This is a genomic window from Streptomyces sp. NPDC005423 (genome assembly GCF_040606415.1).
GTDB lineage: Bacteria > Actinomycetota > Actinomycetes > Streptomycetales > Streptomycetaceae > Streptomyces.
Genome location: NZ_JBEXET010000029.1, coordinates 1 through 99,811 on the forward strand (window position 1 = coordinate 1; position 99,811 = coordinate 99,811).

General features: G+C 70.9%; 70 protein-coding genes, 1 tRNA gene and 2 pseudogenes. 33 read left to right on the forward strand and 40 right to left on the reverse strand.

The window, feature by feature from the left end; genetic code table 11:
- The 4 genes from ABZT12_RS26440 to ABZT12_RS26455 all read right to left on the reverse strand — a co-directional run.
- Window positions 1–2,077: GH92 family glycosyl hydrolase (locus ABZT12_RS26440; protein ID WP_356389034.1), on the reverse strand; the 2,077-nt coding region annotated here is incomplete at its 3' end.
- Between the two features lie 836 nt (window positions 2,078–2,913).
- Window positions 2,914–4,494, reverse strand: coding sequence for an ATP-binding protein (locus tag ABZT12_RS26445; RefSeq protein WP_356389036.1), 1,581 nt, complete (start codon window positions 4,492–4,494; stop codon window positions 2,914–2,916).
- Window positions 4,491–4,640 carry a hypothetical protein gene (locus tag ABZT12_RS26450; protein WP_356389038.1) on the reverse strand — a complete coding sequence of 50 codons (150 nt, stop codon included), beginning with the start codon at window positions 4,638–4,640 and terminating at the stop codon, window positions 4,491–4,493. Before ABZT12_RS26450 ends, ABZT12_RS26445 begins: the two co-directional genes overlap by 4 nt.
- 251 nt (window positions 4,641–4,891) lie before the next feature.
- Window positions 4,892–7,690 (reverse strand): aconitate hydratase, encoded by a 2,799-nt coding sequence (locus ABZT12_RS26455; RefSeq protein WP_356389040.1) that lies wholly within the window; start codon window positions 7,688–7,690, stop codon window positions 4,892–4,894.
- Window positions 7,691–7,957: 267 nt separating this feature from the next.
- Here ABZT12_RS26455 and ABZT12_RS26460 point away from each other — a divergent pair, with 267 nt between their 5' ends.
- A complete protein-coding gene (locus ABZT12_RS26460) occupies window positions 7,958–8,155 on the forward strand; it encodes a DUF4236 domain-containing protein (protein ID WP_356389042.1) in 198 nt (65 codons plus the stop codon).
- 85 nt (window positions 8,156–8,240) lie between these two features.
- On the forward strand, window positions 8,241–9,770 hold the full coding sequence (locus ABZT12_RS26465) for a UDP-N-acetylglucosamine 1-carboxyvinyltransferase (RefSeq protein ID WP_356389044.1): 1,530 nt from the start codon (window positions 8,241–8,243) through the stop codon (window positions 9,768–9,770).
- Window positions 9,771–10,644: 874 nt separating this feature from the next.
- Here the strand turns inward: ABZT12_RS26465 and ABZT12_RS26470 are convergent.
- On the reverse strand, window positions 10,645–11,634 hold the full coding sequence (locus ABZT12_RS26470) for an AsnC family transcriptional regulator (protein ID WP_356389046.1): 990 nt from the start codon (window positions 11,632–11,634) through the stop codon (window positions 10,645–10,647).
- A 143-nt stretch (window positions 11,635–11,777) separates the two neighbouring features.
- Between ABZT12_RS26470 and ABZT12_RS26475 the strand changes: the two genes are divergently transcribed.
- From ABZT12_RS26475 to ABZT12_RS26490, 4 genes are all read left to right on the forward strand, one after another.
- Entirely contained in the window at window positions 11,778–13,418 is a 1,641-nt protein-coding gene (locus ABZT12_RS26475) for an MFS transporter (RefSeq protein WP_356389048.1), read from the forward strand.
- 236 nt (window positions 13,419–13,654) lie between these two features.
- Window positions 13,655–14,263, forward strand: a complete 609-nt coding sequence (locus tag ABZT12_RS26480; protein WP_356389050.1) for a DUF5994 family protein — start codon at window positions 13,655–13,657, stop codon at window positions 14,261–14,263.
- A gap of 5 nt (window positions 14,264–14,268) precedes the next feature.
- On the forward strand, window positions 14,269–14,484 hold the full coding sequence (locus ABZT12_RS26485; RefSeq protein ID WP_356389052.1) for a hypothetical protein: 216 nt from the start codon (window positions 14,269–14,271) through the stop codon (window positions 14,482–14,484).
- Window positions 14,485–14,806: 322 nt separating this feature from the next.
- Window positions 14,807–15,202, forward strand: a complete 396-nt coding sequence (locus tag ABZT12_RS26490) for an STAS domain-containing protein (RefSeq protein WP_356389054.1) — start codon at window positions 14,807–14,809, stop codon at window positions 15,200–15,202.
- Between the two features lie 263 nt (window positions 15,203–15,465).
- Here the strand turns inward: ABZT12_RS26490 and ABZT12_RS26495 are convergent, their stop codons facing one another.
- The 4 genes from ABZT12_RS26495 to ABZT12_RS26510 form a co-directional block, all read right to left on the reverse strand.
- Window positions 15,466–16,479, reverse strand: a complete 1,014-nt coding sequence (locus ABZT12_RS26495) for an HTTM domain-containing protein (protein ID WP_356389173.1) — start codon at window positions 16,477–16,479, stop codon at window positions 15,466–15,468.
- Between the two features lie 127 nt (window positions 16,480–16,606).
- Complete coding sequence (locus tag ABZT12_RS26500) at window positions 16,607–17,206, reverse strand: DUF5819 family protein (RefSeq protein WP_356389056.1); 600 nt, start codon at window positions 17,204–17,206, stop codon at window positions 16,607–16,609.
- A gap of 273 nt (window positions 17,207–17,479) precedes the next feature.
- Window positions 17,480–18,949, reverse strand: a complete 1,470-nt coding sequence (locus tag ABZT12_RS26505; protein WP_356389058.1) for an ice-binding family protein — start codon at window positions 18,947–18,949, stop codon at window positions 17,480–17,482.
- Window positions 18,950–19,396: 447 nt separating this feature from the next.
- On the reverse strand, window positions 19,397–19,822 hold the full coding sequence (locus ABZT12_RS26510) for a DUF6299 family protein (protein ID WP_356389060.1): 426 nt from the start codon (window positions 19,820–19,822) through the stop codon (window positions 19,397–19,399).
- A gap of 334 nt (window positions 19,823–20,156) precedes the next feature.
- On the opposite strand from ABZT12_RS26510, the gene ABZT12_RS26515 reads away from it, so the two are divergent.
- Window positions 20,157–20,351 carry a DUF5999 family protein gene (locus tag ABZT12_RS26515; RefSeq protein ID WP_356389062.1) on the forward strand — a complete coding sequence of 65 codons (195 nt, stop codon included), beginning with the start codon at window positions 20,157–20,159 and terminating at the stop codon, window positions 20,349–20,351.
- A gap of 14 nt (window positions 20,352–20,365) precedes the next feature.
- Here the strand turns inward: ABZT12_RS26515 and ABZT12_RS26520 are convergent, their stop codons facing one another.
- Together ABZT12_RS26520 and ABZT12_RS26525 are read right to left on the reverse strand one after the other, a co-directional pair.
- A complete protein-coding gene (locus ABZT12_RS26520) occupies window positions 20,366–20,764 on the reverse strand; it encodes a RidA family protein (RefSeq protein ID WP_356389064.1) in 399 nt (132 codons plus the stop codon).
- Window positions 20,761–21,885 carry an acyl-CoA dehydrogenase family protein gene (locus ABZT12_RS26525; protein ID WP_356389066.1) on the reverse strand — a complete coding sequence of 375 codons (1,125 nt, stop codon included), beginning with the start codon at window positions 21,883–21,885 and terminating at the stop codon, window positions 20,761–20,763. Before ABZT12_RS26525 ends, ABZT12_RS26520 begins: the two co-directional genes overlap by 4 nt.
- 142 nt (window positions 21,886–22,027) lie before the next feature.
- Between ABZT12_RS26525 and ABZT12_RS26530 the strand changes: the two genes are divergently transcribed.
- Both ABZT12_RS26530 and ABZT12_RS26535 read left to right on the forward strand, forming a co-directional pair.
- Window positions 22,028–23,620, forward strand: coding sequence for an AMP-binding protein (locus ABZT12_RS26530; protein WP_356389068.1), 1,593 nt, complete (start codon window positions 22,028–22,030; stop codon window positions 23,618–23,620).
- A 15-nt stretch (window positions 23,621–23,635) separates the two neighbouring features.
- Window positions 23,636–24,448 (forward strand): PaaX family transcriptional regulator C-terminal domain-containing protein, encoded by an 813-nt coding sequence (locus ABZT12_RS26535; RefSeq protein WP_356389070.1) that lies wholly within the window; start codon window positions 23,636–23,638, stop codon window positions 24,446–24,448.
- 112 nt (window positions 24,449–24,560) lie between these two features.
- Here ABZT12_RS26535 and ABZT12_RS26540 read toward each other — a convergent pair whose 3' ends face one another.
- Both ABZT12_RS26540 and ABZT12_RS26545 read right to left on the reverse strand, forming a co-directional pair.
- The gene (locus ABZT12_RS26540) at window positions 24,561–26,924 is read right to left on the reverse strand and encodes a bifunctional salicylyl-CoA 5-hydroxylase/oxidoreductase (protein ID WP_356389072.1); all 2,364 of its coding nucleotides are present in this window, start codon (window positions 26,922–26,924) and stop codon (window positions 24,561–24,563) included.
- Window positions 26,909–27,736, reverse strand: coding sequence for an enoyl-CoA hydratase family protein (locus ABZT12_RS26545; RefSeq protein ID WP_356389074.1), 828 nt, complete (start codon window positions 27,734–27,736; stop codon window positions 26,909–26,911). The genes ABZT12_RS26540 and ABZT12_RS26545 overlap by 16 nt, the downstream gene beginning before the upstream one ends.
- 309 nt (window positions 27,737–28,045) lie before the next feature.
- Between ABZT12_RS26545 and ABZT12_RS26550 the strand changes: the two genes are divergently transcribed.
- Window positions 28,046–28,498: an ATP-binding protein gene (locus ABZT12_RS26550; protein ID WP_356389076.1), complete on the forward strand. Its 453-nt coding sequence runs from the start codon at window positions 28,046–28,048 to the stop codon at window positions 28,496–28,498.
- Window positions 28,499–28,525: 27 nt separating this feature from the next.
- Here ABZT12_RS26550 and argF read toward each other — a convergent pair whose 3' ends face one another.
- Window positions 28,526–29,533 (reverse strand): ornithine carbamoyltransferase, encoded by a 1,008-nt coding sequence (gene argF, locus ABZT12_RS26555; protein ID WP_356389078.1) that lies wholly within the window; start codon window positions 29,531–29,533, stop codon window positions 28,526–28,528.
- A gap of 102 nt (window positions 29,534–29,635) precedes the next feature.
- Window positions 29,636–30,859, reverse strand: coding sequence for an arginine deiminase (locus ABZT12_RS26560; RefSeq protein ID WP_356389080.1), 1,224 nt, complete (start codon window positions 30,857–30,859; stop codon window positions 29,636–29,638).
- A gap of 179 nt (window positions 30,860–31,038) precedes the next feature.
- Here ABZT12_RS26560 and ABZT12_RS26565 point away from each other — a divergent pair, with 179 nt between their 5' ends.
- Complete coding sequence (locus ABZT12_RS26565; protein ID WP_356389082.1) at window positions 31,039–32,052, forward strand: SPFH domain-containing protein; 1,014 nt, start codon at window positions 31,039–31,041, stop codon at window positions 32,050–32,052.
- Window positions 32,049–32,948, forward strand: coding sequence for a hypothetical protein (locus ABZT12_RS26570; protein WP_356389083.1), 900 nt, complete (start codon window positions 32,049–32,051; stop codon window positions 32,946–32,948). The genes ABZT12_RS26565 and ABZT12_RS26570 overlap by 4 nt, the downstream gene beginning before the upstream one ends.
- 31 nt (window positions 32,949–32,979) lie before the next feature.
- On the opposite strand, the gene ABZT12_RS26575 is transcribed toward ABZT12_RS26570, so the two are convergent.
- From ABZT12_RS26575 to ABZT12_RS26605, 7 genes are all read right to left on the reverse strand, one after another.
- Window positions 32,980–35,571, reverse strand: coding sequence for a polynucleotide kinase-phosphatase (locus tag ABZT12_RS26575; protein WP_356389085.1), 2,592 nt, complete (start codon window positions 35,569–35,571; stop codon window positions 32,980–32,982).
- Window positions 35,568–37,037 (reverse strand): 3' terminal RNA ribose 2'-O-methyltransferase Hen1, encoded by a 1,470-nt coding sequence (locus ABZT12_RS26580; RefSeq protein ID WP_356389087.1) that lies wholly within the window; start codon window positions 37,035–37,037, stop codon window positions 35,568–35,570. Before ABZT12_RS26580 ends, ABZT12_RS26575 begins: the two co-directional genes overlap by 4 nt.
- A 423-nt stretch (window positions 37,038–37,460) precedes the next feature.
- On the reverse strand, window positions 37,461–38,384 hold the full coding sequence (locus ABZT12_RS26585) for an LLM class F420-dependent oxidoreductase (protein ID WP_356389089.1): 924 nt from the start codon (window positions 38,382–38,384) through the stop codon (window positions 37,461–37,463).
- A 105-nt stretch (window positions 38,385–38,489) separates the two neighbouring features.
- Complete coding sequence (locus ABZT12_RS26590) at window positions 38,490–38,960, reverse strand: DUF6099 family protein (protein WP_356389091.1); 471 nt, start codon at window positions 38,958–38,960, stop codon at window positions 38,490–38,492.
- Between the two features lie 246 nt (window positions 38,961–39,206).
- A complete protein-coding gene (locus ABZT12_RS26595) occupies window positions 39,207–39,533 on the reverse strand; it encodes a nucleotide pyrophosphohydrolase (protein ID WP_356389093.1) in 327 nt (108 codons plus the stop codon).
- Entirely contained in the window at window positions 39,530–40,969 is a 1,440-nt protein-coding gene (locus ABZT12_RS26600) for an ATP-binding protein (RefSeq protein ID WP_356389095.1), read from the reverse strand. Before ABZT12_RS26600 ends, ABZT12_RS26595 begins: the two co-directional genes overlap by 4 nt.
- A 91-nt stretch (window positions 40,970–41,060) precedes the next feature.
- Window positions 41,061–41,456 carry a cell division protein SepF gene (locus ABZT12_RS26605; protein WP_356389097.1) on the reverse strand — a complete coding sequence of 132 codons (396 nt, stop codon included), beginning with the start codon at window positions 41,454–41,456 and terminating at the stop codon, window positions 41,061–41,063.
- A 197-nt stretch (window positions 41,457–41,653) separates the two neighbouring features.
- Here ABZT12_RS26605 and ABZT12_RS26610 point away from each other — a divergent pair, with 197 nt between their 5' ends.
- Window positions 41,654–45,730 (forward strand): molybdopterin-dependent oxidoreductase, encoded by a 4,077-nt coding sequence (locus ABZT12_RS26610; protein ID WP_356389099.1) that lies wholly within the window; start codon window positions 41,654–41,656, stop codon window positions 45,728–45,730.
- 189 nt (window positions 45,731–45,919) lie between these two features.
- The gene (locus tag ABZT12_RS26615; RefSeq protein ID WP_356389101.1) at window positions 45,920–47,596 is read left to right on the forward strand and encodes a hypothetical protein; all 1,677 of its coding nucleotides are present in this window, start codon (window positions 45,920–45,922) and stop codon (window positions 47,594–47,596) included.
- Between the two features lie 7 nt (window positions 47,597–47,603).
- Here the strand turns inward: ABZT12_RS26615 and ABZT12_RS26620 are convergent, their stop codons facing one another.
- Entirely contained in the window at window positions 47,604–48,119 is a 516-nt protein-coding gene (locus ABZT12_RS26620) for a YceI family protein (RefSeq protein ID WP_356389103.1), read from the reverse strand.
- A gap of 123 nt (window positions 48,120–48,242) precedes the next feature.
- Between ABZT12_RS26620 and ABZT12_RS26625 the strand changes: the two genes are divergently transcribed.
- On the forward strand, window positions 48,243–48,734 hold the full coding sequence (locus ABZT12_RS26625; protein ID WP_356389105.1) for a MarR family transcriptional regulator: 492 nt from the start codon (window positions 48,243–48,245) through the stop codon (window positions 48,732–48,734).
- Between the two features lie 30 nt (window positions 48,735–48,764).
- On the opposite strand, the gene ABZT12_RS26630 is transcribed toward ABZT12_RS26625, so the two are convergent.
- Window positions 48,765–49,784 (reverse strand): LacI family DNA-binding transcriptional regulator, encoded by a 1,020-nt coding sequence (locus ABZT12_RS26630; protein WP_356389107.1) that lies wholly within the window; start codon window positions 49,782–49,784, stop codon window positions 48,765–48,767.
- Window positions 49,785–49,994: 210 nt separating this feature from the next.
- On the opposite strand from ABZT12_RS26630, the gene ABZT12_RS26635 reads away from it, so the two are divergent.
- The 7 genes from ABZT12_RS26635 (at window position 49,995) to ABZT12_RS26665 (ending at window position 58,882) form a co-directional block, all read left to right on the forward strand.
- Complete coding sequence (locus ABZT12_RS26635; protein ID WP_356389109.1) at window positions 49,995–51,926, forward strand: beta-L-arabinofuranosidase domain-containing protein; 1,932 nt, start codon at window positions 49,995–49,997, stop codon at window positions 51,924–51,926.
- A gap of 128 nt (window positions 51,927–52,054) precedes the next feature.
- Window positions 52,055–53,299: an extracellular solute-binding protein gene (locus tag ABZT12_RS26640; RefSeq protein ID WP_356389111.1), complete on the forward strand. Its 1,245-nt coding sequence runs from the start codon at window positions 52,055–52,057 to the stop codon at window positions 53,297–53,299.
- A 7-nt stretch (window positions 53,300–53,306) separates the two neighbouring features.
- Window positions 53,307–54,275: a sugar ABC transporter permease gene (locus tag ABZT12_RS26645; protein ID WP_356389113.1), complete on the forward strand. Its 969-nt coding sequence runs from the start codon at window positions 53,307–53,309 to the stop codon at window positions 54,273–54,275.
- Window positions 54,272–55,093, forward strand: coding sequence for a carbohydrate ABC transporter permease (locus ABZT12_RS26650; protein WP_356389115.1), 822 nt, complete (start codon window positions 54,272–54,274; stop codon window positions 55,091–55,093). Before ABZT12_RS26645 ends, ABZT12_RS26650 begins: the two co-directional genes overlap by 4 nt.
- Window positions 55,094–55,135: 42 nt before the next feature.
- Window positions 55,136–56,914 carry an RICIN domain-containing protein gene (locus ABZT12_RS26655; protein WP_356389118.1) on the forward strand — a complete coding sequence of 593 codons (1,779 nt, stop codon included), beginning with the start codon at window positions 55,136–55,138 and terminating at the stop codon, window positions 56,912–56,914.
- Window positions 56,915–57,130: 216 nt separating this feature from the next.
- Complete coding sequence (locus tag ABZT12_RS26660) at window positions 57,131–58,102, forward strand: alpha/beta hydrolase (RefSeq protein WP_356389120.1); 972 nt, start codon at window positions 57,131–57,133, stop codon at window positions 58,100–58,102.
- Between the two features lie 63 nt (window positions 58,103–58,165).
- Complete coding sequence (locus ABZT12_RS26665; RefSeq protein WP_356389122.1) at window positions 58,166–58,882, forward strand: alpha/beta hydrolase; 717 nt, start codon at window positions 58,166–58,168, stop codon at window positions 58,880–58,882.
- A gap of 91 nt (window positions 58,883–58,973) precedes the next feature.
- Here ABZT12_RS26665 and ABZT12_RS26670 read toward each other — a convergent pair whose 3' ends face one another.
- On the reverse strand, window positions 58,974–60,224 hold the full coding sequence (locus ABZT12_RS26670) for a low temperature requirement protein A (RefSeq protein WP_356389124.1): 1,251 nt from the start codon (window positions 60,222–60,224) through the stop codon (window positions 58,974–58,976).
- Window positions 60,225–60,569: 345 nt separating this feature from the next.
- Here ABZT12_RS26670 and ABZT12_RS26675 point away from each other — a divergent pair, with 345 nt between their 5' ends.
- The 3 genes from ABZT12_RS26675 (at window position 60,570) to ABZT12_RS26685 (ending at window position 65,951) form a co-directional block, all read left to right on the forward strand.
- Window positions 60,570–62,993: a helix-turn-helix domain-containing protein gene (locus ABZT12_RS26675; protein WP_356389126.1), complete on the forward strand. Its 2,424-nt coding sequence runs from the start codon at window positions 60,570–60,572 to the stop codon at window positions 62,991–62,993.
- A gap of 139 nt (window positions 62,994–63,132) precedes the next feature.
- On the forward strand, window positions 63,133–64,116 hold the full coding sequence (locus ABZT12_RS26680; RefSeq protein ID WP_356389128.1) for a helix-turn-helix domain-containing protein: 984 nt from the start codon (window positions 63,133–63,135) through the stop codon (window positions 64,114–64,116).
- 236 nt (window positions 64,117–64,352) lie between these two features.
- Entirely contained in the window at window positions 64,353–65,951 is a 1,599-nt protein-coding gene (locus ABZT12_RS26685; protein WP_356389130.1) for an alpha-1,2-mannosidase, read from the forward strand.
- A 159-nt stretch (window positions 65,952–66,110) separates the two neighbouring features.
- Here ABZT12_RS26685 and ABZT12_RS26690 read toward each other — a convergent pair whose 3' ends face one another.
- Complete coding sequence (locus ABZT12_RS26690; RefSeq protein WP_356389132.1) at window positions 66,111–67,733, reverse strand: protein kinase; 1,623 nt, start codon at window positions 67,731–67,733, stop codon at window positions 66,111–66,113.
- Window positions 67,734–68,030: 297 nt separating this feature from the next.
- On the reverse strand, window positions 68,031–68,471 hold the full coding sequence (locus tag ABZT12_RS26695; protein ID WP_356389134.1) for an ATP-binding protein: 441 nt from the start codon (window positions 68,469–68,471) through the stop codon (window positions 68,031–68,033).
- 208 nt (window positions 68,472–68,679) lie between these two features.
- Between ABZT12_RS26695 and ABZT12_RS26700 the strand changes: the two genes are divergently transcribed.
- Both ABZT12_RS26700 and ABZT12_RS26705 read left to right on the forward strand, forming a co-directional pair.
- Complete coding sequence (locus ABZT12_RS26700; protein ID WP_356389136.1) at window positions 68,680–69,558, forward strand: helix-turn-helix transcriptional regulator; 879 nt, start codon at window positions 68,680–68,682, stop codon at window positions 69,556–69,558.
- Window positions 69,555–69,746 (forward strand): DUF397 domain-containing protein, encoded by a 192-nt coding sequence (locus ABZT12_RS26705; RefSeq protein ID WP_356389138.1) that lies wholly within the window; start codon window positions 69,555–69,557, stop codon window positions 69,744–69,746. Before ABZT12_RS26700 ends, ABZT12_RS26705 begins: the two co-directional genes overlap by 4 nt.
- A 95-nt stretch (window positions 69,747–69,841) precedes the next feature.
- Here ABZT12_RS26705 and ABZT12_RS26710 read toward each other — a convergent pair whose 3' ends face one another.
- Window positions 69,842–71,782: an AfsR/SARP family transcriptional regulator gene (locus ABZT12_RS26710; RefSeq protein WP_356389140.1), complete on the reverse strand. Its 1,941-nt coding sequence runs from the start codon at window positions 71,780–71,782 to the stop codon at window positions 69,842–69,844.
- Window positions 71,783–71,895: 113 nt separating this feature from the next.
- Here ABZT12_RS26710 and ABZT12_RS26715 point away from each other — a divergent pair, with 113 nt between their 5' ends.
- Window positions 71,896–72,774 (forward strand): alpha/beta hydrolase, encoded by an 879-nt coding sequence (locus ABZT12_RS26715; RefSeq protein ID WP_356389142.1) that lies wholly within the window; start codon window positions 71,896–71,898, stop codon window positions 72,772–72,774.
- A 108-nt stretch (window positions 72,775–72,882) separates the two neighbouring features.
- Here the strand turns inward: ABZT12_RS26715 and ABZT12_RS26720 are convergent, their stop codons facing one another.
- The 5 genes and pseudogenes from ABZT12_RS26720 to ABZT12_RS26740 form a co-directional block, all read right to left on the reverse strand.
- Entirely contained in the window at window positions 72,883–73,641 is a 759-nt protein-coding gene (locus ABZT12_RS26720; protein WP_356389144.1) for a hypothetical protein, read from the reverse strand.
- A gap of 7 nt (window positions 73,642–73,648) precedes the next feature.
- Window positions 73,649–78,421, reverse strand: a complete 4,773-nt coding sequence (locus tag ABZT12_RS26725) for a putative T7SS-secreted protein (RefSeq protein WP_356389146.1) — start codon at window positions 78,419–78,421, stop codon at window positions 73,649–73,651.
- Between the two features lie 2 nt (window positions 78,422–78,423).
- The gene (locus ABZT12_RS26730) at window positions 78,424–79,077 is read right to left on the reverse strand and encodes a hypothetical protein (RefSeq protein WP_356389148.1); all 654 of its coding nucleotides are present in this window, start codon (window positions 79,075–79,077) and stop codon (window positions 78,424–78,426) included.
- A complete protein-coding gene (locus ABZT12_RS26735; protein ID WP_356389150.1) occupies window positions 79,074–79,487 on the reverse strand; it encodes a hypothetical protein in 414 nt (137 codons plus the stop codon). The genes ABZT12_RS26730 and ABZT12_RS26735 overlap by 4 nt, the downstream gene beginning before the upstream one ends.
- Window positions 79,488–79,572: 85 nt before the next feature.
- Window positions 79,573–79,686 (reverse strand): annotated as a pseudogene (locus ABZT12_RS26740) (ATP-binding protein); the annotation flags it as partial.
- Here ABZT12_RS26740 and ABZT12_RS26745 point away from each other — a divergent pair.
- Together ABZT12_RS26745 and ABZT12_RS26750 are read left to right on the forward strand one after the other, a co-directional pair.
- Window positions 79,684–80,034, forward strand: a pseudogene (locus ABZT12_RS26745) (Scr1 family TA system antitoxin-like transcriptional regulator); the annotation flags it as partial. The pseudogenes ABZT12_RS26740 and ABZT12_RS26745 sit on opposite strands and share 3 nt — an antisense overlap.
- 492 nt (window positions 80,035–80,526) lie before the next feature.
- Window positions 80,527–81,297: a transposase family protein gene (locus tag ABZT12_RS26750; RefSeq protein ID WP_356389152.1), complete on the forward strand. Its 771-nt coding sequence runs from the start codon at window positions 80,527–80,529 to the stop codon at window positions 81,295–81,297.
- A gap of 152 nt (window positions 81,298–81,449) precedes the next feature.
- Here ABZT12_RS26750 and ABZT12_RS26755 read toward each other — a convergent pair whose 3' ends face one another.
- Together ABZT12_RS26755 and ABZT12_RS26760 are read right to left on the reverse strand one after the other, a co-directional pair.
- Window positions 81,450–81,884, reverse strand: a complete 435-nt coding sequence (locus ABZT12_RS26755; protein ID WP_356389154.1) for an Imm1 family immunity protein — start codon at window positions 81,882–81,884, stop codon at window positions 81,450–81,452.
- Entirely contained in the window at window positions 81,884–88,093 is a 6,210-nt protein-coding gene (locus ABZT12_RS26760) for an RHS repeat-associated core domain-containing protein (RefSeq protein ID WP_356389156.1), read from the reverse strand. The genes ABZT12_RS26755 and ABZT12_RS26760 overlap by 1 nt, the downstream gene beginning before the upstream one ends.
- A gap of 1,030 nt (window positions 88,094–89,123) precedes the next feature.
- Here ABZT12_RS26760 and ABZT12_RS26765 point away from each other — a divergent pair.
- A complete protein-coding gene (locus ABZT12_RS26765) occupies window positions 89,124–94,187 on the forward strand; it encodes a LamG-like jellyroll fold domain-containing protein (protein WP_356389158.1) in 5,064 nt (1,687 codons plus the stop codon).
- Window positions 94,188–94,315: 128 nt separating this feature from the next.
- Here ABZT12_RS26765 and ABZT12_RS26770 read toward each other — a convergent pair whose 3' ends face one another.
- On the reverse strand, window positions 94,316–94,525 hold the full coding sequence (locus ABZT12_RS26770) for an integrase core domain-containing protein (RefSeq protein WP_356389160.1): 210 nt from the start codon (window positions 94,523–94,525) through the stop codon (window positions 94,316–94,318).
- 368 nt (window positions 94,526–94,893) lie between these two features.
- Here ABZT12_RS26770 and ABZT12_RS26775 point away from each other — a divergent pair, with 368 nt between their 5' ends.
- A complete protein-coding gene (locus tag ABZT12_RS26775; RefSeq protein WP_356389162.1) occupies window positions 94,894–96,195 on the forward strand; it encodes a hypothetical protein in 1,302 nt (433 codons plus the stop codon).
- Here ABZT12_RS26775 and ABZT12_RS26780 read toward each other — a convergent pair.
- The 3 genes from ABZT12_RS26780 to ABZT12_RS26790 all read right to left on the reverse strand — a co-directional run bounded on the left by ABZT12_RS26780 (window position 96,117) and on the right by ABZT12_RS26790 (window position 98,325).
- Entirely contained in the window at window positions 96,117–97,205 is a 1,089-nt protein-coding gene (locus ABZT12_RS26780) for a tyrosine-type recombinase/integrase (RefSeq protein ID WP_356389164.1), read from the reverse strand. The two genes, ABZT12_RS26775 and ABZT12_RS26780, sit on opposite strands and share 79 nt — an antisense overlap.
- A 66-nt stretch (window positions 97,206–97,271) precedes the next feature.
- Window positions 97,272–97,478 (reverse strand): helix-turn-helix domain-containing protein, encoded by a 207-nt coding sequence (locus ABZT12_RS26785; protein WP_356389167.1) that lies wholly within the window; start codon window positions 97,476–97,478, stop codon window positions 97,272–97,274.
- Between the two features lie 229 nt (window positions 97,479–97,707).
- The gene (locus ABZT12_RS26790; RefSeq protein ID WP_356389169.1) at window positions 97,708–98,325 is read right to left on the reverse strand and encodes a tyrosine-type recombinase/integrase; all 618 of its coding nucleotides are present in this window, start codon (window positions 98,323–98,325) and stop codon (window positions 97,708–97,710) included.
- Window positions 98,326–98,556: 231 nt separating this feature from the next.
- Between ABZT12_RS26790 and ABZT12_RS26795 the strand changes: the two genes are divergently transcribed.
- Window positions 98,557–98,676 (forward strand) — tRNA-Arg (locus ABZT12_RS26795).
- A gap of 261 nt (window positions 98,677–98,937) precedes the next feature.
- Here the strand turns inward: ABZT12_RS26795 and ABZT12_RS26800 are convergent.
- On the reverse strand, window positions 98,938–99,811 hold an 874-nt coding region (locus ABZT12_RS26800; protein ID WP_356389171.1), incomplete at its 5' end, for a site-specific integrase.

Here is a 99,811-nt window from a genome sequence, read left to right on the forward strand (position 1 = left end):
GGTCGTCGTTGCCGGGGATACCGCCGGGCCCGGCCGACCAGAGCCGGGTCATCGCGGCACGGACGGTCTCCTGCGTCTTGTAGGGGGCGCCGGCGTAGTCGTACAGGTAGGGGACGTTGACGGACGGCTCGTTGTCCAGCTCCGACTTGTCGCCGCCGCTGCCGGTGAAGGCCCAGCCGCCGTCCGCCTCGTGGAAGAAGGAGTCGAGCCGGGCGAGGGCCTTGTCCCGGCCGCCGAGCGCCGCGAACAGGCCCGCCGGGTTGTGCTGCACCATCCAGGTGTACTGGGCCGCCGTGCCCTCCACGAAGCCGTTGCCGGTGGCCGGGGTGAAGCCGGTGACCCAGCTGCCGTCGGCCTTGCGGTTGGCGATGTAGCCGCCGGTGGGGTCGGCCGCGATGTTGAAGTTGTTCTGCCACCACTGGGACCGCTCGGCGAAGGCCGTCGCCGTGTTCTTCCTCCCGGCTGCCGTGGCGAGTTGGGAGAGCGAGAAGTCCGCCGTGGACATCTCCAGCGTCTCGGCCGCGCCGCCCCAGGCGTTGGAGACCGACGGCATGTAGTGCAGTTGCAAGTACTTGTCCAGGGACGGGCGTTGGCCCGCCGAGAGTACGGGCTTGCCGGACGAGGAGAGGTCCTGCACGGTCGGTACGGTGGCCGCCCGCACGAGGGAGTCGAGCGCGCCGCCGAGGTCGAAGTCCGTGCCGCCGAAGGCGCGGATCCCGGCCAGGGCGGTGGGCGAGGGGTCACCGTTCATGACGTGCGTACCGCTCGCGCCGTGCAGCCAGCGGTCCCAGACTCCCCCGTTCTGCGTGGCCAGTTCGTACAGCGACTGGGCGATGTCCGAGCCGGTGCGGGGGCTGAGGAGGGTGAGCAGCTGGACCTGGGAGCGGTAGACGTCCCAGCCGGAGAAGGTGCCGTACTGCGCCCGGTGGCCGCGGCCGACCGTGTGCACCTGGTCGTCGCTGCCCCGGTATCTGCGGTCGGTGTCGCTGATCACGTTCGGATGCAGCAAGGCGTGGTAGAGCGCGGTGTAGAAGGTGGTGCGCTCCGCGTCGGTCCCGCCGCCGACCCTGATCCCGGCGAGCTGGTCGCGCCAGGCCCGGTGCGCCGCGTCCTGGACGGCCTCGAAGGTGCGGTGCGGCGGGTTCTCGGCGGCGAGGTTGGCCTCGGCGCCGCCCTGACTGACGTAGGAGATACCGACCTTGACGTTGACCGGGCCGGTGCCGGGCGCGAACTCGACGTAGCCGCCCGCCCCCTTGCCCGCGACCGGCCGGCCTCCGTTGGCGAATCCGCCGGTGGAGCCGGACGCGGTGGTCGAGCCGGGGCTCAGCGTGTCGTCGTGCCAGGTGCCGGTGGTCTTGAAGGCCCGGTCGAAGCGGGCCGTGAAGTGCAGGGTGTAGTAAGCGCGTTGGCCCTCGGGATCGAGGTAGCCGCAGAAGTTCCCCGAGGTGACGGAGCCGGAGACCGTGCGGGTCGTGGGATCGATGGTGACCGACGAACCGGTGGACCCCACCTCGGAGTTGGCGGTGCGGATCAGCAGCGAGGCGGGCTTGTCGGAGGGGAAGGTGAAGCGGGCCGAGCCGGTGCGGGCGGTGGCGGTGAGGTCGGCGGTGACGCCGGAGGCGAGGCCCACCTCGTAGTGGCCTGGCTCGGCGGTCTCGTCGGTGTGGGCGAAGTCGGCGGCGTAGACGGCGTCCTTGGTGTCGCTCGCCGGGGAGGAGGTGACCTCGCCCGCGTAGGGGAAGAACGGGATGTCGCCGCTGCCGCCCGCGCAGCCGGTGCCGGACATGTGGGTGAGGCTGAAGCCGCGGATACGGGTGGCGTCGTACTGGTAGCCGCCGGGGGCCGCGGTGCTGGTGGCGCTGGAGCGGGTGTTCTCCGGGCTCCAGGAGAGCATGCCGAAGGGCACGACGGCCCCGGGGAAGACGTTGCCGCCGTTCTTGGTGCCGATGAGCGGATCGACGTAGGCGGTCGGGTCCTTGACCAGTCGGGGCGGGGCGGCGGTCGCCGCCAGGGCGGGGGTGCCACCGCCGACCGCGAGCGCGGCGGCCAGCAGCAGGGACATGGGACGGAAACGCATGACGCGGCCCCTCCTTCGGACGGGTCGCGCACCACGGGTCGCACAAGCCGCTCGGACAGTAACGTGCGCCACCGGTACCACGGAAGAGCGCCTGCGCACGCGGGCCGCACGGGTCGCCCTGGCCGTCCGCCCGGACGGCGTAGGACCGGCCCCCGGTGGCGGGCGGCGGCGGACGGCACGACAACTGGCTTGACATCGTTGTCCGTTGACGCGGTAAAGTCATGCACATACCACTCGACAACGTTGTCGCACCGCGGTGTCACCCCAAGCCACGTATCACCCGGACAGGGCCCACACTCCCCCAAGCCTGTCCGGCTCGCGGATCCGGTGGGCCTCCCCCACCGGATCCGCCCGGAGTGACGGCCGGGCCCGGCCACGGCCGACCCGATCCGGCAGGACAGGGCAGGGCAGGGCAGGGCGAAGCAGGGCACGGCAAAGCAGGCAGGACCGTCGCGGTAGCGGTGCCGGCCCCGGTGAGGGCATGGGTGACGTGGACTCCGGGCGAGGCGTGGCGAGTTGGCCACTCCCGCCCACATTGTGGATCGTGACGTTCCGGTCGCTGGGTGATGGGTGGGGTGGGACACCCTTCGGCGGGTTCCGGACCGTCGGAAAGTGGGAGCGCTCCCACCCCACCTGTCCGTGAAGTTAGCGCGGACTGGGGTGGGTGTAAACGGCGGGCACCGGAAGGGACGTGGCGGGAGTCGGGCCCGGGACGCCGGTGTGGCGGTGGGCGCGGCCGGTCGGGGGGTGCGAGTGAGGCCGGGGTAGCGCTGGGCGCGGCCGGTCGGGGAGTGGGAGTCAGGCCGGAGCGGCGGTAGGCGCGCGGAAAGTGGCGGTCAGGCCCTGGCGGCGGCCCGGTGCTGTGTCGGGGTGCCCGGCGACGGCGCGGGTGGTGCGGGGACCGCGGGCGGCGCGGGTGGTGCGGGGACCGCGGGCGGCGTGGGTGGCAGGTGGAGGGTGAACTCCGTTCGGCCGGGGGCGCTTTCGACCTCGATGCGGCCGTCGTGGGCGCCGGTGATCGCCGCGGCGACGGCGAGGCCGAGGCCGGAGCCGCCAGGCTGGGCGCCGGTGCGGGCGCGTGAAGTGTCGGCCCGGGTGAACCGTTCGAAGACCGTGGGCAGCAGGGCCGGCGGGATGCCGGGACCGTCGTCGCGCACCCGGACGACTCGGCGGCCTGCCGTGGCTTCGACGGAGGCCACCACCGTGGTGCCCACAGGCGTGTGCGAACGGGCGTTGGCCAACAGGTTGGCCACCAGCTGACGCAGCCTGGCCTCGTCGCCGATGACCGACGCCGGGGCGTCGAGCGTCAGTTGGAGCTGCCAGTCGTGGCCGGTGGCGGCGGCGCGCGCGTCCCACACCGCCTCCGCGACCACCGCCGCGAGATCCACCTCGGCGGACGCCAACGGCCGCCCCTCATCGAGCCGGGCGAGCAGCAGCAGGTCCTCCACCAGCCCGGTCATCCGCGCCGACTCGGCGGTGACCCGGCGCCAGGCGAGGTCGGGTTCGATACGGCCGGCGCCGCGGTTCATCAGCTCCGCGTACCCGGCGATCGAGGCGAGCGGGGTGCGGAGTTCGTGGCTGGCGTCCGCGAGGAAGCGGCGCATGCGCTCCTCCGCGCGGTGGCGTTCGGCGAGCGAGGACTCGACGTGGTCGATCATCCGGTTGAGCGCCGCCCCGACCTGGCCGGTTTCGCTGCCGGGGCGGGTGTCCCGCTCCGGTACCCGGGTGAGCCCGGTGGGGCCGCCCTCGCCGAGCGGAGACCGCGAGACCTCGGCGGCGGTGGCGGCGACCCGTCCGAGCGGCCGCAGTTGCCGTCGTATGACGACCGCGCAGAGGCAGCCCGCCACGGTGAGTCCGACGGCCGCGACGGCGGCCTCGACCGCCACCAGGCCGTTGATCATGTGCTGTACGTCGTCCGTCGGCAGACCGGTGAGGAGCAGGGCCCCGTCCTCGTCGAGCGCGGCGAGCCGGTAGGTGCCGAGGCCGGGCACGGTGCGGGTGTGCAGCGCGCCGTCCGCCGTGATCCCCCCGAGGGCCGAGCGCTGGGCGGCGGTGAGGGCCCGGAGGGCGGCGTCCTGATCGACGACGGCCGCGGCGACGACGGTGCCCTGGGCGTCGGTCCGTGCGGCGAGCGTCCCGGCCGGTTGTCCGCTGCCGCCCGGCAGACCGCGGCCGACGCCTGGTCCGAGGCTCAACTCGGCGGCGGTGGAGCCGTGTTCGGCAAGGGCGGAGCCGTGTTGGGCGGCGGCGCGGACCCGGTCGTCGAAGTCACCGAACAGGTAGGCGCGCTGGACGAAGACGGTGGAGAGGGCCATCGCGGCGCACACGACGACGAGGGTGGCGCCGACCACGAGCAGCAGACGGGTGCGCAGCGAGCGTCCGCGCAGCCGGCCCAGGACGCCGGGACGGGGGCTCATCTGCCGTCCACCACGGGCCCGTTGGCGTATCTCGTCATCCGCACGGCGGGTGCTGTCGCCGTCCGGCCCCGGTCGGTGGGCGCGGGCTCGTCGTCCACGGTCGGTACGCGCGGCAGGCCGGTGCGGGACTCAGGATTGCCAGTCATGTACCGATCGTGTCCCGGCCCGCTGAGGGAATCCTGTGCACCGGATGTGCGCAGACGAGGAGTTCGAAGTTCGCGGACCCGGCGCAATGGCCATATCGCCCTCTCCACACGGGAATTGGCGTGCTTGGGGAGGGCGGGGAGGAGGCCGGGAGCCGAGGGCCCGGAGCGGCGGTGCGGCCGGGAACGCGGACGGCCGCCGCCCCGGGTGGGGGCGACGACCGCGGGCCCGGGCGGTCAGGCCCGGAGCGTGATCACTTGCGGATCAGGTTGCGGAGCACGTACTGCAGGATGCCGCCGTTGCGGTAGTAGTCCGCCTCGCCGGGGGTGTCGATGCGGACGACCGCGTCGAACTCCACGCCGGTGTCGGTGGTGACCTTGACCGTGCGCGGGGTGGTGCCGTCGTTCAGCTCGGTGAGGCCGGCGATGGAGAAGGTCTCCTCACCGGTCAGACCGAGGCTCTCGGCGGTCTGGTCCGCCGGGTACTGGAGCGGGACGACGCCCATGCCGATCAGGTTGGAGCGGTGGATGCGCTCGTAGGACTCGGCGATGACGGCCTTGACGCCGAGCAGCGCGGTGCCCTTGGCCGCCCAGTCGCGGGACGAGCCGGAGCCGTACTCCTTGCCCGCCAGGATGACCAGCGCGGTGCCCTGCTCGATGTAGTTGCGCGAGGCGTCGTAGATGAAGGCGACCGGGCCGCCGTCCTGGGTGAAGTCGCGGGTGAAGCCGCCCTCGGTGCCCGGCGCGATCTGGTTGCGCAGGCGGATGTTGGCGAAGGTGCCGCGGATCATGACCTCGTGGTTGCCGCGGCGCGAGCCGTAGGAGTTGAAGTCACGCCGCTCGATGCCGTGCTCGGTGAGGTACTTGCCCGCCGGGGTGTCGGCCTTGATGGCGCCGGCCGGGGAGATGTGGTCGGTGGTGACCGAGTCGCCCAGCTTGGCCAGGACACGCGCGCCGACGATGTCGGTGACCGGGGTGGTCTCCATCGTCATGCCCTCGAAGTACGGGGGCTTGCGCACGTAGGTGGACTGCGGGTCCCACTCGAAGGTGTTGCCGGTGGGGATCGGCAGCGCCTGCCACTGGGCGTCGCCCGCGAAGACGTCCTGGTAGGACTTGTTGAACATGTCCTCGCCGATGGCGTTCGCCACGACGTCGTTGACCTCGGCCTCGGAGGGCCAGATGTCCGCCAGGAAGACCGGCTTGCCGTCCTGGTCGGTGCCGAGGGCGTCCTTGGTGATGTCCACCCGCATGGAGCCCGCGAGGGCGTACGCGACGACCAGCGGCGGGGAGGCCAGGTAGTTCATCTTGACGTCGGGGTTGATCCGGCCTTCGAAGTTGCGGTTGCCGGAGAGCACCGAAGTGACGGCCAGGTCATGGTCGTTGACGGCCTTGGAGACCTCCTCCGGCAGCGGGCCGGAGTTGCCGATGCAGGTGGTGCAGCCGTAGCCGACGAGGTTGAAGCCGACCTTGTCGAGGTAGGGGGTGAGGCCCGCCTTGTCGAAGTAGTCGGTGACGACCTTGGAGCCGGGCGCGAGGGTGGTCTTGACCCACGGCTTGCGGGTCAGGCCCTTCTCCACGGCCTTCTTCGCGACGAGCGCGGCGGCGACCATGACGTACGGGTTCGAGGTGTTGGTGCAGGAGGTGATGGCCGCGACCGTCACCGCGCCGTGGTCGATCTCGTACGTCGAGCCGTCGGAGGCGGTCACCGTGACCGGGGTCGACGGGACCGCGGCACCGGTGCCTTCGGCGTGCTGCGGCGCGCCGGCACCGTTCTCCTGGCTGCCGTAGGCGGGGGCGTCGGAGGCCGGGAACGACTCGGCGCTCGCCTCGTCGACCGGGGAGGCGGCGGCGCCCGGCCCCTGCGCGCCGGGGGCGTCGACGTAGTTGAGGACGTCCTTGGCGAACTGCTCGGCGGCGTTCGCGAGGACGATGCGGTCCTGCGGGCGCTTCGGGCCGGCGATCGAGGGGACGACCGTGGCGAGGTCGAGCTCCAGCTTCTCGGAGAAGTCGGGCTCGGCGGCCGGGTCGAGCCAGAGGCCCTGCTCCTTGGCGTACGACTCGACGAGCGCGAGCTGCTGCTCGGTACGGCCGGTCAGCTTCAGGTACTTGATGGTCTCGGCGTCGATCGGGAAGATCGCGGCGGTGGAGCCGAACTCCGGCGACATGTTGCCGATGGTGGCGCGGTTGGCGAGGGAGGTGGCGCCGACGCCCTCGCCGTAGAACTCGACGAACTTGCCGACCACACCGTGCTTGCGGAGCATCTCGGTGATGGTGAGCACGAGGTCGGTGGCGGTGGTGCCGGCGGGCAGCTCGCCGGTGAGCTTGAAGCCGACGACGCGCGGGATGAGCATCGAGACCGGCTGGCCGAGCATGGCGGCCTCGGCCTCGATGCCGCCGACGCCCCAGCCCAGCACGCCGAGGCCGTTGACCATCGTGGTGTGCGAGTCGGTGCCGACCAGGGTGTCGGGGTACGCCTGGCCGCCGCGGACCATGACGGTGCGGGCCAGGTGCTCGATGTTGACCTGGTGGACGATGCCGGTGCCGGGCGGGACGACCTTGAACTCGTCGAACGCGGTCTGGCCCCAGCGCAGGAACTGGTAGCGCTCGCGGTTGCGGCCGTACTCCAACTCGACGTTCTGCGCGAAGGCCTCGTGCGTACCGAACTTGTCGGCGATGACGGAGTGGTCGATGACCAGCTCGGCGGGGGCGAGCGGGTTGATCTTCGCCGCGTCACCGCCCAGCTCCTTGACGGCCTCGCGCATGGTGGCGAGGTCCACGACACAGGGCACGCCGGTGAAGTCCTGCATGATCACGCGGGCCGGCGTGAACTGGATCTCCTGCGACGGCTGGGCCTGGGAGTCCCAGCCGCCGAGGGCGCGGATGTGGTCGGCGGTGATGTTCGCGCCGTCCTCGGTGCGGAGCAGATTCTCCAGCAGGATCTTCAGGCTGTAGGGGAGCCGGGCGGAGCCCTCCACCTTGTCCAGACGGAAGATCTCGTACGACTCGTCGCCCACCTGCAGCGTGCTGCGGGCGTCGAAGCTGTTCGCCGACACGACAGTCTCCTTCATTGATGTGCGCGTTCCCACCGCATCCTGCCGCCACGACGTCTTGGCCGGTCCGCTAAGGTAAGACTAAGTTAGGCAAGCCTTACTAGAGTGTCGGCTCGATGGCGGCTGCGGTGCGCCTCGGTAGATATCTCGATGTCGAGATAACTCTAGTACATGGGCGCGGAATGGTCATGCCCGGGCGGTCTCGCGTTGGGCTGCCATGTCCGCGCCACTTCGGGGTACCCGGTGCGGGACGACGAAAGGGGGGCGGAAATGCCGCTCACGTTCCGCAAGAGCTTCCGGATCCTGCCCGGAGTCCGCCTGAACATCAACAAGGGCTCCTGGTCGATCACGACCGGCGGCCGCCACGGCCCGCGGCACACGCACAGCAGCACCGGACGCAGCACCACCTCGATGGACCTGCCCGGACCGTTCGGCTGGCGGAAGACGCACTCCCGCAAGCACAGTTGAGAACAGCCGAGGCACGACTGACCGTCCATCACCCGAACGGACCCCCCAAGAGGCGCCATCTCATATCTGAGATAACCTCGGCCTCATGGCAGACGACTACCTCGTACGCATCGGCAAGCTCATCCGTGACGCCCGGCAGCACCGGGGCTGGACACAGACGCAACTTGCGGAGGCACTCGGCACCAGCCAGAGTGCCGTCAACCGCATCGAGCGCGGCAACCAGAACATCAGCCTTGAGATGATCGCCCGGATCGGTGAGGCGCTGGACAGCGAGATCGTCTCTCTGGGCTACGCCGGGCCGATGCATCTGCGGGTGGTCGGCGGTCGCCGGCTCTCGGGCGCGATCGACGTGAAGACGAGCAAGAACGCGTGCGTGGCGCTGCTGTGCGCCTCGCTCCTGAACAAGGGGCGCACAGTACTGCGCCGCGTCGCGCGCATCGAGGAGGTCTACCGCCTGCTGGAGGTGCTCGGCTCGATCGGCGTACGCACCCGCTGGATCAACGGCGGCATCGACCTGGAGATCGTGCCGCCTGCCGAGCTGGAGATGGCATCGATCGACGCGGACGCCGCCCGACGCACGCGCTCCATCATCATGTTCCTCGGCCCGCTCCTGCACCGCCTGGACGCCTTCACACTGCCCTACGCGGGCGGCTGCGACCTCGGCACCCGCACCATCGAGCCGCACATGATCGCCCTGCGCCGCTTCGGCCTCGACATCGCGGCGACCGAGGGCCTCTACCACGCGCAGGTCGACCGGTCCGTCGCCCCGGACCGGCCCATCGTGCTGACCGAGCGCGGCGACACGGTCACCGAGAACGCGCTGCTGGCCGCCGCCCGGCACGCCGGTGTCACGGTCATCCGCAACGCGTCCTCCAACTACATGGTCCAGGACCTCTGCTTCTTCCTGGAGGCGCTCGGCGTACGGGTCGAGGGCATCGGCACCACCACGCTCACCGTGCACGGCGTGCCGACCATCGACGTCGACGTCGACTACTCGCCCTCCGAGGACCCGGTCGAGGCGATGAGTCTGCTGGCCGCCGCCGTGGTCACCGAGTCGCAGCTGACGGTCCGCCGGGTGCCCATCGAGTTCCTGGAGATCGAGCTGGCGGTCCTGGAGGAGATGGGACTCGACCACGACCGCTCCCCCGAGTACGTCGCCGACAACGGCCGTACGCGACTGGTCGACCTCACCGTCCGGCCCTCCAAACTGGAGGCGCCGATCGACAAGATCCACCCGATGCCGTTCCCCGGTCTGAACATCGACAACGTCCCCTTCTTCGCGGCCATCGCGGCCGTCGCCCAGGGCCAGACGCTGATCCACGACTGGGTCTACGACAACCGCGCGATCTACCTGACCGACCTCAACCGCCTCGGCGGCCGGCTCCAACTCCTCGACCCGCACCGGGTGTTGGTCGACGGACCGACCCGCTGGCGAGCCGCCGAGATGATGTGCCCGCCCGCACTGCGCCCCGCGGTCGTCGTCCTCCTCGCGATGATGGCGGCAGAGGGAACGTCCGTCCTGCGCAACGTCTACGTCATCAACCGCGGCTACGAGGACCTGGCCGAACGCCTCAACTCGATCGGGGCGCAGATCGAGATCTTCCGGGACATCTGAGTCGATGGTGGCGCCGCACCCTGCCTGACCGCTGCGCGTGCGGGTCGGGGAAGGGTGCGGCGGCGCCTCCGGGACTTTTCCGGGACCTCCGGGACTTCCCCGGCACCTCCGGGACCTCCGGGACCTCTTCGGCGCCTCTGGGACTTCTCCCGGACTTCGGGTGCGGACCGGTCCCGCGTCGGCCGTCTGCCCGGTGAGGTCCGCGTCGACGGCGGGGCTGCCGCGCGCGCCCGCACGGGGCTCTCCGCGGCGAAACAGACGGCCGATCTTCGCGCGATCCCGCGCTCCAACTGCCGCACCTCCTCGACCTTCAGCGGTCGGGGCGTGTCCGCCTGCGGCCGGGTCGAACCCGCCTCCGCGTCTTTCGGCGTCACCTTGTTGCGTCCACCGAGGGACCTCCGCGTCGCGCACCCGGACGCGCAGCGTCCCGGGACCGATGTTCAGTTCGACGGCGACACCCCGCACGTCCGCCTGCCGCCCCGCCCGCCGACCGCCGCGACGCGATGGCGTCGGACCGCACTCCGGACCGCGCTTCGAGGGCCTCGCCACGGAGACCGCACACCTTCCTGAACCGTCGCTGTCCCTTCTGGGACAGTCGCTCGACGCGCCCGCGCCCGCTGTCGGGCCGTGGCGCACGCGGCCCGAGGCCGCCGGGGCTGAGCCTCTGGGACCGCCCCGCTGCGCGAAGACGGCGTCGGTGGCGGGGTCGTCGGCGGCGGCAGCGGTGGCACTCCGGCTTGGCGATTACGTCTGTCTTCGCCAACTCGGCCTACCGGAACCGTAGTTGCAGTAGTACCGGTTGATCGCCTTGCTCTCGTGCCCTGTCAGCAGAAGGGCGTACGGCGTCCGCCACCGCGCCGGTGCCCGGGCCTGTTCAGGCGGTCCGCAGCGTCGCCGCGGTCTTGTAGGTGCGCAGCACCGGTGCGGTCTCGATCCGCGCTATCGCGTCCAACGCCACCTTCCGGGTGAGGTAGTGGTGCAGTTCCTCGGCATCCCGGCACAGCGCGTGCGCGACCAGGTTCGTCGGACCGGTGGTCGCCGCGACCAACGCCAGTTCCTCGTGGCCGGCCAGCGCGCCGGCGACGTCGTCCAGGTGCACGGGCGCCACCTGCATCCACAGCAGCGCCGAGACGGTGACGCCCAGCAGCGCCGGGTCGATGTCCACGTCGAAGAACAGCGCGTTGCGCGCCCGGAGTTCGCCGAGCCTGCGGGCCGCCGTGGACGCCGTCGAGCCGGTCGCGGCGGCGAGGTCGGCGTAGCTGATGCGGGCGTCGTCGCGCAGCGCGTCCAGCAGCAGCCGGTCGGCGTCGGTCAGCAGGTACGCGGGCGCCCCCGGCGCCGGTTCCGGTCCGGGGTTCGCGCCGCTCTCGGCGCGCAGCCGGGCCTGCTGTGCGGCGTCGAGGGAGTCCACACGGCCGCGCCACGCGGTCGGCCCGCCGACGTAGGTGTGCAACAGGTAGTGCGCGGAGACCGCGGTGATCCCGGCGGTGCGCGGAATGTCGCGCAGCAGCAGCGCGTGGGCGTCCGGGCCCGCGGGCGTGGTGTGGATGATCGCCACGATCTCGGTGCCGCCGGAGGTCAGCCGTACCCACGAGGTGTCGGGGCGGCGCGCGAGCGCTACGGCGATGTCGTGGGCGGTGCGCGTCGCGGCGGTCAGCCGCACGAACCACTGGTGGGTGCCGGAGCTGCGCGGCGCGGGCAGCGTGACCACGCGCAGGCCGGCCTGCGCGTACAGGCGGCGGTAGCGGCGCACCACGGTCTGGGTGGAAATGCCGAGGACGTCGGCGACGAGCGTGAACGGCGCTCGCGCGTCCACCTGTAAGGCGTGGATCAGACCCCGGTCCAGATCATCCAGTACGAGCATATTCACCAAATTAGCCGACCCGGAAGGAAAGAAATATCGATCCTTCCTCCGTGAATGGAAGCCGCTGCGGGCGGGGTGCACGGTGGTCAACGGCCGCCTTACCGGGGCGGACCGCCGTCCCGTACACCGCAGGGGGAGAGAGCATGTCCCGCAGCACACCCGCCGACCCGACCCGCGATCCGGACCCCGACGTGAACTCGCGCCACGAACCAGCCTCTCCAGGGGTCCCGACCGCGCGCGAACCGGGACGCGAGCCGGAGCGCGGACCGGGGCGCGAGCCGGCGTGGGCCGTGCCCAGGCCCGTGCCTGGATCCGTGCCCGCGTCCACGGTGTCGGACCCCGCATCCGTGGTGTCGGAGCCCGCGTACCGGTGGCGGTGGCTCGCCCTGGGCGCGGTGCTGGTCGCCGAGGCCATGAACCTCCTCGACGCGACGATCGTCCAGGTCGCCGGTCCCGTCATCCACGCCGACCTCGGCGGCGTGGACGCCACCATCCCGTGGTTCAGCGCCTCCTACACCCTCGCGTTCGCGCTCGGGCTGCTGACCGGTGCCCGGCTGGGCGACATCGCCGGGCGCCGGCGCGTCTTCCGCATCGGCGTCGCCGCGTTCGCCGTCACCTCGCTGGCGTGCGCGCTCATCCCGTCCGCCGGGGCGCTGATCGGGTTGCGTGCGCTACAGGGCGCCGCCGCCGCGCTGATCATCCCGCAGACGTTCGGACTGATCCGGGCGATGTTCGACGGCGACGAACTGCCGAAGGCGCTCGGTACCATCGGCCCGGTCATGGGCCTGTCCGCGGTGCTTGGGCCGGTGCTCGGCGGAGTCCTGACGCACGCCGACGTCTTCGGGTCGTCGTGGCGCGCGGTCTTCCTCGTCAACCTCCCCCTCGCCGCCGCCGTACTGGCGATCGCGCCGCGCCTGCGCGAGGACCGCGCCCCGTCCCGCCCACACCTGGACCCGGTCGGGACCGTGCTGGCGATGACCGGCACCGCCCTGGTGGTGTGCCCGCTGGCCACCGGCGAACCGGGCCCGGTGGCGTGGGCGACCGCCGCGGGAGGCGCTGCCGTCCTCGCCCTGTTCGTCGCCCACCAGCGCCGTACCGCCCGCCTGGGCCGGGCCCCGTTGATCGAACCGGCGCTGTTGCGCGGCCGATCGTTCCCGGCGGCGCTGGCCACCTCGACGCTGTTCTTCGCCGTCATGAACGCCGTCATGATGACCGTGGTGCTGCACCTCGAACTGGGCCTCGGCCGCGGTCCGCTCACCGCGGGCCTGACGCTGCTGCCCTGGTCGACCGGACTCGCCGCGGGTTCATGGGCCGCGGGCGCCTACCTGGTCCCGCGCCACGGAACCCGCGTCATGCACGCCGGCACCGCCACCCTGGCCATCGGTCTGGCCGCGGCCGTCCTCGCCTACCGGGCAAGCGCCCCCGACGCGTACCCCGCGGCCCTGCCGTTCGCGCTCGCCGTCGCGGGCCTGGGCACCGGCCTGTTCACACCGCCGTTCTTCACCACCGCGCTGAGCGGCGTCGGCCCGCAGGAGACCGGCTCCGCCGCGGGGCTCCTCAACGCCGTCCAGCAACTCGGCGGCACGCTGGGCATCGCGGTCGCCGGCGGCATCTACCTCGCCCACGCGGACGCGCCGCGCACCGCCGCACAGACCGCGCTGGCCACCGCGGGGGCGATCCTGGCCGCGACCGCGGTCGCCGCCGCAGCGATGACCTCCCGTCGCACCACCATCCCGGCGGCCTCCGCACCGGCCGAGCCCGCGACACCGCCGACGCACACCTGACGGTTGCGAGACACGCGGCAAAGGGACAGAGAGACACTGCTTCTTCGCGGCCGTACGGGTCCGTTCGGGTCGTTCGGTCGCTTAGGTCCGTTCGGTCCGTTCGGTCCGTTCCGGCCGCCCGGGGAGTAGGGTGATTTCACCGAGGATATTTCGCGCACCGGCTTCCACGCCCGTGTCGTTTTCGGCGATCGAATACGCCGGGTCGGTTGTGGCCGGCCCGGGGCAGGGTCCGCGTCATGACCGCGACCATCTCTCCCTCGCCGACACGCGAAGCCGAAGAACGTTCCTCCGAGCCCCCTCTTGAGCCCTCTCTACGACTGGCGCTCGCACCCCCCGGTCCCGCGCCCGCTCTGCTGGACGGCGCATGGTGGCCCCGCTCACGTGATCTCGGTGCTGAACTCCCGTCTCTGACCGCCGCGTTGGACCCGTTGTGGGGCCGGATCACCCGGGTCACGGTGAATCCCACCCACTGGCCGGTCGTCCCGCGGAAGGTGGCCGTCGCCGGGCACGTGGTGAAGGTGGGCTGGTTCCTGGCCGAGCAGGATCCGCACGAACTGCTGCTGCTCTCCTACCATTCGGGCCGCTGGAATCTCCTGGTGGTCCCGCCGCGGACCGATCCCGCCTCGGCCGCGTGGATGATGGCTGCCGCGAGCGATCCGCGTGGCACGTCGACCGCGAGCCGGCTGATGGACGAGGCTGCGCGACTGCGGACGGGCTACGCGACGGACCGTGCCGTGGAAGCGGTCTGGGACTCCGAGGGAGGTCATGCGGGGCGCCGACCGGCCGCAGGGACACGGATTCCCGTCGTGACCGCCCTGTCCCCGCGTCGGCCGAAGGCGAGGTGAGCGTCATGGAGACGTTCGTGACCGTGGTCGTGATGGTGGCGATGATCGGCGTCGGGGTACTCCTGCTCCGCCTGCTCAACTCGCAGCACGGCGACCGTAAGTCCGCCTTCCACTACGGCCGCTCCGGGGTGCCTTCCCCGGGGCCGGCTGCGCGGGTTCAGCGAAAGACGCGTGGCCGGGCGAGGGCGAGCGGTGCCGGTGGTCGCCGCCGCCCGTCGTGACGGCGAGCGATCCGGGGCTCCGATCACCGCTCCAACTGCCCTATGCCTAGGGTGACATCAAGGCGTTTCCAATACTGCCGTCCGGGCCTCGGGCGGCACGTCTCCAGCACACGATGCCCCCGGGCGCGAACCTTCGTCCGGTCCCCCGCAGCATCCCCGACGACGTTTCGCCCCCCAGTCCGCCCAAGTCCGCGAACTCGGGCCGCCGGAACGGCCGTTCACCTACCACCTGGCACAGCCCCGCATCGGCGGACCGCCGAGAGAACCGGGCCCCGGCCCTGCCAAGCGACATTCTCCGAGAGACATGGCGAACCGAGGAGCCATGGCCCTTCCCCGGCTGAACGTCCACCGACGCGACCACGACACCCGCGCCCTGATCATCCTCGCGGGCGAAATGGACGTGACCACCGCCCCGCTGCTCGGCCTCACGCTGGCCACCTGCGCGCGCGACGGCATCCGCACGGTCGACGTCGATGCCACGGCGCTCGCCTTCTGCGACGTCAGCGGCCTCAACGCCTTCCTCGCGGCATCCCGGCTCGCGACCGACGCCGGAACCACCCTCCGACTGCACCATCCGCCGCCGATCATGGCCCGCCTCATCGAGATCACCGGCTCCGGGTCTCTGCTCGACGAGCGGCACGCAGCTCGTCCGTCCTCTCCGCGGGTTCCCCTCGCCGTCGCCGCGGCCGTACGCGGTGACAGCCCCGCTCTCCCCTGAGCCGCCACGCAGAGGGGTACTCATCCTGACTCCCGCCCCCGCGGTTCGTCCGCTGCGGGAGTGTGGCGCCTCCCCCACGAACGGCCTCGCGTACGACACCGGCCACAACTGGCCGTCACCGTACGCGAGGTGGTGCGTCCCATGCGCCGCATCACGCGAACTGGGTCGTGTGAACTGAGTTACGCGCGCCGAATCGTGTGAACTGAGTTACGCGCGCTGGGCTACGTGAACTGGATTACGCGCGCTCAGCTGCGTGAACTGGGTTACGTGGGTGACGTGGGCCGGGCGGAGTCGTGCCCGGGCACCGCCGCGTCGGGAGTGCCGCCGGACGGGCGGAGGGTACGCAAGAGCCGTCGGGCCAGGCTTCCCAGGGACCGGTAGAACCGGTCGGGGAGGAACGCGGCGTCGGCCACGATCATCGCTCCGGAGAAGAGGGGCAGCCCCATCAGCACGGCGATGCCGCTGTGCATGCCGAGCAGCAGCACCAGGACCGGGTACTTGAGCCGGCTGAACAGGGCGAACGGGAAGGCGACTTGGACCAGTACGGTCAGGTAGCCGATGAGCGCGATCAGCAGCGGGTGGCTGTCTGCCAGCTGGGACAGGGCGGGCCACGGCCGGAACAGGTCGAGGTTCAGGACGTAGTGCAGGGCCGTTCCGTTGCCCCAGGTGCCGCCCTGCACCTTGTACAGGCCCGCGGATCCGTACAGGACGCAGAGCTGGCCGGCGATGACCAGCATGGCGCAGTTGTGCACGACCACCGTCACGGTCTCCCGGGCCGCCGCGAGCGGATGGCGCGGCCTGCCGGCCTCTGCGCCGCTCCAGCGGCGGATGCCCGTGCGGTGGGCCGGGCCGCCGCCTGCGGAACGGAGCCGGGCCCGGCGGGCGTCGAGCGACCAGCGTCGCCCGCAGGCCGTGAAGACGAGGTAGACGGAGATGAGCAGGATCAGGTTGTCCCCGCCGTCCGTCATGAGGATCGCCCTGGCGTGGAACGACGCCACCACGACCGCGAAGAGGACGGACACGGCCCTGGTCCGCCAACCGAGCACGTACAGGGCGGAGATGACGAGGGCGGACGTGTAGCAGAGCTCGAAGTACGCGTGACTGTCGGACAGGGTGAGGACGCTGGCCCAGCCCGTCTGACCGAACAGCTCCTTCGCCAGCTCCGGTGTCCATGGCGAGTCCGGGCCCCAGATCGTGTTCCGGTGAGGGAACTCGCGTACCAGGAAGGCGAAGTACAGAAGTCCGTATCCGATGCGCAGCGCCGACGCCGCGTACAGGGAGACGGGGCGTTCGGTGAGGAGGGCGCGGAGCGCTTCGGCTCGGCCGAGGAGCCGGGCCGGGACGGGGGTGTCCGCCGGCCGACGGGAGTGCTGGCGGGGTACGGACGCCGCCGCGGGGAGCTGCTCAGTTTCCACGGGGGGTCACCTTCCACCAGGGGAGCAGGCGGGTCTCCGTGGCCGGGAGCCCCGCCACGGCCACGGCCGGGCGCGGTCCGCCACCGGGGACGGGCGCGGGGACGGGGTGCGTACGCACCCGGATCTGGATGGATTCGAAGGCGCCGTGGCGGTGCTCGGCGACGCGGTCCACGGCGATGTTCCGCAGGTACTGCTGGAGCATGTAGGCACGATCCGAGTGGGCGCGGTCGTCGCCGCCGTGGGTGTCGACGTACGCGGTCCAGGCGCGGCGGAGCATGTTCTGTGCGGTGTGGCTGGGGAAGGGGTCGTGTTCGACGGCGGCGTCGTCCACGGCGGTCAGGTCGAACCAGGTGCTGACCGTCATGGTGCCGTCGGCATTCGTGTGCGCGGTTCGCGCGGAGAACTGCCGGTTGACCGAGTCGGGGTCCGGCGCGAACAGTTTCCAGTTCTGCTCGAACAGTGGGTACACCCAGGCGTCGATCTGCCGGCTGTACCGCTGGGAGATGGCGTTGGGCGGAGCCACGTGCAGGAAGACCATGAGCAGGTGGACGAGCGACGTCGCCAGGCACAGGGCCGCGACCGCTCGCACAACCCATCCCAACAGGCTTCGCTGAGCGCCGAGTTGGGGCTCTTCCCGTGGGGGTCTTCTGTCAGCGGCTCGCTCCCGGTCCGTCACTTCCGCTGTCTCGACACCGCCTGGCACAGGCCCACCAGCCTTCCCGATGTGATGGTGCACGATGAATGGGTGGAAAACCGGGCGGCGTACGCCGGGATCTGAAGTGACCCCGCACGCACGCCGCCCTGCTGCCGGGCCCCTTCGGCCCGCTTACCGTTCCGCGTCAGGCCCCGAGGGGAGCCGTACTCAGTCGGCGTGGACTTCGTGACCCTCGCGGTCCTCGTGGCCCGCCGGGTGTTCGCCCTGGTCGTGCTGGTCGTGCTGGTCGTGCTGGTCGTGCTGGTCGTGCTGGTCACGGCCGTGGTGGTCGGTGTCCTGACCGTGCTCACGGTTGTCCTGACCCTGGTGCTCGCCGGCGTGGCCGCTGTGGTCGCGGTCGTCGCCCGGCTTGCCGGGCTGGTCGCCGTAGCCCTGGTTCTCCTCGTAGCCGCCCTGGTTGCCGGGCTTGTCGCCGTAACCGGGCTTGCCGCCGTGGTCGTGGCCGTGGCCCTGCTCGGGCTTGCCGTGGTCGTGACCGTGCCCGGGCTTGCCGTGGTCGTGGTCGTGCCCGTGGTGGTGACCGTTGCCGTTTCCGCCGTTGCCACCGCCGATCGTGCCGCCACCGATCGTGGCGCCGCCGATGGTGGTACTGCCCGTGGTGCCTCCGACGACGCCGCCGTTGGTGCCGCCGGTGGTACCGCCCGTCACCACGCCGCCGAGGACCCCGCCCAGCACGCCGCCGAGGACGCCACCGGTGGTGGTGCCCGCGGTCGTTCCCGTGGTGGTGGTGCCGGTGGTGCCCGTGGTGGTGCCCGTCGTACCGCCGGTGGTGCCGCCCGTGACGACCCCGCCGAGGACGCCGCCCAGGACGCCGCCGGTGGTGCCCGCCGTGGTGCCGGTGGTGGTGCCCGCGGTCGTTCCCGTGGTGGTGGTGCCGGTCGTGCCGCCGGTCGTGTCCGCGGCGCACTGGGGACGGGTGATCGTGTTCGTGTCGAGCGTCACGGATCCGTTACGGGCCAGGGCCCTGCCGTTGATGGTCGCGCCCGTGTTGGCGCTGATCGACGTCAGCGCGAGGATGTTGCCCACGAAGGTGGTGTTGGTCCCGAGCGTGGCCGAACTGCCGATCTGCCAGAACACGTTGCACGGCGAGGCGCCGTTGGTCAGGAGGACCCGGCTGGCGGACGCGGTCGTCAGCGTCGATCCGATCTGGAAGACCCAGACCGCGCTGGGGTCACCAGCGGCGTCCAGGGTCAGCGTGCCGGTGAGGCCGATGGACGACGAGCCGTTGTACACGCCGGGGGCCAGGGTGAGTCCGCCGAGGTCCGGGGGGAGGCTGGCGTCGGGGGCCTGTCCGGCGGCGTTGTTGTAGGCCGTGGTGAGGTCCGACTGAGCCTGAAGCGCCACGGCGTCGGCGGAGTGGATGGCTCCGTTGACGAGGCCGGGCGGGAATCCGCTGATCGCCGTTCCCGGGCTGACTCCGAGATCACCGGTGACCGTCGTCGGCCCGGTGTTGGTGACCGACTGGCCCCCCAGGACGGCGAAGCTGCTCGCCGTGCCGAGCGGAACCGGGGTGGCGATGGCACTGGCCTGAGTCGAGGTCATTGCCACCATGCCCAACGCGAGCACGAGGGTGAGGGCCGAGCCGGCCCATGCCGACACCGAGCGCCGTAGGGGCATGACAAGGTTTTTGCGCGTCATAGGGACCCAATTCCTGTGAGGAGGCGGCAGTTCGGGGAAGGTCCAGAAAGACTCAGAGCCGCCTGCCCACACATTATGGGTGAGCGATCTTGGCATATTCGTGATCAGCTTTGAGGCATACAGGTGGTCTATTAAATTGGCTCTACACATAACCTCCATTTTCCTAATTATCTGATCTGCGGAATCCGAGAACCCCTGTGAACTGGGGACTCTCGGAGCGTTGGGGGCTGTCTCAGGCGACGCACGGTGCGACATCAGCGACCGTAAGCATTTCTCGTCGCGAGGCGTCACGAGTGGGAATTCGGCGGTGGCGACTTCCCCCGCCACCCGCTCCTCCACCCCGTTTCACGAAATGGACGACACGGCCCGCGTCCCGTTTTCTTCGCGCGCCCGAGGGCGGAATCGGGCCGGTGGTCTGCCGGAGGGCTAGCCGCGCGCGAGGGTCACCGCCTGCTGTTGGCGCGCATGGAAGTAGGGCAGCGGGAGTCCGCCCTGGGGGCGGAGTTCCAGCAGGGTCGCCTCCACGTCGGCCGGGCCCGCGGACAGGGTGCCGGGTGAGGTCTTGCCCGAGTTCTGCCAGCGGTGCTGGACGCCGTCGCAGACCGCGCGGGTGCCGCCGATGCTGTGGCGGACCAGCGCGGAACCCTGGGCCACGGCCGAGCTGACGAAGACCGGGCCGGTGGCGCCGGTACAGCGGTAGGTGCCGGAGAGGGTGACGGTGCCGTCCGTGGCGATCGTGCCGCTCGGGTCGACGGTCAGGGTCTCGGACGGGTCGGCGGCCGTGCCGGTGGCCGTGGCGAGGAGGAGGAGCGCGGCGCCGGCCGCTGCGGCGAGGGCGGGACGGACGGACATGGGAAGCCTCCTGATGGTGGGGCCCCCACTGGTACCGGTCGCGCGGAACCAGGGTCGTGATCGTCACCCCTACGGTGGCGAGTCACGCGTGGACCAGCCTGCGATCCCGACCGCGCGGGCCCTCGCGGACGCGGCGTGCACCCGACCGTCGTGGAGCCATCCGTGTGCCGACCGTCACGGCCCCTTCCCCGTACCGGTCGTCGCGGCTCCGTCCGGGTGTTGTCCGCTTGTTGTCACGCTTCTCGGCCTGCCGTTCCGATGAGTTCGCGAGGGGAGGATGCTCTACTCGTACGGACGGTCCAGCCGGACGGTCCCGCCTAGATGGAGGTGCGCCATGTGTGCCCACCAATCCTCGTGCCCCGCCGCCGACAACAGCTCGCGGCATGTCGTCTCCGCCCACCCCGAGCAGGGCTGGACCCTGCTGTGTGACGGCGTCATCGTCTTCGACGACACGGGTGCCCTGCTGCCCGACGGCCGTGTCGTCGCCCCGGGCCGGGTCGGCAACGGCCAACTCGCCTTCGCGGGCTGACAGTTCGTTCCCCGCTAGGACAGCACCGCGAACCCGTCGAGCTCCACCATCGCCTTCTCGTCCCACAGGCGTACGACCCCGACGACCGCCATCGCCGGATAGTCACGGCCCGCCGACTCCCGCCAGATCGCGCCCAGTCGGGCGGCGTGGTGGCGATAGGCGGCGACGTCCGTGGCGTAGACGGTGACCCGGGCGAGGTCGGCCGGGGTGCCGCCCGCCGCGCGCAGCGCCGTCAGCAGGTTGGTGAGCGCCCGCTCGAACTGCTCGGGCAGACTGTCGCCGACCACCTCGCCGTGCGCGTCCAGCGCGGTCTGGCCGGCCAGGAAGACCACCCGGGACCCGGTGGCGACGACCGCGTGCGAGAAGCCGGCGGGCGGGGAGAGGGCGGGCGGATTGACCCGCTCCGCGCTCACCGGTCGAACTCCTTGTACAACTCCTTGGCGATGATGCCCCGTTGGACCTCCGTCGCGCCCTCGTAGATCCGTGGGGCGCGCACCTCGCGGTAGAGGTGTTCGAGGAGGTGGCCCCTCGACAGGGCGCGGGCGCCGTGCAGTTGGACCGCCGTGTCGACGACGTACTGCGCGGTCTCGGTGGCCAGCAGCTTCGCCATCGCCGCCCGTTTCGGGACGTCCGGGGCGCCCTCGTCGTACGCCGTCGCCGCCGCCAGGACCGCCAGCCGGGCCGTGTCCGTGCGCAGCGCCATCTCCGCGACCTGGTGGGCCACGGTCTGGAGGTCCCGCAACTTGCCGCCGAACGCGTCCCGTTGGGAGGTGTGCGCGAGGGTGGCGTCCAGGGCGGCCCGGGCCATGCCGACGGCGAACGCCCCCACGCTGGGCCGGAACAGGTTGAGTGTCTCCATCGCCACCCGGAAGCCCCGGTCGACCCCGCCGAGTACGTCGTCCACGGTCACCGGCACGCCGTCGAAGTCGAGGGTGCCGATGGGGTGCGGCGAGAGCATGTCGAGCGCGGCGCCGGTGAGGCCCGGCCGGTCGGCCGGGACGAGGAAGGCGGTCACACCGCGCGCGCCCGCGCCGGGCGTGGTCCGTGCGAAGACGGTGCAGAAGTCGGCCTCGGGAGCGTTGGAGATCCAGCACTTCTCGCCGGTGAGCCGCCAGCGCGAAGTGCCGTCGGGGTCCGCGCGCAGGGAGAGTGCCGCCGCGTCCGAGCCCGCCCCCGGCTCGGTCAGCGCGAAAGCGGCCACCGCCGTCCCGTCGGTCACCCCGGGCAGCCAGCGGGCGCGCTGGGCCGGGGTGCCGTGGGCATGGACGGGGTGGGCGCCGAGTCCCTGGAGGGCGAGGGCTGTCTCGGCCTCCGTACAGGCGTAGGCGAGGGACTCGCGCAGCAGGCAGAGGTCGAGCGCGCCGGAGTCGAACAGGCGCTTCAGCAGGCCGAGTTGACCGAGTTCGGCGAGGAGGTCGCGGTTGACGCGGCCCGGCTCGCCCTGCTCGGCGAGGGGGCGCAGCCGCTCGGCCGCCAGGGTGCGCAGCTCCGCGCACCACGCGGTCTGTGCCGGTTCGAGCGAGAATGCGGGCATCGCCGGTCCCCTCTTCGGTGGCTCCCCAGGTGCCGTGCCGTTCCCTGTCCGGTCTCCGCGAAGATATCGCGTAGCGTTGACTGTCGTCACCAACACGATACGCTCCAGGGGCGAGCCCACCACCACGAGGGGGCGAACCGCCATGAACGTCTCGGCCCACGTCGACACCTTCGCGCGCGACCACCTCCCGCCCCCGGAGCAGTGGCCGGCCCTCCCCCGCGACCTGCCGGAGCTGCGCTACCCCGGGCGCCTGAACTGCGCCGCCGCCCTCCTGGACCACCACGACCCCGGGCGCCCGGTCTTCCACACCCCCACCGGCGCCACCTGGAGCTACGGCGACCTGCGCACCCGGGTCGACCGGCTCGCCCATCTCCTCACCGGTGACCTGGGCGTCGTCCCCGGCAACCGGGTCCTGTTGCGCGGCCTCAACACACCCTGGCTCGCCGCCTGTTGGCTCGCCGTGCTGAAGGCGGGCGCGATCGCCGTCACCGTACTCGCCCAGCAGCGCCCGCACGAACTGCGCACGATGTGCGAGATCGCCCGGGTGCGGCACGCCCTCTGCGACAGCCGCGCCCTCGACGACCTCGTCAAGGCGGAGATCCCCGGCCTGCGGATCACGGCGTACGGCGGCGACGCCCCCGACGACCTGCTGAACCGGCCGGCGCCCGGCACTCCGTTCACCGCCGTGGACACCGCGTCCGACGACATCGCGCTGATCGCCTTCACCTCGGGCACGACCGGCCGGCCGAAAGGCTGTATGCACTTCCACCGGGACGTGCTGGCGATCGCCGACACCTTCTCCCGGCAGGTGCTGCGGCCCCGCGCCGACGATGTCTTCGCGGGCAGCCCTCCGCTCGGTTTCACCTTCGGACTCGGCGGTCTGGTGGTCTTCCCGATGCGGGCCGGCGCCAGTGCCCTGCTCCTCGAACAGGCCGGTCCCAGGCTGCTGTTGCCGGCCGTCGCGCGGCACCGGGTGTCGGTGCTGTTCACCGCCCCGACCGCGTACCGCGCGATGCTCGGGGAGCCGGCCGCGCACGACCTCTCGTCCCTGCGGCGCTGTGTCTCCGCCGGGGAGAACCTGCCGGCCGCCACCTGGCGGGCCTGGTACGAGCGGACCGGACTGCGGATCATCAACGGCATCGGTGCCACCGAGCTGCTGCACATCTTCATCTCGGCGGCCGACGACCGCATCAGGCCCGGCACCACCGGGCTGCCGGTACCGGGCTGGCAGGCCCGCACGGTGGACGGCGACGGCCGGCCCGTCCCGGACGGCGAACCAGGGCTGCTCGCCGTGCGCGGCCCCGTCGGCTGCCGGTACCTCGCCGACCCCCGGCAGCGCGACTACGTGCGCGACGGCTGGAACATCACCGGGGACACCTATGTCCGCGAGAGCGACGGCTACTTCCGCTATGTCGCCCGCGCCGACGACATGATCATCTCGGCCGGGTACAACATCGCGGGCCCGGAGGTGGAGGACGCGCTGCTGCGCCACCCCGACGTCGTGGAGGCCGCGGTCGTCGGACGGCCCGACGCGGCCCGCGGACAGGTGGTGGTGGCCTACGCCGTACTGCGGGAGGGCGCGCGCCGGGACGCCGAGGCCCTGCGCGGCTTCCTCACCTCCGAGCTGGCGCCGTACAAGTGCCCGCGCGAGATCGTGTTCCTCGCCGCCCTGCCCCGCACCGCGACCGGCAAGCTTCAGCGGTTCCGGTTGCGCACAGATGGTGACCAGCAATGATGCCGACGACCTAAGATGATCAACGTGTCCGACCAGCATGCTCCACGGTCTCTGATCGTCACGCTCTACGGCGCGTACGGCCGCTTCCTGCCCGGCCCGGTTCCGGTCGCGGAACTGATCCGGCTCCTGGCCGCCGCGGGCGTCGACGCACCCTCCGTGCGTTCGTCGGTGTCCCGGCTCAAACGGCGCGGGCTGCTCGTCCCGGCCCGTACGGCACAGGGCGCGGCGGGGTACGAACTGTCCCCCGAAGCGCGCCAGTTGATGGACGACGGCGACCGGCGTATCTACGCGACCGCTCCCGCGCGCGACGCGGGCTGGGTGCTCGCCGTCTTCTCGGTGCCGGAGTCGGAGCGGCAGAAGCGGCACCTCCTGCGCTCCCGGCTGGCCCGCCTCGGCTTCGGCACCGCCGCCCCCGGCGTGTGGATCGCCCCCGCGCGCCTCTACGAGGAGACCCGGCACACGCTGCGTCGGCTGCGGCTCGACCCCTACGTCGACTTCTTCCGGGGCGAACACCTCGGCTACGCGCCGACCGTCGAGTCCGTCGCCCGCTGGTGGGACCTGGCCGCGATCGCCAAGGAGCACGAGGCGTTCCTCGACCGTCACGCGCGCGTCCTCCGCGCGTGGCAGCGGCGGGCCGACACCCCGCCCGAGGAGGCGTACCGCGACTACCTCCTCGCCCTGGACTCCTGGCGCCACCTCCCCTACGTCGACCCCGGGCTGCCCGCGAGCCTGCTCCCCCGGGACTGGCCCGGCGTGCGCTCGGCCGAGGTGTTCCGGGGGCTGCACGAGCGGCTGCGGGACGCGGGGGCGGTCTTCGCGGGCGGCTGACGGGTCGCTCCGCCCCGGCATCACTCCGCGATGACGTAGCCCGTGGGGTCGCGCGCGTACGCCTGCGTGCCGGTGCTCCCGCGTGCCGGTACGCCCGTGTGCCCGTGTGTCCTCAAGTGCCCAGCGTGAGGCGGGGCTTGGGGGCGTCCGTGCGGCCGGTGCGCGGGGGCCGGTTGCCCGCCCGGTAGGGCGCGGGCCAGCCGATGCCGGGGCCGTCGTAGCCCTGTTCGGCGGCGGCGTGCAGGGTCCAGTTCGGGTCGTAGAGGTGGGGGCGGCCCAGCGCGCAGAGGTCGGCGCGGCCGGCCAGGATGAGGGAGTTGACGTCGTCCCAGGAGGAGATCGCGCCGACCGCGATGACGGGGGTGCCGGTCTCGTGCCGGATGCGGTCGGCGAAGGGCGTCTGGTACGACCGTCCGTACTCGGGCTGTTCCTCGGCCACCACCTGTCCGGTCGAGACGTCGATGGCGTCGGCGCCGTGCGCGGCGAAGGCACGGGCGATCTCGACGGCCTCCTCGGCCGTGGTGCCGCCCTCGGCCCAGTCGGTGGCGGAGATCCGCACGGTCATCGGGCGCTCCTCCGGCCACGCCGCTCGTACGGCGTCGAAGACCTCCAGCGGGAAGCGGAGCCGTCCGGCGAGGCTGCCGCCGTAGGCGTCGGTGCGGGTGTTGGTCAGCGGGGAGAGGAAGCCGGAGAGCAAGTAGCCGTGCGCGCAGTGGAGTTCGAGGAGGTCGAAGCCGGCCCGGGCGGCCCGCCAGGTGGCGGCGGCGAACTGTTCGCGGATGTCGGTGAGTTGGGCGCGGCACAGCTCGCGCGGGACCCGGCTGCCGGGCTTGTAGGGGATCGGGGAGGCGGCCACCAGCGGCCAGTTGCCGTCCTCCAGGGGTTCGTCCATGCCCTCCCACATGCGCTTGGTGGAGCCCTTGCGTCCGGCGTGGCCGAGCTGGACGCCGAGCGCGGTGCCGGGCGCCTCGCGGTGCACGAACTCGGCGATCCGCTTCCAGGAGTCGGCCTGGCGGCCTGTGTAGAGGCCGGCGCAGCCCGGGGTGATGCGGCCCTCGGCGCTGACGCAGACCATCTCGGTCATGACCAGTCCGGCGCCGCCGAGCGCGCGGGCGCCCAGGTGGACGAGGTGGAAGTCGCCGGGGACGCCCTCGGCGCAGGAGTACATGTCCATCGGGGAGACGACGACCCGGTTGCGCAGGGTCAGGCCGCGCAACCGGAACGGTGTGAACATCGGCGGGGTGCCGGGCGGGCAGCCGAACTCCCGCTCCACGGCCTCGGTGAAGTGGGCGTCGCGCAGTCGCAGGTTGTCGTGGGTGACGCGGCGGCTGCGGGTGAGCAGGCTGAAGGCGAACTGGCGCGGCGGCCGGTCGAGATGGGCGGCGAGCTCCTCGAACCACTCCAGGCTGGCGCGGGCCGCGCGCTGGGTGGAGGCGACGACGGGACGCCGTTCGGCCTCGTACGCGGTGAGGGCTTCCGCCACATCCTCGTGCTCCCGCAGACAGGCGGCCAGCGCGAGCGCGTCCTCGACGGCGAGCTTGGTGCCGGAGCCGATGGAGAAGTGGGCGGTGTGGGCCGCGTCGCCGAGGAGGACCACATTGCCGTACGACCAGCGGTCGTTGACGACCGTGCGGAAGGTGCTCCACTGGGAGTTGTCCGACCGCAGGGGGCGTCCGCCGAGCGGGTCCGCGAAGAGTTCGGCGCAGCGTTCGACGGACTGCCGTACGTCGGGTTCGCCGAAGCCGGCGGCCCGCCAGACCTCCTCGCGCATCTCGACGATCACCGTGGAGGCGTCAACGGCGTAGGGGTAGGCGTGGAGTTGGGCCACGCCGTGTCCGGTCTCGGCGATCTCGAAGCGGAAGGCGTCGAGGGCGAAGTCGGCGGCGAGCCAGATGTAGCGGCAGCGGTGACTGGTCGACCGCGGCCGGAACACGTGCGCGTAGGCCTCACGGGTGGTGCTGTGCACACCGTCGGCGGCGACGACGAGGTCGTGGGTCTCGGCGAGCCAGGCGGGGTACGGGGCCTCGGTGCGGAAGCGGAGTTCCACGCCGAGCGCGCGGCAGCGGTCGTGCAGGACCGACAGGAGGCGCTTCCTGCCGAGGGCCGCGAATCCGTGGCCGCCGGAGGTGTGCCGGACGCCCCGGTGGACGATGTCGATGTCGTCCCAGCGCACGAACTCGGCCCGCAGCGACCGGTACACGGCCGGGTCGGCGTGCTCGATGCCGCCGAGTGTCTCGTCGGAGAGGACGACTCCGAAGCCGAAGGTGTCGTCGGGGGCGTTGCGTTCCCAGACGGTGACCTCGCGGGCCGGATCGAGGCGTTTGAGCAGGGCGGCGGCGTAGAGGCCGCCGGGGCCGCCGCCGATGACCGCCACCCGGAGGGGGCGGCCGGTCCTCCCGGCCGGCCGCGGGTTCGTCGTGGCCGGTCGCGCCGTCTCCCCCGCCGACGGGGCCGGCACGGTCACCGCCCCCGCCATTTCGGCGGGCGTCTCTGCGTGAACGCCGCGTGGAACTCGGCGTAGTCCTCGCCGTTCATCAGCAGGGCCTGGGTCGCCGCGTCCAGTTCCACCGCTGCCGACAGGGGCATGTCCAGTTCGGCCGTGAGGAGGGCTTTGGTCTGGGCGTACGCCAGGGCTGGCCCGCCGGCCAGCCGGCGGGCCAGCGTGCGGGCCGCCTCGTCGGCGCGGCCCTCCTCCGTCAACTCGCTGATGAGGCCGATGCGTTGGGCCTCGGAGGCGTGGACCGGGTCGCCGAGCATCAGGAGGCGGGTGGCGTGTCCCAGGCCGACGACGCGGGGCAGCAGGTAGGCGGCGCCCATGTCGCCGCCGGAGAGGCCGACGCGGGTGAAGAGGAAGGCGAAACGGGCGGTGGGGTCGGCGACCCGGAAGTCCGCGGCCAGCGCGAGCACCGCGCCCGCGCCCGCCGCGATGCCGTGCACCGCGGCGATCACCGGGAACGGACACTCCCGTACGGCCCGGACGACCTGCCCGGTCATCCGGTTGAAGTCCAGCAGCTGGGCGGTGTCCAGGGCGAGGGTGGCGCCGATGATCTCGTCGACGTCGCCGCCGGAGCAGAAGCCGCGGCCCTCGCCGGCCAGCACCAGGGCCCGTACGGACTTCTCGCGGGACAGCTCGGCGAGCAGGTCGCGCAGGTCGGCGTAGGCGCCGAAGGTGAGCGCGTTGAGTTTCTCGGGGCGGGCGAGGGTGACGGTGGCGACCCCGTCGGCGGTCTCGACGCGCAGGTGCCGCCAGCGGGCGGTGGAAGCGGCGGAGCCGGTGAAGGGACTCATGACGTGCGGCCTCCTCGGGCGGGTGGCGCGGGCCCTGCCTCGTCGGACAGCTCCACCCTCGAAGTTATCACCGGTATATGACTGTCGTCATGAGTGCGCGATAGGCGGGTCACGAATATGGCCGGTCCCGGTCGCCCGCGTCACGAGTCGTCCATGGCGCGGTAACAACAGGAGCACCTACGGGAGGGAAGGCGTCGGCGTGGGTAGACCGCCCGGTACCGGGCCGAAGGTCCCGTACAGCGCCCGTCGAGCGCTCCTGCCGGGACGCGCCGTACCATTCGTGAAGTTGAAAGCAGGACAGCCTGCTCCATGAACGGACCCGCCTTGCAAGATCGCCCCTCCGCCTCCGCCTCCTGGCGTATCGCGCTGCCGCACACCGCCGCGGCCGTACCCGTGGCCCGCGCGCTGGTCCGGACCGCCCTCTCCGACCTGGAACACACGGCCGACAGCGACACCGCCGAACTGCTCACGGCGGAACTGGTCGCCAACGCGGTGGAGCACACCTCCGGCGACATCCCGATAGAGCTGGTGGTGGAGGTGCGGCCGACCGGCTGCCAGGTCGAGGTGCACGACCCGGACCCCGAGCCGCCGGACAGCCTGACCAAGCCGCCCGCGGAGGAGCCGGACCCCTGGCAGGAGCACGGGCGCGGACTGCTGCTGATCCGCGCCCTCAGTTCGTCGTGCGGTCACCGCCCCACCGAGTCGGGCAAGGCGGTCTGGTTCCGGCTGCCCGTCGTACCGGCGCGGTGGCGTCCGGCGTGACGGCGGCCCGCGCGGACGCGGGCCGGGTCAGGCGAGGGTGGCGACGAGGAGCGCCTTGATGGTGTGCAGCCGGTTCTCGGCCTCGTCGAAGACGACCGAGTGGGCCGACTCGAAGACCTCGTCGGTGACCTCCAGGGAGTCGAGTCCGTGGGTGTCGTGTATCTCGCGGCCGACCTTGGTGCCGAGGTCGTGGAAGGCGGGCAGGCAGTGCAGGAACCGGACGTCCGGGTTGCCGGTGGCGCGCAGCACGTCCATGGTCACGGCGTACGGCGCGAGGGCCGTGATCCGCTCGGCCCAGACCTCCTTCGGCTCGCCCATGGAGACCCAGACGTCGGTGGCGACGAAGTCGGCGCCCGCCACGCCCTCGGTGAGCTCCTCGGTGAGGGTGATCCGGGCGCCGCTCTTCCCGGCGAGCGCGCGGGCCCGGTCGACGATCTCCGCGGCGGGCCAGTAGCTCTTCGGCGCGACGATCCGTACGTCCATGCCGAGCAGGGCGCCGGTGACCAGGTAGGAGTTGCCCATGTTGAAGCGGGCGTCGCCGAGGTAGGCGAAGGCGATCTCGTGGAGCGGCTTGGCGCTGTGCTCGGTCATGGTGAGCACGTCGGCCAGCATCTGGGTGGGGTGCCAGTCGTCGGTGAGACCGTTGTAGACGGGCACCCCCGCGTACGCCGCCAGTTCCTCCACGTCGGTCTGGCTGTCGCCCCGGTACTCGATGGCGTCGAACATCCGGCCCAGCACCCGCGCGGTGTCCTTCACGGACTCCTTGTGCCCGATCTGTGAGCCCGACGGGTCCAGGTACGTCGTCGAGGCGCCCTGGTCGGCGGCGGCGACCTCGAACGCGCAACGGGTGCGCGTCGAGGTCTTCTCGAAGATCAGCGCGATGTTACGGCCGCTCAGGTGCCGCGTCTCGGTCCCGGCCCTCTTGGCCGCCTTCAGCTCGGCGGCCAGCTCGATCAGACCGCGGAACTCCTCCTCGGTGAAGTCCAGCTCCTTGAGGAAGTGGCGGCCGGCGAGGGCGGTCGGGACTGTCGCCATGGGGGCGCTCCAGGGATACGGGTACGGGCACAGGTACGGGAACGCCTGGAATTCTATACGACGCCCGGCATGTCTATGCGAACACCCGTTCCGGCCGTGCGGTCATACGGCATCCCGTTCCACCGGGCAGCTCATGCAGCGCGGGCCGCCCCTGCCCCGGCCCAGTTCGCTGCCCGGGATCTCGATCACCTCGATGCCCTGCTTGCGCAGGTGGGTGTTGGTGGTGGCGTTGCGCTCGTAGGCGACGACGACGCCCGGCTCGACGGCGAGCACGTTGCAGCCGTCGTCCCACTGCTCGCGCTCGGCCGCGTGCACGTCCTGGGTGGCGGTCAGGACCCGGATCTCACCCAGTCCGAGGGCGGCAGCGATCGCGCGGTGCATGTGCTCCGGCGGATGGTCGGTGACTTTCAACTCCCTCTCGCCGACGCCCGGTTCGATGGTGTACGAGCGGAGCATGCCGAGCCCCGCGTACTGGGTGAAGGTGTCGCCGTCGACCATCGTCATCACGGTATCCAGGTGCATGAAGGCGCGCCGCTTGGGCATGTCGAGGGCCACGATGGTGCGTGCGGAGCCGGCCGCGAAGAGCTTGTGGGCGAGCATCTCGACGGCCTGGGGCGTGGTGCGCTCGCTCATCCCGATCAGGACGGCGCCGCCGCCGATCACCAGGACGTCGCCGCCCTCGATGGTGGACGGATAGTCGGCCTGCCCCTCCGACCAGACGTGGAACCGCTCGTCGCGGAAGAGGGGGTGGTGGCGGTAGATCGCCTCGAAGTGCACGGTCTCGCGCTGCCGGGCGGGCCAGCGCATCGCGTTGACGGAGACGCCGTCGTAGATCCAGGCGGAGGTGTCGCGGGTGAAGAGGTGGTTGGGGAGGGGGGCGAGGAGGAAGTCGTCGAGTTCCATGACGTGGAAGCGGACGGAGGTCGGCTCGGGGTGGGCCGCCAGGAACTCCCGCTTGGTCATGCCGCCCACGAGCGCTTCGGCCAGTTCGGCCGAGGGCAGGGTCTCGAAGGCCGCCCTGAGGTGGTCGGCGGCGAGGGGGCCGTACTCCTTCTCCTCGAAGACCCGGTCCAGTACGAGCGAGCGGGCCGCCCCGAGTTCCAGGGTCTCGGCGAGCAGGTCACCGAAGAGGTGGACGGCGACACCCCGGTCGCGCAGCACGTCCGCGAAGCCGTCGTGCTCGGCGCGCGCCCGGCGCACCCACAGCAGGTCGTCGAAGAGGAGGGCGTCCTTGTTGCTGGGGGTGAGCCTTTTGAGCTCTAGATCCGGCCGGTGCAGGATGACGCGGCGCAGCCGCCCGGCTTCGGAGTCGACTTGGAATCCCATGGCTCCATCCTGACCACCGAGGGGCGCGTTCACCCGCCTCTCGACCGTTTCTGCCCGCTCTTGCTCCCTTTCCACTCGCCCCGCTTCCCCGTGCCCGGTTTTCGTCCTCTTGACGACAAGCGGGGAGCGCGTTTATCGTCTCCATGACGAGAACCGGTGAAGGGAACAGTGGGAATCCGATGGCCGACATCACCCGGCGCCTGGGCTGGCGCCACCTGCGGGGCGCCCCGACGGCGCACATCCGGCACCACCGCGCGGGCGAACTGGCGCACGACGGCACCGGACTCAGCTTCTGGTTCCGGGCGCTGACCGCCACACTCTCCGAAGTACCGGTCGACGACCGGGAGTTGGCCATGACCTTCCACGCCCGTACGTCCGACTTCCAGGACGTGTCGGTGCAGGCCACCGTCACCTACCGGATCAACGACCCGGCGGTCGCGGCGGCCCGGCTCGACTTCTCCGTCGACCCCGACACCGGCGCCTGGCGGGGCACCCCGCTCGAACAACTCGGCACCCTGCTGACGGAGACCGCCCAGCAGCACGCGCTGGCCGTCCTCGCCCGCACGCCGCTGGCGGCCGCCCTCGTCGACGGCGTGACAGCCGTACGGGAGCGGATCGCCGCGGGACTCGCGGCCGAACCGCGGCTGCCGGCCACCGGCATCGAGGTGGTCGCGGTACGGGTGATGGCGGTGCGGCCCGAGCCCGAGGTGGAGCGGGCGCTGCGCACCCCGGCCCGCGAGCAGATCCAGCAGGAGGCGGACCGGGCGACCTACGAACGCCGGGCCGTCGCCGTACAGCGGGAACGGACGATCGCCGAGAACGAACTCGACAGCCAGATCGAACTCGCCCGCCGTGAAGAGCAGTTGGTCGACCAGCGCGGCATCAACACCCGGCGCGAGGCCGAGGAGCACGCGGCGGCGGACGCGGTCCGCGCGGAGGCGGAGGCGACCCGGTCCGTACGGCTCGCCCGCGCCGAGGCCGAAGGCGCCCGCGAGGTGGGCGAGGCGCGGGCCCAGGCACAGGCGGCCTGGCTGCGGGTGCACGCCGAGGTGGACGTGGCCACCCTGCGCGCGCTCACCGCGACACGGCTCGCGGAGAACCTGCCGCGGATCGACAGCCTCACCGTGTCGCCGGACGTGCTGACCGGGCTGCTCGCCAAGCTCGGCGGCGGGGAGACCGGAGCCGACGCGTGAGTCTCGCCCCACGGGTCGTCATCGTCCACCGCACCACGGAGTACGAGGAGTTGGTGGCCCGGCACGGTACGCACGGGCAGGCCGCCTTCTTCCTCGGCTCGCGCGGCCGGGACATCGAGGAGGTCGCCGAACGGCACCGGCGCACCCGGCAGGCACTGGCCGAGGTCTCCGCTGCGGTACCGCTGACCTGGCGGCAGGCACGGGTGGAGCGGGCCGACCTGGACCGGTTCCTGTTCGCGCCGGAGGACGTGGTGGCCGTCGTGGGCCAGGACGGGCTCGTCGCCAACGTCGCCAAGTACCTCGCCGGACAGCCCGTGTTGGGGTTCGACACCGACCCCGGGCGCAATCCCGGAGTCCTGGTACGGCACCGCCCGGGCGCGGCGCCGGCGCTGTTTCCCTCGGTGCACGCGCGGAACACCGGCGCGGACGAGCTGACCATGGTCGAGGCGGTCGCCGACGACACCCAGCGGCTCGTCGCGCTCAACGAGATCTACCTGGGAGCCGTCGGACATCAGACGGCCAGATACCGCCTGGGCCTGGAGGGCGACGGGGGTGTCGTCGAGGCCCAGGCATCCTCCGGGGTGCTGGTGGGAACCGGCACCGGAGCCACCGGATGGCTCCGGTCGGTGTGGCAGGAACGCGGCAGCGCGCTGCGCCTGCCACACCCCTCGGAGGAACGTCTGCTCTGGTTCGTGCGCGAGGCCTGGCCGTCGCCTGCCACCGGCACGTCACTGGTCGGCGGCGAGCTGGCCGGTCCCGCCGGACTCCGGCTCACCGTCGAGTCGGAGCGGCTGACCGTCTTCGGCGACGGGATGGACACGGACGCGGTGGAGCTGACGTGGGGGCAGACCGTACGGGTGGGGGTGTGCGGGGAGCGGCTGCGGCTGGTGGGGTGAGACCGGCCCGCCGCGGCACTCCCCGCTCCCCTCACAGCCGTGGGTCCACCGGCTCCGACTCCAGCGCCAGCACCACGAAGACCGCCTCGTGCACCCGCCACAGCGGCTCCCCCTCGGCCAGCCGGTCGAGGGCCTCAAGGCCGAGCGCGTACTCACGGATCGCGAGGGACCGCTTGTGGTTGAGGAAACGGCCGCGCAGCCGGGCCAGGTTGTCGGGGCGCGTGTACTCGGGACCGTAGATGATCCGCAGGTACTCGCGGCCCCGGCACTTGATGCCGGGCTGGACCAGCCGGCCCGACGCCCCGCGCACCACCGCGCCGACCGGCTTGACGACCATGCCCTCGCCGCCGCGCCCGGTCATCTCCAGCCACCAGTCGACCCCGGCCCGGACGGAGTCGGGGTCGGCGGTGTCGACGTAGAGGCGGCGGGTCGTCTGTAGGAGGCCGGTGCCGTCGTGCTCCACCAGGCGGTCCAGCAGGGCGAGTTGTTCGTCGTGCGGGAGGCCGGCGAGGCTGCGGCCCTGCACCGCGAGGAACTGGAACGGGGCGAGCCGGACGCCGTCGAGACCCTCCGTGGGCCAGCAGTAGCGCCGGTAGGCGTCGGTGAACGCCGAGGCGTCCACGGCCCGTTCACGCTGGCGGGCCAGGAGGGCGCTCACGTCGACACCCCGTTCCGCGGCGCCTTCGAGCGCGGCCAGGGCAGCGGGGAAGACCGCCCGGGAGGCCGCGCCCACCGCCGCGTACTGACCGCGCAGCAGCCCGGTCGCCTTGAGCGACCACGGCAGCAACTCGGCGTCCAGCAGCACCCAGTCACCCGCGCCGGAGCCGCCGTCCGACGCGGCGAGCTCCGTCCACAGGCCGGACTCGTCGAGGGCGGTCCGCAGGCGTCCGAGGATCTCCTCCGTCACCGCCGGGTCGTCGAAGAACGGCCGGCCGGTGCGCGTGCAGAGCGACCCGGTGGGGCCGCCCTCGACGCCGAAGCGCCTCGCCGCCGCCTCCGCGTCCCGGCAGACCAGCACCACCGCCCGCGAGCCCATGTGCTTCTCCTCGCACACCACCCGCGCGACCCCGTCCTCGGCGTACTGCGCGAACGCCTCGGCCGGGTGCTCCAGATAACCCTCCACCCGCGAGGTCGCCGTCGGAGCCATCGTCGGCGGCAGGTACGGCAGCAGCCGCGGATCGACCGCGAACCGGCTCATGACCTCCAGCGCCGCCGCCGCGTTCTCCTCGCGCACGGAGACGCGGCCCGCGTGCCGGGTCTCCACGACCCGGCGGCCCCGCACGTCCGCCAGGTCCAGCGGGCGGCCGTCCTGTCCGCCGGGTGCCTCGGTCCGCAGCGGGCGGGCCGGCTCGTACCAGACCCGCTCGGCCGGTACGTCGACCAGCTCGCGCTCCGGCCAGCGCAGCGCGGTCAGCTTGCCGCCGAAGACCGCGCCGGTGTCCAGGCAGATGGTGTTGTTCAGCCAGGTGGCGTCCGGGACGGGGGTGTGGCCGTAGACGACGGCCGCCCGGCCGCGGTAGTCCTCGGCCCACGGGTAGCGCACCGGCAGCCCGAACTCGTCGGTCTCGCCGGTCGTCTCGCCGTACAGGGCGTGCGAGCGGACCCGGCCCGAGGTGCGGCCGTGGTACTTCTCGGGCAGCCCGGCGTGGCAGACCACCAGCCGGCCGCCGTCGAGAACGTAGTGGCTGACGAGGCCGTCGATGAACTCCCTTACCTGCGACCGGAATTCCTCGCTCTCGCTGTCCATCTGCTCGATGGTCTCGGCGAGGCCGTGGGTGTGCTGGACGGTGCGGCCGGCGAGGTGACGGCCGTACTTGTTCTCGTGGTTGCCGGGCACACAGAGCGCGGCGCCGGACGCGACCATGGACATCACCCGGCGCAGCACACCGGGCGAGTCGGGGCCCCGGTCGACGAGGTCACCGACGAAGACGGCGGTACGGCCCGCCGGGTGGACGCCGTCGTCGTAGCCCAACTTGACCAGCAGCGACTCCAGTTCGGCGGCGCAGCCGTGGATGTCGCCGATGATGTCGAAGGGGCCGGTGAGGTGGGTCAGGTCGTTGAAGCGTTTCTCGGTGACGACCGTGGCGTTCTCGATCTCCTCGACGCCCCGCAGGACGTGCACCTTGCGGAAGCCCTCGCGAGCCAGGCCGCGCAGCGAGCGCCGCAGTTCACGGGTGTGGCGCTGGATGACCCGGCGCGGCATGTCGGCCCGGTCGGTGCGGGAGGCGTTGCGTTCGGCGCACACCTCCTCGGGGACGTCGAGCACGACGGCGATGGGCAGGACGTCGTACTGCCGTGCCAGGTCGATCAGTTGGCGTCGGCTGTCCTGCTGGACGCTGGTCGCGTCGACGACCGTGCGGCGACCGGCGGCGAGCCGCTTGCCGGCGATGTAGTGCAGGACGTCGAAGGCGTCCCGGCTGGCGCTCTGGTCGTTCTCGTCGTCCGCGACCAGTCCCCGGCAGAAGTCGGAGGAGATGATCTCGGTCGGCTTGAAGTGCCTGCGGGCGAAGGTGGACTTGCCGGAGCCGGAGGCCCCGATCAGCACCACCAGGGAGAGGTCGGTGACCGGCAGGGTGCGGGTCCTGGCGCCGTTCTCGCGCGTCCCGTCGTTCTCGTTCGTCATGCGGCCTTCTCCTCCTTCGTGTGCGGGGTGCGGAGCGTGAACACGGCCAGTTGCGTGGGCGGTCCCACCTCGGGGTCGTCCGGTCCGACGGGCCCGAACTCCACCTCGTAGCCGTGCCGTTGGGCCACCGTGCCGGCCCAGGCGCGGAACTCGGCGCGGGCCCACTCGAAGCGGTGGTCGCGGTGCCGGACGTGTCCGGCGGGGAGGGTCTCCCAGCGGACGTTGTACTCGACGTTCGGCGTCGTCACGACGACCGTCCTCGGGCGGGCGGCGCCGAACACCGCGTACTCCAGGGCCGGCAGCCTGGGCAGGTCGAGGTGTTCGATCACCTCGCTGAGCACGGCGGCGTCGTACCCCTTGAGCCGGTTGTCGGTGTAGGCGAGCGACCCCTGGAAGAGCTGGACGCGCGCGGCCTGCCGTTCGCCCATGCGGTCCAGCTTGAGCCGGCGGCCGGCGATGGTCAGCGCGCGCATCGACACGTCGGTGCCCACGATCTCGGTGAACCTCGGGTCCTTGAGCAGGGCCTGCACCAACTGGCCCTCACCGCACCCGAGATCGAGGACACGGGCGGCGCCGGACGCCGTGAGCGCGGCGACGATCGCCTCCCTGCGCAGCACCGCGAGGGGCGTCGGCCTCTCCTCGGCCTCCGTCTCCTCCGCGACCGCGTTGTCGATCTCCCCGACGTCACTGTCGTCGGCCTCGGCGAGCCGGACCAGCTCCAGCCGCTCCATGGCCTGCCGGGTCAGCGACCAGCGCCGGGACAGATAACGGCTGGTGATCAGCTTCTGCTCCGGGTGGTCGGCGAGCCAGCCCTCACCGGCCCGCAGCAGCTTGTCGACCTCGTCGGACGACACCCAGTAGTGCTTGGCGTCGTCGAGCACCGGCAGCAGGACGTACAGGTGGCGCAGCGCCTCGGCGAGGGTCGACTCCTCCGACTGCAGCACGAGGTCCACGTACCGGGAGTCGCCCCACTCGGGGAACTCCGGGTCCAGCGCGACCGGTTCGGCGGTGACCGTCCAGCCCAGCGGCGCGAAGAGCCGTCGTACCAGCGCGGGACCGCCCCGGGCGGGCAGCGCGGGCACCTCGACCCGCAGCGGCAGCGGCTGTCCGGCACGCTCCGGCAGCGCGGCGCAGACCCCGCGCATCGCACTGGAGAAGACCGCGCTGAGCGCCACGGCGAGCAGCGAAGAGGCCGCGTACGGACGGTCGTTGACGTACTGCGCGAGCGCCGCGTCGGGCGCGCCGCCGCGCCCCTTGCCCTTGCCGCGTCGGACCAGTGCCACCGCGTCGACCTCCAGCAACAGCGCCGCCGTGCAGCGCTCGACGGCCGCCTCCGGGTAGACGACGTGGGCCTTGCCGTAGGAGGTCGAGAACGCCTGCGCCTTGTCGGGATGCTTGTGCAGCAGGAAACCGAGGTCGGTCGCGGGGCGTTCGGGGGTGCCGGTGGTACTGATCGTCAGGAACATGCGGAGGACCTCTCCGACGGGCCGGCCGGGTGGGGACGGGAACGGTGCGTGTGCCGCCGTACGCACGAGAACCCCCAGGTGATCCCGGGGGCTCTGGTGCGGATTCGGGCACGGCAGGACGACGTGGTCACCTTCGCACACCCGGTGCGAGCTGCGCCTACGGATATCCGGAGGAGCGCCGCCCGCCGGAAGGGGAGTTGGGCGCCGGGGGCTGGGCGGAGAGCGCGGTGCGAGCGGTGCGGAGGGCGGGGTCGCGTGGCGTGCCCCGCCACGCGGCTCCGCCCTGCCCGGGGCCCCGCCCGAGACCCCGCGCGAGGCCGCGACGTCCCGCGTCCAGCGTCCAGCCGTGGCCTGTCCCGCCGGCCGGAGGGACGGAGGTTCCTACGACGAGGTTCCTACGACGAAGTTCCTACAGCGAGGTTCCTACGACAGCTGGGACTGGACCTGCGACGAGATCAGTTCCAGGTGGTCAAGGTCCGAGAGGTCGAGGACCTGGAGGTAGATCCGGTCCGCGCCGATCGCGGCGTAGCGGCCGAGCTTGTCGACGACCTCGGCGGGCGAACCGGCGAGACCGTTGGCCCTGACGTCGTCGACCTCGCGGCCGATCGCGGCGGCGCGGCGGGCGACCTCCTGGTCGTCCCTGCCGACACAGACCACGAGGGCGGTGGAGTACGCGAGGTCACCGGCGTCGCGGCCGGCCGCCTCGGCGGCGGCGCGGACCCGGCCGAACTGCCGCTCGCTGTCCTCGACCGAGGCGAACGGGATGTTGAACTCGTCGGCGTACCGCGCGGCCAGCCGGGGCGTACGGACCGCGCCGTGGCCGCCGATCAGCACCGGGATCCTCGACTGCGCGGGCTTGGGCAGCGCGGGCGAACCGGTCAGGTCGTAGTAGGTGCCGTGGAAGTCGAAGGTGTCGCCGAGCCGTGTCTGCCACAGGCCGGTGACGATCGCCAGCTGCTCCTCCAGGCGGGCGAACTTCTCCTTGGGGAAGGGGATGCCGTACGCCTTGTGCTCCTCCTCGAACCAGCCCGCGCCCAGGCCGAGTTCGACCCGGCCGCCGGACATCTGGTCCACCTGGGCGACCTGGATGGCGAGCACGCCGGGGAGGCGGAAGGTGCCGGCCGTCATCAGGGTGCCGAGGCGGATGCGGCTGGTCTCGCGGGCGAGGCCGGCGAGGGTCAGCCAGGCGTCCGTGGGACCGGGCAGGCCGTCGCCCGACCCCATGCTGAGGTAATGGTCCGACCGGAAGAAGGCGTCGAACCCGAGGTCCTCGGTGGCCTTGGCCACCGCGAGCAGGGTGTCGTAGGTCGCCCCCTGCTGGGGCTCGGTGAAGATGCGAAGATCCATACCCCCATCCTGCACGCCGGGGCGCCGGTCGACCTCTTCGGTCCCCCCGGCGGGGCGAGCGGGCGCGCCGTCCGGTCCGGTCACGTCACGTCGGCCGCGACCCCGTCATCCTGCCTCCCGCTGTGCCATCGCCTCGTCCCGGGCCGACAGTCTTCGGAGCATCTCCAGGACCCGGTCACGTGACTCGTCCGCCGCGTCGATCGCCTCCATGCACTGCCAGTACGTGCCCTCGTCGTCCGCCGCGCAGGCGATGCCGACGAGCGCGATGCCGACCTCGCCGAGCAGGCCGCCGAGACACAGCAGAGCCGCCCGCGCGTCGCCCAACTCGGTGAGCTGGGCCGCGCGCAGCTCCAGGGGATCGAGGACCGGGGTGTCGAGCACTCCGCAGCCCCGGCCCGCCAGCTCGGTCAACCCCAATGCCTCGCCCCGGAGTTCGGGAGGCCCCGCGACCGCGAGGCGGCTCCCTATCGCCTGGGCGAGGGCCTGCGCCTGCCAGACCTCCGTCAGCATCTCGGGCACGTCTCCGCCGCCGGCCAGGGCGCGCCTGCTCGTCAGGATGAGCCGCATCGCGTCCATGCGCTGCCCCCGTCATATTCCCGACGCGCTGTTCGCACGTCTGCCCGAACTCGCTAGTCCACTACCCAGAGTGAGGGCGCTTGAGACGAAAAGCCAGAGGAAGACGGAAATCTGCGGACAACAAATCGGTTGCGGAGAGGTGAATGACTACTGTGAGTGAAAACGGACCGAGCGGCTCCCGCGTGAACCCCCTCCAGCCCCCTTCACCCCGCGCCGTCCTCGCACACTCGCCCGGTCCGGCCGGGGTCACGGTGCCGGGAATCTCCGCTCGTTCCGGTCGATCTTCGCGTCGAGCGCGGCGAGCGGATCGATGCCCAGCACCTCGCACAGCTGGAGCAAGTAGGCCAGCACGTCGGCCACTTCGTCCCGCACGCGGTGCGCGCTCTCCGGGTCGTCCATGACCCGCGCCGACTCCTCGGGCGTCAGCCACTGGAAGATCTCGACCAGTTCGGAGGCCTCCACGCTGAGCGCGGCGACGAGGTTCTTGGGGGTGTGGTACGGCTGCCAGTTCCGTGCGGCGGCGAACTCGGCGAGCCTGCGCTGGAGTTCCGCCACGTCGAGGTGGTCTGTCACGCGTCCAGGTGTACCACTGTGATCCCGTCCGCCACGGCCGCCCCGCTCTCCTCGCCAAGGCCGCCCGCCCCGGTGATCCACGACGCGTCGCTCACCGTGCCGAGGAACCGGATGTGCCCGCGCTCACACATCCGCGCCGCGAGCCGCAGCAGTTCCGCGCGCTGCCGTACGTCCAGCCCCCGGTCGAGGCCGTCGGCGAGGACGGTGAGGGTCCGCAGCGCGGCGGGGACCTCGCCCGGCGGGTCGACCTCCAGTACACCCGGACCCGTGAGCAGCACCAACGCCAGTGCCGTGTAACGGAGTTCACCGTCGCCGAGCCGCTCGAAGCCGGTGGGGGGACCGTCGCCCCGGTCCAGGACCGCGCGCAGCAGACCACCGCCCAGCGGCTCCGCGCGTACGTCCGCGACCGGCCCGGCGCAGCCGGCGCGCACCGCCGAGACGAGCTGCGCGTGGCGCCGCCCGCACTCCGTCCTGGTGCGCCACAGCACGTCGGCGAGGTTCTCGCAGCCGCGCAGCAGACGTCCGTCACCGACCGGGACGGCCGCCCGCATCCGGCCGGGCGCCGGATCGCAGGCGAACACCGACCGCAGGGCGACCACCATCTGCTCGGCGGCGGCGAGGACTTGGCGCTGTCCGTCCGTCTTGCCGGCGACGTGCAGCGGCAGCAGGGCGGTGCCGAGCAGGTCGTCCGGGAGCGGGGCCCGGGTCACCGGGGAGGAACCCGCCGTGTGCCAGGCGGCCTGTACCGAGCAGCGGCCGGGGTCGCGCAGGGCGGTCTCCAGCAGCACCGGGCCACCCGCCGCCGCCAACCGCTCGCCCACGATGCGCAGTTCGGGCTCGGCCTGGACCGCGATGTCGAGCCGTACCAGGCCCTCGGGTCCGTCCGCCGTACAGCCGATGCGGAAGCCGCGACGGCGTTGGGTGTCGGGGCGGGCCCGGTCCGGTACGCAGCCGGCCGGGTCGGGGAACACCTCCGCCAGGGCCGCGCCGCCGCCGAGCCGGGCGAGCGCCTCGTACGCCCGCAGCGCGTTCGTCTTGCCGCAGCCGCTGGGCCCGGCGAAGACCGTGAGCGGTCCGAGGGGGAACCGGACGGCGCGGTGTCCGGCGAACGCGGACAGCCGCAGCTCGACGAGGCGGGGCCGCTCGGGCCGCACACCGGGACGCGCGGGTGAAGTCGGCGGCGTGGCGGGTGACTTCGGCGAGGTGGGGACCGTGGCGGCGGGCGCGGGCGGCGCGGCGGCGGGCCCGCGCGGCACCCGGTGGGGCGCGGCGGCGGAGGCCGGTGCCCCGGCCGTGGCCGACGGCCGTGACAGCTGGGCCGGCACGACCGGCGGGGGCTCGGCCGCCGGGTCGGATCCGGACGGCTCCGACCACGGGGACGGTGAAGGCGCCTGGGGCGCGAGGGGCGAACGAGGCGAGGGGGATGACGGGGTCATAACCGGACGGTAGGTCTGCGCCGGCAGGCGAACCGTTCCCTCCGGGGGAGCTTCCTACGATCGGGGGACCGGCCCGGCGCGGCCCGTGCCGTCACATTCCGGGCAGTCCCGCCCCCTCCATCAGCCCGCTCACCTCGGTCCCCGGCGGGGTGAGGAGGAACACGTTGCGGTCGACGCGGTGCATGCCGCTCGCGAGGCCGAAGACGACTCCGGTGCTGAAGTCGAGGACGCGCTTGGCGACGTCGGTCTCCGCGCTGGTCAGGTCCAGCAGGACCGGAATTCCGGACATCAGGGTCTCGGCGACCTCGCGGGCGTCCGAGAACACGTTGACGCGCAGCACCACGAAGCGGCGCCGTGGCTCCGTCTCCGCCTCGGGCGGGGGCCGGTGGCCCACCGCGGACGGCCAGGCGTCCCGGCCCCGCAACGGCACGACCTGGGCCAGCCCCTCCCACTGTTCGTCGGTGACATCGCGCCTGTTCACCGGCATGCTCCGTCTTGGGTCGCACTGGCTGTCTGCATCAGGCAATTGTTACGCATGGTCACCCGTTCGGCTCAGCAGCGACACACACCGCCACCCTTGATCCGCACCTCACAACCGCTCCGGTACCGCTGTGCAGGGGGCGTAACCCCTGATGATCGAGCGACGTGACATCGGCGTAACGGGCAATTCGTACGGTCTACGGCATGACGACGAGTCCCGGAGCCCAGCGCGTACGTACGGTCTGCTCGTACTGCGGTGTCGGCTGCGGGATGGTGCTGGACGTCGCCGTCGGCGCCGACGGCCGCCGTACGGTCCTCAAGGCCTCCGGTGACAAGGCGCACCCGGCGAACGCGGGCCGCCTGTGCACCAAGGGCGCGACCACCGCCGAGATGCTCGCCGCGCCGGGCCGGCTGACCCGTGCCCTGGTGCGGGACGAGCGGGGAGCGGAGCCGGTGCCCGCGCCGGTGGCGGACGCGATCACCGAGACCGCGCGCCGGCTGCGCGCGATCGTCGACGAGCACGGACCGGACGCGGTCGCCCTCTATGTCTCCGGGCAGATGAGCCTGGAGGCGCAGTACCTCGCGAACAAGCTCGCCAAGGGCTTCCTGCGGACCAACCAGATCGAGTCCAACTCCCGTCTCTGCATGGCGAGTGCGGGCGCCGGATACAAACTGTCGCTGGGTGCCGACGGGCCGCCGGGGTCCTACGAGGACTTCGAGCGGGCCGATGTCTTCCTGGTCATCGGCTCCAACATGGCCGACTGCCATCCGATCCTGTATCTGCGGATGATGGAACGGGTCAAGGCGGGCGCCAAGTTGATCGTCGTCGATCCGCGGCGGACCGCCACCGCGGCGAAGGCCGACCTGTTCCTCCAGATCGCGCCGGGCACCGATCTCGCCCTGCTCAACGGTGTGCTGCGCCTGCTGCACGAGAACGGGCACACCGACCCGGAGTTCATCGCCGCGCACACCGAGGGGTGGGAGGCGATGCCGCAGTTCCTCGCCGACTATCCGCCGGACGTGGTCGCCGCCCTCGCCGGTCTCGCCGAGGACGACATCCGCACCGCCGCCCGGCTGATCGGCGAGGCGGGCGAGTGGATGAGCTGCTGGACGATGGGCCTCAACCAGTCGACGCACGGCACCTGGAACACCAACGCGCTGGTCAACCTGCATCTCGCCACCGGTGCGATCTGCCGTCCGGGCAGCGGCCCGTTCTCCCTCACCGGTCAGCCGAACGCGATGGGCGGCCGTGAAATGGGGTACATGGGCCCGGGGTTGCCCGGTCAGCGGTCCGTACTCGTCGCGTCCGAGCGGGCGTTCACCGAGGAGCTGTGGGGGCTGCCGCCGGAGACGATCCGCGCGGACGGCGTCGGGCGGGGCACCGTCGAGATGTTCCGCGCGATGGCCGAGGGCGACATCAAGGCGTGCTGGATCATCTGCACCAACCCGGTCGCCTCGGTCGCCAACCGGCGCACCGTCATCGAGGGGCTGGAAGCGGCCGAGTTCGTCGTCACCCAGGACGTCTTCGCCGACACCGAGACCAACGCGTACGCCGATGTCGTGCTGCCCGGCGCGATGTGGACCGAGGCCGAGGGCGTCCTGGTCAACAGCGAGCGCACCCTGACCCTGGCCCGGGCCGCCGTCGACCCGCCCGGCGAGGCGCTGCCCGACTGGCGGATCATCGCCGCCGTCGCCTGCGAGATGGGGTACGAGAAGGGCTTCACCTACGACAGTGCCGAGCAGGTCTTCGAGGAGATCCGGCGGGCGTACAACCCGGTGACCGGGTGGGATCTGCGCGGGGTGACGTACGAGCGGCTGCGTTCGACGCCCGTGCAGTGGCCGGCCGCCGACGTGGCGGGGCCGGAGCGCAATCCCGTGCGGTACGTGGCCGGCGGCGAGCTGCGGTTCCCGACGCCCGGCGGACGGGCCGTCTTCCACGCCCGGCCGCACCTGCCCGCCGCCGAACTGCCGGACGACGACTTCCCCTTCGTCCTCAACACCGGGCGGGTGCAGCACCAGTGGCACACCCTGACCAAGACGGGGAAGGTCGCCAAGCTCAACAAGCTGAACACCGGGCCGTTCCTGGAGCTGCATCCCCTGGACGCAGGGGAGTTGGGGATCGCCGAGGGCGACTCGGTGGAGGTGGCGTCGCGCCGGGGGCGGGCGGTGCTGCCCGCGGTGGTCACCGACCGGGTGCGGCGGGGGTGCTGTTTCGCGCCGTTCCACTGGAACGACCTCTTCGGCGAGTATCTGAGCGTCAACGCGGTGACGAACGACGCGGTCGATCCGGTGTCGTTCCAGCCGGAGTTCAAGATGTGCGCGGTGGCCCTGGCGAAGGTGCACCGGCCCGCGCCGCTCCCCTCGGCCACTGCCCCGGCCCCCGCCGTCCCCTCGGTGCCGTCGCTCCTCTCCACCCCCGCCAACTCCGTTGCTCTGACGCCCACTTCGGACCCCTTCGGCCTTGAGCCCGCGCCGCCGCCCGTGCTGAGCGCGACGGAACGCCGGTACCTGACGGGGTTCCTGGCCGGGCTGACCGCCGGTGCGCCCGGCGTGCCCGTGCTGCCGCCCGACGCCCCCTTCGGCGCGGAGCACGCCCTGTGGGTGAACGGGGTCCTCGCCGGCATGTACTCCCGGACCGGCGACGCGCCCCGGGAACAGGCCCCGAGGGGACGGGAGATCGTCGTCCTGTGGGCCTCGCAGACCGGCAACGCCGAGGAGTTCGCCGCCGCCACCGCCGAACGGCTCGGCTCGGCCGGTCACCGGGCGACCCTGGTCGGCATGGACGAGGCCGAGGCGGGCGCGCTCCCCCGCGACGCCGATCTGCTCTTCATCACCAGCACGTTCGGCGACGGCGACGCCCCCGACAACGGCTCGGGCTTCTGGGACCGCCTCTCCGGCGCCCAGGCGCCCCGGCTGGACGGCGTGCGGTACGCGGTGCTCGCCCTGGGCGACTCCTCGTACGACGACTTCTGCGGGCACGGACGCCGACTGGACGTCCGGCTGGGCGAGTTGGGCGGCGAGCGGCTGGCACCCCGGACGGACTGCGAGCCGGACTACGAGCCGTCGGCGGGCGCGTGGCTCGACCAGGTGCTCAACGCGCTGGGTGCCGGGCCGGCCGCCCCGGAGCCGCCGGCGCCCGCGAAGCCCACACCCACGCCCGCGCCCGCGCCCGCGCCCGTCACCGCCCGTCTCGTCGGCAACCGGCTGCTGAGCGGTGCCGGTGCCGCCAAGGAGGTCCGCCAGTTCACCTTCGACACCAGCGGCACCTCGCTGACGTACGAGACGGGTGACGCCCTCGGGGTCCGCCCGGTCAACTCGACCTCCCTGGTGGCCGAGTGGCTCGCCGTGACCGGCGTGGACGTCGCGACGCCCGTCCACGTGGCGGATGTCGGGGAGGTGCCTTTCGCCGAGGCGCTCCACCGCCACCTGGACATCACCCGGGCGACCACCGACTTCCTCCGCTTCGTCGCCGAACGGACGCGGGACGCACGGGAGTTGCGCAAGCTGCTGCGGCCGGACAACAAGGACGGTCTGACCCGCTGGAGTTGGGGACGGCAGGCGGTGGACGTCCTCGCCGAGCATCCGGTGCGGGCCGGCGCCCAGGAGTGGGCCGGGGTGCTCAGGAGGCTCCAGCCGCGGCTGTACTCGATATCGTCCAGCCCGCTGGCCGACCCGCACCGCGTCTCGCTGACGGTCTCCGTCGTGCGGTACGAGAACCTGGCCGGCCGGTCGCGCGGCGGCGTCTGCTCGCCGTTCCTCGCCGATGCGGGCCAGGACACCGAGGTACCGGTCTTCGTGCGGAGCGCGCCGCACTTCCGGCCGCCCGCCGACCCGTCGACCCCGATGGTGATGGTCGGTCCGGGCACCGGGGTCGCGCCGTTCGTCGGCTTCCTCCAGGAGCGGCGCGCGCTCGGGCACCAGGCACCCAACTGGCTGTTCTTCGGCGAGCAGCACCGGGCGAGCGACTTCTACTACGAGGAGGAACTGGCCGCGCTGCGCGCCGAGGGGACGCTGACCCGCCTGGACACCGCCTTCTCCCGCGACCAGCGGGCCAAGGTGTACGTGCAGGACCGGATGCGCGAGCACGGGCCGGAGCTGTGGCACTGGCTGAGCGAGGGCGCGCACTTCTATGTGTGCGGCGACGCGTCCCGGATGGCCAAGGACGTGGACGCGGCGCTGCGGGACATCGCGGTCGCGCACGGCGGGCTGGACGAGGCCGAGGCGGCGGCGTACGTGAAGCAGCTGGCGGCCACGAAGCGGTACGTACGGGATGTGTACTGACGCCTGCCGCGCACCCGGCGCGAGTGATCGATTTCGCCCCAATCCCGCAGTAATACGGGCTTCTTACCGCGTTCACACCGGACTCTTCACGCGTGCTGACGCCTCGCTCACCAGGGGGCAATAACGTCCCATGTCGTGCACTTGGCAGACACACAGCAGGTGACACCCGGTCGGCGGACACAGTCGGCGGTGTCCGCCCCGGAACCGCCCGTCCAGTGGCACCGCGTCCTCACCCTGCTCGCCGATGTCGGTCTCTTCGTCGGAACGCGCGGGGTGTGGACGCAGGCCGCCGGTCACCGTCTCGTCGTGGCGGCACTGATCTCGGTCTGTTACGCCTCGATCCTCGTCTGCGGGGTGCTGGCCCTGGTGGTCCGCCGGGAGCGCTCGCTGGCCCGGGTCGATCTGTGCGTGCTGGTGACGGCGGTGGCGCTGACCCTCTCCGCGTGGGCGGTGTCCCACAGCGGTGGCGACGAGGCCGTCCTCACCACCCAGGCGGCGAGGGAACTGGTCGCCGGGCACGCCGTCTACGGACAGCCCTGGCCCTGGCTGTTCCACCCGAGCCACGGGGTCGCGCTCACCCCGACGGTGACCGGCACCTACGACTACACGTACGGCTATCCCCCGCTTGAACTCCTGCTCGTGGCACCGCTGTTGTGGCTGCGGCACCAGGGCGCCCCCGCCACGGCGGTCAGTACCGGCGCGCTCGTGGTGGGCGCGGTCGTGCTGTGGCGGATGCTGCCCGCGCGGTACCGGTCGGCGGCGACACTGGCCTGTCTCGGCCTGGGCCTGCTGCCGGCCTACGGCCGTCAGGGCTATCCGGCGGTCCTCGCCATGGCGCTGCTGGTGCCGGTGGTGGTGCGCTGGCCCCGGATCGGCAGGGGCGGCCGGCTCGGTACGGCGGGAACCGTCCAGGCGGCGTGTCTGGGCGCCGCCTGCGCGGCGCAGCAACTGCCTTGGTTCCTGGCGCCGTTCCTGCTCGCCGGGATCTACTGCGTGCGGCGCGGTGAACTCGGCGGCCGGCGGGCCGGGCGGCTGGTGCTGCGCGTCCTCGGCATCGCGGTCACCGTCTGGCTGCTGATCAACACGTACTTCATCGTGCACGAGCCGGGCACCTGGCTGCGGGGCATCGCGCTGCCGCTGACGCAGGGCGCGGTGCCGCACGGCCAGGGCCTGGTCGACATCTCGCTGTACCTCACCGACGGCAGCAACCGTCTCGACTGGTACTCCCACGCGAGCCTGCTGCTGGCGGCGGCGCTGCTCGCCCTGTTCGTGCTCTTCGTACGGCGGCTGGGGCCCGCGGCGGCCGTACTGCCGTGGTGCGCCTTCTACCTCGCGACCCGTTCCCAGGACGGGTACTACCTGATGATGACGCCGCTGTGGCTGGCGAGCGCGATCACCGCGCCCGCGTCGGAGTTCGCGGGCGCGTGGCAGCCGCGCCCGCGGCCGCCGGCCGGCCTCGCGGGCCGCCCGGCCCGGTTCGCCGCGGCGGGCCTGCTGCTCGTACCGGCCCTGGCGTGCGCGGCGGTGGCGGTGACGGGCGGCCCGCCGCTCCGGATGGCGGTCACCGCGGTACGGCGGCCCTCGGCCACCTCGGTCTCGACGCTGACCGTCCGGGTCACCAACTCCTCGGACGGGGCCCTGTCTCCGCACTACATGATGACGACCGGGCAGGGGATGAGCAGGTTCTGGTCGCTCGCGAAGGGGCCGTCCAGCATCCCGGCCCATGGCACGGCCACCGTCGAACTGCGGGCCCCCGACGGCAGGTTCCCGCTGCCCCACAAGGCGGTGCGGTTCCGGCTGCGTGCCTTCACCGCCACCCCGCAGACGCTGTCCAGCTCGGACGTGCGCCTGCGGCCGGGGAGTTGAGCGGATCCTAGGCGACGCCGCGGACGAAGCGGAGGGTGGTCGTGACCGTGGTCAGGCCGGCCAGCATGCCCAACTGGTTCCAGCCCATGCCGAACTGGCTCCGGTCCACGGTGAACTCGGCGTCCAGCGTGAGGGCTTCGGCACTCGCGTCGGAGAGCCGGGCGGTGAAGGAGTGCGGCCGGCTGATGCCGTGCACGGTGAGCTGGCCGACGACGTCCACGGTGGAGTCGTCCCGCGGCTCCGCGCCGCGCAGGACGAAGGTGATCTCCGGGAACCTGTCCGCGTCGAACAGGTCGGCGGAGCGCAGATGCTTGTCCCGCTTGGGGTTCTTGGTGTCGAGGGAGGCGGCGTCCAGGGTCAGGGTGCCGATGGCGGAGCCGTCCGGGCGCACCTCGCCCTGGCCGCGGACCGCGCCGAAGACGCCCTTGACGGTGACCAGACCCCACATGGTCTTGTGCCGGATGCCCACGGTGGACGCGGCCCGGTCCAGCTGCCACACACCTGTTTCCACGGCGACGGTCATGGTCTCTCCTCGATAGCGGTGGTCGGCATCGGTAGTCCAAATTTGGATGAGCTCACGCTAGCCCATTATCCAAATCTGGACAACCAACTCCTCCAAATTTGGACGACGGGTAGACTCCTGAGCATGGCCGATCTCGAAAAGCGCCCCGCCGACCAGCCCGGATGCCCCTCCTCACGGGGTGGCGGCCTGCTCCCGGCGGAGCTGCGGGCCTGGATGCTGCTGCTGGCGGCGACCGGGGCGGTGGAGCAGGAGCTGCGCTCGGTCGTGAAGGGGAACCTCGACGTCTCGCACGACGAGTTCCTCGTCCTCTGCCTGCTCGCCGAAGAGCCCGAGGAGGGGCTGCGGATGACCCGCGTCGCGGAGCTGCTGGGCCGGCCCAAGACCCGGCTGACGTATCAGATCGCCTGCCTACAGCACGCCGGTCTCGTCACCCGCAAGTCGGTCCACGGGGACAAGCGGGGCATCGAGGTCGCCCTCACCGACAAGGCCCGGGAGCTGCTGCGCGCGGCCTCCGAGCCGCTCGCGGAGACGGTCAGCCGCGCCCTCAACCGGGTCGTCGGACCGGAGCAACGCGAGGCGCTCTCCGCCCTGCTGCCCGATCTCGCGACGGGCTGACCGCCCCCGCCGGCCGCCGCCGCGCCGGCGTCAGCTGGACTCCCGCACCACCAGCCGGCACGGCACCGGGTGCAGCCCCGGTGCCGGGTCCGCGTCGATCGCCTCCAGCAGCCGCAGGGCCGCGATCCGCCCGATCTCCGCGAGGCTCATGTCGATCGTGGTGAGCGGCGGGCGGCTGGCCAGCGCCATGGTGTCCCAGTTGTCGTAGCCGACCACCGCGATGTCGCCGGGAACGGCCGCCCCGCGCTCGCGCAGCGCGTCCGTCACACCCCGGGCGATCTGGTCGTTGCCGCAGAAGAAGGCGTCCGTGCCGGGGGCCGTGCGCAGCACCGCCTCCGCGGCCCGACGCCCCCACGCCTCGCTCCACTCGCCGAAGTGGACGCGCCCGGTGGCCAGTTGGAGCGAGGAGCGCTCCAGGTGCCCGACGGCGTACCGGGCCCGGTCGCGGGCCGCCGCGTGGTGTTCCGGGCCGGTGACGTGCGCGATCCGGGTGCGCCCGATGGAGAGCAGGTGCTCCACGGCGAGCCGCGCGCCGCCCCGGTCGTCGGAGACGACGGAGGTGTCGGCCGGGTCGGTGGACGGGGAGAGCGCGTAGACCACCGGCACCTCGTCGACACCGGTCAGCGGCGGGCGCGGGTCGGTGCGGCGGCCGGTGACGATGATGCCGTCGACACGGCGGTCCATCAGGTTGCGCAGATGGTGCTGCTCCCGGATGGCGTCGCCCCGGGTGTCGCAGAGCAGCACGGAGATCTTGCCCGCGCCGAGCGCGTCCTCGGCGCCCAGCAGGACGGGGGTGCTGAACCGCCCTATGCCGTCGGTCGTCATCAGCCCGACCGTCCAGCTGCGGCCGGTGTGCAGACTCTGCGCGTACTGGTTCGGCCGGAACTTGAGCGTCTCCACCGCGTCCAGCACCCGCTGCCGGGTCTCGGGCCGCATCCGCCCGCCGCCGTTCAGCGCCTTCGACGCGGTGCCCACGCTGACGCCCGCGAGGGCGGCCACGTCGGTGAGCCGGGCCCGGCCCGCGGAGGGTGAACGAGGAACGGAGGTCACGGGCAGTCCTATTCCGGTACGTCGGCGGTGACGTCCCGGTCGGCGACAGTGGCGGCCCCATCGTCGCACCCGTGCGGCGGGGCGGGCCAGCCCCTGAGCAAACTGAAAAAATACTGCGTCTCGCTACTTGACCAGATTCCCCAAACTCCCCTTCACTCTCCAGCAGGAAAACGGTTGCGCAAACTAGTTCTGCTGGAGAACCGGAGAACCATGCCCACCACCCACTCCGCCCCCACCCCCACCGGCCCGGTCCGGCTCGGCCCCGCCGCGCACGCCGCGCTGCGCCCCGCCGGCGCGGAGATCGGCGCGGGCTTCTGGCACACCCGTCGCGAGGTCAACGCACGCGTCTCCCTTCCCCAGGGTCCCCAACTGCTGGAGTCGGCGGGCAATCTGCACAATCTGCGACTGGCCGCGGGTACGGCCGAGGGCGACTTCCGGGGCGGCTACCCGTTCGTGGACACGGACGTCTACAAGTGGCTGGAGGCCGCCTCCTGGCAGCTCGCCCGGCAGCCCGACGCCGCGTTGCGGCCCGAGGTCGACCGGATCGTCGCCCTGGTCGCCGCCGCCCAGCAGCCGGACGGCTATCTCAACACCTGGTTCCAGCTGCGCCAGGGCGGCGAGCGCTACCGGGACCTGCGCTGGGGCCACGAGCTGTACTGCGCGGGCCATCTCCTCCAGGCGGCGGTCGCCCATCACCGGGCCACCGGGAACACCGAACTCCTCGACGTGGCACGCCGGTTCGCCGACCACCTCGGCCAGGTCTTCGGACCGCCCGGCAGCGGGAAACCCATCGACGGCATCGACGGCCACCCCGAGGTGGAGACCGCCCTGGTCGAGCTGTACCGGGAGACCGGCGAACGCGACTACCTCGACCTGGCCGGGTACTTCGTCGACCGGCACGGCCACGGCCTGCTCGGCGGCGAGGCCTACTGCCAGGACCGCGTCCCGGTGCGCGAGGCGGCCGACGTGGAGGGCCACGCCGTACGGCAGCTGTACCTGCTGGCCGCCGTCACCGACCTCGCCACCGAGACGGGCGAGCCCGAACTGCGCGCCGCCGCCGAGCGGTTGTGGCACGCCATGACCACCACCAAGACCCATCTCACCGGCGGCCTCGGCGCCCACCACGACGAGGAGGACTTCGGCGACCCCTACGAACTGCCCACCGAGCGCGCCTACTGCGAGACCTGCGCGGCCATCGCCTCCGTGCAGTGGAGCTGGCGCATGGCCCTGCTCACCGGCGAGGCCCGCTACGGCGACCTCATCGAACGCACCCTCTACAACGGCTTCCTGGCCGGTGTCTCCCTCGACGGCGAGCGCTGGCTCTACGTCAACCCGCTCCAGGTCCGCGACGGCCACACCGACCCGGGCGGCGACCAGTCGGCCCGCCGCACCCGCTGGTTCCGCTGCGCGTGCTGCCCGCCGAACGCCATGCGCCTGCTCGCCTCCCTGGAGCACTACCTGTCGTCCACCGACACCGACGGCGAGGGCCTGCGCGTCCACCAGTACGTCTCCGGGCGCTACTCCTCGCACGGCATCGGGGTGCGCGCCGAGACCGACTACCCCTGGCACGGCACGGTCGCCCTGACCGTCGAGGAGACCCCCCAAGACCGGCCCTGGACACTGTCGTTGCGGATCCCGGCCTGGTGCCGCGAGTTCCGGGTGCGCGTCGGAACGCTCTCCTACGACCGGACGGACGCGCCCGTGGAGAACGGCTGGCTGCGGCTGACACGCACCTGGGCGCCGGGCGACGAAGTCGTCCTCGAACTCGCCCTGGAACCACGGCTGACGGCGGCCGACCCGCGCGTGGACGCCGTGCGCGGCTGCGCGGCGATCGAGCGCGGGCCGCTCGTGTACTGCCTGGAACAGGCGGACCATCCGGGCGGGGGGCTGGACGACATCGTGCTCGACCCGACGCGCCCGCTCGCCGTGAAGCACCGTCCCGACCTCCTCGGCGGGATCACCGGCGTGGTCGCGGCCGGCTACCGCCGCCGGCTCCCCGACGACGGGCGGTGGTGGCCCTACCGGGACGCCGAGCCCGGTACCGGGACGGCCGGTGACGCCGTCGAACTCACCGCGATCCCCTACTACGCCTGGGCCAACCGGCAGGACGGCAGCATGCGCGTCTGGCTCCCCACCTCCTGAACTCCTTCTCGTCCCTCGCGCCTCCGGGCCCCTCTCGCCCCTCTCGACTCCGTCGCCTCCCTCATCACCCTCATCACCCTCGTCACCCCTGTCGCCCTGGTTCTTCACCCTGACAACGAGGTCACTCCGTGCGAAACACCCGCCGAACCCTCCTCACCGCCCTGGCCGCGGCCGGCGCGCTGGTCTCCGTCGCCGCCTGCGGCTCCGGCTCCGCCGGCTCCTCGGGGGCCTCCGGTTCCTCGTCGACGTACGCCTTCTGGGACCCCTACCCGCAGTTCGACGCCTCCTCGGCCTGGGGCAAACGGGTCGCGGAGTGCGGCACGCGGGCCGGGGTGAAGATCAGACGGACCGCGTACGACACCACGGACCTGGGCAACAAGGCGCTGCTCGCCGCGCAGCAGGGCAACGCGCCGGACGTGATGCTGGTGGACAACCCCGTGGTCTCCACGCTGGTGGAGGCCGGGATCCTCAACAAAACGAGCGATCTCGGGCTGGACACCTCGCCGATCCAGAAGAACATCATCGGCGCGGGCACCCTGGACGGCTCGGCGTACGGAATACCCGTCGGCGCCAACACCCTCGCCCTCTACTACAACAAGAAGATCCTGGCCACCGCCCATGTCGACGCGGCCTCGGTGAAGGACTGGGCCTCACTGACGGCGGCGCTGAAGAAGGTCGGGGCGGCGGGGAAGAAGGGCATCACGTTCTCCGCGATCAACACGGAGGAGGGCAGCTTCCAGTTCCTGCCCTGGTTCTGGGGCGCGGGCGCCGACCTCACCCGGCTCGACTCGGCCCAGGGGACAGCCGCGTTGACGCTGTGGAAGCAGTGGGTGGCCGCCGGGTACGCGCCGAAGGACGTGCTCACCAACACCCAGACCACCAGCTGGCAGGAGTTCGCCACCGGGGAGTACGCGTTCGGCGAGAACGGCACCTGGCAGCTGGGCAACGCCGACAAGGCGGGGTTCGGCTACGGGATCATCAACATCCCCGCCCAGCACGGCGGTTCGGCACCGGTCCCGACCGGCGGGGAGTTCGTCACCGTCCCGGTGCAGAAGGACACCGGGCGCTACGACGTCAGCAAGAAGATCGTCACCTGCCTCACCAGCGCCGACAGCCTGCTGGCGACCGACACGGCACTGACGTACATCGCGCCGACCGCGGCCGTACAGGCCGAACAGGTCAAGGCGAACCCGGAGTTGAAGCCGTGGGTGACGGCCGTGGCCGCCGCGCGGGGCCGGACCAGCGGTGGTCTGGGCACCAAGTACCCCACGATCTCACAGCCGTTGTGGACAGCCGTGCAGTCGGCCCTGTCCGGCGGCACGAGCCCGCGGGCCGCCCTGGACACGGCGCAGTCGAGCGCGAAGAAGGGCTGACACCGGTATGAGCGTCGCCCGGGTCGACCGTCCGCGGCGAGCACCGGCCCTCTCGCGGACGGCTGCCGCCGATCCCCTTCTCCTGCGCCGCCGGTACCGGCGCAGAGCCCGCCTGACGGCCCTCGCCTTCGTGACCCCGCTCCTCGTCTATCTCGCCGCCTTCTACGCCTTTCCCCTCTACCGCAACCTCGATCTGAGCCTGCGCGACTACACCGTCCGGTCCTTCGTGTCGGGCGACGCGCCGTACTCCGGCTGGGCGAACTTCTCGAAGATCCTCGGCGACCCGATGTTCGGCCCGGCGCTGCGCCACACGATGGTCTTCACCTTCGGGTCGCTGGTCTTCCAGTACACCGCCGGGCTCGCCCTCGCGGTCTTCTTCGACCGGCACTTCCGGCTGGCCGCCACCCTGCGCGCGCTCTTCCTGATCCCATGGCTGCTGCCGCTGATCGTGTCGGCGTCGACCTGGTCGTGGATGTTCAACAGCGAGTCGGGGGTGGTGAACTACGGCCTCCACCTCATCGGCCTGGACCCGGTCGGCTGGCTCACCTCGCCGCACTGGGCGCTGACCTCGGTGATCGTGGCGAACATCTGGATCGGCATCCCCTTCAACCTGGTGATCCTCTACAGCGGGCTGCAGAACATCCCCGCCGAGCTGTACGAGGCGGCGGCCCTGGACGGGGCGGGCCCCTGGCAGCGGTTCCGCCGCATCACCTTCCCGCTCCTGCGGCCGGTGTCGGCGATCACCCTGCTGCTCGGACTGGTCTACACGCTCAAGGTCTTCGACCTGATCTGGATCATGACCAAGGGCGGTCCCGGTGACTCCTCGTCGACCCTGGCCACCTGGTCCTACCAGCTCGGATTCGGCACGCTGCTACCGAAGTTCGGGCCGGGTGCCGCCGTCGGCGATCTCCTCATCGTCGTCGCGCTCGCCTTCGGGCTGCTGTACGTCCGCGTCCAGAGGAGGCAGGAAGCGTGAAGTCCCGTACGAGCGGCCGTCGTCACACCCTCATCGGGCTGCTGCTGACCGCGCTGATGCTCTTCCCGGTGTACTGGATGCTGAACGTGTCCCTCACCCCGCAGCAGGACATGCGCAAGTCCCCGCCGGACCTGATCCCGCTGCGCCCCACCTTCGCGGGCTACCGGGCCGTCCTGGACGACCAGTTGCCCTACCTCGGCACCAGCCTGCTGATCGGTCTGGGCACGGTCGCGCTCACCCTCGTGCTCGCCGCCCCGGCCGGATACTCCCTGGCCCGGCTGCGCCCGCGCGGCGCCGGCGCCCTCGGCCTGGTCCTGCTGATCGCCCAGATGATCCCGGGCATCGTGATGGCGATGGGCTTCTACGGCGTCTTCCTGGACCTGGGGATACTGAACACCTGGTGGGGGCTGATCGTCGCCGACTCGACGATCGCCGTGCCGTTCGGCGTCATGATCTTCACCGCGTTCATGTCGGGCATCCCCGGCGAGCTGACGGCCGCGGCCCGGATCGACGGCGCGGGCACCTTCCGCACCTTCTGGTCGGTCGTCCTCCCGGTGAGCCGCAACGCGGTGGTCACGGTCTCCCTGTTCGGTTTCCTCTGGGCCTGGTCCGACTTCGTCTTCGCCAACACCCTTGACGGCGGCGGCGACTGGCGGCCGATCACCCTCGGCATCTACCACTACATCGGCAACAACAACCAGGAGTGGAACGCGATCATGGCCACCGCCGTCGTCGCCTCCGTCCCCGCGGCGGTCCTTCTCGTCCTCGCCCAGCGCTATGTGGCCGCGGGCGTGACCGCCGGCGCGGTCAAGGACTGAGGCACCGCCACCCTCCCCCGCCCCCTCCTCCCAGGAGCCCCGATGAGCCGCTTGACATGCCCTGATCATAAGCAGCACCCCACACCGTCCTACGGCCGCTGGGCCGCCGCCGTCGGAGTCGCCGCCCTGACGGCCACGGCCGCGCTGGGCACCGCGCCCCCGGCCGGCGCCGCCCCCACCGCCGCGACCACCCTCGTCGTCAACGCGGCGCAGACCCTCCGCCCGGTCACCCACGCGGCGAGCGGCGGCCTGTACGGCCTCGCCGACGCGAGCACCCCCGCCGACAGCCTGGTCGCCCCACTCAAGCCGAACACCTTCGTACAGATGGCGCCGGGCGGTTCGCAGCTGCCCAACGGTGAGCCGAAGCCCGCGGGCGACGCCCTGACCGTGGCGGCCAAGGCGGCCCGGGCGGGCGCCCAGGTGGTGGTGCGGATGCCCGACTGGTATCCGAACTTCCCGTACCAGTGGGTGAGTTGGAGCAACTGGCTGTCGGCCGTCGACAAGCAGGTCGCCGCCGTGAAGTCCTCCGGCGCCACCAACGTCAGCGCCTACGAGCTGTGGAACGAGCCCGACTGGACCTGGAACACCTCGGCGGCCGGCGTCTTCGACGCCGGCTGGGCGACGACGTACCGTGAGGTCCGCGCCAAGGACGCCAACACACCCATCCAGGGCCCCAGTCACTCGGCCTGGAACCAGAGCTGGATGAGCACCTTCCTCACCGACGCCAAGGCGAGCGGCACCCTCCCCTCCATCGTCAGCTGGCACGAGCTCCAGGGCGCGCAGAACATCGCCGCCCACGTGGCCGCGTACCGCTCCCTCGAATCGAGCCTGGGCATCAGCCCGCGCCCGATCTCGATCGAGGAGTACGGCACCACGAGCGAGGTCGGCGTGCCCGGCCCGCTGGCCGGATACGTCGCCAAGTTCGAACGGGCCGGGGTCCATGACGCCGAACTCGCCTTCTGGAACCACTACGGCACCCTCGGCGACACCCTCACCGACACGGGCGGCTCGCCCAACGGGGCGTACTGGCTCTACAAGTGGTACGGCGACCTGTCCGGGACCATGCTCGCCACCACACCCCCGTCCCAGACGGGCCTGGACGGCGCCGCCGCGCTGACCGGTGACGGAAAGCGGATCGGCGTCATCTTCGGCGGCGGGACCGGCTCGACGGCCGTCCAGGTCAACGGGCTCGGCTCGCTCTCCGCCTTCGGCACCACCGTGCACGTCAAGCTGGAGTACACGCCGTCGAAGGGCCGGACCACGGCCGTGCCGGCGCCGATCACCGTCTCCGACGCCGACTACACCGTGTCGAACGGCTCGGTCACCGTGCCCGTGACGACGAACGCCTCCGACGGCTACCACCTGGTCATCACCCCCAGCGGCACCTCGACCTCGCTCGCGGGGACGTACCAGATCAAGAACAGGAACAGCGGACTCGCCCTGGACACCCAGGGGGCGGCGACCGCCCAGGGCACGGCGGTGGTGCAGGCCGCGCCGAGCACCGGCACCAGCCAGTCCTGGACGCTGACGCCCGCCGGTTCCGGCCTCTACAAGATCGCCGACAAGGCGAGCGGACTGCTGCTCGGTATCACCGGCGCGGGCACCGCGGCCGGCGGTACGGCCCTGATCTGGGGCGACAACGGCACCGCCGACCACCTCTGGCAGCTGATCCCGGCCGGAGACGGCACGTACAAGATCGCCAACTACAACAGCGGTCTGCTGCTGGGCGTGACCGGCATGAGCACCGCGTCCGGCGCGCAGGTCCTCCAGTGGGACGACAACGGCACCGCTGACCATCTGTGGAGCCTGACCGCCCGTTGAGCACGACGGTGCGGCCGAGTACCCCGACCCGGCCGCACCGTAGGGCGGAACCGGGCGGCGTCGGAGCGGGCTCGCGCCGACCGGTCGCCGGATGCGTCCGTTCCGTGCGCTGTGGGTCGAGTCCCCGTGCGCTGACGGGCACATGGGGCGGGTCGTCCCGGCTTAGCGTGACATTCCACGGCCGCGCGCCGCGTCCGCGAACTCAGGGAGACCCCCATGTCCCACACCGCCGAGCCGGTCCAGCCCGTGCTGGAACCGGCCGCCCAGGCTTTCGTCGAGGCGACCGCGAACCCGCCCTACCTCTTCGACCTCGCCCCCGCCGAAGGCCGCAAGGCCGTCGACGAGGTCCAGTCCGGTCCCGTCACCGCGCCCGACGTCGACGAAGAGTGGATCACCATCCCCGGCGGCCCCACCGGCACCGTCCGCACCCGCATCGTCAAGCCCGCCGGCAGCACCGGCACCCTCCCCGTCATCCTCTACATCCACGGCGCCGGCTGGGTCTTCGGCAACGCCCACACCCATGACCGCCTCGTACGCGAACTCGCCACCGAGACCAACGCGGCCGTCGTCTTCCCCGAGTACGACCTCTCCCCCGAAGCCCGCTACCCCACCGCGATCGAGCAGAACTACACGGTCGCCCAGTGGATCACCACCCACGGGCCCACCAAGAACCTCGACCCCACCCGCATCGCCGCCGTCGGCGACTCCGTCGGCGGCAACATGACCGCGGCGCTCACCCTGATGGCCAAGGAACGCGGCGACGTCACCATCCGCCGGCAGGTCCTCTTCTACCCCGTCACCGACGCCGCCTTCGACACCTCCTCGTACCACCAGTTCGCCACCGGCTACTTCCTGCGCCGCGACGGCATGCAGTGGTTCTGGGACCAGTACACGACCGACGAGGCCCAGCGCGCCGAGATCACCGCCTCCCCCCTGCGCGCCACCACCGAACAGCTCACCGGTCTGCCCCCGGCCCTCGTCATCACCGGTGAGGCCGACGTGCTGCGCGACGAGGGCGAGGCCTACGCCAACAAGCTCCGCAGCGCCGGCGTCCCGGTCACCGCCGTCCGGTTCCAGGGCATCATCCACGACTTCGTCATGCTCAACGCCCTGCGCGAGACCCACGCCGCCCAGGCCGCCATCACCCTCGCCACCACGACCCTCCGCGCCGCCCTGCACGACAACTGAGCCCACCCCGCTCAGCACGGTCACCGACCACCGACCACGAAGCACCACAAGGAGCCTTTCCCCATGCCCAGCACCCCCACCGTCCTCCTCGTGCACGGTGCCTTCGCCGACGCCGGCAGCTGGTCCGGCGTCGTCGCGGAACTGCAGAGCCACGGCATACCCGTCCTGGCCCCGGCGAACCCGCTGCGCGGCCTGGCGTCCGACGCCGCCTACATCGCCTCCGTGGCGGCCCAGATCGACGGCCCCGTCGTCCTCGTCGGCCACTCCTACGGCGGCGCGGTGATCACCGTGGCCGGCACCGCGGAGAACGTGGTCGGCCTGGTCTACGTCGCCGCCTACGTCCTCGAAGAGGGTGAGAGCCTGGGCGAGTTGCAGGGCCGCTTCGCCCTGTCGCCGCTCGTCTCCAACCTGAAGGAGTGGACGTACCCGGTCGACGGCGCCGAGCCCGCGACCGAGGTCTCCATCAAGGCCGAGGCCTACCCGGGGATCTTCGCCGCCGACGTCCCGGCCGAGGTGACCACGGTCCTCGCCGCGACCCAACGCCCGCTCGCCGCGGGCGCGTTCGGCGAGACGGCGGCGGCCGCGGCCTGGCAGACCAAGCCCTCCTGGGCCCTCGTCTCCGGCGCCGACCAGGCGATCAACCCCGAGGTCGAGCGGTTCGGCGCCGAACGCGCCGGCGCCGTCGTCCTGGAGGTCGAGGGCGCGTCCCACGCCGTGGCGGTCTCGCAGCCCAAGACGGTCGCCGGCCTCATCCTCGACGCGGTACGCGCCACGAGCTGACGCGTCCCCTTCCCGCCGCCCGGGCCGCTGCCCGAAGGAGACCCGTCCCGCGGGCTCCTTCGGCGCGGGCGGCCCGGCGCCGTTCGCGGGGTCAGCCCGCGCCCTCCGCCGCGACGTCCCGCCCCGCCCGCGGTGCCGCGATCACGGCGACGAGCCCGGCCAGCAGCGCCCCGGCGACCAGCGCGGGCGCCGGGGACCACGCGGCCGCCAGGATGCCGGCCGCCGCGCCCGGAAACACCAACCACTCGTAGGTACGGCGCTGTTGGGGCCGTAGGTGCACCCCCCAGACCGTGAGGAGGAAGACGGCCGCGGGGACGGTGACCGCCGCGCCCGCGGCCGTCTGCGAGAGGGCGCCGTGCCGGGTGACGTGGTCCGCGTAGGCGGCGAGGCCGGCCCCCTCCGCGGTCGCCGAGGCGAAGACCAGGTAGTGGCCGTAGGCCCAGGGGAAGCGTCTACGGTCGGCCTGGTGCGTGGTGGCGAGCAGGGTGTAGGCCGGGCTCGCGAAGTACAGCCACCACATGGCGTAGGCCATCAGTACGCCGCCGCCCGCCGTCGCGTACAGCGCGGTGGTCCCCTGGTGCCGGTCGAAGGCGTCGCGGACGGCGACGGTGGCCGACGCGACGGACTCGCCGAGCACGATCAGCGTGAACAGCTCGTAGCGCTCGGCGATGTGGTGGGGGTGCCACGGCGTCATCCCGGCGGACTGGGCCCACACCGGGACCGCGACCTCGGCCAGCACCAGCACCGCGATGCCGGGCAGCCGCGCTCCCGCCGGCACCGCGAGCAGGGCGACCCAGCCGACCTGGCAGACGACGACTCCGAGGGCGAACCGCAGAGTCGTGCGCCGCCGGGCCGGGTCGGCCAGCGCCGCCCGCAGCCAGAGCGCGGCCAGCGCCGTGCGCAGCACCACGTATCCGATGGTGATGACCCGCAGGTCACCGTCGTCGAAGGCCCGGCGCACCCCGGCGGCGAGGACGAGCGAGCCGGTGATCTGGACGAGGACGGCGAGCCGGTACGGGATGTCGTCGGGGTCGTAGGCGGAGGAGAACCAGGTGAAGTTCATCCACGCCCACCAGATGGTGAAGAAGACGATCGCGAAGCGCAGCAGACCGGTGCCGTACGCGCCGGCGTCCAGTGCCGCGTGCAGGCTCGCGGACACCTGCGCGACCGCGATGACGAAGCACAGGTCGAAGAAGAGTTCCAGCGAGGTGGCGGTGCGGTGCGGCTCGCCGGGGTCCCGGCCGCCCATGGTCCGCCACCTCGCCCCCGTGGCCGCGGGCAGCCCCCGCCGGGTTCCCCGACCGCCTCGGACGGCCCCGGCCGTCCGCTCGTCCGTGCTCATGCCGGCTCCTCGCTCCCGCTCTCACCGCGCTCGGGCGGCGCCCGGCGGCCCCACCCGGTCCGAGGCTAGAACGGGACCGTACGGCCGCCCGTACCCGGGGGCGCACGGGGGCTTGCCCAGGAGCGCCGGAGGGGAGGGGAGGGGAGAGGGGCGGCGGTGGCGGACGGGGGGGTGCGTAGTGCGCCTACAGGCATCGAGGTGTGCGCTGCGGGTCAAGCCGGTTGCCGTGCGGGGGTCTAGCGTCGTGCGGATACACACAGCACAGTGACATATCGACCCCTTTAGACTTCTCGTGATCACGCGCGAGCGGTCCGGCCCGCGCGTGTCGCACGCGAAGGGACCGAGGTGGCCGGGGACAGCGCGACGTTCGGGGCGCGGCTCAGGGAGCTGCGGCTCGGGGCGTCGCTGACCATCGAGGGCTTGGCCGAGGCGTCGGGGGTGAGCGTGCGCGGCATCGGGGACCTGGAGCGGGGGCGGCGGACGGCCCCCCAGCGGGGCACGGTCGCCGCGCTCGCCGACGGCCTGGGCCTCGGCGAACGGGACCGCGAGGACCTCCTGTCCGCCGCGCGCTCCGGCCGCGCGCCGGGGTACAGCCCCTTGGGCGTACGTGCCTTCCCGCGTGGGATCGACGACTTCGTGGGGCGGGAACGGGAGCTGGCGCAACTGGCGCGACTGGCCGACGAGTTGGTGGTGACGGACGAGGGCCGTGCGGGTCCCGACCGGCCGGCTGCCGGGGCGGGACCGGTCTCCGGTGACGGGCCCGTGGGTGGTGGCGGTTCGGTCTCCGGTGGCGGGCCGGTGGGTGGTGGCGGGTCGGGCGGCGTGGGTCGGGGCCCCCGTCAGTCGCTCGTGGCGGCCGTCTCCGGGGCGCCCGGCACCGGCAAGACCACGCTCGCCCTGCATGCCGCCCGGGAGCTGGCCGACCGCTTCCCCGACGGTCAACTCAGCGTGGATCTAAGGGGGATGGACGACGCCCCGCCCACGCCGGCCGAGCTGCTGCTGACCCTGCTCAAGGCGCTCGGGGTGGCCGACCGGGAGCTGGGGAAGGCGGGCCCGCAGGGTCATCCGGCGCTGTACCGGCGGCTGTTGGCCGAGCGGCGGTGTCTGCTGGTGCTGGACAACGCCCGGGACGAGGCCCAGGTCCGCCCGTTGCTGCCCGGTACCGGCAGGGGCATGGTGGTGATCACCAGCCGCCGGATGCTCACCGGGCTGGACAGCGTGCACCGGCTGCCACTGGGCGAGTTGAGCCCGGCGGAGTCGGCCGTCCTCCTCGCCGGGCTGGTGGGCGAGGAGCGGTCCGCCGCCGACCCGGCCGCCCTCGCCGAGGTCGCCGAGCGCTGCGGACACCTCCCGCTGGCCCTGCGAGTGGCGGGCAACTGGCTTGCCACCCGCACCGGTTGGAGCGTACGGCGGCTCGCCGACCGGCTTGCCTTCGAGGAGCGGCGGCTGGACGCGCTGGCCGCCGGTGACGTCCGGGTCTCGGCCGCCTTCGACCTGTCGTACCGTCAGCTGACGCCTGCCGGGGCGCGGTTGTTCCGGCTGCTCTCGCTGGTCGAGGGCCCGGACGTCGGCGCGGCCTGCGCGTCGCGGCTCACCGGGCAGTCGCTGTTCGAGACCGAGGACACCCTGGAGGAGCTGGTCGAGACCGGTCTGCTCGGCACGGACCGGGACCGTTACCGCCTGCACGACCTGCTCTGCCTGTACGCCCGCACCCGCTTGAAAGCCGAGGAGGACGCCGGGAACACCGGGAACGCCGAGTACGCCGAGGACACAGCGCGGGCGCGTACCGCGATGCACCGCTGGCTGCTGGAGACGGCGGTCGTGGCGGGCCGTTGGTACGAGCCGGACCACGGCGCCCCGCCGCCCGACTGGCAGGGCATCGTCGACCTCTCCACCCGTGAGCGGGCCCGGGAGTGGCTGCGGGCGGAGGCCGCGGGCTGGCTGGCCGCGTTCCGTGCCGCCGCGGACGCGGGCGAACACGCCACGGTCGTGGAGGTGGCCGAGGCACTGCACTGGTTCTCCGACCAGTGGATCTTCTGGGGCCACTGGCCGGAGGTGTTCGGCACCGCGGCCCGGTCCGCCCGCGCGCTGCGCGACCCGCTGCCGGAGGCCACTCAACTCAACTACTACGCTTGGGCGTTGACAGCCTGCGAGAACCGTCCGGCCGACAGTGTCGCGGTCGCCATGGAAGCCCTTGCCGCCGCCCGGCGCGCCGGGGACCTGTCGCAGCAGGCGTGGGCCCACTACTACGCGGCCGTGGCCCATCGCATGCTGCGGGACTTCGCTCCCCTCGCCCACCACAACCGGGAGGCGACCCGGCTGTTCGAGGCCGCCGGTGATGTGCACGGCTCGTTCCAGACGATGCACAACAACGGCGTCAGCCTGCTGGAACAGGGCCTGGGCGAGGAGGCGTTGGAGTCCTTCCTGGACACGCTCGCGCTGCTCGACCGGGCCGGCGACCGGATCGAGCCGAGCATCGCCCACATCACCCGGATCGCCCTCGACATGGGCGCGGGGCGCGCCTGCACCCTGATGCGGCGCTGGGACGACGCCTTCGCCCATCTGCGGGCTGCCGGCGCCGGCAGCCGTGACAGCGGCAACACGGCGATGGAGACCCGCGCGCTGGTCTACCTCGGGCGTGCCCTGCTGGCGGCGGGCCGCGAGGAGGAGGCAAGGGAGACCTACGCCCGGTGCGTGGCGCTCGGCCCCACGGCCGATCCCGAGTTCACCGCCGAGGCCCGTGCCCACCTGGCCGGCCTCGGCGGCTGAGGCTTCCGCCGCCGGCGCTTCCGCTCTTTCTGCCTGGGATGTGCCTGGAGCGCGCGCCGCCCGGCTGGTTGGCTGCTCAGGGCGGGTCGGCCAGGGCGTCTCCCGCCGTGACGCACGGCCGGCCGGAGGGAAGAGCCACTTGAGTCCGTACCTGACGTCCGCCCCCGCCCCCGCACTCGACCGGGACCGGCTCGCCGACTGGCGCGAGACGCTGGACAGGGCGCTGGTGCCGGCCACCGTCACACCGCTCGGCGAGGGGCCGTTCACGGGCCGTGTCACGACCGGCCGCCTCGGCTGCCTCCAGGTGGCGACGGTGCAGGCCGACGCCGTACGAATCAGCCGCACCGAGCCGCTCGTCGCGCGCGCCCCCGGAGCGTACGTGGTGGTCGGCGTCCAGGCGTCGGGTCCGGCCGTCCTCACCCAGGCGGGCCGGCGGGCCGAGGCCGCCGAGGGCGACCTGCTGGTCTACGACACCTCCCGCCCGTACCGGCTGGAACACCCGGAGCCGTTCACCACCCACGCGTTCCGGCTGCCCCGGCGCGCGCTGGCCCTGCCCGACATCGACCTGCGCCGCGTCACGGGCACCACGGCCGGTACGGCGGACGGTGTGGGCGCGGTGCTGGGCCCGTTCCTGACCACCCTCGCCGCCTCCCCGCACACCTACTCGGCGGCTGTCGGCGCCCGGCTGGCCAACGGTGTCGCCGACCTGCTGACCGCCCTGGCGTCCGAGCGGGCCCCGCTCCCGGCCGCCAACCCGGACACGGCCCGCGGATACCTCGTGCTGCGCATCCGCGCCCACATCGACCGCGACCTCGCCGGCCCCGGCCTCTGCGCGGAGACCATCGCGGCCGCCCACCAGATCTCGGTCCGCTATCTGCACCGCCTCTTCCAGGACGAGGGCATCACCGTGACCCGCCTGATCCAGCGCCGCCGCCTGGAGGAGTCCGCCCGCGACCTGACCCGCCTCGACCGCACGCCCCCCACGGTCGCGGCCGTCTCCCGCCGCTGGGGCTTCGCCAGTCCGGCCCACTTCAGCCGCACCTTCCGCACGGTGTACGGCCTGCCGCCGAGCGAGTGGAGGGAGCTGCGTGCCGGAGGGCAGGGGGGCGGCGACGGCGGGTGACGCGCTGTCATCGGGGATGACGCGCAGGCGGCCGGTCCGGGGCCGCCGGGGTGCGGTGGTTTCCGGTCGGCGTCGGGCCTTGCCCGGACGGTTCGGTGGCCCGGCCGGGCGCCCAAGTCGGGGGCGCGCGCGTTGAGTTGTCAGTGGCTCCCGGTACGTTCTGCAAGTGCCAGGGCCGCTAGGCGGCACAGCGCGACCGGTCCCACCGGTGCGCCCCGGACGACGTAAGGACCAGCATGGACGCCGTATTCGCCGACTTCTCCACCGACCCGGCCAGGCTGTCGAACGCCGTGGTCACCCACCACCGTTGCGGGATCGCCCCCTCGCACCTCGCGCTGGGCCCCGGCGGACACATCACGGTGGACTTCACGGTGGGCGAGCGGGAGAAGATCGCCGAGGCCGTCGTCACCGTCACCGTTCTCGGCGCGAGCGCCGCGATGGACGTGCTGCTCAACGGCAAGGCCCTCGCGGAGCGGCTGGCGATCACGGAGGACGGGGCGGGCCGGGAACACAACGACCCGCAGGACACGGTCCTCAGTGTGCCGGGGGAACTCCTGACCGCCGGTGACAACGTTCTCCAGATCCGCAGCCCGGAGGGCGCGGAGGCACTGCTGCGGCTGCGTGCCGTCACCGTGGCCCCCGCACACGACCGGGACCGGGCGGAGCGCGCGATGGCGGCCCGGGGGGCCAACCGGTCCGTCGTCGCCTTCGGCACCGAGGTCCGCGCCCCCGGCTCCACCGCGTGGCAGCCCGCTCCCCGCCTCCTCCTCCACATCGACACCGGCGAGCGCGCGATGCCCGCCCATGTCTCCTGGCGTGGGGCGGACGGCGCGGAGGCGGCGATCGGGCTGCGCGCGGACCTCTCCGGTTTCCTGGGACACCGCAGGACCGCCGACGGCGCGGTCGCCGAGTACCGCGGCACGCTCGCCGACCGGTGGACCTACCCCGAGGGCACGGCCGGGGCCCGGCTGCACCGGTTCTCCACCGAGGAGGGGCGCGAAGGAGCCTGGTCCCCCGCCGGCGAGCTGCGCCTGCTGCTCGACGACGGAGGGGCGCTGGCGGAACGCGTGTCCTGGACCGACCGGCGCGGCAACACCGCCTCGGTCGCCCTGACCTCCGCGAACTCCGCCGGCGCCCCCCAGGTGCGGCAACCCGTCGGGGAGCTCCAGGACATCACTCGTACGGTCACCGAGGTCGAGGCGAGCAACGAGTTCGAGGACGGGGGCGAGGTGGCGAGGAACCTCCTCAACAAGTCCCGGAACAAGTGGCTGGCGTTCGAGGACACCCCCGAGCTGGACTTCACCTTCGCGCAGCCCGCCGCCGTCGCCGCCTACCGGCTGACCTCGGCGAACGACGCCGTCGACCGGGATCCGCAGGACTGGAAGCTGGAGGGGTCGCACGACGGCCGTCACTGGACGCGCCTGGACTCCCGCACCGGCGAACGCTTCCGGGACCGGTACGAGACGAAGGAGTACTCCGTCGCCTCCCCCGCCCCCTACGCCCACTACCGCCTCACCATCGAAGGCAACAACGGCTCCGACCTGACCCAGCTCTCCCGGATCCAGTTCCTCGCCGGCGAGACCCCGGCCGCCGGACCGGTCCACGGTGCCGCCGACTTCACCGGCTACCGCACACCCCGCGCGGGCGACCCCGTCGGATACCGGGGTACGACCGTCCCCGGCCCCTGGTCCGACGCCCCCGGGCAGCGGGAGGGCCAGGAGGCCGGGCAGGCCCTGCGGCAGCTGCTCGCCGGCGACCTGGGCGAGACGGCCCTCGGCCTGGACGACGCCGCCCGCCTCATCGGCAAGCTGGCGGCCTACCTGAAGAACGCCTGAACTCCGTTGCCAGAAAGGCGAGTTGAGTCTGAGAGGGGAACGCTCAACGCGTGCAGGGGGCGCTCGGCGATCTCGTCGACCGGGTGTTCATGATCCTTGAGGACTACTCGGTCGACCCCGGACACGGGCGAGTGTCGGTCGCAGGGCCGGCGCTCGTCGTCAGTGCGCGGTGCCGGTCTGCCACACCACTGTGCTGTCCTGCCGGATGACAACGTTTCCGTCCTGCAACAGGCTGAGGACGGCACCCGGGTGCCCCGCCGAATCGCTGGCCCACACCGGCTTGGCCGCGGCGTCGTAGATCACGAAGTTGCCGTCCTCCTGGAAGAGGGCGCGCAGACCGTCGCCGGAGGTGTCGCTGGCCCAGCGCGCCTTGCCGTTCTCGTCGTAGAGCACCAGGTTGCCGTCCGGCTGCATGAGCAGCCTGGTGCGTCGGGTCTGAAGGGAATCCCCGGCGTTCAGCAGGTGCCGCGCCCGGACGACGAGTACGTCCGGCAGGCGCGCCCCGCTCCCGGTCGTGGCCGACGCCGTCGGACTCGGACTCGACGTGGCCCCTGCCGGAACCTTCGACGCGCCGGTGCGAGCCGAGGCCGTCGACGACTTCCCGGGTGTGGACGCGTGGCTCTCGCTGCCGTTTCCGTGCAGCGCGAGCACCGTCACGGCCACGACGCCCGCTGTCACCACGGCGGAGCCGGCCAGGACGAGCCGCACGGTGCGCCCGCGCCCCGGGGCAGCGCCCGGCACGGGAGCGGCGTGCGGGGGAAGGCCACTCGGAGCCGCCCCGAAGCCGCCCGTGGAGGCGTGCGGGGCGCCCGCCTCGCCGTACGTCATGGGGCTGAACTGTGTCGCCACGACCGTCGCGGGATGTGCGGGGCGTTCGCTCAGCGTGCCCGTGCCGTCGGCCACCGTCGCGGGCGCCCCGGCCACACCCGCGCCCGCGCCCGCGGCGAGGGCGCGCTGGTAGACGGGGTGGTGCACGAGATCGGTGTGGGCCGCGCACATCTCGACGATCTTCTGCGGATCGGGGCGCTGGGCGGGGTCGCGGTGCATGCACGCCGCGATCAGAGCGGCGAGGTCCGCGTCCACGCCCTTCAGGTCGACGTCTTCGTGCACGGACCGGTAGGAGACCGCGGCGATGGGGCCGACACCGTAGGGCGGACGGCCGGTGGCGGCGAAGGCGAGCGTGGCGCCGAGAGCGAAGACGTCGGCGGCGGCCTCGGTCTCACCGTGCGTGAGGGTTTCCGGCGCCATGTAGCCGGGGCTGCCCACCGAGGTGCCGACCTGGGTGAGGACCGGCGAACCGAGGCTCCGCGCGATACCGAAGTCGATCAGCTGGGGACCGGTGGCGGAGAGGATGACGTTGTCCGGCTTGATGTCGCGGTGCCACACGCCATGGACGTGGATGTCGACCAGTCCCTCGGCGAGGGCCGCCAGCAGCACCCGGCACAGATCCGCCGGAAAGGGGCCCGTCGCCGTCACCGCTGTGTGCAGGGTCGGCCCCGGCACGTACTCGGTGGCCAGCCAGTACGGCGACGTGGCCACCTCGGCGTCGATGAGCGTGGCGGTGAACGCGCTGCGTACCGTACGCAGCGTCTCCACCTCGCGCCGGAACCTGCCCAGCACCCCTTCGTCGTTCTGCAGGTGGTCGTTGATCACCTTCACGGCGGCCGGACGCCCGCCCGGCGAGCGGGCGAGGTACACCCGGCCCATGCCGCCCTGCCCGAGTCTGCCTACCAGACGGTACCGACCTATCTGTACCGGATCAGTTCCATCGAGCGGATGCACTGAGCTCGCCTTCTCTAGACTTACGACCCAAGTCGGGGCTGTCGCCGCGGTGTTGTCCCGGCCTGGCGACATCGCACTTGTTCGGCAACGGAGTTGCGGCCGCCGGTCTCCCTTTCCGGGAAGTCCACAGGCTCGCAGGCCCGGTACCGGTGGATGCAACGTCACGATAGATCACTTCGTGGAGCCGGTGCGACCGTCGTCACCGGTTGGTTGCACGACGCGCTGACGCTCGTAACAGCGTTACGGATACGCGGTGTTGACCGGACCGAGCCGTCCCGCACCGTACTGAGCGGCGGATCAGCGCCCGGGTCCGAGGACGCACTCGGCCCAGACCGTCTTGCCGGGGCCGAGGCGGTCCCGTACGCCCCAGTCGGCGGCGAGGGCGTCGACGAGGAGCAGGCCGCGGCCCCCGTCCTCGTCCGGGCCGGGAGCCAGCCGCGCCGGCTGTGCGGGGTGGGTGTCGGTCACCTCGATGCGGACGACGCCCCGGCTCTCCTCGTGGGACAGGAGAAGGGCGAAGTCCCTTCCGGGGACGCGGCCGTGCAGGACCGCGTTCGCGGCGAGTTCGGCGACGACGAGGACGGCCGTGTCGTGTGTGGTGGTGCCGTGCGGGTGTCCCCATTCGGTGAGCTGGTGCGCGGCGAGCAGCCGGGCGAGGCGGGCGCCGCGGCGGGTGGCGGAGAAACGCTGCGCGAACGTACGGACCGACGTGGGGTGTTGGGTGTGGGGGGCTGACATGACCGTCACTGTGCCTGGAGTTGACGGTCCGTCGGCAGGTCCGGCGCTGATACAGATCGCGTTGTACTGGTCGACTCACTGGACCGGGTCGGTCGCTGTACGTGACGATAGGTGTGTCTCGCGTGGCGCAGCGCGCACGGCACACGGTACGGCAGGTGTCCGGGCCCGGCACGAGTACGGTCCGGCGGCACAGGGGAAGGCGGCTGCGATGGCGACGGGCAACGGCGGCGGGGCGGGCGGGAACACCGGGCAGGGCGGGGGCGGCGGCAACTGTGAGCCGGAGCTCTCCGACAGTCTCAAGACCTTCGGCGCGGTCCTCAAGGCCCTGCGGGAGGAAGCCCGCCTGACGCAGGAGCAGTTCGCGCCGCTGGTGCGGTACTCGGTCGCGTACATCGCCAAGATCGAACAGGGCAAACGGTTCCCTCCGCGGGACCTGCTGGACCGGTCGGAGGACGTGCTGGGCGCGGTCGCGGGGCGGGTGCTGGGAGCGGCGGCGAAGAGTCTGACACGGAGGGCGGGGCTGGCGTCGTGGTTCCGGCAGTGGGCGGGGATCGAGGAGGAGGCGATCTCGCTTTACGCGTATGAATGCGCGGTGATTCCAGGACTGCTTCAGCCCGAGCCGTACATTCGCGCCCTCTTCGACCGACGTCTTCCTCCTCTGTCGGAGGAGCAGTTCGAGGAGCAGGTCATGGCTCGGCTCGAACGCCAGCGCCTCCTGACCGAGCGGCCGAACAGCACGTTCAGCTTCATCGTCGAACAAGCGCTCCTGGATCGGCGACTGGCAGGTGCCGAGGTCACCTACGCACTCCTCGGAAACCTCCTGGAAGCAGGCCGTCTCCGGAACGTGGAGATCCAGGTCATGCCTCGAACCCAGGAGGACCACTCCGGCTTCGAGGGCCCTCTGTACCTCGCTGAGACCGGCGAAAATCGTTGGGTGGGCTACGTAGAAGCGCACGACTGCAGCATGCTCGTCACCGACATAAAAGCCGCAAGCGCCATGCTTCAACGCTATGGCAAGATGCGCTCGCAGGCTCTGAGTCATCAAGCCACCGCGAGCCTGCTGGAGCAGATGCGAGGAGCGCTATGAGCACCACCGAACTTGCTTGGTTCAAGAGCAGTTTCAGCGGCGGTGGCGGCGGCAACTGCGTAGAGGTCGCTGTGCGCCCTGAGACCGTCCTCGTCCGCGACTCGAAGGACACCCGGAGGCAGTCCTTGGCCCTCTCGCGCGACGCGTGGTCGGCGTTCACGACGCTGGCGGCCGACTCGCGCGTCTGAACTTCCGCCGGGGCAACGCCAGTTGCCCCGTTCAAGGGGTGCGGGTAGGGCCACAAACGGCGAGCTGAGCCGGACTGTGCTCCAGTCGGGGTGGATCACTGGTCTGCGGCGGCGCACGCTTCGGCTTCCGCGAGGTAGCTCTCCACCGGGCCGAGGGTGAGCATGCCACTGGCGGCGCCGGCGTGCTCGGCACGGGCGTCGCGCAAGGCAACTGCGGCGCGCACGGCGATCTCGGGTTCGTCGAGGCGGACCGCGACGTGAGCGGTGAGGCACCACAGGGCTTCCTGGAGGTGATCGCGGGGTGGTTCGGGTGTGGCGGCAAGGGAGACGCGGGCGTCTTCCACCCGGCCCTGAGCCAGGAGTACGAGTGGCGTCGCCCAGGGCAGGAACGGCCCCCAGTCGAGCTGGGAGTCGGTGGGGGCGGGGCGGTTGTGCAGCAGGCGCAGGCCGAGCAGAGCCAAGGGGAGCAGGCCGCGGCGGAGCCCCGGCATTCCGGCTGTCGCGAGAGCGTCGTCGGCAGCTCGGTATGCCGCCGCAGCGGCCGCGGGGCTCGGGCCGCCGGGTTCGGTGCTGCGGGCGGCGGTGACCCGCGCTCTGAACCATGCGGTCAGGACCGTAACCAGTGGGGACTCGTGGGCGGCGGCAAGCTCTTCCGCGGCGACTGCGTGCACGGACGCGGCCTCGAGGTCGCCGAGAGCGGACGCGGATTGCAGGCGCACGAGTCGGCCCAGAATGGCAAAGGTCGGCAACCCGTGCCGGGTGGACAGCGAGACGAGTTCGGCTCCGATCGTGTCGCGCTGTGGTGCCAGGCCAGGGCGCGCGAAGGACTGCAAGAACACCCCGTTGAGCGCGAACGCCAGCAGCGGGGGGTCGTTGAGGCCACGGGCCAGAGCCTCGGCCTCGTGCGCGTTCTTCAGTGCGGTGTCGCAGGTGTCGCCGCCGCGGCTCTCGACGGCGACGGTGGCCAGTAGCCGGGCTCTGAGGTCGGTGGGGCCGCCTGGCCCGAGCGCGGTGAGGGCGCGCTCGGCAGCCTCCACCACGGCGCGGGACTGCCTGGAATCATCGGCTCGGCTCCAGATGGCGGGTACGTCGTAGGCGCCGATGACCCGCGCGGTCAGAGCGACGTCCCCCGTTTGTTCGGCCGCCTGGATAGCCGCGAGGCGGTCGCGCCGTGAGGAGACCAGGGCATCGCCGCCGACGAGCGCGAGAGTGCGGGCCAGGTCCATCCTCGTGCGCGGACCCAGCCGGGCACCGGTTCCCGACCAGGGACGGGGCGCCGGTTCGCGGGTCGGCTCAAGTGTCGCGGACCTGGTGAGGATGTCCGTCTCCAGACGTTGAAGATCAGGACCAGGGTCGAGCCCGAGCTGTTCCACGAGCATCGTGCGGGCGCGCCGGAGTGTGGCCAGGGCGTCGGCCTGGCGTCCGTCGCGGTAGAGGGCGCGCGCGAGCAGGCCCCAGGCCGGCTCTCGCCAGGGGTGTTCGGCGATATGCGCGCCGAGGTCGGCGACAAGGTCGGCTCCCCTGCCGGAATCGAGGAGGATGCTCGCCCGTAGTTCCACTCCCTGCAATCGCAGTTCCTGGAGCCGGGTTCGCTCCCGCTTGGCCCATGCAGCCTCGGGCAGGTCGGCATAGGCCGGACCGCGCCACGAGGCGAGTGCTTCCCCGAGGTCAACGACGCCTTCGGGACAGTGGCGGGCTTTGGCCAGTGCGTCCTGGAACCGGTCGACGTCCGTGGCCCCGCGGGGCAGGCGCAGCGCGTAGCCGGGTCCCTGCGTGATGAGCACGCGTGGCGGTGTGCGGGGCGGTCGGTCGGGTTCGATGGCGCGACGCAGCGCGGCGACGAAGGTGCGCAGCGCACCCAGGGAGCCGGCCGTCGCCCGCGACCACAGGTCGTCAATGAGGGTGTCGGTGGTGACCATCCGGCCTTCCGCGGCGACCAGGCGCGCGAGTACCTCGCGATGCCGCGGCCCGCCCAGGTCGATCGGGCTGCCGTCGTCACGCCGTGCCTGCACTGTCCCGAGCACATCGATCCGCATACTCCCCATCCTCGGTGCGCGGGCCCTGATCTGCGGTGCCGTACTGATTCGCTGCTCATCGGTGTCATGCACGTTGGAGTGGTCCGCCATCCGGCACTGAGAGAAGGACCGTTGTGACACTCATGATTCCTGGTTTCGAGTACACCCTCCTGCCCGGTTCGGGCAGTGTGAAGCTGTCCGCCGCGATCGGTGGCAGCGGCAGCCCGGTCGTACTGCTGCACGGCTTTCCCCAGACCCACCTGATGTGGCGCCACGTCGCCGAGCAGTTGGCCGCCGAGCACACGGTGGTCTGTCCTGACCTGCGCGGCTACGGGGTGAGCGACAAGCCGGAGGCCGCCGACGAGGATGTCTATTCGAAGCGGACGATGGCCGCTGACATCGTGTCCCTGATGACCGGGCTCGGCCATGAGCAGTTCGCCCTGGTCGGCCACGACCGTGGTGCCCTGGTCGCGTTCCGGGCCGGGCTGGACCACCCGGAGACCATCACGCATCTGGGCATCCTCGACGTCGTGCCGACGCTGGACATGTGGAACGTGCTGCAGGGCGTGTCGGCGGCGGTGGGTTACCACCTGTTTTTGATGGCGCAGCCGGCGGGCCTGCCGGAGAGGATGATCGCCAACAGTGCGGACGCGTTCTTCGGCTCGTTCTTCGACGCCTGGGCCAAGGACCCGGACGCGATTCCGGAGCAGGTGCGCGCCGAGTACCTGCGCGCGAGCGCGGCCGCGGTGGACTCGATCGTCGCCGACTACCGTGCCTCCGCGGGTGTCGACGTCGCCCACGACCGGGCGGACCTTGATGCCGGATCGCAGTTCGCCATGCCTGTCACGGTCATCCAGCAGGACTGGGGAGCCCAGCTCGGCTACGACGCCGCCCAGGTATGGAGGGCTTGGGCTCCGGATCTCGACCACCGTCTGACGAACGCGGGGCACTTCATGGCCGAGGAGGCTCCGTACGAGACCACGGGAGCGATCCGAGACTTGCTGGCACGCTGACCCCACGAAGTGACCCTTGAGCGCCGTTCATGGTCCGACGACCCGTCGAACCCGACCATCACGTCGTGCCCGCAGCCAACCGCTGGGAGCACCGTCACGGCTCCGAGGTCACCGATTCCCGTAGTCCTGCACCGAGTTGCCGATGAGCGAGAGGAGGGCGTCGGCGCGGTGCCGGTCCTCGCGCTGGGCGCGCAGTGCCTCGTCGGCGGCCCGCAGACGGGCCAGGGCGGCCGGCTCGCCGTCCACCAGGTCGTCGACCGTCGGCGTGGTCAGCAGGTCCACGCACTCGGTCAGCAACCGACGGGTCGCAGGCGACGGCGGGCTGGGGTCGGGGTCGGCGTACGTGGTGGTCAGGTACCGTGCGGGATCGGTGAGACGCCAGCCGACGACGGTGGAGTCCTGGACCAGGAGCGCCACGTCGGGGGCGATGCCGACACAGGCCTCCACCGGCTCGTCGAGGACTTCGAGGTCGCGCAGGCAGGTCAGCACGGTGTCCCCGGGAGCGCGGCACAGCACCGTGCACATCTCGTGCCGGAAGTCCCGGACCTCGTCCGCCCGGAGCCCGCCCGGGCGTACCGGCGGCATGACCGGAACGCGGACGGAGGTCTCGGCGGACGCGGAGACGTACGGCATCTGGAGCTCGGCCCCGACCAGCTTCCGGCTGACCGGGTCGAACCGCAGGATGTCAGGCGAGTCCCACAACCAGTCCTGGCTGCCGAATGTGCTCGCGAGGAATCGCTCACGCTCCTTCCCGTCCGCGTACCGCACGACATCCACGGAGTTGCCCGTGAAGCGGGGGGTGAGGGGCAGCGGCTCGTCCGTGACCGTCGCGCGCCAGCCGCCGTCGAAAGACAGTTCCATGGTCATTCGTGCCTCATCTGATCTGCTTCGCCGGTGCGAGGTAGCCGTCCTCGGTGGGAATCCTGCCCTGCACGATGTCCTCGTGAGTCACCGGGGCGCCGGGGTCCGTCGGACTGCCGCCGAGCGCCTTGGCGCCCGACTCGCCCTTGATGCCCGACTCTCCGTAGGCCGTGATGACCTGGCCCTGCTTGGATCCGGGCCCGTAGACCACGGCGATGTCGTCGCCCTTCCGGTAGATGAAGTTCCCTGCCTGACCTGATGACTGGTACACGGCATCGGGCTCCTTGAGGATCTCCAGGACCCGTTCGTCGGTGAAACCGTGGCGCGTGTCCCCGTGGTACTTCGCATGCTTGTTCATCTCACCGTTTCGCGCCCTGCCGGCGACGTCGTCGAGGATCTTGTCGATCCGCTTCTGCGCCTTCTCCTCCCTCGTGTACTGGGGCATCAGCCCCAGCGGGTCGCACCCCGTGTACGGGTTGTCCACGTAGCCGAGAGGATTGGGCGCGGCGGCGAGGCCCAGCGGGTCCGGGGAGGTGTAGCGGCCGGTCTCGGGGTCGTAGTGGCGGAAGAGGTTGTAGTGGAGACCGGTCTCCGGGTCGTAGTACTGGCCGGGGAAGCGGAGCGGGGTGTAGGCGTCGCTGTCCCTGGCCCAGGCGGTGGTGCCCCAGAGGGTGCTGCGGCTGCGCCAGGCGAGGCCGCCCGTCTCGTCGATGAGTTCGGTGGGGGTGCCGATCAGGTCGGTGGCGATGGCGAAGAACCGCCGGTCGATCTCCTGCTGCCGGCTGTCGGCCGTCAGGATGCGCTCGGTCTGGGCGAGGGGGACGACGTCCCGGTGGTCCCAGCTGAGGGCGATCGTGTGCGGGGTGCCGGGCCGGTGGCTGGTCTGCTCGCAGAGGATGAGCCCGTCCCAGGTGAAGCGGACCTCCTCGACCACGCTCTCGCCGTCGGCCGCCAGGCGCTGCTTCGCGGTGCGGCGGCCCAGCGGGTCGTAGCGGTACCGCCACCGGGTCCCGTCGGGGGTGGTGACGCGGGTGAGGCGGTTCTCCGTGTCCCACTCGTAGCGCCAGGTGTCGGGCTTGCGGGACAGCCGGGTCTTCTGGCGCAGGGTGACGCGGCCGAGGGCGTCGTGCTCGAAGCGGACGTCTCCGGCGCGGGTGACCCGGGTGCCGTCGTACGAGCGGGGGCCGGCCGCCTCGCTGCCGGGGTGGCGTCCGGGCCAGGAGGCGGAGGTCTGGTTGCCGGTGTCGTCGTACGCGTACCGCTCGGTCCAGCCCGGGGCGCGCACGGCGGTGACGCGGCCCAGGGGGTCGAGGTCGAAGGTGCGGGTGCCAGAGAGGTGGTCCGCGACGGAGAGCAGGTGCCCGTCGGCGCGGTAGGTGTAGGCACGGCTGTTGACGGAGCGGGCTCCGGCGGTGATGTGCCGCGTGGCGAGCCGGCCGGCCTCGTCCCAGGCCGACGTCACGGTGAGCGCGTCACCGAAGGCGCGGGACAGTTCGCGGCCGGCGGCGTCGTGGGTGAAGTCGACCGGCCGGCCGCCGATGGTCAGCCGTGCGGGGAGCCCGTCCGAGTCGTAGGCGTAGGAGGTGACGTGACCGGTGGGGGTGGTCCGGCGGACGCGCCGGCCCAGGGTGTCGTAGGAGTAGAGCATCGGGCGGCTGTCCACCAGTTCTGTCTTGACCAGCCCGCGGCGGTCGTACTGGTAGCGCAGTTCGCCGTCCGGTCCGACCGCCTCCAGGAGACGGCCCGCCCGGTCGTACGCGTACGTCGTCACCCGCCCGTCGACGGTCTTGCCGAGCACCTGGCCGAGTGGGTCGCGCTCGAAGGAGACGGTGCCGCCGAGGGCGTCGGTCCTGGCGGTGAGGCGGCCTGCGGCGTCCACGCGGTAGCTCAGGGTGCGCCCGTCGAAGTCGGTCTCGGAGACGATGTTGCCGACCGCGTCGTACTCGTACGTCCAGCTCAGGCCCTGCGGGCCGGTGACCCGGGTGAGGCGCAGGTCGGCGTCGTGCTCGAACTCGTAACGGCCGCCGTCGGGACGGGTGGTGGCGAGCGGGAGGTCGAAGTGGGTGTATTCGTGGCGGGTGACGGCTCCGGCGGCGTCGGTGTGGGCCGTGCGGTTGCCCTCGCCGTCGTAGGTCCATGACTCGCTCGTACCGTCCGGGCCGGTGCGGCGGGCGAGCCGGCCGTCCGCGGTCCACTCCAGGCGGGTGACGCCGCCGGTCGGGCCGGTCACCCGGACCGGGCGGCCGAGCCCGTCCCGCTCGGTGCGGGTGGTGGCGCCGGACGGGTCGGTCACCGCCACGGTCCGCCCCGCCGCGTCGCACATCACGCGGGTGGTGTTCCCGAGGGCGTCGGTGACCGAGGTGGGGCGGCCCCCGTCGTCGTAGGCGATGCGGGTGGTGTGTCCGGCCGGGTCGGTGTACGCGGTGCGGTTGCCGCGCTCGTCGTAGGTGTACGCGGAGCGGGCGCCGTCCGGCCCGACGACCTCCGCCGGCAGCCCGAACGGGCCGCGCAGGACGCGCAGTTCGGAGCCGTCCGGGCGGACGGCCCCGATCAGCCGGCCCTCGTCGTCGTAGCGGAAGCTGTTCGTGGCGCCGAGCGGGTCGGTGCGGGACAGCAGGTTGCCGCTCGCGTCGTAGCGGAAGCGGGTGGTGTGGCCGAGGGCGTCCGTGGTGGCCAGGATCCGGCAGCGCGGGCCGATCAGGTGCCGGGTGGGCCGGCCGTCGGCGGTGGTGAGCGTGGTGGTGCGGTGGCCGGTCTCGGGGTCGGGTTCGGTGTACGTCAGGGTGATCTGGACGTGGCCGGCCTCGCCGCCCTCGGCGACGACCCGGTCCCGGTCGTCGTAGACGTAGTCGTAGCGGCGGTTGTTGGAGTCGATCCAGGCGATGACGCGGTGGCGTTCGTCGTAGTGGAAGGCGGTGGCGGCACCGGAGGGGCGGGTGACGGTGGTGAGGTCGCCGGTCTCGTCGTCGTAGTCGTAGCGCACCAGCGGCAGGTCCGCGCCGTCCTCCCCGCCGCCCGCCAGGGAGAGCGCGGTCACCCGCCCCTCGGCGGTCGTCAGCCGGACCTGGTGGCCCGCGGAGTGGACGAGGGCCAGGGGCAGCCCGTCGTCCGCCCGGTCCACCGTGACGGTGTGGCCGCCCCGTTCGCCGGTGCCGGACAGCCAGGCGGTGCCGTCGCCGCCGGGTTCGGCGCCGGGCGGGGCGGTGAAGTGGCGGACGAGGCCCGAGCCGGGGTCGGTCAGGGCGTAGTCGCCGTCGGCGTCGCGGGCCAGCAGGGTACGACCGCTGCCGGAGTCCGGCCGGGTGGGGTCGCCGGGGACCGGGTGCGGGTAAGTGATCAGGAGGCCGTCGGCGGTGGCGTGGACGACGCCGATCGCGTCGATCTCCAGCCGCTCGTCGAGCGTGGACGTCCAGGACGGGCCCAGGAAGCGGCCGGTCGCGAGGCCCGACTCGGTGCGCCGGGTGAAGACCAGCGGCAGGATGCCGGGGATCTCCACGTCGGTCTGGGGCAGGAACATCCGGCCGGTGGCGAGGTCCACCGGGTCGGAGCCGTCGGTGAGGCGCTCCCCGTCCGGGCGCTTGTGGGTCCCTTCCTCGACGTCGTCGACGAGCCTGCGCACCTTCGAGGCGTCGGAGGCGTCCTCGGCGATGCGCACGCCCTTCACCGCGGCGCCACCGCCGTCGGTGGCCACGGTCAGCACGATGTCGGGGATCAGCCGGCCGAAGCCCTCGGCCGGGTCCTTCATGAAGTCCTCGACCATCTTGCTGCCGGTGCCGACGGGGTCGTTGGCCGCTACGACGATGCCCGCGGCGAGGCTGTCGAGCGAGGTCAGGTACTCGGCCGGGTGCGTGATGTTGTACGGGTCCATGGGGTCGACCGACCGGACGAAGTTCACGATGCCGGCCGTGCCCTTGATGAGACCGCCGCCGACGTGGTCCTGCATGATCTGCAGTTCCTCGTAGCCGTCGCGCAGTTGCTCGGCGTACGACGGCTTCCTCGGCGCCATGTCGCGGGCGGCGCGGACCGCCGAACTCGCCGTCTGCGCAGCGGAGTTCCGCTGCCTGCGGGCCTCGGCGAGGAGGTCCTGCGCCTCCTTCATCAGCTTCTTGCCCGGGTCGTCGAAGGTCTCGGCGGGGCGTGGCGGAAGGGACGAGGGATCACGCCGGTCGGCGGGCTGGGCGTTGTACCGGTCGACGGCCTTGTTGTAGTCGTCGACCTTCGTGCGGTGGGCGTCGGCGGCGTCTTCGGACGCCTTGGTGCCGGCCTTCCATGTGTCGATCGCCGTCTGCGCCTGGCCCTGGGCCCAGGTGACCGTGTCGGCGAACGATTCCAGCGCGCTGATCGCCTTGACGCAGGCGTCACCCGCCGTGTACCACCTGTGCGGCTGCTTGCCCACAGCGGTGCGCAGCGCGTCGGCCGCCTCACCCTTGAGCCGGGAGGAGTCGAGACCCCTGAGACCGTCGCCGGTCTCGTTGAAGGCCGACTCAAAGGCACGGAGCTTCGCGGCGACGGCGTTGATCTTGCTCGGGCTGCCGTAGATCAGCTTGGTCTTGTCCTCGGTCTGCCCGAGGTCCATCTCGTCGACCTCGGCGCCCAGCCGGTTGGCGACCGAACGGGACTGCTCGCGCACCCAGTCCGCGCCGGAGTCCCAGCCGACGTCCTGCAACCGGTCGGCGGTCCAGTCGCCCGCGTCCTCGACCCGGTCGCCGACCCACTCGGTGCCGTGCTCGACCGCGTCCTCCACCGAGTCGGGAGTGATGTCGCTGATGAAGTCGCCTATGCCCACGGTCAGTTCCCCCCGGAATCGCCCTGCTGCCGCTGCTCGGCGCGCTCCTGCGGTGACGGCCCGAACGTGTCGTCCAGCGCCTGGTCGAAGTCGTCGTCGGAGACGCCGAGCGCCTGGTTGAGCAGCTGCGACTCACGGCCGCCCTGGCCCTCTGTGAGGAGGGACCGGCCGGTGTCCTTCCAGGTCTGCTCCGCGTCCTGGCCGGCCTTGTCGAACGACTCGGCGCTCCAGTCGGGGTGCAGGGCATCCGGGGTGAAGATGTCGCCCCAGCCCTGCCGGGCGATCTCGTCCTCGCTCGCGTGCGGGTCGCCGCCGAACAGGGAGTTGGCGCCGACCTTCAGCGAGCCGGCGACGTACTGGTCCTCCTCCCACAGCGTGCCCGCCGCGAGACCGAGCCGGTTCGAGAGCTCACTGGCATCCCGCACCAGCGCGCGCACGCCCCACTCCCAGCGCTCGCAGAAGTCCTCGAAGTCGACCGCGAGGCCATGGTGGCCGGCCTCCATCCCGGTCATCGCCAGCTCGGAGAAGCCCTTGCCGAGCACCGAGCCGGTGGGGCCGCCGAGTTCACCGAGCTGCTCGATGGTGGCGCCCACGCCATGGGTGAACTTGGCGACGGACGCCTTGTCGAGCTGGAGGTCCGCTCCGTCGCCGCTCATGAACTCGCCTGCCGCACACGGCCGGTGTCGACGGCGACCGCGTCGGGGACGATGCCGGCGACCGGCGGGAAGAACATCGCCCCGTACTCGGTGGCGATGTCGACGGCGAGACCGGCGGGCTCGCCCAGGGTCGGCACGATCTCGTCGACGATGCGCGCGCCCAGCAAGGCCGCGTACTCCCACTGCCGCTCCCCGAGTCCGCGATGCAGGGCGAACCGGGCCAGCGCGACCTCGTCGGTGAACCCACAGATCCACCGCACCCCGCCCGAACGCACCGACCACAGCCCCCCGTCGGCCACCGGCACCAGCAGAAGCGAACGCCGCATCTCACCGACCAGAGCGCGCGGATCATGACCGCCTTGCCTTCGCTCCGCGATGCGCTCGGCGAGCGCCCCCTTCGACTGCTGCACGGTTCCTCCCCGCGGTAGGTGACTGATGGCCTCCAAGGCAGGACGCGCGGAGGTGCGCCGGTGGTTCGCCCAACCTGGTGAGACGTCAGGAGAACACACATTCCGCCCAGACGGTCTTGCCCGGCCCTCCAGGCCGGAGGTGCCAGCCCCAGCGGGTGACGAGCGCGGCGACCAGCAGCAGCCCTCGGCCGCTGGTGTCGTCCGCCTGGCCCGGCAGGACATCTTCAGCCGCTGGCCCGCGCCGCTACTGAGCTTCGTGCTCGAAGAGGCGGCATTGCGACACCCCTGGGGAGGAAAGACAGTGCACCGGGGTCAGTTGGAACAGCTGCTTCTGATTGGCGAGAAGCAGAACGTCGAAATGCAGGTCATGCCGACAGACCGCGAGTGCAACGCTGGCGTTGATGGCGCGTTCACGGTGATCACACGCAAGGACGGAATGCGGTTCGCCAGTAAGGGAGTTGTACACATCCGTGACTCCAAGACCGTGACCGGACCCGTCATCCATGTGTCACGTGAGGCGTGGTCCGGGTTCGTCGGGGAGACGTGACGGTCGGTTGGCGGCGTGCGTGAGCCCTGCCGTCCTTGACGGGACGGCAGGGCTCACACTCGACGTACGAGTAGCCGCTGCTCTCAAAACCGCAGGTCAGGCGCCCTTCCCCACCGGCTCCAGGATCGCCACGCACTCCACGTGATGCGTCATCGGAAAGGTGTCGGCCTGCGCAAGCCACGTAAAAGTGCAGGTCAGAGCCAGCATGTCGGCTCGCTGTCCCGAGTACGGGCGCCCGGAGCGTCAAACGAGCGTCATGACCAACAGCGATACTCGTCGGCCACTCCTGCCCGCGAGGCCCTGGAAGGGGTGTACCTGGTCGCGACCCTGTGGGTGCTGAGCGAGCGTGTTCGCCCGGCAACAGTCCTGCGCGCGGTCTATGCCGCCTGCCGACGGGCACTGCGTATGCGGCGAGCCCACGGAGGTAGCAGAGGACTGCCGAGCAAGCCTAAAGCGCGTTGCAGAAGGCCGTGATCAGGGCATTTCCCTTGTATGCGTGGGGTGTTGAGGGTTGAGCCGTTGTGGGTGGAGACGTTCACGGGGCTGCGGATGACGCAGTTCGAGCGGTTGCTGAAGGTGGTGCGGGAGCGGGGTGGCGATGGGCCGCGGATCGGGCGGCCATGGTGTCTGCCGCTTGCCAATCGGGTGCTGATGGTGGCGGTCTACTACCGGACCAACCTGACCATGCGGCAGCTCGCGCCGCTGTTCGGGGTCTCGCCGGCGACGGTGTGCCGGGTCATCCAGCGGCTTGGGCCGCTGCTCGCGATCGCACCGGTCTCGCGTCCGGCCGATGCCACGGACCGGTTGTGGATCGTCGACGGCACGCTGGTCCCGGTCCGTGACCGCAAGGTCGGCGCCTCGAGCCGCAACTACCGGTTCTCGGCGAACGTGCAGGTCATCATCGACGCCGACCCCCGCCTCGTCGTGGCCACCGCCCGCCCAGCCCCGGGCAACAAGGCCGATGCCCATGTCTGGCGCAGCTCCGGTCTGCCGGAGCAGTGCCAGGGAGTCACGGTGCTCGGCGACGGTGCCTACATCAACACCGGCTTGGTCGTCCCGCACCGCAAACGGCCCGGCCGGCCCCTGTTGGCCGGCGAGGAAGCCGACAACAAGGAGCATCGCCGGGTCCGCGCGCGGGTCGAGCATGCGATCGGCCGGCTGAAGAACTACAAGATCCTCCGCGACTGCCGGCAGCACGGTGACGGCCTCCACCATGCGGTCCAGGCCGTCGCCCACATGCACAACCTCGCCACCGCCGCGTGATCAGAACAACCGCACCCGCATCCTGACCTGCAAAATCACGGCCTTCTGCAACGCGCTTTAGGCCAAAGTCTTGCTCGTGACGCATCGATCACCCGAAATGCCTACCTGACGTGTCCCGCATGTCGCTGTGCATATTGAACCTCTTGGAAAATTCACCAGAATTCCGGCACCTGCCACTCAACACACTTCGGGCGCCGCCCCTCAGAAGTCAGAAACTCCTTGACCGCTTCACACACGAGTTCGACGGGGATTTCCGAGCGATCAGGAAATTCGGTTGGGTTCCCCACAAGAAAATAGGAAACCTCACCTCGCCCATTCGGTGCACCTAGCGACACCACGTTGCCGTCGGCATCCATGAATTCCAGAACACCAACTCGACGATCTTTGTCCACCCCTACCAAAAGTTCATGGTCGGGAAACCCTGAAGGCAGAAGTTGCCGATTCAATGAATGCAGTTCTGCCAAATTATGGAATGCCGGAGCGGCAAGAAGGGACTCGATAAGCGCGTCAACATCCTCAACGCTACCAAGTACGGGGCGATTCCCGGCGTGCTCCTTGCGGTAGTACGCCTCCACCCGATTCTGCATTAAGGGGCACCTCCATACGATCGCGACTCCCAGCCGCCGTTTCCATCGGGCCAGTGTACCGTAAGCTGCTTTTTGTTGCCGAGGATGGTACCGAGCACATCATCACATCCCAATCTCTGCGCGCACGGCCCGGAAGGGTTGTTTATATAGAGGTCTGCCTTCGCGATCTTATCGCGCAGCATTACGGCGGCGAATTTCTGTTCGGCGTCACTGGCGCGACTTGAAGTGGCTCTCCCCGGCAACACACCCTTGTCCTGCAGCCTCTGATTGACTATGTTGATCAAATCGGCGTCAGCCTTCTTATTCCCGCTTACCACATCGTAGGCTTTACCGTCCTGAGTGACGCCAAGTCCTGACGTAGGCCCGCCCTCTGCGAAACCCGGCAGCGGGGCCGGCTCACCAGGCTCGCCGAATCCACCCTCTTCCCCCAGGGGCCCCATCTGGAACGTCCCTGTGAGGGGTTGACACGGCGCAAGTGCGCCCTTGCCACTACCACCCGAACAAGTGGGATTCAGGAACTTCCAATACTCCTTGAGCGCCTTCTTTATTTTTGCCAGGAAAGGGGTGACATTCCGAGACTTGGGGGCGTTCCCCATATCTCCGTAGTAAGGGGAAGGAGCCGAGCAAGCAGAGAGTGGCCAGCAGCTATTCGAACTCTCGTGTGTTGTACCCCAGCTCGTGTTGTAGTGAGTCCGGCCGCATGAGCCGTTGTGGCAGTAGCCTTCACTGTTGTATCCAGGATCGACCGGCCCATCGTTGATGACACCACTCGAACCGCCCACCACATTGCCCTTGGGCGTCCCCACACCGCAGATGTCCGCCATGCACAGACCGGTGGGGTCACTTTCACCGATGGGATTGTCGCCCGCGTAGGTGTATCCACCGAGTTCTTGTGGGCTGGTGGCTTCGAAGATGGGGTCGAGGCTGATGAAGCGGCCGATAGTGGGGTCGTATTCGCGGGCTCCGATGTCGGTGAGGCCCGTGGTGGTGTCGGTGGTCTTGTTGAGGAAGGTGCGGTTGTCGGGCCAGCTGGTGGTTGTGCCGCGAGGGTTGCCGTAGGGGTCGAACTGGCGCCAGGTGGGGGTCTGGGCGGTGGAGTCGAGGTAGAGGCTGTTGGTTCCGTGCTGGTCGGCGGCGAGTTCGAAGCCGTAGTTGGTGCCGGTGCCGGTGCGAACGATGGTGGTGCCGTCGGGGGCGTTGTAGTAGCGCACACCGGTGGCGGTGCCGGCGGAATCGTCGAGGGTGATCTGTTCGCTGCCGAGATAGAGAGTGGTGGTGGCGGGGTCGATCTGCAGCAGGAGGCTGCCGTCGGCGTCGTAGATGTAGCTCGTGGCGGTGCCGGTGGTGCTGTTGGAGACGCTGGTCAGCTGTTCGGTGTTGTTCCAGAGGAGGGTCTGGTCGCCGGTGCTGGTGTTGCGGGTCTGGGTGTTGCCTGCGGCGTCGTAGGTGTAGCTGGTCGAGCCGGTCGTGCCGCCCGTGGTGGTGGTGCCGGTCATCGTGTTGGGCTGGCTGCTGGACCAGCCGCTGGTGGTGAGGGTGTCACTTCCGGTGCCGGAGACGGTGTGCTGGGTCTGGGTGAGCCGGTTGCCGATGTCGTCGTAGGACCAGCTGGTCCAGTAGGTACCGCCGGTGATGCCGTCTCCGACAGTGCTGTGGTTACTGCTGGTGGGGGTGGTGTTGCAGGTGTCGGTGGCGGTTGAGGCGGTGGTCCAGGCCGTGGTGAGGCGGTCGAGGGTGTCGTAGGTGTAGCACTGGGTTTCGGCCGCGCTGCTCGAGCCGGAGCGGGTCTCGGTCTGGTGGGTGATGTTTCCGGAAAGGTCGTAGGTGTATGCGGTCTCGTCGATGGTGGCGGGGGTGGTGGTGGAGCGGGTGGCGAGTTGGTCCGTCAGGTCCCCGGTGTGTGCGTCGTAGGCGTCCGTGACAGTGGCGTAGGAGGTGGAGGAGCCGAGCTGGACCTGGGCGACCTGGTTATAGGCGCTGTAGGTGGTGCCTTGGACATAACCGTAGGAGGTGGTGGCCAGGCCGTAGGGCTGGCTGTCGTTGTTGTAGGTGTGGGTGACGGTCTCGGCTGGCAGCCCACCGCCGGAGCCGTAGGCATCGGTCCACAGCAGCCCGTTGACGCTGGTGTAGGTGTGGGTGATCTTCCAGGTCTTGCCGAGGACCGATCCCTGTGCGCCCAGGGGAACGATCGTCTCTTCGCCCAGGGACTCGCCGAAGACGTTGAAGTTCACCGCCTGCTGTACGTAGGCGTAGCCGCCGCTGTAGGAGGTGGCTGTGGTGACGTGCCCGACCGGGTAGGTCATGCCGGAGATCGCGGTGTTGGAGTTGTCGTAGACCCAGGCTGCGGTCTGGTTGCCCGGTGAGCTGGTGGAGGCGTAGGCGGCCTGGCCGGCGGTGGCGGCGGCGTACTGGCCGGTCTTACGGTCGAGTGCGTCGTAGGTGTAGGAGACGTACTGGCCGCGGGCGTCCTGGGCCTGCAGCAGGTTGCCGTCCGCGTCGTAGGTCATGGCGGAGGTGTTGCCAGCCGTGGGGTCGGTCTTGGAGATCACCTCGCCGGCCAGGTCGTAAGTGCTGGTCCACACCTGGTTCTTGGCGTCGGTGGTGGTGGACTGCTGGTTGTGGCCGTCGAATCCGTAGGTGGTCGCGGTGCTGGTGCCCCCGGTGAGGTAGAAGATTCCGGTGGCGGGGTTCAGTGGCGTGGTCAGCGTGGGTGCGACGGTGTACTCGTCGAGTTCGCTGGTGCGGCCGGCCGGGTCGGTGCGCGTGGTCTTCGTGACCCCGCCATCGGGCGGGATGACGGTGGTGGTGTCGCCGTTGTAGACCGTGGTCGTGGTGGAGACGGGCACCGCGTTCTTCTCGGAGACGTCGTAGACCTGCCGGCCGAGACCGTCGTAGGTGAACACGTCCTGCTCGGCGACCTGGTTGTCGGCCACCGACTTCAGTCCGAGTGTCGGTGTTGTGGTGGAGTCCCAGTAGTCGGTGTTCTTCTTCGCCGTCCAGCCGCGCGAGTCGTAGAGAGTGTCGTCGATCAGACGGCCGCCCTGCGGCGTGTAGGTCTGGGTCTGGCGGGTGCGGCCGAGGGAGTCCTCAATGCTGACCGAGGTGAGGTAGCCGCTGTTGTCGTTGAGGGTGTTGGTCACCACGCCCGAGAGGGAGGTGTTGGACAGGGTGTAGGCGTAGGTGAGGTTCGCCAGTGCGGTGGTGGCGCGCGAGTCCTTCCACACCGACGTGGCGCGCCCCAACGCGTCGTACTGAAAGGTTGTCACCACGTGGTTGGCGTCTGTGGCAGTCAGCGTGAGCCCGCGTTCCGGGTCGAATGTCGAGCTGCTTGTGTGGGCGACCCCGCTGACGCTGGGTTCGGTAATGGTCTGCCCAGTGGTCAGGGAGGCGGAGTTGACCGTGTAGGTAGTCGTGGTGGTGTTGCCGTTGCCGGTGGTGATGCTGGCCAGGCGGTGGTAGGTGCTGTCGTAGGTGTTCTTCGCGGTGGTGCGCCAGGTGAAGGCGCCCGAACCGTAGTCGGTGGCCTTGCGGGTCATCGTGACCAGGCCCGTGGTTGGGGCGGCGGCCTGCGGGAAGGCGGTGGAGAAGGTGGGGTCGTCGTAGAAGGTCCGGGTGGCGGAGACCACCTGGTCGGGACGGTTGACGCTGGTGGGTGCGCCGAGGGTGTTCAGTCCGTTGGGGACAGAGGCGATGGAGCCTTCGCTGAAGCCCGAGCAAGCGACCGAGTCCACTTCGGTGCCGGAGACGAGGCCGATGATGTTGGCGGTGGTGTTGGCCGGTGCGTATGTGGTGGCGGTGCACTGGTCGTAGGCTGTGTTGGCCGGCACGGTGTGCGTGTAGGTGTAGGTCGGCAGGCCGAAGTCGTCGTCGGAGCGGGTGGCGTCGTAGGTGGTGTCGGTCTCGTTGTAGCGCCAGCTGGTGGTGCCGTCGTCGGTCAGCCGCTGCCGGGTCCACGCCTCGGCGGTGCTCGTAGCGTTGGCGGTCAGGTCCGGCAGCCCGGAGCGGGCGCGGGTCGCTGTAGCCGCGGAGATCCAGTACGAGGTGATGGTGGAGTGATCGACGCCTCCACCGTTGCCAAGGTGGGAGGTGGACTCCATTATCTGCCCGCTGAGTTGAGCGGAGTCGGTGTGGCTGCCGCCCTGCGAGTCGGTCAGCGACACACTGCGGTTCGAGGTGGATGAGAGCCGGTCACCGTCCATGCCCTGGTAGTAGGAGTCGACCTGCTTGGTCTGGGCGTCGCCGGAGCCGTTGCCGGTGGTGGTGGTCACCTGCTGGTAGCCGCGCCACTGTCCGTAGGTGCGGTACTTGGCCTTAACGTGTTCGTCGTCGTCGTAGTGCCAGGCCGCGCCAGAGTAGGAGTAATCGCTCTCCTTCGTCGCCGAGCCGCCGGTGGTGTCGGTCTCCAGGACTTCTTGCACTGCGTATTTGTTGAACCAGTCCAGCATCGGGCTGATGTAGCCGCTGGGCGTCCAGTACTCCGGGAAACAGGACGCGGTGTTCGAAGACGGTGTGGCCGAGGTCGAACAGGCGGTAGGCAGTGTGTAGGAGATCCCGGTCACTCCACCGAGTTCGTTGGTGATCGCAGTGATGCGGTAGCGGAACAAGCCGGGATAGGTGGAGGTACTGACGCGGTTCTCCAGCGCCGAGCCGGTGAACTTCACCGCCGGCATGTTGATCGACGAGGTGGAGCCGCCTGCAGTGAGGTCTGACCCGGTGCGCTGGATAGAGGAGAGCCACAGCGTCGCGCTGGTCGCATCACCTGTCGACGGTTCGGTCTGCGTCAGGGCGTAGGAGTCGACCGTCGCGTACGCAGTGGAGGAGACCGAGTACTGCTGCGTGGTGATCGAGTTCAGGCGGACAGTGGAGTAGAACGACGGTCCGTAGGCACTGCAGGTGGCTCCGGAGGCGCAGGTCAGGTCGTAGGGCACGTCGGGGTAGTACGAGGCGTTGGAGGAGGTTTCCGAGCTGCCGCAGTTGGTGCTTGTGGAGGTGCAGCGGACCGAGGTGCTATAGACGATCTTGTCGGGCACGGTGCCATAGGGGCCGGTGGCGGTGGTGAAGCCGTAGTCGATGTGCGCGAGGTAGGAGTCGCGCACATACTTGACTTCGGAGGCTCCGTTGTAGGCGCCGTAGTAGTTGGTGTCCTGCTTGTAGTAGTACGCCATCGCGTCGCCGGTGGGGGTGGTGACGTAGTCCAGGTGCCACTTGTAGGCCATGGTGCAGTAGCTGCTCGTGGCCGTGGAGTTGTAGCAGGGGTCACTGGAGTGCGCGGAGTACACGCGCTCGGAGTCCACCGAGTTCGTCGTGTCGTTGCCTGAGGCCCAGCCGGGCAGCTCGTTGCGGCCGAAGTAGTACTTGGTGCCGTCCCGCTCCGTGATGACCCAGTACGACGTGTCGTAGGTACCTGATCCGTTCGACGAACTGGTCACCTTCGTGACCGTCGCACCGTTGTCATTGGACAGCTTGTAGGTCGACGTGTCCTTGTCGTAGACGATGGACGTCGAGGACCCGTTCAGGGACATCGTCAGGATCGGGCCGTCGTAGCACTCATCCGATGTGGTCACCGAACCGGTGCTGCCCTCCGGGGAGTCGGAGCAGGGCGTGAATTCCTGCTCCACGAGGGAGTCCTGGGTGGTCCATCCATCACCCACCCACGACGCCTGGGCCTGGGTATTCGCCGTCTTGCCGTCGACACTGCCAGAGTCATAAGACAACGATGCGTCCGGCGCCAACGAGGTCGAGGCCGCGGGCGAGTTCACCTTGTAGGTGTAGGTGAAATCGCCCGAAGAGCCCGACTGGCCCCATGAGCCAGCGGACGACAGGGTCGAGGCGTAGTTTCCTCCGGCCCCGCCTTCCTGCCCGGTGGAGTCGGTGGCCGCGATCACGGTGGCCGCGCCGGAGGCCGAGGCTGTCTGCGCCGTCGCGGACTTGGAGGCCGCACCGGTGTAGACAGCCGAAGACGCCGATCCAGCCGCAGCCTGACTGACGCTGGTGGAGGCGGCGCTCTTGACTGAGCCGGTGCTGCCGAGCGTGAGGTCTGCGGATACGGCTGTGTTGTTGGGGTCGTTCAGGGATGTCAGGGGTGTCTGCTTGCGGCACTGGGCGAGTTGAGGGGTTGTGAGCGCGCAGGCGGGCAGTGTCACCAGTCGCAGCCGGGAGGCGTAGTTGCCGCCGACGGCCTGGCTGAACGCCCCGTAGTCCAGGCCCACTTTCACTCGACCCGAGGCAGATGCACCGGCACCGGCGCTCTGGCTGGTGGCGAGGGACCAGACCGGGCCGGACACACCCAGCCGGGTGGACAGGGTCCGCGACTGTACCGAGACCCCCAGCGTGGTCGGGCCCGTATAGGTGCCCTTGCTGGGTGCTACGGCCTGTGCCCAGACCGGTGTTCCCGACGCGGTGGCCTTGGAGCCCGTGGTCGCCGAGTGCTTCGGCGCCGCGAGTTTCAGAGTCCCCGTCTTGGCGGCCGGCCACGCCGTCCGGGTCGGTACCGCCGTGTGTCGGGTGGCACCGGAGAGGCGAACGCTCCTGTGCGCAACAGGCTTCAGGCCCGTTACAGACTTGCCGAGGTCCGCCTTCGGCTTCGCGGCCGTAGTGGACGTGGTGGACGGTGTCAGCGCGGTCGCTGTCGATCCGAAGGCCAGGCTCAGGCACAGGGACCAGGCCAGTACCGCGGCCCACCCGATCAGAAGCCTCCCGGCCGTGCGCCGGTATCGAGCCTTTACCACTCCGCTGTTTCCGCGCAACCGTCTACCGGACACGGCTTCCCCCTCGCCCATGACGACATGCCGAAATATCGAACGACCACCTGCACCTATTGCTGCTGCGGTGATTGCTCCCCGACGAAAAGAAGTACATGAAGGTTCAATCCAAATGAATAATGAGTTAGGAAAGAACCCGCCCAAGAAGATGACCAAACTTCAACAGAAGTGGACATCCAAGGCGTACACGTGCCGTGATCTGGGTCACACAATCGCACGTGTGGCCATTAAATCCTCATACCGTGGCGCGATCCGGCCACGCTCAACGCCGCTCCGAGCTCCACTCCACGGCGGCTGAGCGCCTCGGCAGACGACGAAAACCGCCGAGGCAATTTTGCGAGACATTGACCCTCACGCGAGGTCGTTCAGTGTGGGCCGGGGGTAAGTAGTGCGGTTTTTTCCATCAGCATGAATAATTGGGGGAAAGAAAATGCAAAACAATTCGCGGACGTCCCTGCCCCGTTCCTGGGCGCGCCGCATGATTGTCGGCACAGCCGTCCTGGCCGTCTCGGGCGCCCTGGGGCTTCCCGGTATCGCTGAAGCGGCCACGTCGGCGTCTCACGCCAGCGCAGCCGGCCGCCCTTCGGCCGGCGTTTCCCCGGGGCTGAGTGAGGATCAGGCCCTGGCGAAGGCACGCGCCTCCGGCAAGCCGGTCCAGGCGACGGCCGCGACGACGGCCTCCTCCACCCTCACCGCGAACCCGAACGGCACGCTGACGCTCAGACAGACCATCGCCCCGGTGCGCAAGCTGGTGCACGGAAGATGGAAGAGCCTGGATCCGACGCTCGTGCGTCAGGCGGACGGCACCATCTCCCCCAAGGTGTCGACCAGTTCCCTCCTGCTGTCAGGGGGCAGCCCGGATGCCCCGCTGGCCGCCATGCGGGCCGGCGACGGAGCCCTGGCGGTGTCCTTGCCCCACGGGTTCACGCTGGGAACACCTTCTCTCTCGGGCGCCACCGCTACATATCACAGCGTGCTGCCTGATGTGGATCTCGCTGTGACCGCTCAGGACACCGGCGGGTTCAGCGAGGTGCTGGTCGTCAAGAACGCCACCGCCGCGGCGAATCCCGCGCTCGCCGACCTGAGTCTGTCCACCAAGGCCACCGGAGTGACCCTGGCCAGCGACACGGCCGGCGACATCACCGCCAGGGACCGCCACGGACGCACCGTCTTCTCCGCCACTGCCCCCACCATGTGGGACTCCGGCCGTGCCGCCGCGAGCACACCCAAGGCGACCAACCCCCAGACCGGCCAGAGCGTCGACATCCGCACCGGCGACCCGGTCAGCTCCAGCCCTGCCTCCCCCGGAACGGCCGCCCGTACCACCAGCCTGAAGGCCGCCTACCACGCCGGGAAGATCCGGCTCTCGCCCGACCACCAGTTGCTGACGGGCAAGGACACCGCCTACCCCGTCTACATCGACCCCACCTTCACCGCCTCCGGACAGACCGACACCGTCCAGGCGTGGGCGTACGTCGACAACGAGTGGCCCGACACCTCGTTCTGGAAGCCGGCCGCCTCCACCCCCGGCCCCCTGCACGTCGGATACACCGACTGGACCTCCGACGTCTCCACCAACCGGGCCTTCTACCAGACCAGCATCCACAGCGGCGTCTGGGGCGCCGATGACGTGATCAGCTCCAACATTTCCTTCTACGAGAACTGGTCGGCTTCCTGCACCAAGAAGGAAGTCGACCTGTACTGGACCGGATCGATCACCTCCAGCACCACCTGGAACAACCAGCCCAGTCGGCTCAAACTGCTCGACTCCCAGTCCGCCGCCCACGGCTGGTCCACCTCCTGCGGACCTGCTGACGTCACCTTCGACATCAAGTCGCTGATGGAACAAGCCGCCGCCGGCAAATATTCAAAGGCCACCTTCGAGCTGAAAGCCGCCGACGAAAGCGACGACCTGGCCTGGAAGCAGTTCAGCAAGCAGGCCACCATCACCACCACCTACGACCACACCCCCAACACCCCCACCAACCTGACCACCAGCCCGGCCACCAGCTGCACCGCCACCACCCCCACCACTCTGGGCCTGGGCGACGTCACCCTGCGCGCCGGAGTGTCCGACCCGGACGGCACCACCAGCCCGCTCACGGCGAACTTCACCTTGAAGAACATGTCGAGCGGCACCACCTATGCCCGAGCCATCAACGCGACCAGCGGCACCACCACAAGCACCCTCTACTCGCACACCAGTACCTCCGGGCCCTTCCAGGCACTCACAGCGAAAACAGAGTTCGCCTGGTATCTCACCGTCACTGACCAACATCTGACGAGTAGCCAGTCGAAGACCTGTCACTTCTATTACGACCCCACCGCCCCCGGCGCCCCCACCATCGCCTCGGCCCCCTCCACCACCAGCCAGTGCCCGGAGCTCACCGACAGCCCCTCAGGTGACAGCCTGTGCACGGTCGGCACGGCCGCCGGCTTCACCGTGACGGACACCAACACCACGACCTCGCCCGGCAGTTACCGCTACCAGCTCAACGGCGGCAACCCGGTCAGCGTCACCCCAGCGAGTTCCAGCCCCTACACCGCCACCATCTCGCTGAAGCCGACCACACAGACCAACGTCCTGACCGTCACCGCCGTCGCCAGTAGCGGGAACATTGGTGACACCTACAACTACCGCTTCATTGCCAACGCCCCCACCACAGCGACCAGCGACGACCTCAACGGCGACGGCAACGCCGACCTGCTGCCCCTCGGCGGCCAGAACTCGCTGCCCGCCGGACTATGGCAGGCCGCCGGAACGGGAACCGGGAAGGTGAACGCCGTCGCCCGCAACATCGGTATCGACGGCAACGGCGTCTCCACCACCAACCACACGGCCACATCCTTCACCGGCACCCAGGTCATCACCGGCCACTTCGCCAGCGCCACCGGTTTCACCGACGTTCTCGACTACAGCTACGACACCTCCGCAGTGTCAGCCAGTGCCGAGATCCTGCGCGGAACCGGCGACGGAAGCCCCCTCGACCCCAACGGCGGCATCCCAGCAGCAGGCGACTCCACCGCTGCCTTCAGCCGCTCCGTCAGCACAACCGCTGACGACGGCAGCACCACCTCAACCACCGCCTTCGCCACATCCATCGCCAACGGCGGCGGTCTGTACAACTATGCAGTCAGCGACACCAACGGTGACGGCACGTTCGATCCCACGGCCATGACCGGCTTCTCAGACCTGCTCATGGTCATCGACGGCTCGCTCTACCTGTCACCCGACAGCAACCAGCCCGGCGGCTACAACGGCGCCGACGCCGCCACCGACCTGGCCGACTACAACCCCTACTGCCTCGCCCAGAACACCAGCACCACCACCAACTGCACCACCGGCTGGAGCGGCTGGACCATCACCAGCACCCTGCTGAACGGACTGCCCGCGGTATTCGCCCGCGACACCAGCACCAGCGGCCCCTCTGCCGGACAGCTGTGGTACCTCAGCCCCGACAACCTGACGAAACTCGCCGACGACGCGATCAACAACCTCGTCATAGACACCACGCTCACCTCCGTCGAAGCCGCCACCAGCGGCTGGGACTCCGCCAAACAGCCCACCCTCCAGGCCGCCGACATCAACAACGACGGCACACCCGACCTGTGGACCACCAGCAGCACCGGAACCGTTACTGCCCATGAGATGACCCTGTCGGGCACCACCGCCACCTTGACGACCGGCGCTGCCCAGGCTCTCAGCACCGACACCCACGACTGGCCCCTCAACGACTACGACACCACCGCCCTGACCGCCGACGACGCGGCCACCACCGCGGTCCCCCTCACCGGCACCAGCGGCGTCACCGCGCCCACCGGCGGCCTGTTCGACCCCGACGTCGCCCTCGACTCCACCGACCACGACTACCTGCAGGGCAGCAAAGCCCTGGACCTGACCAAGTCCTTCACCGTGTCCCTCTGGGCCGATCCCACCGCCTACGGCGGCGCAGTCCTCTCGCAGAGCGGCAGCGCGGACTCAGGAATCCTGCTCATCCCCACCACCGACGGCTGGCAGTTCAGCCTCAACACCGGCGCGGGCACCGCATGGAGCTTCGACACCATCACCGGCGGCACCGTCCACCTCGGCACCTGGGCCCACCTGACCGCCACCTACGACAAGACCACCGGCGTGATGAACCTCTACGTCGACGACGTCTGCGTCACCACCGGCAACCACACCGCCCCCACCACCGGAGCCACCGGCAACTTCCAGCTCGGCGACGACTGGCACACCAGCGCCCGCGCCGACTACTTCACCGGTGAACTCGCCCGCGTCCAGACCTGGACCGGCGCCGTCGTACCCCCCGCCCAGCCCTACACCCCCGCCGGATACCACCAGGCCGTCACCCCCACCCGCATCCTCGACACCCGCTCCAGCAACGGCCTGACCTACACCAGCGGCATCACCGCCGGCACCAGCACCGTCGCGACCGACTCCATCACCCATCTGAAGATCGCGGGCGACACGGTCACCTCCCCGGTTAGCGGCGCACCCACCACCATCCCGGCCTCGGTCACCGCCGTCGCCGTGGACGTGACCGCCACCGCACAGACCGACGGCGGCTACGTCACCACCTACGCCGACGGCACCCAGCGCCCCAAGACCTCATCCACCAACTTCACCGCGTCCACCACGGCAACCGGCTACCAGATCGTCCCGGTCGGCAACGACGGCAAGATCGACCTCTACACCCACATCAACACCACCGGCGGCACCGCAGCCCTCATCGTTGACGTCACCGGCTACTTCATCAGCGATGCCACCGTCACCGGCGACCAGACCTACACCCCGCTCACCAGCGCGGTCCGCGCCCTGGACACCCGCTCCAGCATCGCCCACACCAGCCTGACCACCACCGGCACCGTGGCAGCCGACAAGACCTTCACCCTTCAGATCACCGGCCTCAACGGCATCCCCAGCAACGCGACCGCCGTCGCCATCAACCTCGCCGCCGCCGACGCCACCGGCACCGGCTACCTCCAGACCTACGCCACCGGATACACCCCCACCGCAGCTACCAGCCTCAGCTTCAACAGCGGCAACGCCATCGCCTCACTCTCCGGCGACGTCCCCATCGGCACCTCCGGAACCATCACCATCGCCGTCCACGCCAGCGCCACCGCCGTCCTCGCCGACATCTCCGGCTACTACACCACCAGCACCAACGGCCAGAAATTCCACACCATCAACCCCACCCGCCTCGTCGACACCCGCAGCGGTATCGGCGGAACCACCGCCCCCGTCGCCGCCAACAGCACCTACACCCTCACCCCCACCATCACCCAGCACGTCACCACGGCCACCACACCCACCATCGCCGCCATGGTCACCATCACCGGACCCACCGCCGGCGGCAACGCCACCGTCTACCCCACCAGCACCGGCAAACCCGCCACCAGCAACATCAACTGGGGCACCGGCGACACCATCGCCAACCTCACCCTCACTCCCACCGACACCAGCGGATCCATCACCCTCTACAACAGCAGCACCGGCACCACCGACCTCGTCATCGACTCCAGCGGCTACTACACCTGACACACTCCACCGCACTGACCTCGAAGGGCTGGCCCCGCAACAACGGGAGCTGGCCCTTCGGCACTCCTCCAACACGGTGACAATCCAAACTGAGCTGTCCCGAGTTCGTAGAGTCCGGTGATCTTGTTTCAGGCGGACTGCGGGGTGGGTTCCTGTTGTCGCCACCAGGCGCGTTCATACTCGGCGGGCGGTACGTAGTCGAGGGCGGAGTGGAGCCGCTCCTCATTGTACCAGCTGACCCATTGGAAGATCACCCGCTCAACCTGGTCGACGTCCCGCCAAGGGCCCTGCATTTCGATCAGCTCAGCCTTGAAGGTTCCGTTCAGCGCCTCGGCCATCGCGTTGTCATAGCTGTCGGCGACCGAGCCGACCGAGGCCGAAGCCCCGATCTCGGACAGCCTCTCGGTATACCGGATTGATACGTGAAGTGCGCGTTGACGGAGCCGCAGGTCGACCTGCTCCGCGAGGTCGCGGCTGCTTCCAGTGCGATGCCCATTCCACCTGCCCGGACGCAGACATCCTGGGCTCTGGAGCAGCGGGGCCTGGTCAGACGGACCTGGCGCGGCAGCGGTCACACCGCCGTGGTCACTGCGGACGGCGCTACTTCCTCAAGCACGGCAAGCATCCCCGGCAGGTCCAGGCCGAGAGGGAACGACTGGAGGGCGATGCCGCCCAGGTCGCGCGAGCTCCGGCCGATGGAGCCGAGTTGATCTCCCGCCTGCAGGCAGCCCTGGGGAAGGTCACGGTTCCTGATCCTGCTGTGCAGACCCGAGGCCGGTGGCGAGCGGCGTACTACGACGCGCTCCATCAGGGGCATGTGCCGGCAGGGCATAAGCTGTGGTGGAACGGCCGCCAGCGCGGCCATTGTGTCTTCACGCTGGTTGACGAGGAGGCCGAGAAGGCTGCCCAGCCTCCTCCGGTTCCGGCCGTAGAGGTGTCGGAGACCCTGGATCGCCCTCATCGTCTCGTTCGTGCGACGCGCAAGGTCCTCGGCTGGTCCCAGAGCTTGGTCGACACCCGGGGCACGCCGGACGTCATCCCGCTGTACTTGTCGCGTCCGCTCGCCGACCGGGCTCTGCGGATCATGCACGCACTGTTCAGCGAGGCCGAGAACCGCGGATACACGGTGGAGACCCAGACCGACCTGAGGCACGGTGAAGCCGATCACACGCTGGCGATCATGATCCGGGGCCGGGCCTTTCCTCTCGTTCTCACGGGGCGGACGACCAAGGTCCCGCACGAGCCGACCCCGCAGGAGCTCCGCCAGCGGGAGCGCAACCCCTGGACGCGCCTTCCCAAGTACGACGAGGAGTTCAACGGCCGCCTCACCCTCGGCGCGCCCACCGGGAGCTGGTACCAGCACTCGTACTCCTACAGCGACGGTGCCCGGTGGACTCTGGAGTCTCGGCTGGAACACCTCCTGCAAGATCTCGAACGCCTCGCAGGGGAAGCCGAACGCCGGGAGCGGGAGAAGGAATTGCGCGAGACCGAGCAGCGGCGGCGCTGGTACGGGGCCGTCGCAATGGCTCGCGAGCAGCAGATCGAGGAGCACCGGGCGACGGTATTGACCGGGCAGATTAGGGCCTGGCGGCAGGCCGCCGAGATCCGCACCTTCTGCCAGGCCGCCCGCGCCCGAGCCGAGGGCGCACCGGTTGCGACGGCCGAGGCGGACTGGCTGGAGTGGGCCGAGGCGCACGCGGAACAACTCGACCCTCTCCAAGGCCGCTTGTGCACCCCGCCGGACCCGCCCGCCGGGCGGGAGGTGCAGCGTGAATTGGCGAAGTCGATGCCTACGCCTACCCGTGGCCGTTCGACACCGACGGCCGCTGGACTCTTCCTCACGACCGGCCAACCGACCCGCCTCCGTGACCCGGACCTGTCCAACCGGGAAACGACTTCGCCCTGTCCGGGAAGGACAGGGCGAAGGGCTTATGCGGCGATGGTGAGCGGGGTTTCCATGCGTTCCCAGGCTCCGAGGACGGCCTTGTGGGCGTCCGGCTGGAGGTGAGCGTAGCGCTGGGTGGTCTGGAAGCTCTCGTGGCCGAGGAGGTGCTGGACCTCGTACAGCGAGACTCCCTTCTGGACCAGCCACGAGGCGCAGGTGTGGCGCATGGAGTGGGGCGGGTAGTGCGGGACAAGCTGCAGCTCGCCGTCGTCGCCGAAGTGGTAGGCGGCCTCGACGGCAGGCCACCAGGTCTGCCGGCGCCAGTTACTGTCGGCGAGCCGGCGCCCGGAGCGGCCCTTGGTGATGGTGGTGAACACCACCGCGTCGCGGTCGAGCCGGTGGATATGGCGTTCGAGGGCCTCCAGGACGTGGGACGGGAGCGGGACCTCCCGACGGCTCTTGGAACTCTTGGGGTACTCCTTGATGCCGCTCTTGGAGTTGACCTCCACCACGAACAGGCGCGAGCGGCGCGTGTCGATGCGGTGGCGGTGCAGGCCGGAGAGTTCTCCCCAGCGCAGTCCGGTATAGAAGCCGAGCAGGCACATCGTCCGCCAGGCGGGGGCGAGTCCGTCGAGGATGCTCTGCGCCTGGTCGGGCGTGAACCACTGCGGCGGTTTGACCGCGATGGGCGGCAGATCGATGCTGCGGCACGGGCTCACCGCGATCACATCGTCGTCGACCGCCGCGCGCATGATGGACGACATGAGGTTGTAGGCCCGCTTGATCGCGGCAGGGCCTGCGCCCTTCTCGACCAGGGAGCGGATCCAGCTCTGGGCGTCCATGCGGGTGATGGCCCGCATTTCCCAGTCCGCCCAGTAGGGCATGACGTGGTTCTTGATGCTGGACCCGTCGCCCTGGAGGGTGTGAGGTTCGACGATGCGGGCGTTCCACCATCGGTCGTGCCACTCCCGGAACGCGATCTCGCCGGCCCGCGGGTCGCGCATGCCTCCGCGAGCGAACTGGGTCTCCAGCTCGATACCCCAGGCCCGCGCCTGGGCCTTGAGGGGGAAGGACTCGCTGAACCGGTCTCCGGCCCGGTTGCGTACGGTCGCCTGCCACTTGCCGGACTTCAATTTGCGCAGGTACGCGGTACTACTCCTTCGTTCGGGAAGGGTGAGGGCCGGGCTGGTGGCGAGGGATCACCGGCGGGGGCGTGGGGTAGCAACCAGCCTGCTGGCGATGAACTCCTCCAGACCGGCGGCGGGGACGCGGACGCGGGAACGTTCCGTTCCGGTGCGCAGATCGACGACGGGGAGGTGTCCCGCGGCGATGAAGCGGTAGACGGTGCGGCGGTCGACGTCCAGGGCGGCGGCGACAGCGGGGATGGATAGCAAATGGGCAGGCATGCGCGAGTCCTCGGAAACAGAGGGGGAAAGGCCAAGCAGGCGAATTGATTCAGCCGGGCTGTCGGCGGTCCACGACGCAGGTCAACTGGCCCTACCAGGGCAGTGGGACCAGATCACCGAGGGGCCGAGCCATGTGACACAGCCGCGTGAGGCGTGGACCGCCGACGTTCGAGATGCATGCGGCGCTGCTCCCGCGCTCGGATCGTGAGTCGGAGCGCGGGACGGGAAACTACCGCTCGGGAATGCCCGGAAGGCGGAGGATCTCTTCCAGGTGGTCCCAGTCGATCTCGATGTCTTCCAGCCTGAAGCGGTGCGGGTACCGCAACGCAATCCAACTGGCACTCACGCCAGCGAACTCAGCGACGCCCCATGCAGGAACACCCGCCCCGAGCCAGCGGTCCAGACAGGAGTCGCGCAGGCTGGAGACCTGCTTCCCCAAGCCCGCTTGCACCTCGTCCGGGCTCAATACCGCTTGGCGAGCCTGCCTCCACGCCCTCTTGTACTCAGAGGACGCCAACGGCCCACCCTGCTCAGCCGGGAACAGCAGATCTTCGGCTTCCAAATCTGCCTCGTCGATCCAGCGCCTCAGCACACCCACGATGTCCGGGGAGACAGGAACCCTCCGGCCCTCGCCTGCACGGACCAGCACCTCCCCGAACTCCCCGTCCGGGAGCGTCACGTCGTGCACCCGAACCGAGGCCGCTTCGCCCGGCGACAGCGCGGTGCCCGCCATAGAGGCGAGGAAGGGGAATACCGCTCCCGGAGATTCCGCCTGGATCCATTCCAGAAGGGCGCGGACGTGGTCCGCAGAGAGCAAGGACGATTCATCTATTGCGGGCTGCGACAAGCTACTTGACTCCTTGCACTAGGCATCGGGACGCGTCAGCGTCCCCGGGTCATTCAATGGTCCGGAGAAGCGCCGGTTTGGCCAACCGGCGATCGTCGGCTATGTTGCGCCCGCGACGCACCTCTCGCGGACCCGGTTGATGCGCAGATAGCAGGTTCTACTTTCCGAGGACCGCTCTAGGTTTGCTTCCTTCGCCGAGTTAATCCAGCCCGTACGGGACTTAACGTGTCTGCCGTCGGCGAACCGGCACAGAACCACCCATACCTGCACCTCGGCGGCCAAGAAGCACGAGAACAGAGCAGGCGCCTTCTAAGCGCTTGGCCGCAGGTTCGAGTCCTGCCGGGGGCGCCACCGACCTCGCGCCATATAGACCGTATTTTGCCTGGTCAGGCTGTGTCTGACCTCCGCACAATTCCAGCGTACGCCGGACCGCCGAGCGGCGTGGGAGTCCGGCTGACACCGGCTGAAACTGGGTTTCTACGGGTGTCTGTCCCCCATGCGTCCCCCAGCTCCACCACCCAGACGCATCCAAGGGATGTATGTCGAGCAACGCCGAAGGGCGGTGTGGGACCCCATCCGCGGAGGTCCCACACCGCCCTTCTCGCATCCGGTTTACCCGGCCTTGCCGACATACCTGACGTCGTAGATCTGCTTCAGGTAGTTGTCCCGCTGACCGATGATGCACCGCGCATAGATGGCCAGGAGCACGGGCACGCTGTTCCCGGCCCACTCGGCAACCTGGGCCGGGGGTATGCCCTTGTTTAGCCACGCGGTGAGGCAGGTGTGGCGGCAGTCGTACACGCGCTTACCCGCAGGCGACTTGTACTCGTGGGGCTGGAGGACCTCCTCTCGGGCTTTGATCCAAACCCGTCGGAACACCGAGCCCGCCAGCCTGCCGCCGAACTCTCCGGGGAAGAGGAGGTCGGTCGGCTTGAGCTTGTACTGGACGATGGCCTCGCGAAGGAAGGCGACGAGGTCAGGATGGATGGGCACAGTCCGGGTGTCGCCCTCCGCTCGCCCCTTCAGATCACGGTCATCGTGGGGCTCTCCGCTGTCGGTCCATTGGCTGCCGACCTCCGGCCGGGCGCTGTGGACGATGAACTCACCCCAGCCCGTTTCGGGCAGCGTGGCGTCGCTCACGTGAAGCGCGACGGCTTCCTCCGGGCGGAGACCGGCGTAGCAGAGGGTCGCGAAGAAGGCTCGATAGAGGGGCCCCCGCCGCAGAGGCCGCTTGCCGATCCAATCGAGTAGCGCAGTGACCTGCTCCGGGTTCAGCAGCGAGCGCTTGTCGATAGCCTGAGCGACCTTGGGGGCACCCCCTCCACTACCCTTGCCCTTCGGCAGGGGATTCTGGCGGAGGATGCCGTGGCGGACGGCGTACTCCATTGCCAGGTTCATGATCCGCCGGTTACGGGACACAGAGCTGGCCGCTGCGGCAGTGCCGTCCAGCAGCGTTCCGAGAGCAGAGACGACCATGTCGACTGGG

What these genes read in the sequence shown, in the direction of transcription:
- ABZT12_RS26445 (WP_356389036.1), bottom strand. Translation starts at nt 4,494, where the DNA reads ATGAGCCCCCGTCCCGGCGTCCTGGGCCGGCTGCGCGGACGCTCGCTG.
- ABZT12_RS26450 (WP_356389038.1), bottom strand. Translation starts at nt 4,640, where the DNA reads ATGACTGGCAATCCTGAGTCCCGCACCGGCCTGCCGCGCGTACCGACC.
- ABZT12_RS26460 (WP_356389042.1), top strand. Translation starts at nt 7,958, where the DNA reads ATGCCGCTCACGTTCCGCAAGAGCTTCCGGATCCTGCCCGGAGTCCGC.
- ABZT12_RS26465 (WP_356389044.1), top strand. Translation starts at nt 8,241, where the DNA reads ATGGCAGACGACTACCTCGTACGCATCGGCAAGCTCATCCGTGACGCC.
- ABZT12_RS26470 (WP_356389046.1), bottom strand. Translation starts at nt 11,634, where the DNA reads ATGCTCGTACTGGATGATCTGGACCGGGGTCTGATCCACGCCTTACAG.
- ABZT12_RS26475 (WP_356389048.1), top strand. Translation starts at nt 11,778, where the DNA reads ATGTCCCGCAGCACACCCGCCGACCCGACCCGCGATCCGGACCCCGAC.
- ABZT12_RS26480 (WP_356389050.1), top strand. Translation starts at nt 13,655, where the DNA reads ATGACCGCGACCATCTCTCCCTCGCCGACACGCGAAGCCGAAGAACGT.
- ABZT12_RS26485 (WP_356389052.1), top strand. Translation starts at nt 14,269, where the DNA reads ATGGAGACGTTCGTGACCGTGGTCGTGATGGTGGCGATGATCGGCGTC.
- ABZT12_RS26490 (WP_356389054.1), top strand. Translation starts at nt 14,807, where the DNA reads ATGGCCCTTCCCCGGCTGAACGTCCACCGACGCGACCACGACACCCGC.
- ABZT12_RS26505 (WP_356389058.1), bottom strand. Translation starts at nt 18,949, where the DNA reads ATGCCCCTACGGCGCTCGGTGTCGGCATGGGCCGGCTCGGCCCTCACC.
- ABZT12_RS26510 (WP_356389060.1), bottom strand. Translation starts at nt 19,822, where the DNA reads ATGTCCGTCCGTCCCGCCCTCGCCGCAGCGGCCGGCGCCGCGCTCCTC.
- ABZT12_RS26515 (WP_356389062.1), top strand. Translation starts at nt 20,157, where the DNA reads ATGTGTGCCCACCAATCCTCGTGCCCCGCCGCCGACAACAGCTCGCGG.
- ABZT12_RS26525 (WP_356389066.1), bottom strand. Translation starts at nt 21,885, where the DNA reads ATGCCCGCATTCTCGCTCGAACCGGCACAGACCGCGTGGTGCGCGGAG.
- ABZT12_RS26530 (WP_356389068.1), top strand. Translation starts at nt 22,028, where the DNA reads ATGAACGTCTCGGCCCACGTCGACACCTTCGCGCGCGACCACCTCCCG.
- ABZT12_RS26535 (WP_356389070.1), top strand. Translation starts at nt 23,636, where the DNA reads ATGATCAACGTGTCCGACCAGCATGCTCCACGGTCTCTGATCGTCACG.
- ABZT12_RS26540 (WP_356389072.1), bottom strand. Translation starts at nt 26,924, where the DNA reads ATGGCGGGGGCGGTGACCGTGCCGGCCCCGTCGGCGGGGGAGACGGCG.
- ABZT12_RS26545 (WP_356389074.1), bottom strand. Translation starts at nt 27,736, where the DNA reads ATGAGTCCCTTCACCGGCTCCGCCGCTTCCACCGCCCGCTGGCGGCAC.
- ABZT12_RS26550 (WP_356389076.1), top strand. Translation starts at nt 28,046, where the DNA reads ATGAACGGACCCGCCTTGCAAGATCGCCCCTCCGCCTCCGCCTCCTGG.
- argF (WP_356389078.1), bottom strand. Translation starts at nt 29,533, where the DNA reads ATGGCGACAGTCCCGACCGCCCTCGCCGGCCGCCACTTCCTCAAGGAG.
- ABZT12_RS26560 (WP_356389080.1), bottom strand. Translation starts at nt 30,859, where the DNA reads ATGGGATTCCAAGTCGACTCCGAAGCCGGGCGGCTGCGCCGCGTCATC.
- ABZT12_RS26565 (WP_356389082.1), top strand. Translation starts at nt 31,039, where the DNA reads ATGGCCGACATCACCCGGCGCCTGGGCTGGCGCCACCTGCGGGGCGCC.
- ABZT12_RS26575 (WP_356389085.1), bottom strand. Translation starts at nt 35,571, where the DNA reads ATGACGAACGAGAACGACGGGACGCGCGAGAACGGCGCCAGGACCCGC.
- ABZT12_RS26580 (WP_356389087.1), bottom strand. Translation starts at nt 37,037, where the DNA reads ATGTTCCTGACGATCAGTACCACCGGCACCCCCGAACGCCCCGCGACC.
- ABZT12_RS26585 (WP_356389089.1), bottom strand. Translation starts at nt 38,384, where the DNA reads ATGGATCTTCGCATCTTCACCGAGCCCCAGCAGGGGGCGACCTACGAC.
- ABZT12_RS26590 (WP_356389091.1), bottom strand. Translation starts at nt 38,960, where the DNA reads ATGGACGCGATGCGGCTCATCCTGACGAGCAGGCGCGCCCTGGCCGGC.
- ABZT12_RS26600 (WP_356389095.1), bottom strand. Translation starts at nt 40,969, where the DNA reads ATGACCCCGTCATCCCCCTCGCCTCGTTCGCCCCTCGCGCCCCAGGCG.
- ABZT12_RS26605 (WP_356389097.1), bottom strand. Translation starts at nt 41,456, where the DNA reads ATGCCGGTGAACAGGCGCGATGTCACCGACGAACAGTGGGAGGGGCTG.
- ABZT12_RS26610 (WP_356389099.1), top strand. Translation starts at nt 41,654, where the DNA reads ATGACGACGAGTCCCGGAGCCCAGCGCGTACGTACGGTCTGCTCGTAC.
- ABZT12_RS26620 (WP_356389103.1), bottom strand. Translation starts at nt 48,119, where the DNA reads ATGACCGTCGCCGTGGAAACAGGTGTGTGGCAGCTGGACCGGGCCGCG.
- ABZT12_RS26625 (WP_356389105.1), top strand. Translation starts at nt 48,243, where the DNA reads ATGGCCGATCTCGAAAAGCGCCCCGCCGACCAGCCCGGATGCCCCTCC.
- ABZT12_RS26635 (WP_356389109.1), top strand. Translation starts at nt 49,995, where the DNA reads ATGCCCACCACCCACTCCGCCCCCACCCCCACCGGCCCGGTCCGGCTC.
- ABZT12_RS26645 (WP_356389113.1), top strand. Translation starts at nt 53,307, where the DNA reads ATGAGCGTCGCCCGGGTCGACCGTCCGCGGCGAGCACCGGCCCTCTCG.
- ABZT12_RS26655 (WP_356389118.1), top strand. Translation starts at nt 55,136, where the DNA reads ATGAGCCGCTTGACATGCCCTGATCATAAGCAGCACCCCACACCGTCC.
- ABZT12_RS26660 (WP_356389120.1), top strand. Translation starts at nt 57,131, where the DNA reads ATGTCCCACACCGCCGAGCCGGTCCAGCCCGTGCTGGAACCGGCCGCC.
- ABZT12_RS26665 (WP_356389122.1), top strand. Translation starts at nt 58,166, where the DNA reads ATGCCCAGCACCCCCACCGTCCTCCTCGTGCACGGTGCCTTCGCCGAC.
- ABZT12_RS26670 (WP_356389124.1), bottom strand. Translation starts at nt 60,224, where the DNA reads ATGAGCACGGACGAGCGGACGGCCGGGGCCGTCCGAGGCGGTCGGGGA.
- ABZT12_RS26685 (WP_356389130.1), top strand. Translation starts at nt 64,353, where the DNA reads ATGGACGCCGTATTCGCCGACTTCTCCACCGACCCGGCCAGGCTGTCG.
- ABZT12_RS26695 (WP_356389134.1), bottom strand. Translation starts at nt 68,471, where the DNA reads ATGTCAGCCCCCCACACCCAACACCCCACGTCGGTCCGTACGTTCGCG.
- ABZT12_RS26700 (WP_356389136.1), top strand. Translation starts at nt 68,680, where the DNA reads ATGGCGACGGGCAACGGCGGCGGGGCGGGCGGGAACACCGGGCAGGGC.
- ABZT12_RS26705 (WP_356389138.1), top strand. Translation starts at nt 69,555, where the DNA reads ATGAGCACCACCGAACTTGCTTGGTTCAAGAGCAGTTTCAGCGGCGGT.
- ABZT12_RS26710 (WP_356389140.1), bottom strand. Translation starts at nt 71,782, where the DNA reads ATGCGGATCGATGTGCTCGGGACAGTGCAGGCACGGCGTGACGACGGC.
- ABZT12_RS26720 (WP_356389144.1), bottom strand. Translation starts at nt 73,641, where the DNA reads ATGACCATGGAACTGTCTTTCGACGGCGGCTGGCGCGCGACGGTCACG.
- ABZT12_RS26730 (WP_356389148.1), bottom strand. Translation starts at nt 79,077, where the DNA reads ATGAGCGGCGACGGAGCGGACCTCCAGCTCGACAAGGCGTCCGTCGCC.
- ABZT12_RS26750 (WP_356389152.1), top strand. Translation starts at nt 80,527, where the DNA reads ATGCGTGGGGTGTTGAGGGTTGAGCCGTTGTGGGTGGAGACGTTCACG.
- ABZT12_RS26755 (WP_356389154.1), bottom strand. Translation starts at nt 81,884, where the DNA reads ATGCAGAATCGGGTGGAGGCGTACTACCGCAAGGAGCACGCCGGGAAT.
- ABZT12_RS26765 (WP_356389158.1), top strand. Translation starts at nt 89,124, where the DNA reads ATGATTGTCGGCACAGCCGTCCTGGCCGTCTCGGGCGCCCTGGGGCTT.
- ABZT12_RS26770 (WP_356389160.1), bottom strand. Translation starts at nt 94,525, where the DNA reads ATGGCCGAGGCGCTGAACGGAACCTTCAAGGCTGAGCTGATCGAAATG.
- ABZT12_RS26785 (WP_356389167.1), bottom strand. Translation starts at nt 97,478, where the DNA reads ATGCCTGCCCATTTGCTATCCATCCCCGCTGTCGCCGCCGCCCTGGAC.